This is a genomic window from Rhodococcus sp. 06-221-2 (assembly GCF_002258365.1).
GTDB lineage: Bacteria > Actinomycetota > Actinomycetes > Mycobacteriales > Mycobacteriaceae > Rhodococcoides > Rhodococcoides fascians.
Genome location: NZ_NOYJ01000024.1, coordinates 1 through 113,508, shown reverse-complemented (window position 1 = coordinate 113,508; position 113,508 = coordinate 1). Strand labels below are relative to the sequence as shown.

Annotated in this window: 111 protein-coding genes, 1 rRNA gene and 1 pseudogene; 44 read left to right on the top strand and 69 right to left on the bottom strand. The window is 63.2% G+C overall.

Features of this window, described 5'->3' with window-relative positions; genetic code table 11:
* Positions 1-44: 44 nt before the first annotated feature.
* From CH281_RS12100 to CH281_RS12085, 5 genes are all read right to left on the bottom strand, one after another.
* Positions 45-1,610, bottom strand: a complete 1,566-nt coding sequence (locus CH281_RS12100; protein WP_179274188.1) for a DEAD/DEAH box helicase — start codon at positions 1,608-1,610, stop codon at positions 45-47.
* Positions 1,528-2,190: a hypothetical protein gene (locus CH281_RS26885; protein ID WP_179274187.1), complete on the bottom strand. Its 663-nt coding sequence runs from the start codon at positions 2,188-2,190 to the stop codon at positions 1,528-1,530. The genes CH281_RS12100 and CH281_RS26885 overlap by 83 nt, the downstream gene beginning before the upstream one ends.
* A gap of 122 nt (positions 2,191-2,312) precedes the next feature.
* The gene (locus tag CH281_RS12095; RefSeq protein WP_094694294.1) at positions 2,313-3,347 is read right to left on the bottom strand and encodes a hypothetical protein; all 1,035 of its coding nucleotides are present in this window, start codon (positions 3,345-3,347) and stop codon (positions 2,313-2,315) included.
* 144 nt (positions 3,348-3,491) lie between these two features.
* Complete coding sequence (locus tag CH281_RS12090; RefSeq protein WP_230593331.1) at positions 3,492-4,136, bottom strand: VWA domain-containing protein; 645 nt, start codon at positions 4,134-4,136, stop codon at positions 3,492-3,494.
* A 94-nt stretch (positions 4,137-4,230) separates the two neighbouring features.
* A complete protein-coding gene (locus tag CH281_RS12085; protein ID WP_256983488.1) occupies positions 4,231-4,695 on the bottom strand; it encodes a 5' nucleotidase, NT5C type in 465 nt (154 codons plus the stop codon).
* Positions 4,696-5,093: 398 nt separating this feature from the next.
* On the opposite strand from CH281_RS12085, the gene CH281_RS27330 reads away from it, so the two are divergent.
* Both CH281_RS27330 and CH281_RS12075 read left to right on the top strand, forming a co-directional pair.
* Entirely contained in the window at positions 5,094-5,810 is a 717-nt protein-coding gene (locus CH281_RS27330; protein ID WP_256983487.1) for a hypothetical protein, read from the top strand.
* Between the two features lie 314 nt (positions 5,811-6,124).
* Complete coding sequence (locus CH281_RS12075; protein WP_094694290.1) at positions 6,125-7,918, top strand: hypothetical protein; 1,794 nt, start codon at positions 6,125-6,127, stop codon at positions 7,916-7,918.
* Here CH281_RS12075 and CH281_RS26580 read toward each other — a convergent pair.
* Complete coding sequence (locus CH281_RS26580) at positions 7,881-8,207, bottom strand: hypothetical protein (RefSeq protein WP_143544797.1); 327 nt, start codon at positions 8,205-8,207, stop codon at positions 7,881-7,883. The genes CH281_RS12075 and CH281_RS26580 overlap by 38 nt on opposite strands.
* Before the next feature lie 224 nt (positions 8,208-8,431).
* Here CH281_RS26580 and CH281_RS12070 point away from each other — a divergent pair, with 224 nt between their 5' ends.
* Both CH281_RS12070 and CH281_RS27485 read left to right on the top strand, forming a co-directional pair.
* Positions 8,432-9,277 (top strand): hypothetical protein, encoded by an 846-nt coding sequence (locus tag CH281_RS12070; RefSeq protein ID WP_143544796.1) that lies wholly within the window; start codon positions 8,432-8,434, stop codon positions 9,275-9,277.
* Between the two features lie 61 nt (positions 9,278-9,338).
* Complete coding sequence (locus CH281_RS27485; protein WP_306427550.1) at positions 9,339-10,919, top strand: hypothetical protein; 1,581 nt, start codon at positions 9,339-9,341, stop codon at positions 10,917-10,919.
* Positions 10,920-11,001: 82 nt separating this feature from the next.
* On the opposite strand, the gene CH281_RS12060 is transcribed toward CH281_RS27485, so the two are convergent.
* Both CH281_RS12060 and CH281_RS12055 read right to left on the bottom strand, forming a co-directional pair.
* Complete coding sequence (locus tag CH281_RS12060) at positions 11,002-11,571, bottom strand: hypothetical protein (protein ID WP_218829779.1); 570 nt, start codon at positions 11,569-11,571, stop codon at positions 11,002-11,004.
* Positions 11,568-12,506, bottom strand: coding sequence for a hypothetical protein (locus CH281_RS12055; protein ID WP_094694286.1), 939 nt, complete (start codon positions 12,504-12,506; stop codon positions 11,568-11,570). The genes CH281_RS12060 and CH281_RS12055 overlap by 4 nt, the downstream gene beginning before the upstream one ends.
* Positions 12,507-12,627: 121 nt before the next feature.
* Here CH281_RS12055 and CH281_RS12050 point away from each other — a divergent pair, with 121 nt between their 5' ends.
* Positions 12,628-13,401, top strand: coding sequence for an 8-oxoguanine DNA glycosylase OGG fold protein (locus CH281_RS12050; protein WP_032379752.1), 774 nt, complete (start codon positions 12,628-12,630; stop codon positions 13,399-13,401).
* 56 nt (positions 13,402-13,457) lie between these two features.
* Here CH281_RS12050 and CH281_RS12045 read toward each other — a convergent pair whose 3' ends face one another.
* Complete coding sequence (locus CH281_RS12045; RefSeq protein WP_094694284.1) at positions 13,458-13,889, bottom strand: GNAT family N-acetyltransferase; 432 nt, start codon at positions 13,887-13,889, stop codon at positions 13,458-13,460.
* A 32-nt stretch (positions 13,890-13,921) separates the two neighbouring features.
* Complete coding sequence (locus tag CH281_RS12040) at positions 13,922-14,524, bottom strand: TetR/AcrR family transcriptional regulator (RefSeq protein ID WP_143544795.1); 603 nt, start codon at positions 14,522-14,524, stop codon at positions 13,922-13,924.
* A gap of 156 nt (positions 14,525-14,680) precedes the next feature.
* Between CH281_RS12040 and CH281_RS12035 the strand changes: the two genes are divergently transcribed.
* From CH281_RS12035 to CH281_RS12025, 3 genes are all read left to right on the top strand, one after another.
* On the top strand, positions 14,681-15,784 hold the full coding sequence (locus CH281_RS12035; protein WP_094694280.1) for a serine hydrolase: 1,104 nt from the start codon (positions 14,681-14,683) through the stop codon (positions 15,782-15,784).
* On the top strand, positions 15,781-16,254 hold the full coding sequence (locus CH281_RS12030) for an ArsR/SmtB family transcription factor (protein ID WP_094694278.1): 474 nt from the start codon (positions 15,781-15,783) through the stop codon (positions 16,252-16,254). The genes CH281_RS12035 and CH281_RS12030 overlap by 4 nt, the downstream gene beginning before the upstream one ends.
* Before the next feature lie 120 nt (positions 16,255-16,374).
* Positions 16,375-17,532, top strand: coding sequence for a DUF3089 domain-containing protein (locus CH281_RS12025; RefSeq protein ID WP_094694426.1), 1,158 nt, complete (start codon positions 16,375-16,377; stop codon positions 17,530-17,532).
* Between the two features lie 13 nt (positions 17,533-17,545).
* On the opposite strand, the gene CH281_RS12020 is transcribed toward CH281_RS12025, so the two are convergent.
* Both CH281_RS12020 and CH281_RS12015 read right to left on the bottom strand, forming a co-directional pair.
* Positions 17,546-18,061, bottom strand: a complete 516-nt coding sequence (locus tag CH281_RS12020; protein ID WP_094694276.1) for a hypothetical protein — start codon at positions 18,059-18,061, stop codon at positions 17,546-17,548.
* 25 nt (positions 18,062-18,086) lie between these two features.
* Complete coding sequence (locus tag CH281_RS12015) at positions 18,087-18,614, bottom strand: hypothetical protein (RefSeq protein WP_256983485.1); 528 nt, start codon at positions 18,612-18,614, stop codon at positions 18,087-18,089.
* Between the two features lie 262 nt (positions 18,615-18,876).
* On the opposite strand from CH281_RS12015, the gene CH281_RS12010 reads away from it, so the two are divergent.
* From CH281_RS12010 to CH281_RS12000, 3 genes are read left to right on the top strand one after another with little or no spacing between them, the layout of a single operon-like run.
* On the top strand, positions 18,877-19,554 hold the full coding sequence (locus CH281_RS12010) for a hypothetical protein (RefSeq protein WP_094694424.1): 678 nt from the start codon (positions 18,877-18,879) through the stop codon (positions 19,552-19,554).
* Between the two features lie 14 nt (positions 19,555-19,568).
* Positions 19,569-20,204, top strand: coding sequence for a hypothetical protein (locus CH281_RS26880; protein ID WP_179274186.1), 636 nt, complete (start codon positions 19,569-19,571; stop codon positions 20,202-20,204).
* Between the two features lie 23 nt (positions 20,205-20,227).
* Positions 20,228-20,842 (top strand): hypothetical protein, encoded by a 615-nt coding sequence (locus tag CH281_RS12000; RefSeq protein WP_143544794.1) that lies wholly within the window; start codon positions 20,228-20,230, stop codon positions 20,840-20,842.
* Positions 20,843-20,854: 12 nt separating this feature from the next.
* Here CH281_RS12000 and CH281_RS11995 read toward each other — a convergent pair whose 3' ends face one another.
* Entirely contained in the window at positions 20,855-21,772 is a 918-nt protein-coding gene (locus CH281_RS11995; RefSeq protein ID WP_094694268.1) for an ABC transporter ATP-binding protein, read from the bottom strand.
* Between the two features lie 280 nt (positions 21,773-22,052).
* On the opposite strand from CH281_RS11995, the gene CH281_RS11985 reads away from it, so the two are divergent.
* The gene (locus CH281_RS11985; RefSeq protein ID WP_032384821.1) at positions 22,053-22,904 is read left to right on the top strand and encodes a GntR family transcriptional regulator; all 852 of its coding nucleotides are present in this window, start codon (positions 22,053-22,055) and stop codon (positions 22,902-22,904) included.
* Between the two features lie 24 nt (positions 22,905-22,928).
* Here CH281_RS11985 and CH281_RS11980 read toward each other — a convergent pair whose 3' ends face one another.
* From CH281_RS11980 to CH281_RS11925, 12 genes are all read right to left on the bottom strand, one after another.
* Positions 22,929-24,257 carry an NtaA/DmoA family FMN-dependent monooxygenase gene (locus CH281_RS11980; RefSeq protein ID WP_094694266.1) on the bottom strand — a complete coding sequence of 443 codons (1,329 nt, stop codon included), beginning with the start codon at positions 24,255-24,257 and terminating at the stop codon, positions 22,929-22,931.
* Positions 24,254-25,417: an NtaA/DmoA family FMN-dependent monooxygenase gene (locus CH281_RS11975; RefSeq protein ID WP_230591015.1), complete on the bottom strand. Its 1,164-nt coding sequence runs from the start codon at positions 25,415-25,417 to the stop codon at positions 24,254-24,256. Before CH281_RS11975 ends, CH281_RS11980 begins: the two co-directional genes overlap by 4 nt.
* A gap of 5 nt (positions 25,418-25,422) precedes the next feature.
* On the bottom strand, positions 25,423-26,853 hold the full coding sequence (locus tag CH281_RS27325) for an MFS transporter (RefSeq protein ID WP_094694263.1): 1,431 nt from the start codon (positions 26,851-26,853) through the stop codon (positions 25,423-25,425).
* A complete protein-coding gene (locus CH281_RS11965; protein WP_094694261.1) occupies positions 26,853-28,142 on the bottom strand; it encodes an NtaA/DmoA family FMN-dependent monooxygenase in 1,290 nt (429 codons plus the stop codon). Before CH281_RS11965 ends, CH281_RS27325 begins: the two co-directional genes overlap by 1 nt.
* Positions 28,139-29,575: an MFS transporter gene (locus CH281_RS11960; protein WP_143544793.1), complete on the bottom strand. Its 1,437-nt coding sequence runs from the start codon at positions 29,573-29,575 to the stop codon at positions 28,139-28,141. The genes CH281_RS11965 and CH281_RS11960 overlap by 4 nt, the downstream gene beginning before the upstream one ends.
* 83 nt (positions 29,576-29,658) lie before the next feature.
* A complete protein-coding gene (locus tag CH281_RS11955; RefSeq protein WP_094694257.1) occupies positions 29,659-30,948 on the bottom strand; it encodes an NtaA/DmoA family FMN-dependent monooxygenase in 1,290 nt (429 codons plus the stop codon).
* 29 nt (positions 30,949-30,977) lie between these two features.
* Entirely contained in the window at positions 30,978-32,291 is a 1,314-nt protein-coding gene (locus CH281_RS11950; RefSeq protein WP_094694255.1) for an NtaA/DmoA family FMN-dependent monooxygenase, read from the bottom strand.
* 32 nt (positions 32,292-32,323) lie between these two features.
* Entirely contained in the window at positions 32,324-33,631 is a 1,308-nt protein-coding gene (locus CH281_RS11945; protein ID WP_032384814.1) for an NtaA/DmoA family FMN-dependent monooxygenase, read from the bottom strand.
* Between the two features lie 184 nt (positions 33,632-33,815).
* Entirely contained in the window at positions 33,816-35,474 is a 1,659-nt protein-coding gene (locus CH281_RS11940; RefSeq protein WP_143544792.1) for an ABC transporter substrate-binding protein, read from the bottom strand.
* A gap of 122 nt (positions 35,475-35,596) precedes the next feature.
* Positions 35,597-36,478, bottom strand: coding sequence for an ABC transporter permease (locus tag CH281_RS11935; RefSeq protein ID WP_032388509.1), 882 nt, complete (start codon positions 36,476-36,478; stop codon positions 35,597-35,599).
* Positions 36,478-37,521, bottom strand: coding sequence for an ABC transporter permease (locus CH281_RS11930; RefSeq protein ID WP_094694251.1), 1,044 nt, complete (start codon positions 37,519-37,521; stop codon positions 36,478-36,480). Before CH281_RS11930 ends, CH281_RS11935 begins: the two co-directional genes overlap by 1 nt.
* On the bottom strand, positions 37,518-38,345 hold the full coding sequence (locus tag CH281_RS11925) for an ABC transporter ATP-binding protein (protein WP_032384811.1): 828 nt from the start codon (positions 38,343-38,345) through the stop codon (positions 37,518-37,520). The genes CH281_RS11930 and CH281_RS11925 overlap by 4 nt, the downstream gene beginning before the upstream one ends.
* A 417-nt stretch (positions 38,346-38,762) precedes the next feature.
* Here CH281_RS11925 and CH281_RS11920 point away from each other — a divergent pair, with 417 nt between their 5' ends.
* The 4 genes from CH281_RS11920 to CH281_RS11905 all read left to right on the top strand — a co-directional run bounded on the left by CH281_RS11920 (position 38,763) and on the right by CH281_RS11905 (position 42,438).
* The gene (locus CH281_RS11920; RefSeq protein WP_032384810.1) at positions 38,763-40,055 is read left to right on the top strand and encodes an NtaA/DmoA family FMN-dependent monooxygenase; all 1,293 of its coding nucleotides are present in this window, start codon (positions 38,763-38,765) and stop codon (positions 40,053-40,055) included.
* 156 nt (positions 40,056-40,211) lie between these two features.
* Positions 40,212-40,718: an NADPH-dependent FMN reductase gene (locus tag CH281_RS11915; RefSeq protein ID WP_032384809.1), complete on the top strand. Its 507-nt coding sequence runs from the start codon at positions 40,212-40,214 to the stop codon at positions 40,716-40,718.
* Positions 40,715-41,212: a flavin reductase family protein gene (locus CH281_RS11910; RefSeq protein ID WP_032393122.1), complete on the top strand. Its 498-nt coding sequence runs from the start codon at positions 40,715-40,717 to the stop codon at positions 41,210-41,212. Before CH281_RS11915 ends, CH281_RS11910 begins: the two co-directional genes overlap by 4 nt.
* On the top strand, positions 41,212-42,438 hold the full coding sequence (locus CH281_RS11905) for a bifunctional 3,4-dihydroxy-2-butanone-4-phosphate synthase/GTP cyclohydrolase II (protein WP_032393123.1): 1,227 nt from the start codon (positions 41,212-41,214) through the stop codon (positions 42,436-42,438). Before CH281_RS11910 ends, CH281_RS11905 begins: the two co-directional genes overlap by 1 nt.
* Positions 42,439-42,546: 108 nt before the next feature.
* Here CH281_RS11905 and CH281_RS11900 read toward each other — a convergent pair whose 3' ends face one another.
* From CH281_RS11900 to CH281_RS11885, 4 genes are read right to left on the bottom strand one after another with little or no spacing between them, the layout of a single operon-like run.
* Positions 42,547-43,650, bottom strand: a complete 1,104-nt coding sequence (locus CH281_RS11900; protein ID WP_032393124.1) for an LLM class flavin-dependent oxidoreductase — start codon at positions 43,648-43,650, stop codon at positions 42,547-42,549.
* A gap of 28 nt (positions 43,651-43,678) precedes the next feature.
* A complete protein-coding gene (locus CH281_RS11895) occupies positions 43,679-44,725 on the bottom strand; it encodes an ABC transporter substrate-binding protein (RefSeq protein ID WP_094694247.1) in 1,047 nt (348 codons plus the stop codon).
* A gap of 36 nt (positions 44,726-44,761) precedes the next feature.
* Positions 44,762-45,481, bottom strand: a complete 720-nt coding sequence (locus CH281_RS11890) for an ABC transporter ATP-binding protein (RefSeq protein ID WP_094694245.1) — start codon at positions 45,479-45,481, stop codon at positions 44,762-44,764.
* Positions 45,478-46,335 (bottom strand): ABC transporter permease, encoded by an 858-nt coding sequence (locus CH281_RS11885; RefSeq protein WP_373453880.1) that lies wholly within the window; start codon positions 46,333-46,335, stop codon positions 45,478-45,480. The genes CH281_RS11890 and CH281_RS11885 overlap by 4 nt, the downstream gene beginning before the upstream one ends.
* Positions 46,336-46,451: 116 nt before the next feature.
* Here CH281_RS11885 and CH281_RS11880 point away from each other — a divergent pair, with 116 nt between their 5' ends.
* On the top strand, positions 46,452-46,982 hold the full coding sequence (locus tag CH281_RS11880; protein WP_094694241.1) for a GNAT family N-acetyltransferase: 531 nt from the start codon (positions 46,452-46,454) through the stop codon (positions 46,980-46,982).
* A gap of 97 nt (positions 46,983-47,079) precedes the next feature.
* Here CH281_RS11880 and CH281_RS26875 read toward each other — a convergent pair whose 3' ends face one another.
* A complete protein-coding gene (locus CH281_RS26875) occupies positions 47,080-48,510 on the bottom strand; it encodes an exodeoxyribonuclease VII large subunit (protein ID WP_179274185.1) in 1,431 nt (476 codons plus the stop codon).
* Between the two features lie 260 nt (positions 48,511-48,770).
* Between CH281_RS26875 and CH281_RS11870 the strand changes: the two genes are divergently transcribed.
* Entirely contained in the window at positions 48,771-49,838 is a 1,068-nt protein-coding gene (locus CH281_RS11870; protein ID WP_179274184.1) for a ParB/Srx family N-terminal domain-containing protein, read from the top strand.
* A gap of 108 nt (positions 49,839-49,946) precedes the next feature.
* Complete coding sequence (locus CH281_RS11865; protein WP_094694237.1) at positions 49,947-50,237, top strand: DUF1330 domain-containing protein; 291 nt, start codon at positions 49,947-49,949, stop codon at positions 50,235-50,237.
* A gap of 21 nt (positions 50,238-50,258) precedes the next feature.
* Here CH281_RS11865 and CH281_RS11860 read toward each other — a convergent pair whose 3' ends face one another.
* From CH281_RS11860 to CH281_RS11850, 4 genes are all read right to left on the bottom strand, one after another.
* Entirely contained in the window at positions 50,259-50,915 is a 657-nt protein-coding gene (locus CH281_RS11860) for a nitroreductase family protein (protein ID WP_094694235.1), read from the bottom strand.
* A gap of 7 nt (positions 50,916-50,922) precedes the next feature.
* Positions 50,923-51,321 carry an alpha/beta fold hydrolase gene (locus CH281_RS27320; RefSeq protein ID WP_256983484.1) on the bottom strand — a complete coding sequence of 133 codons (399 nt, stop codon included), beginning with the start codon at positions 51,319-51,321 and terminating at the stop codon, positions 50,923-50,925.
* A 105-nt stretch (positions 51,322-51,426) separates the two neighbouring features.
* Entirely contained in the window at positions 51,427-51,909 is a 483-nt protein-coding gene (locus CH281_RS27315) for an alpha/beta fold hydrolase (RefSeq protein ID WP_256983483.1), read from the bottom strand.
* A 12-nt stretch (positions 51,910-51,921) separates the two neighbouring features.
* Positions 51,922-52,341 carry an EVE domain-containing protein gene (locus tag CH281_RS11850; protein ID WP_256983482.1) on the bottom strand — a complete coding sequence of 140 codons (420 nt, stop codon included), beginning with the start codon at positions 52,339-52,341 and terminating at the stop codon, positions 51,922-51,924.
* A 219-nt stretch (positions 52,342-52,560) separates the two neighbouring features.
* On the opposite strand from CH281_RS11850, the gene CH281_RS11845 reads away from it, so the two are divergent.
* The gene (locus CH281_RS11845) at positions 52,561-53,763 is read left to right on the top strand and encodes a vWA domain-containing protein (RefSeq protein ID WP_094694233.1); all 1,203 of its coding nucleotides are present in this window, start codon (positions 52,561-52,563) and stop codon (positions 53,761-53,763) included.
* Between the two features lie 45 nt (positions 53,764-53,808).
* Here CH281_RS11845 and CH281_RS11840 read toward each other — a convergent pair whose 3' ends face one another.
* Positions 53,809-54,447: an isochorismatase family protein gene (locus CH281_RS11840; protein ID WP_094694231.1), complete on the bottom strand. Its 639-nt coding sequence runs from the start codon at positions 54,445-54,447 to the stop codon at positions 53,809-53,811.
* Between the two features lie 122 nt (positions 54,448-54,569).
* On the opposite strand from CH281_RS11840, the gene CH281_RS11835 reads away from it, so the two are divergent.
* Together CH281_RS11835 and CH281_RS11830 are read left to right on the top strand one after the other, a co-directional pair.
* Positions 54,570-55,550 carry a GlxA family transcriptional regulator gene (locus CH281_RS11835; protein WP_094694229.1) on the top strand — a complete coding sequence of 327 codons (981 nt, stop codon included), beginning with the start codon at positions 54,570-54,572 and terminating at the stop codon, positions 55,548-55,550.
* Positions 55,547-56,383 (top strand): adenylate/guanylate cyclase domain-containing protein, encoded by an 837-nt coding sequence (locus CH281_RS11830; RefSeq protein ID WP_052061211.1) that lies wholly within the window; start codon positions 55,547-55,549, stop codon positions 56,381-56,383. Before CH281_RS11835 ends, CH281_RS11830 begins: the two co-directional genes overlap by 4 nt.
* Positions 56,384-56,586: 203 nt before the next feature.
* On the opposite strand, the gene CH281_RS11825 is transcribed toward CH281_RS11830, so the two are convergent.
* The gene (locus tag CH281_RS11825) at positions 56,587-58,824 is read right to left on the bottom strand and encodes an NADP-dependent isocitrate dehydrogenase (protein WP_094694227.1); all 2,238 of its coding nucleotides are present in this window, start codon (positions 58,822-58,824) and stop codon (positions 56,587-56,589) included.
* Positions 58,825-59,063: 239 nt separating this feature from the next.
* Between CH281_RS11825 and CH281_RS11820 the strand changes: the two genes are divergently transcribed.
* The 3 genes from CH281_RS11820 to CH281_RS11810 all read left to right on the top strand — a co-directional run bounded on the left by CH281_RS11820 (position 59,064) and on the right by CH281_RS11810 (position 61,716).
* Positions 59,064-60,440, top strand: coding sequence for an NAD-dependent succinate-semialdehyde dehydrogenase (locus CH281_RS11820; protein WP_094694225.1), 1,377 nt, complete (start codon positions 59,064-59,066; stop codon positions 60,438-60,440).
* Positions 60,441-60,508: 68 nt separating this feature from the next.
* Positions 60,509-60,805, top strand: coding sequence for an antibiotic biosynthesis monooxygenase family protein (locus tag CH281_RS11815; protein WP_094694223.1), 297 nt, complete (start codon positions 60,509-60,511; stop codon positions 60,803-60,805).
* Positions 60,806-60,852: 47 nt separating this feature from the next.
* Positions 60,853-61,716 (top strand): alpha/beta fold hydrolase, encoded by an 864-nt coding sequence (locus CH281_RS11810; protein WP_094694221.1) that lies wholly within the window; start codon positions 60,853-60,855, stop codon positions 61,714-61,716.
* A 3-nt stretch (positions 61,717-61,719) separates the two neighbouring features.
* On the opposite strand, the gene CH281_RS11805 is transcribed toward CH281_RS11810, so the two are convergent.
* Positions 61,720-63,072 carry a cytochrome P450 gene (locus CH281_RS11805; protein WP_094694219.1) on the bottom strand — a complete coding sequence of 451 codons (1,353 nt, stop codon included), beginning with the start codon at positions 63,070-63,072 and terminating at the stop codon, positions 61,720-61,722.
* An 85-nt stretch (positions 63,073-63,157) separates the two neighbouring features.
* Between CH281_RS11805 and CH281_RS11800 the strand changes: the two genes are divergently transcribed.
* On the top strand, positions 63,158-63,775 hold the full coding sequence (locus CH281_RS11800; RefSeq protein WP_179274182.1) for a TetR/AcrR family transcriptional regulator: 618 nt from the start codon (positions 63,158-63,160) through the stop codon (positions 63,773-63,775).
* Positions 63,776-63,850: 75 nt separating this feature from the next.
* Here the strand turns inward: CH281_RS11800 and CH281_RS11795 are convergent, their stop codons facing one another.
* From CH281_RS11795 to CH281_RS11770, 6 genes are all read right to left on the bottom strand, one after another.
* Positions 63,851-65,215 (bottom strand): acetamidase/formamidase family protein, encoded by a 1,365-nt coding sequence (locus tag CH281_RS11795; protein WP_094694215.1) that lies wholly within the window; start codon positions 65,213-65,215, stop codon positions 63,851-63,853.
* Positions 65,216-65,304: 89 nt separating this feature from the next.
* A complete protein-coding gene (locus CH281_RS11790; protein ID WP_143544791.1) occupies positions 65,305-65,745 on the bottom strand; it encodes a hypothetical protein in 441 nt (146 codons plus the stop codon).
* 209 nt (positions 65,746-65,954) lie between these two features.
* Complete coding sequence (locus tag CH281_RS11785; RefSeq protein ID WP_048320162.1) at positions 65,955-67,643, bottom strand: ABC transporter family substrate-binding protein; 1,689 nt, start codon at positions 67,641-67,643, stop codon at positions 65,955-65,957.
* 37 nt (positions 67,644-67,680) lie between these two features.
* A complete protein-coding gene (locus CH281_RS11780) occupies positions 67,681-69,582 on the bottom strand; it encodes an ABC transporter ATP-binding protein (protein WP_094694211.1) in 1,902 nt (633 codons plus the stop codon).
* A complete protein-coding gene (locus tag CH281_RS11775) occupies positions 69,575-70,495 on the bottom strand; it encodes an ABC transporter permease (RefSeq protein WP_027497844.1) in 921 nt (306 codons plus the stop codon). Before CH281_RS11775 ends, CH281_RS11780 begins: the two co-directional genes overlap by 8 nt.
* 32 nt (positions 70,496-70,527) lie before the next feature.
* Entirely contained in the window at positions 70,528-71,508 is a 981-nt protein-coding gene (locus tag CH281_RS11770) for an ABC transporter permease (protein ID WP_032407015.1), read from the bottom strand.
* Between the two features lie 319 nt (positions 71,509-71,827).
* On the opposite strand from CH281_RS11770, the gene CH281_RS11765 reads away from it, so the two are divergent.
* A complete protein-coding gene (locus CH281_RS11765; protein WP_256983479.1) occupies positions 71,828-72,784 on the top strand; it encodes a hypothetical protein in 957 nt (318 codons plus the stop codon).
* The gene (locus tag CH281_RS11760; protein WP_032383781.1) at positions 72,781-73,404 is read left to right on the top strand and encodes a hypothetical protein; all 624 of its coding nucleotides are present in this window, start codon (positions 72,781-72,783) and stop codon (positions 73,402-73,404) included. Before CH281_RS11765 ends, CH281_RS11760 begins: the two co-directional genes overlap by 4 nt.
* Here the strand turns inward: CH281_RS11760 and CH281_RS11755 are convergent.
* Positions 73,367-74,635 (bottom strand): DUF4185 domain-containing protein, encoded by a 1,269-nt coding sequence (locus CH281_RS11755; RefSeq protein ID WP_032383814.1) that lies wholly within the window; start codon positions 74,633-74,635, stop codon positions 73,367-73,369. The two genes, CH281_RS11760 and CH281_RS11755, sit on opposite strands and share 38 nt — an antisense overlap.
* Positions 74,636-74,777: 142 nt before the next feature.
* On the bottom strand, positions 74,778-75,191 hold the full coding sequence (locus CH281_RS11750; protein ID WP_201247421.1) for a DUF6992 family protein: 414 nt from the start codon (positions 75,189-75,191) through the stop codon (positions 74,778-74,780).
* 106 nt (positions 75,192-75,297) lie between these two features.
* On the opposite strand from CH281_RS11750, the gene CH281_RS11745 reads away from it, so the two are divergent.
* Positions 75,298-75,630: a hypothetical protein gene (locus tag CH281_RS11745; RefSeq protein WP_045840952.1), complete on the top strand. Its 333-nt coding sequence runs from the start codon at positions 75,298-75,300 to the stop codon at positions 75,628-75,630.
* A gap of 24 nt (positions 75,631-75,654) precedes the next feature.
* Here CH281_RS11745 and CH281_RS11740 read toward each other — a convergent pair whose 3' ends face one another.
* Entirely contained in the window at positions 75,655-76,221 is a 567-nt protein-coding gene (locus CH281_RS11740) for a peptide deformylase (protein WP_094694209.1), read from the bottom strand.
* A gap of 63 nt (positions 76,222-76,284) precedes the next feature.
* On the opposite strand from CH281_RS11740, the pseudogene CH281_RS27310 reads away from it, so the two are divergent.
* From CH281_RS27310 to CH281_RS11730, 3 genes and pseudogenes are all read left to right on the top strand, one after another.
* A pseudogene (locus CH281_RS27310) lies at positions 76,285-76,413 on the top strand (DUF2256 domain-containing protein); the annotation flags it as partial.
* Positions 76,414-76,428: 15 nt separating this feature from the next.
* Entirely contained in the window at positions 76,429-76,680 is a 252-nt protein-coding gene (locus CH281_RS27305) for a DUF3253 domain-containing protein (RefSeq protein ID WP_228139420.1), read from the top strand.
* A 13-nt stretch (positions 76,681-76,693) separates the two neighbouring features.
* Positions 76,694-78,283, top strand: coding sequence for an HNH endonuclease signature motif containing protein (locus tag CH281_RS11730; protein WP_094694205.1), 1,590 nt, complete (start codon positions 76,694-76,696; stop codon positions 78,281-78,283).
* Between the two features lie 5 nt (positions 78,284-78,288).
* Here the strand turns inward: CH281_RS11730 and CH281_RS11725 are convergent, their stop codons facing one another.
* The gene (locus tag CH281_RS11725) at positions 78,289-79,785 is read right to left on the bottom strand and encodes a fatty acyl-CoA synthetase (RefSeq protein ID WP_094694203.1); all 1,497 of its coding nucleotides are present in this window, start codon (positions 79,783-79,785) and stop codon (positions 78,289-78,291) included.
* Positions 79,786-79,872: 87 nt separating this feature from the next.
* Between CH281_RS11725 and CH281_RS11720 the strand changes: the two genes are divergently transcribed.
* Positions 79,873-80,412 carry a DUF2231 domain-containing protein gene (locus CH281_RS11720; RefSeq protein WP_032388485.1) on the top strand — a complete coding sequence of 180 codons (540 nt, stop codon included), beginning with the start codon at positions 79,873-79,875 and terminating at the stop codon, positions 80,410-80,412.
* A gap of 7 nt (positions 80,413-80,419) precedes the next feature.
* On the opposite strand, the gene CH281_RS11715 is transcribed toward CH281_RS11720, so the two are convergent.
* The gene (locus CH281_RS11715; RefSeq protein WP_094623302.1) at positions 80,420-80,623 is read right to left on the bottom strand and encodes a PASTA domain-containing protein; all 204 of its coding nucleotides are present in this window, start codon (positions 80,621-80,623) and stop codon (positions 80,420-80,422) included.
* Positions 80,624-81,019: 396 nt separating this feature from the next.
* Here CH281_RS11715 and CH281_RS11710 point away from each other — a divergent pair, with 396 nt between their 5' ends.
* A complete protein-coding gene (locus tag CH281_RS11710) occupies positions 81,020-83,317 on the top strand; it encodes an ATP-binding cassette domain-containing protein (protein ID WP_057474765.1) in 2,298 nt (765 codons plus the stop codon).
* A gap of 76 nt (positions 83,318-83,393) precedes the next feature.
* Entirely contained in the window at positions 83,394-84,320 is a 927-nt protein-coding gene (locus CH281_RS11705) for an ABC transporter substrate-binding protein (protein WP_094694416.1), read from the top strand.
* 40 nt (positions 84,321-84,360) lie between these two features.
* On the opposite strand, the gene CH281_RS11700 is transcribed toward CH281_RS11705, so the two are convergent.
* Genes CH281_RS11700 through CH281_RS11660 form a run of 9 tightly spaced genes read right to left on the bottom strand, consistent with a single transcriptional unit; the run spans position 84,361 to position 93,715 of the window.
* Positions 84,361-85,551, bottom strand: coding sequence for a CaiB/BaiF CoA transferase family protein (locus CH281_RS11700; protein ID WP_094694201.1), 1,191 nt, complete (start codon positions 85,549-85,551; stop codon positions 84,361-84,363).
* Positions 85,548-87,014 (bottom strand): dihydroorotase, encoded by a 1,467-nt coding sequence (locus tag CH281_RS11695; RefSeq protein WP_027497859.1) that lies wholly within the window; start codon positions 87,012-87,014, stop codon positions 85,548-85,550. The genes CH281_RS11700 and CH281_RS11695 overlap by 4 nt, the downstream gene beginning before the upstream one ends.
* 27 nt (positions 87,015-87,041) lie before the next feature.
* Positions 87,042-88,406: an FAD-dependent oxidoreductase gene (locus CH281_RS11690; protein WP_094694199.1), complete on the bottom strand. Its 1,365-nt coding sequence runs from the start codon at positions 88,404-88,406 to the stop codon at positions 87,042-87,044.
* Positions 88,403-89,035: a hypothetical protein gene (locus CH281_RS11685; protein ID WP_094694197.1), complete on the bottom strand. Its 633-nt coding sequence runs from the start codon at positions 89,033-89,035 to the stop codon at positions 88,403-88,405. Before CH281_RS11685 ends, CH281_RS11690 begins: the two co-directional genes overlap by 4 nt.
* 13 nt (positions 89,036-89,048) lie before the next feature.
* A complete protein-coding gene (locus tag CH281_RS11680) occupies positions 89,049-89,753 on the bottom strand; it encodes an ABC transporter ATP-binding protein (RefSeq protein WP_032369048.1) in 705 nt (234 codons plus the stop codon).
* The gene (locus CH281_RS11675; protein WP_027497863.1) at positions 89,750-90,472 is read right to left on the bottom strand and encodes an ABC transporter ATP-binding protein; all 723 of its coding nucleotides are present in this window, start codon (positions 90,470-90,472) and stop codon (positions 89,750-89,752) included. Before CH281_RS11675 ends, CH281_RS11680 begins: the two co-directional genes overlap by 4 nt.
* A complete protein-coding gene (locus CH281_RS11670; protein ID WP_094623270.1) occupies positions 90,469-91,512 on the bottom strand; it encodes a branched-chain amino acid ABC transporter permease in 1,044 nt (347 codons plus the stop codon). The genes CH281_RS11675 and CH281_RS11670 overlap by 4 nt, the downstream gene beginning before the upstream one ends.
* Complete coding sequence (locus CH281_RS11665) at positions 91,509-92,498, bottom strand: branched-chain amino acid ABC transporter permease (protein WP_256983475.1); 990 nt, start codon at positions 92,496-92,498, stop codon at positions 91,509-91,511. The genes CH281_RS11670 and CH281_RS11665 overlap by 4 nt, the downstream gene beginning before the upstream one ends.
* Positions 92,495-93,715: an ABC transporter substrate-binding protein gene (locus CH281_RS11660; RefSeq protein ID WP_032369049.1), complete on the bottom strand. Its 1,221-nt coding sequence runs from the start codon at positions 93,713-93,715 to the stop codon at positions 92,495-92,497. Before CH281_RS11660 ends, CH281_RS11665 begins: the two co-directional genes overlap by 4 nt.
* A 211-nt stretch (positions 93,716-93,926) precedes the next feature.
* On the opposite strand from CH281_RS11660, the gene CH281_RS11655 reads away from it, so the two are divergent.
* Both CH281_RS11655 and CH281_RS11650 read left to right on the top strand, forming a co-directional pair.
* Positions 93,927-94,715, top strand: coding sequence for an IclR family transcriptional regulator (locus CH281_RS11655; protein ID WP_032384779.1), 789 nt, complete (start codon positions 93,927-93,929; stop codon positions 94,713-94,715).
* Entirely contained in the window at positions 94,712-95,539 is an 828-nt protein-coding gene (locus CH281_RS11650; protein WP_057474763.1) for an HpcH/HpaI aldolase/citrate lyase family protein, read from the top strand. The genes CH281_RS11655 and CH281_RS11650 overlap by 4 nt, the downstream gene beginning before the upstream one ends.
* 51 nt (positions 95,540-95,590) lie before the next feature.
* Here CH281_RS11650 and CH281_RS11645 read toward each other — a convergent pair whose 3' ends face one another.
* Together CH281_RS11645 and CH281_RS11640 are read right to left on the bottom strand one after the other, a co-directional pair.
* On the bottom strand, positions 95,591-97,009 hold the full coding sequence (locus CH281_RS11645; protein ID WP_057474762.1) for an MmgE/PrpD family protein: 1,419 nt from the start codon (positions 97,007-97,009) through the stop codon (positions 95,591-95,593).
* Positions 97,006-97,818, bottom strand: coding sequence for a cyclase family protein (locus tag CH281_RS11640; protein ID WP_027497869.1), 813 nt, complete (start codon positions 97,816-97,818; stop codon positions 97,006-97,008). Before CH281_RS11640 ends, CH281_RS11645 begins: the two co-directional genes overlap by 4 nt.
* Before the next feature lie 177 nt (positions 97,819-97,995).
* Here CH281_RS11640 and CH281_RS11635 point away from each other — a divergent pair, with 177 nt between their 5' ends.
* Positions 97,996-99,363, top strand: a complete 1,368-nt coding sequence (locus CH281_RS11635; protein WP_094694195.1) for an MmgE/PrpD family protein — start codon at positions 97,996-97,998, stop codon at positions 99,361-99,363.
* On the opposite strand, the gene CH281_RS11630 is transcribed toward CH281_RS11635, so the two are convergent.
* From CH281_RS11630 to CH281_RS11610, 5 genes are all read right to left on the bottom strand, one after another.
* Entirely contained in the window at positions 99,360-99,869 is a 510-nt protein-coding gene (locus CH281_RS11630; RefSeq protein ID WP_094694193.1) for an LpqN/LpqT family lipoprotein, read from the bottom strand. The genes CH281_RS11635 and CH281_RS11630 overlap by 4 nt on opposite strands.
* A 17-nt stretch (positions 99,870-99,886) precedes the next feature.
* Positions 99,887-100,834, bottom strand: coding sequence for a hypothetical protein (locus CH281_RS11625; RefSeq protein ID WP_032369054.1), 948 nt, complete (start codon positions 100,832-100,834; stop codon positions 99,887-99,889).
* On the bottom strand, positions 100,831-101,814 hold the full coding sequence (locus CH281_RS11620) for a hypothetical protein (RefSeq protein ID WP_094694190.1): 984 nt from the start codon (positions 101,812-101,814) through the stop codon (positions 100,831-100,833). The genes CH281_RS11625 and CH281_RS11620 overlap by 4 nt, the downstream gene beginning before the upstream one ends.
* Positions 101,811-102,110 (bottom strand): type VII secretion target, encoded by a 300-nt coding sequence (locus CH281_RS11615; protein ID WP_032388477.1) that lies wholly within the window; start codon positions 102,108-102,110, stop codon positions 101,811-101,813. The genes CH281_RS11620 and CH281_RS11615 overlap by 4 nt, the downstream gene beginning before the upstream one ends.
* A gap of 91 nt (positions 102,111-102,201) precedes the next feature.
* Complete coding sequence (locus tag CH281_RS11610; protein ID WP_032369057.1) at positions 102,202-103,065, bottom strand: hypothetical protein; 864 nt, start codon at positions 103,063-103,065, stop codon at positions 102,202-102,204.
* A gap of 130 nt (positions 103,066-103,195) precedes the next feature.
* Between CH281_RS11610 and CH281_RS11605 the strand changes: the two genes are divergently transcribed.
* The gene (locus tag CH281_RS11605; RefSeq protein ID WP_032369058.1) at positions 103,196-104,308 is read left to right on the top strand and encodes a YbfB/YjiJ family MFS transporter; all 1,113 of its coding nucleotides are present in this window, start codon (positions 103,196-103,198) and stop codon (positions 104,306-104,308) included.
* 205 nt (positions 104,309-104,513) lie between these two features.
* Positions 104,514-106,265, top strand: coding sequence for a pyruvate dehydrogenase (locus CH281_RS11600; protein WP_094694188.1), 1,752 nt, complete (start codon positions 104,514-104,516; stop codon positions 106,263-106,265).
* A gap of 47 nt (positions 106,266-106,312) precedes the next feature.
* Here the strand turns inward: CH281_RS11600 and CH281_RS11595 are convergent, their stop codons facing one another.
* Positions 106,313-107,791, bottom strand: coding sequence for a carboxylesterase/lipase family protein (locus CH281_RS11595; RefSeq protein ID WP_032384771.1), 1,479 nt, complete (start codon positions 107,789-107,791; stop codon positions 106,313-106,315).
* A 140-nt stretch (positions 107,792-107,931) separates the two neighbouring features.
* Between CH281_RS11595 and CH281_RS11590 the strand changes: the two genes are divergently transcribed.
* A complete protein-coding gene (locus CH281_RS11590; protein ID WP_032369113.1) occupies positions 107,932-108,624 on the top strand; it encodes a TerD family protein in 693 nt (230 codons plus the stop codon).
* Between the two features lies 1 nt (position 108,625).
* Here the strand turns inward: CH281_RS11590 and CH281_RS11585 are convergent, their stop codons facing one another.
* Positions 108,626-109,717, bottom strand: a complete 1,092-nt coding sequence (locus CH281_RS11585; protein ID WP_094694414.1) for a DNA polymerase IV — start codon at positions 109,715-109,717, stop codon at positions 108,626-108,628.
* 34 nt (positions 109,718-109,751) lie between these two features.
* Here CH281_RS11585 and CH281_RS11580 point away from each other — a divergent pair, with 34 nt between their 5' ends.
* Positions 109,752-110,180: a DoxX family protein gene (locus CH281_RS11580; RefSeq protein WP_228139261.1), complete on the top strand. Its 429-nt coding sequence runs from the start codon at positions 109,752-109,754 to the stop codon at positions 110,178-110,180.
* Here CH281_RS11580 and CH281_RS11575 read toward each other — a convergent pair.
* Positions 110,174-111,166: an isopenicillin N synthase family dioxygenase gene (locus tag CH281_RS11575; protein WP_094694412.1), complete on the bottom strand. Its 993-nt coding sequence runs from the start codon at positions 111,164-111,166 to the stop codon at positions 110,174-110,176. The two genes, CH281_RS11580 and CH281_RS11575, sit on opposite strands and share 7 nt — an antisense overlap.
* Positions 111,167-111,252: 86 nt before the next feature.
* Here CH281_RS11575 and CH281_RS11570 point away from each other — a divergent pair, with 86 nt between their 5' ends.
* Positions 111,253-111,921: an SIMPL domain-containing protein gene (locus CH281_RS11570; RefSeq protein WP_094694186.1), complete on the top strand. Its 669-nt coding sequence runs from the start codon at positions 111,253-111,255 to the stop codon at positions 111,919-111,921.
* 24 nt (positions 111,922-111,945) lie between these two features.
* Positions 111,946-112,695, top strand: coding sequence for a YqjF family protein (locus CH281_RS11565; RefSeq protein ID WP_240935337.1), 750 nt, complete (start codon positions 111,946-111,948; stop codon positions 112,693-112,695).
* On the opposite strand, the gene CH281_RS11560 is transcribed toward CH281_RS11565, so the two are convergent.
* Both CH281_RS11560 and rrf read right to left on the bottom strand, forming a co-directional pair.
* On the bottom strand, positions 112,674-113,276 hold the full coding sequence (locus CH281_RS11560) for a DUF6188 family protein (protein WP_052053736.1): 603 nt from the start codon (positions 113,274-113,276) through the stop codon (positions 112,674-112,676). The genes CH281_RS11565 and CH281_RS11560 overlap by 22 nt on opposite strands.
* A gap of 135 nt (positions 113,277-113,411) precedes the next feature.
* Positions 113,412-113,508, bottom strand: a 5S ribosomal RNA gene (gene rrf / locus CH281_RS11555); the annotation flags it as partial.

Below are 113,508 nucleotides of genomic sequence, written 5' to 3'. Positions count from 1 at the left end.
AACGGACCGACAGGTTTGGAGCGCCGCAGCAGTCAGACAGCACGTCATGCCAGCCCCAACCTCTTGCGTTCCAACTCGATGATCGAATTCTCTGCCGGCGCGACGCCTTGGTCCCACCCGTCGTCCACCGATGCTCGATCACCTTCCTTCGCCTGACTACGTCGCGCGTATTCGTCGAACAGCTGAGTCTTTCGCTCGAGCACTTCGCGCATTCGCTCGTCGACGGTGTCCTTCGCCAGCAATCGATGCACCTGCACGGTACGTATCTGGCCCATCCGATGCGCCCTTGCGATCGCCTGGACCTCAGTGCTCGGCTTCCATTGGGGCTCAGTCAGGATCACCACCGAGGCGGCCTGGATGTTCAAGCCCACGCCGCCGGCTTCGATCTGACTGACCAACACTGCCCGACCATTGTGCGACGTGAAGTCGTCGACCATCTGCTGCCGTTGGGTCGATGACGTTGCACCAGTCAGTGGGCCGAAAACGACGCCTGGTACCTCCCGGCGGACTGCGTCGAGCACTGACTTGAAAAACGAGAACACGATGATCTTGACGCCGTTGTCCTCAGCCTCCTCCACGATTTCCCGCAACCGTTCCATCTTGGCCGACTTCGTCTGCCCCGAACCTGCGTATGCCGACTGTCGCATCGCCATGAAATTTCGTGATGCCACCCCGTCCCGGTACCGCGAGTTGTCGTCGGCCGTCGGTTGCACCCAGTCCTCGACTTCGATGAGTTCCGGTAGTTCCTTGAGGACGTCCACCTGATTGCGTCGCAGATACGCCGGAGCCACGGTCTTCCGGAAAAGGTCACCGCCACCGAGACCGTCCGAGGCGTTGATTCGGCGAGCGGTGTCGGGTTGTACATACTCCACGAGATTGCGAAACTCGACCACACGGTTCTCCATGGGGGTTCCGCTGAGAAGAACTGCTCGCTTGGCCTTACCGATCAGCTTGTGCGACGCGATAGATCGTTGCGCTGCTTTGTTTTTGATGTAGTGCGCCTCGTCGATGACAACCAACGCTGGGGTCACCGAGATGTCGAGTCGTTGAAGGGTGTTGAAGGTGGTGATAGCAACTCCACCTTGCCGAATCCAATCCTGGGTTGCGGATTCCCGTTCTGCTCCGTGCAACTGAAGTGGACGCAGCTTCGTATGCTTTCGTGTCTCGTTGGACCAGTTGATCAGCACGATCGCGGGACAGACGACAAGAAAGTGTTTGTCCCCCTTCGCTGCGAGATGTGCCGCTACCGCCAATGCTTGAATGGTTTTACCCAGACCCATCTCGTCGCCAAGAATTGCCTTGCCCCGAGAGAGGATGTATTGCGCCTCGAATGCCTGATACGCCCGCAAATATGACCGAAGGTGTGTGCGGTCCAGCACCACCTTCTGCGTTTCGCTCGCAATGGTCGAGCCGACGAAGCCGTGCGACGCATCTACCTCCGCCGCGCCGAACGACGTGAACTGGCTCAACAGTGCATTGAGCGACGCCGCGTCCCGTTCGTACTCGGTCCATGCATTACCCGCTGGACTACCTGCAGCGACGATCCGCGCGATGTGTTCGCGGATCGCTTGCGTCTCCGGCGATTTGGCGACTGCATTGAGCTGGTACACAGCTTTCTGCGACTCGCAGCTTCTTGGCTCTACTGGTGAAAATGCGTGAAATCCAGCTATAAGACCTGGAAGCAGCCGACTGCCAGGGATCCACCAGCGTGCGCAGATGCGCGATTTCGACCGGCAGTCCTTGGAATTCTCGTTCCACCCGTCGCAGCGCTGTGAGGGACTCGAGCAGCTGAGCCTCGAGCTTGGGCTTTTGTTGCGGATCGAGACGCACTCGTTCGCCGGCCCGGATGCGCTTACGCTGCGCGACTGCGGCGTCATGGATCGCTTGTGCAGACTGCGGCCCGATTCCCGGAACGGCACCGATCTCAGCCGGTGATGACTTTGCGAGATCCAATACGGTTCGTAGCCGCGTCTGCTCGAGACTGCCCAGGCGAGTTCCCTTGGGTAAGGACTGCTTCAGACCGGCTGCGGGCGCCTTACGGAGGATGTCGTCGGCTTGCGCATCGAGGACTGCGTGGACGGAGCCCTTGATCGATGCACGCAAACTAACGGCGGCCTGTGTTGCTGCTTCTGCCTCCGCAAATAGGGCATCGAACATCTCTGTAGGACGCTCCAGCTCCGAATCGCTCACGCTGAATGTCCTTCCACGCCGTCTTAGTGTCGATATTCAAGATCGACAATCGCACACGATCACAACGAGCGTAGGAGTTCCGGTGGTAGCAATTCGGAGCACATTGACGCGGCACGACTGACCTAGGCATTGATTTGCTGGGCGCAATCCAGGACAACGCTCCACAATTTGTCGAGGTCCAGATCGGATACCCTACGACCGGGTGCCGAGGCCCTGTGGTTCTGACCAAGAAATACAGCGAGCTCGGCAAACCCGTCATGCGTGGCGATGTGCGGATACTTCGTCCACGAACCGGAAGCCATCAACTGACCGGACTTGTTGATCCACAGCGACATCGGTGGGTACCGATACCCGAAGGGATGAAAGAACACCGCTCCACGTGGTGGAGTGCCGAACCAGAAATCGTCGTGATTCCCGTAGGAGACGTCGAGAGCTTCCTGCAGGTCGAACAACTTTTCCGCCAACGCCCGATCGGCGTCAGACAGTACGGCCTCCAGGAACGACTCTTTCGTCCAAACAGGTCCCGCAGACCCGCCGGCCGAATGACCTTTCGCATCGGCTAACTCACCCCCGTAGGTCGACGGCACCAAGATTTCGAGCCCACCGTGCCGGGCGTACGCGAGTTGCAGCGCCGTCACGCGGATCTCCACGCGCGTAATGCGATTCAAGTACTCGACTAGCCTACGCAGATCCGCATCGATCCGATCTACAGCGAGGCAAAGGTGGACACGCCCGGTGGCGATGTTCTCGGCAAGCCGCTCGGCCGCCTCCTCCTCGAGAACACCCAGGTCGACGCCACCGCGCCTTGCCCACTGTCTCCTGAACGACGCTTCGCCACCTAGCGAAATCGCGGAGGCGTAGTCCAAGACCTGCCCGATCACCATCCGCCGTCGCTCTGTGTTCGACGCAAGCTTGCATTCGACGACGGTGACCGAGCCATCACGGTCGACGATGCAGACATCCGCTGGTCCGGCCGATGTGGCGAGCTCCCGTACAGTGAGAGCAGAGTCGGAGACACCCGGCACATGCTCCGGCGCGGCAGCAATGATCCGCTGAAGATGGTCTTCGTCGTCGTACGCCGACATCTCCGGAGATGCCCAGCCGCCCCCGGACCCCAACTCGCGGACTAGAAATCTTGCCGTCTCGTCGTTGACCATCAGACAGCCCTCTCTAATCAAGTAACTCGACGTGCAACTCTGCGCGCACTCAGCTGAACACCCAACCGAGCACCGCGGCAACGATGCACAGAAAGAAGATCAGCTCGATCATCCCCTCTGCCGCACCGCTGCCGCCTTTCTTACTCATTCGCCGCGCGCCCTGCGCCGGTCGGCTTCGGAGAAACCCTGGGCCATGGGCGCTCCGTGCACCTGAGCACGCTTGCGGTCCTGGTAGCTCGCCACCGAATCGAAGGCAGCCGTGACGCCGACCGTTGTCGATACGTACGTCATCGACTTCTCCCGCGCGAAGCCGAGATCAGCGCCCACTTCGACAGCGTCGATGTTGGAACCCAGGAAAACGAAGTCCCACTGATAATCCCGCTCCTGCTTCGCAATCAGTTCGCGCACAGCAGTATTGGTCCACTCCTTGCTCGCGTTCTCGTGCCCGTCGGTCATCACCAGGACGGTGACCGAGCCAGGGCGGTCGTCCTCGGGTAAAGCACTGAGCTCGACACCAACCTCGGTGACGAGCCGGCCGACGGCGTCGTAGAGGGCAGTCATCCCGCGTGGCTCCAGCACGAGGTTCGGTACTTCCGCGATCGGCTTCGAGCTGTAGACCGACTCGTAACGATCGTCAAACTGCGCCAGGGTGACGACGGTATTGCCGTCAGACTCACGCTCCTTGGCGATGAACGAATCGAACCCGCCCCGGGTGTCGTCGGCGATGGCATTCATCGAACCCGAACGGTCGAGCAGAGCAGCAACGAGAGAGAGCTGTGGATTGGTCAAAAGAACCTCCTGATGAAAAGTGCGCCGAATGGACGCGGTGAAGATAGTTGCCGAACCATACCGAGGGGTACCGACAAGAACGGCGCTACGACAACTAAGCCCGTTTCAGCAGGTGGGCTGTCACCTGGTCCCACGTCTTGAATGGTTCTTCCCCGTACCGCAGCCATTCCCCCTCGAATTCGCTGGCACCGTTATTGCGTCGGTCATCTACGAGGAAGTCCCCGCGATTCAGGTTCTTGTGGTGGGACAGGATCAGCCTCTTGTACGCGACGGACCCCTCGTCGAATCCGAGGTGCTTCTGCACCCACAGCACCTTGTCGTGCCAGGCGCTGGGGTTCTTCCAGGGGGCGGTGGAGAGGATGTAGGTGTCGAACACGGCCGCCAACGTGCGGTAAGCGTCGAGCGCGCCGTCGATGGGATCCATCAGCGAAAAGATGTGCGGTACCTCGTCGAGGTCGTTGGGGTATTTCGCTATGTCAGCCGGGTCTGCCCGGTCGATGCCCGACTGGAAGTTCACGAGTGTGTTGTCGAGGTCTACGTACAGAATTTTCTTGGCCATCGGGCACCTTTCGTCGTGCACCATCGCGGTGCGCTGTCAGAGAAGAGTCGCGGGGGAATCGACACCGCAGGAGATGCAGAACTTGATCCGTTTTGCATTTCGATCATCGCACACGCCTACGACAAGCTAATTCGCGACCGATCGCGTCACCGTGAGCTTCGTACTGTGTCAGACCCGTTCGATACAGTCCCTCGTATCGCGCCGAGTCCCCAGGGAGAGCGAAACCGGTTGCGCCAGACACTCACCGCTCGTGCCGGGCGTCATTCATTTAGCCCTCCCGCACCATGATGCACTCGACCTGCCCCGAGACGGGTACGAACGACTGGTGGCGGACTTACAGACCCTCGAGCCCTCCGTATGGCTACGGGAACCGATCCGACGAAGATTTGGAGACCTACATGAAGCAACCCGACTACGCCGCTCCGGAATGGCATTTCGCATCGACCATCGATGGAGATCGGTACGCCGTGATCACCGACCTCGATTATGACTACGCCGGATGGTCGGTGGAAATCGAACAGGAAGGAGAGATAGAGATCGGCCAAGTCGTGTCGAGAACCCTATGGAGGGACGACGACACCGATTTCAACCTGTTCGGTCGCGGAGACTCGGTGGACGGATGGGGCGCAGCTGTCGAAGGAGGGGCATTGCTGACCGCGTTTTTCACCCCCGCGGGCAACCGTCTCGCGATCGATCCGTGGGTCTACACGCGAGAGTGGTTGGCCGAATCGCTACTCGCGAAACCGGTGGCACTCATCATCGACCTCGGCCCGAGCGACTACATCCCCAGCGAGCACGATTCCGACGACGTCCCGTGCGCTCAACTGCAGGTGATGGAAGACGAGGTATTCCTTGTTCGTCGCTCACGTACAGAACTAGGACATCTATTGCTCGCCGACTATTCCACTGCGGCAGTCACTCTCGACAAGTGGTACCTGCAGGAACACTTCGACGACTGCACCGACGGCCTCCTATTCACCAAGGATCGTCGCTTGGCCGCGGAAACCTGTGTCACCTGGTTTCGGGACAAGCAGGGCCCGGACGAGAAGATCGACATTGGCTGCAACTATCGGTTCGCCGACCAACTCGTCCCCGAGGACCAGACGCTCTTCTAGCCTGGATGCACCGATTAAACGAGCTGTCAGCTCACGTTGTGGTCGCGAAGGACTCTGTCATTCATGCAGACCGGTCGACCGTCGCAACCGCATGGCCTCCGGAACTCGCGGCATGGGGGTGTAGTCGCGGCTGGACACCGGATAGCGCGCGGCCACAGGCTGGGGATCCACCTCGGTGGCACGACTCTATAGCGATTATGTCCCGCCTACGGACGGCGCAGACCTGCGGGTTGCCTGGCATAAGCCGAACAGCCGGTATTAACCTCTTGATCGACCTATGTCGCAATCCTCTCCGCTCGAAGGGCAGTCCATCGATGAAGTTGATCTACTTGCACGGTGTCGGCGACGGCGACACGAGCCGAGCGTGGCTCGACGCGCTCAACACAAGCTTGTCTGCCGAGAACCTGCCAGCGATCGACCCGAAAGACGTGATCACACCTCATTACAGCGACCTACTCTCGAGTCCGGACGCCGCGGCGGTCATCCCGAAACCAACGGTAAACGGAAAGATGTCCGATCTCTCGGTAGAACGGGCTCAGTTCATCGACAGGCAGATCGAGGCCGCGCGAGTGGTCGGTGCCGACCCGACGGCTCAGGCTCTTGGATTCCCCCTGCCCGACTTGGACGCAATGGACGCAAAGTTGGGTGCGGTGTTGAACGCCATGCCCGAAAAGTGGTACGCAAATGAAATCAAGCAGATTCAGGCCTACGTGCACCAAAAAGGCCTTCGCGGAGCTGTACTGACTCGGGTCCTGGCGGAGATACCTCCACAAGGCGAGATCGTCATAGTTGGCCACAGCCTCGGAAGCGTCGTGACTGTCGATCTCTTGCCGCGGCTTCCTGCCGACGTTTCGGTCCGTCGAGTAGTCACAATCGGAAGCCCCGCACAGACCGGACTTTTCGCGGTGTCCCGGCACGAACTTATCGGGAACTTCCCCTACTCACGAACCAACTCCTGGCTGAATTTTTTCAGTAGACGAGACCCGGTCACCCGCGCACGTGGACTGGCAACTGTGTTCGCCGACGTACAGGACATTCGGGTGAACATCGGTAAGGTCGGTCATAGCTCGGCTGCGTATCTCGAACAACACTGCGTGGCAAGAGCAGTCGGTACCGCGTACCACCAATCCGATCTGACACCAAGACGTACCACGAGGGTGACGACAGCGCTGACCGACGATACGGCCGCTTTGATATTGGAATTGCACTTTCGGTACGCGGTAGCTGAGGCGATTACTGATGCGAACATCAAGGCTCGTTTCACCGAAGCAATCCGAATTAATCGGCGCGACCTAGTCGCCCAAATATGGGCAGCAGATAAAGAGGGTATCCCACTTCCAAAAGAACTGCATTTGCTGGCAGAGGGAAAGACGCCCAAAGTACCCGATTATTGGAGCACTACCAGCATAATCGAACAGCTCACCATCCTCGCGCTCAGCGATCTCACCGCGCCATTTGAAATTGACATCGCGGACGCCAGTTTCAAGGCCATACCAGATTTCGCCGAGCAGATCGGGCTGACCCGCGATTTCGGCGATGCTCTCAAGTGGACAATTCGAGGCTTCAACAACAAGATGACCAAACTCAGCAAGCCGGGGACGAGTTGGCAGCGATGGGCCATCGCCGGTGCAGGGGTGGCAGTCATCGCCATCGCACCGATCGGCCTCATTGCGCTCGCGCCGGCTGGGGCTGCGGGAGCAGCGGCGATGACCGGTGGACTGGCGGCGCTGGGGCCCGGAGGCATGGCAGGCGGCCTGGCCACGATCGGCGGCATCACTGGGACGGGTACAGCCATCACAACAGCGGCTACCGTTTCCACACGCCGAGGAGCGACTCGGTTGAGTTCCGCGGAACTATTGCTCGCCGTTGCGGTTGCCTACGCGCAAAAAGTCCTGGCCCATGACTTCGATAACGATCTGTGGTCGAAAGCGTCGGCAGCGGTGACAGAACTGTCTGCGCAGATCAACACGGTTGAGGCGCTAAGCGATGCAAAAGCACCTTCGGTGGCAGCGATGATCGCGGAGCGAGACATGACTCAGAACCTGGTTCAATTCATGGATGCAAACGGTCTCAGTCCGGATACGTTGCCTCCCGTTGCCCTGGCCTGATTCCAGTGTGAATCGTCATTTGCTCTTCAACGGAACGGCCACCACACCGCACAAATGCCGCACCTCGAGTGTGGCCGAGACTGCCGAAGCGAGTGCCTTTCGGCAGCGACTGTTTGAGTCCCGCAGCAGGAGCCTTGCGCAGAATGTCGTCGGTTTGTGCGTCGAGAATCGACTGGATCGATGCTCCGATCGAGGTGCGCAGGGTCTCCGAGGTACGTGTGGCTGCCTCCCCCTCAGCCGGCAACGCGTCAAACACCTCCACTGGACGCCCGAACTCCGGATCGCTCACGCAATGTCCTTCCGTGCCGTCGAATCGTCGCAGTGACCGATACCGACGATTGCACACGACACCGGTGCCCGCAGGAGTTCGATCGGTAGTTCCAGTGCAGGTACCAGAGGACGCGAACATCCGTCGAACTATGCGCACTGCCTGCGGGCGACAGGTCGCAGGTGGTAGAACCGAGTCATGGCCCCTGCTCAGGAATTACCTAACTCAATGTCCGAGGAGGCCCCTTGATCATCCCCCCGGACCCGATGCAGCTCTTCGACGGGCAGCGGGCGTTCATTGCATTCGGCGCTCCGTGGAAGGACGCCGTCATTGCCCTCATGGATCCGAGGTGCGGTTACGACCCGTGGGAATACGACGACGGAATGACTCCGGGTGATGTGCTGATCACCGTGATCGAGACACAGCCGCGAGTGTTCGGCTGCATCGAGCTGATCGGATGGGACTCTGCGACAGACCGGTTCACCGTCGCCGACACATGGAACCTCGTCACCCTGCCAGCGGTACCCGCGTGGCTGTCCCTGCCGACGCATCCGGGGCCCCTCGATCACGACACCGGCAGCTATCTGTTGGAGACTCTGGGGACTCAGCGATGGGGCGGACGGCTGTACGAAGCCGGAATCGAATCAGCCAACACATCCGAGTCCGCACGCGTCATGGTGAACAGCGGCGGACAATGCACGCACTGCGACGAAAACATCGGGCTGGCACGCATCGACGCACGCGAACGCATTCACACCTACGTCTGTGAAGCCAATTCACATGTGGGCGATCACTATTCGGACTGGTCAGCGGCGCTGTGTACGAACTGCTACGTAAAGATGAGCGCCGGCGGATTCACAAACTATCTGGACTTCCGGTTCGCCGCGAACCCGCCGTGCCCACGGTGTTCGTTTCGCCGGTCGGTCGGCTACGTCTCGCGACCCTATGCCGATGATCTGCCGGCAACGGAATCACCATGGGAGTTCTACAGCGAACCTCATCGGCAGTGGGACAATCGTGAGTATTGGTTGTGCCACCACTGCCACTTCGTTTTCGGTGAATCACCCGAGGACGGCGACAGATTCTTCTGACCGGCGTTCGCGTCGTGGCCCTCCGATACGGTGTATGTGTGACAAGAACGAAGATAGCTGAGTGACAGACATCAGCGGCGCGCAGTACTTCTACTACGCCTCGTACGACGGCGACCACACCGTGACGGTCGCTCGTGTGAGCGACGCCGACTTCGACACGTACGAACGCTACGACGTCGAGCACTCGACCTGGATCATCGACGACGAGATCGACATCGAAAACGAAGACCAAGACTGGAACTCCGTGACGGTCGACGAAGCGGACTCGCTGACCGAACGGCGAGCGTTCGGGCTCGATGGCACTCCCCCTGGCGACCCTGGCTACACGGTGGCCATCGATCTCGACGTGTCTGCCGCCGAGTTCGACGAATCCGCTCTGCAGTCAATTCGCTTGAGAGTCTCCAATACTGTTGCCGCGCTTGTGTTTTCAGTCAGCACCGGGCATGCCCAGATCGTCCTAGACATCCCACACACCGGGTGGTTCGCCGCCGGGTCGGCCGGCGTCACTTTCGCTCGTCACATCGAAGCGCACTGGCCGATCCTGGCGGTTCAGATCTGCCGAACCGACCTGTGGAACGACGGCGAGCAAGCGGTCCACTGGTTGGCACCGAACTTTGCGGAGGTACTCGACAGCCGTGCTGACGACTGCATCCTCACGCTAGAGGTTATGCCCAACACCTGGGTCGGCCCGGATTTGGATCGATACTCGTTACCCGGGGAGACCTCGTACCCTACATCGACGGGAGACGGCAGTGCTCAGCTGAACATTCCCAGGTCCGGCCGGAACTGCGTCGATGAGGCGGAGATGTCCTCCAAGACAGCGCACCTCCTGAGTAACGAGTTCTCCATTGCCCGCATCCGGGTGAGTCGCGCACGGTTCTACCGCCACGAATACCCTGTCAGCGGATCGTTTCCTGCTACCGCGCCTCCATCGGAAACAGTCTCTCCTGGTTGGCATTTCGGTTCATTCATGTCGTCGGAGCGATTCGTCGTCATCACCGACCTCGAACACGATTTCACCGGTTGGTCCGTTGAGGTCACGCAGGACGACGACGTGCACCTTGCACCGATCTCAGCAAAGACTCTGTATCGCAACGACAACGAGGATTTCAACCTTCACGGTCAAGGAGAGACGTTGCACGGCTTTGCTGCATCCGTCGAACCCGGCGCTCGACTGATTGCGTTCATCACCGCATCCGGCGCGCGGATAGAGGTCGATTCATGGATCTACATGACCGAGTGGCTGACCGAGTCCCTCGCGGACAAACCGTGCGCACTTATCATTGACCTTGGTCCGAGTGACTACATCCCCAGCGAAGACGACGAGAACGACGTGGTGTGCGCCCAGTTGATCGTCATGGCCGACGAGGTGTTCATGGTCCGGCGCTCGCGAGTGGAAGTGGGCCACCTGATGTTCGCCGACTACTCCACGGAGTACGTCGAGCTCGATCGGTGGTACCTCGCCCCTCATTTCGACGACTGCACCGACGGCTACCTGTTCACCAAAGATCGACGTCTGGCGGCGGAAACCTGCGTCACCTGGTTCCGAGACAACCAGGGAGCCAGTGAGCCCGACAACATCGGCTGCGACTACCGCTACCCCGACGAACTGCTGCCCAATGATGATTCGACTGAGTCCTGAACCGCAGCCTTCTCAAGCTTGTCATCGTGACAGTCAACCAGAACCGTCAGTTCGCACCCGTCAGCCGGCGAAGTAAGCGGAATCATCTACCCAGCATGAACAAGGCTTTGTCGACATCACGTGCGAGCCTCGTAATGTTTTGCGCTGCAAGTTGAATTCTGATGTCCTCCACGATCTGCATGTAGCGTCGATACTGCCCGCGGCTCGCTGTTGTTCTCAAGCCAAGACCCTTCAGCGCCGCGACGGCCCGCCTGTCGAAAACAGCCATGCGCTCCGGTGCCGCAGCGAGGATCAGAGCCGACGCCAACGCGTCGCCGGAGGAGAAGCCGGGCAAGTCACTCAGAGCGCTGCGAGCCTCACCCGCTGCAACCACGGTATCGGCCGCGTCGTTGTTTGCTGCGACGTACATTGCCCCAGTTGCTTGTCTAACCACGGTGTCCGGCGTTCTGTTCAATGCCATGACCCACGGGGTATCGGCCCGCAAACGCTTCCAGAACAGCAAAGCTCCGATGTCTGCTTTGCCCAAGCTCTTTGCGTCCTGGACTCGGGTCACCACCTCGAACAGGACTTCGTCATAGGCTTCTAATGCGGCCCCGCCATAGGCAACATGCGCGTCCACAAGGCGTCGAGGACCGTCAGGTGCGGGAATCATGGTCGAAACCCTGGTGCCAGCTCGTAAACGAATTGACCAGAATCTTCGTATACGCACCCAACCCCATGCTCCCTTAACAGAGCGAGTAAATCGTCAACCGGCTTGTCAGGAAGCAAGACCGAAACCGCCGGTCTCGAATCAATGTGCCTTCGATAGTCGAGTAACTGCCCCAACGCCATCCGAACCGCCTCTCGTGAGCTTGTTGCTTTGGCCTCGTAGAGAACGTTTTCAGTGTGGTCGAAAACGTCTGCGAGAAGCGAGCGCGCGCTGTCACCAACCTTCATCTGATAGCTGCTCACGTCCGAGTTCCGCTTGACCAAGGTGGCCGCAAATCTGTGCACCATTTCGCTCTCGGCACGCCGCGCACGATAGGAGGAGAAGCTCTCGACGTAGTATTCCTTGATCCGGTTTTCCTCCAGAGGGATACGCCTCGACGACGGCTGTCCGGGAGAACTTCTGCGGCCACCGAGCCATGGGTTTTCGGTGACGCGGCTCAGCTCTTCGAGATGCCGCTCCCACAGGTCGGCCAGTACGGACGCCGACGGTGCTTTGATCAGCCGACCTGAGTTCAGTACTGGGAACTTGAAGTCGGTTAGAGCTTGTTGGACTTCCTCGACTGGTAGACGGTCTTCGTCGGAAAGCATCACGTCCCAGCTGACGTCGACGTACTTTGCTTCGCGGCCGCTGTCGCCCCAGTGCTCGCCAGGGAAAATGCCGTCCGAGATGAGCTCACCGGCCGCTACAACGCCACGATTTGTGCCAGTGCGCAGCATGAAGACACGATCCCCTACCAGGGGATCACCATAGCCCTGGCCGAAGCTCCAGAAATCCGGATAAGTGAGGCCTGCAGCAGTTTCTTCGATCATCTCCTCGCGAACAGAAGGATCTAGGCCCTCATCACTCCCGTTCCACAGGACGAAGAAGCTCTTGTTCATTTGCAATCCCCTGTTCGTTCTGCTCACTAACCAGACCCCACAGTTCCATATGGGACCGACAGTTCGCAGGGACATCGGAAACAGGACGGAGTGTGTCGGTACCCGATGCTTCGATGGCGGTATGTCACGACTCGACGAGGGGTTCCCGCCTCCCACGGCCTGTGTGCAGTGGTGTCAGCACCGCAGCTACGACCTGCATGTACTCGACGACGGCGTGGAGGTGGATCTGGATTGGTGGAACGGCCACCTCGACAGGGCAGGACACGACCTCCGACTGCGCGGCCGCAACCTCGACGGCGAAATCGTCGAGTACGGCGGTGCCACTGTGCAGCGCAACGATCTTCGGATCGGCACCGATCTGGCTGTAGGCGAGCACGATTCGCTCGGGCTGCTGTTTCTCTGCGCGGCCTGGCAGGGCAGCCACCGGCACCGCAGAGCGATGAGGCGATTCCCCGACGTCATGAACCCGCACCTCAGCCGTCCCGATGAGAACCCCGTCGCCAAGACTCTCGCTGTGCTCGACAGCTGCGTACGTAACCGCGCAGTGCCCGACCATCCGAACTCCACCTGGTCCGGTTGGCCCGATGCCCCCGGCGTCGGAATGTCATTGATGGCGACTTTCCTGTGGGCGGTGAAAGCGTCGGTCTACGGCGGACCGGCGCAACTGATCGACCAATACGGAGTGTCGACCCTGATCCACGAAGGATGGCTCGAAGACCCGTCCGTCACCGGCTTCACTCGTCGCCGCTACGACCGCTACGTCGAACTCATCACCGCATGGGCCACCGACATCGGTACCAGCCCCGAGCTCGTCGAAATGTGGCTCGTGCAGCGCTGGAGCGCCCGGCTGAACGAAGCACGACACGGCCGCTACACCGCACCCACGTTGTTCTGAAACGCTCGAAGTATCGTTGCAGCTGAACGGCATTGGTCAGAACCCAAGAGGGTTCATCATCCGCTCGTCACCATGCGCACGTGCGGGATTCCAGCGTCCAGGTAGTTCTCCCCCACACGAATGAATCCGAAGCGGCCGTACCAGTCTTCGAGGTGTGCCTGCGCGGAAAGTTCGACGACCCCTGGATATGCCGCCTGCGCAGCCTTCACGAGTTCGCCGGCGTAGCCCTTACCCCGTGCAACTGCGGCGGTCGCGACTCGGCCGATGTGAACCGTGTCGTTGACAAGGACTCGAATTGTCGCCAGCACCTCCCCGTCGTCGTCCTGCATCCAGAACAACTCCGTCGTCGGTAGCGGGTCGGCCCCGTCGAGTTCGATGTCGTCGACGATGCCCTGCTCGTGCACGAATACCGCGACCCGTAGCGCCATGATGCGGTACAGGGTGTTCTGGTCGACGCGTGCCAGTGGGGCGTGATGAAGAGTGGGCATGGGGGTCCGTTCTGTCGAAGGGTGGGACAAGGTCACCGGTCGGTTGCGGCAGTGCGGTCGACCACGCTGGCGACCGTCCGCCGGGCCAGTCGTTTCTGCGTCGCCGGCGGATACGTCTCGCGATCGAGTACCGCCAGAACCACGATGCCTTCCACCGCGGTAGCGATCTGCAACGCGTACTCCGCGGCCTCGGCATCGGTGATGTGAGAGCCGAGGTCGGCAACGAGACCGGCTATGCGAGTGAGCCACTGACGCGTGTGGGTCACGTGTGGGTTCCGCAGATCGGCGTCCGCGATCGCAGCCGCCGCGAAGCCTGTGAAGATTTTGGCCTCGACTATGCGCTCCTCGTCGAGCGGAAGTACTGAGCAGACAACAAAATACAGCCGCTCCGCCGCGGACTGCGTGCCACCGGCTCCGGCCTCGTCGGCCCGCGCTGCTGTTCGCTCGAACAGGGTCTGTCGCGCGTGCACCAACATCGCAGACCGGGAGCCGAAGCGGTGCATGATCAAACCGGTCGTGCGGCCCGCCCGCGTCGCGACCGCGCGCACCGTCGTCGCCTCGATTCCCCACTCCGCGATCGTGTCCCACACGGCCTGCGAAATGCGGTGCCGCGGATCGTCCGAATCGACGGCCACTCGTCTCACCTCCTCGCTGGTCGTAACACCTGTTACGGAGGAGCGTAACAGGTGTTACGACATCGCTATCCAGCAGCCAACGAAGGGGGTTGCCGAGACAAACAATCCGCATTATTGTTATTTCGTAATTACGGAATAACAACCAAGGAGCTCGAAATGCAACGACTTACCCTGGTTTCCGCAGCCTGCGCGACGGTCCTGTTGATGAGCGGATGTGCCTCCACCGACTCGGACACCGCCGAGGCCGCCACTCCGACACCGGAGAACTGCGCTCCCGTCACCTCGACCGACCTCGCCACCGAAGACGGATGGATCGGACTGATCGATCAGGCACCCGACACCATCAGCCTTGTGATCGACGACGGCCGCGGCCGAACCGTCGAACATCGCGCCGACCAGGAGCAGGTGCTCGCATCGGCGATCAAGGTGGTGCATCTCGCCGCCTATGCCCAAGCCGTCGCGAACGGCAGCATCGACCCGAACGAGCAAGTGTCGCTCTCGGATTGGGAGCGCTGGTACGTACCCAACACCGACGGCAACGCGCATCCGAACGCACTGAACCGCTTGGGTATTGCGAACACCGGCACCAATGCAACCGACCCGAATGTCACGGTCCGCATCGACGACATGGTCTCGGCCATGATCCAGGAAAGCGACAACTCCGTCCCCGACTACCTCCGATATCGACTCGGCGACAGAGCAATCATCGACGCGGCGGCCACCGGAGGGTGGGAGAACTTCGAGGTTCCCAGCCTGGTGGCCGACATCCTGTCGGTGTTCGACCCGGCACTCGCCGACGAGGATCGCTGGGAGACCGCACGGAAGTGGGCATTCGACCCAGAGTTTCGAGCCCAAGTCGACGCAGCCGTGCAACTACCGACCTACGAAGATCAGGCCACCCGAGTTCAGAACAACTTTCGCGGCGCTTCGGCCGAACAGCTCAGCGGGATGTATCGCGCATTCACGGATGGAACCTTCGGCACTGCGTCGGATACCATTCTGCGCCAACTGGAATGGCAACCCGCAGGTGACGGCGTTCTCGGTGTCGGCTTCAAAGGCGGTAGCCTCCCCGGTGTGCTGACCCAGGGGTTCGAGCTGCGCCGCAATGACGGAACAGTCGCGACAGCGGTGTGGCTCACCGACGGATTGCCGGCCAATCGATTCGAACAAGCAATGGCCGGAGCCGGCGTGCAGCAGCAACTCATCCTCGAGGCCATGCTCTCGCCGGACGTACTCGACCGGATAGCCTGCGTGGTGTGAGCGCAGAGTTCGAGTCGAGACTGGCAGAACTGGAGGCTCGCGTCGCCGAACTGGAAAGACGCGAGGCTCCAGAGCCGCTCGATGCCGCCCCGTCGACGGGCGGCATGATCGCCTATCAAGGCGACGTGAATCTGCACGGCACGGTCCGTTGGGACATCAGCTACTCCCCCGACGCCATTGTAGACCTTCCCATTCCCTCGATGTCGGAAGTGCTTGCTGCACTGGGTCATCCGGTGCGGTTACAGATCGTGCGGATTCTGCTTCGCGGGCCGGCGAACGCAGCGGATCTGCACGCCGCGGTGGGAGTCGGCTCCTCCGGCCAGATCTATCACCACCTCAAAACGCTGAGCTCGGCCAACATCGTCGAACAGCACGGCCGCGGCGACTACCGCATCGCCGCCAAACGAGTTGTACCGCTCCTTGTTTCGATGCTCGCTGCCGCTGATGTCGCCGGCGACCTGGGCACCTGAAAGCTCACTGCGCCTGTCGCTGCGACCGGGGCCGCCACTGCCAGCTGAAGCGACAGCGCGAGAATCTGTCGTGCTAATTTCATGGCAGTGACACCCGTCACCACCGGAGTTCAGGGAGAAATGTCAGTGGCACGACGCGTGACGGCAGCGATACTGGGGCTGATTCTGATGACGGGCGGTCTGGCCGGCACCGGCACCGCTTCGGCGCAAAACGCACCAGCCACGACGTGGCTGTGTAGCCCCGAGCTAGCGAGCGACCCCTGCGACCTGCCCGGTGACACCACAGACCTCAGCACTGGTGTGGTGACGCCCGGCCCCGCGGCCGTTGCGGAGTCCGACAAGCCCGTCGATTGTTTCTATCTCTACCCCACCGTCACCAACGACGTCGCTCTCAACGCTCCCGGCTACGCGACGCCCGAGGTGGCGTCCATCGCGAGTTTTCAGGCCGCCCGGTTCAACACCCAGTGCCGAGTATTCGCGCCGGTCTACCGTCAGACGCCTCTCGTCGTTCTTCCACCCGCGTTGCTGGGTGCCGCCGGACCGTCGATAGATCTGGCGTACTCCGACGTCCGAGCCGCCTGGGACAACTACATGGCCACCGAGAACAACGGCCGAGGCGTGATTCTCATCGGTCACTCGCAAGGCACGTTCATGATGCGCAAGCTGATGCGCGAGACGTTCGACCGCGATGCAACCCTACGTCAGCAACTCGTCGGCGCATTCCTCATGGGCGGGAACGTCGAAACTGCGCGCGGCAGCACCACCGGCGGCGACTTCGCGAACATTCCGCTCTGCACCGAACAGGGCCAATTCGGTTGCGTCGTCGCATATTCCACCAACACGCTGCTGCCGCCGCTCTCGACATTCGGCAATTCGGCTCTGGATCTGTGGTCACAGCGCTGGGGCTTGCCGAGTGGCCCGCAGTATCAGGTGGCGTGCACCGACCCTGCGGTACTCAGCGGCGACGCCGATCCGGTCGGCATCACGGTGCCGAGCGCGCCGTTCGCCTTCGGGATCATTTCGATTCTGCTGCAGTACACCTCGTTCCCCGAGGCCGTACCGACCTCGGATTCCGCCTGGACCACGAGCCGCGGCCGAGTCGTCGGATCGTGCATCGACGCAGGCGGCTACAACCAGTACCACCTGCAGTTCGTGGAACCTCAGCCGCTCAACGAGGTTCCGCTGCTCGATTCGCATCTGGTCGACATGAACGTCGGGCTCGATCGATTGGTCAGCATCGCCGGTCAGCAGACGACGGCATGGCAGTCGGCCCGCTGACCGTCGATACACGTCACGGAACGAGCAGCACACCCACACCGGGGATGATGGCGTTCGACGCATCGGGATTCTCGCGGTCATGGGTGACCGTCACGACCACCGGCCCTGCGCCGGTCTGAGCCGTCACTTCGAGGGGCAAGCGATATGCTTGCGAGCCTCCCTGATTGGCGGGCTGAGTGCGATCGACTTCGTCGTTCCAGTGCCGCAAGCCTGCGGAGCCCACTTCACCGGTAGACAGGTTGCGCCAGTTGACCGTCAGGTGCCGGTAAGCGAACTGGTAGTAGTACGGACGGATATCGGCAGCAGCGAAGCGCACCTCACCCGGCTTCTCACCAACCGTGGCCTTGATCGGGATCGTTTGGACAAGTCCGCCAGGGACCCCTGCCGGGCCGAATTCGGGACCGGTGACGACAGGTACCAGAAGCTCGGACGTAGTGGGCGCGGCCGTGGCCGTACCGACGCCCACCCCCAGGACCAGTGGTACCGAGAGCGCTAGGGCTACTGCGGCATTTCGTATCGATAGCTGCATTGCATGCCTTTCGTGTGTTGTCGGATCAGGGAACGAGCACGAGCCCGGCACCGGGGAGAAGAGTGTCGAGGTACGGCGAGCCCCATTGGCCGCCGTTCGAGTAGTCCTTGGTGTGGGTCACCGTCACCACGACAGGACCCGGTCCGGTATTCGCGACCACCTCGAGGGGCAGATCTTCCCGTCCGTAGGGTCCACTCGGCGATGGAGTCGGATCGTCCTGCCAATGCCGCAGATCGGCGGCTCCCGTCGCACCCGTCGCCAAGTTTCGCCAGCTCAGGTTCAGGTACCGGTAGGGATACTGATCGGCGAACGCGGCAATATTTGCGGCCGAGAAGGTAGCAACACCCGGCTCGTCACCCACCGTGGCTTTCATCGGAATGGTCTGGAAGAAGCCACCGGGAACGGCTCCGGGAGCGATCTGGAAACCGGTCACGATCGGCACTTGCAGGTTCGTCACCTGCGGGGCGGCCGCTGCCGTACCCACGCCGATGCCGAACATCAAGGGAACAGTGAGGGTTGTCGCTACTACAGCTCGCCGCAATGGCTTTCGCATACTGCACGCCTTTCGTTGATGTCACACAACGCGATTCCTGTTCGAACCGGAACCAGAGCGAGAACACTTGGGTTGAAGCTGAAACATCAAGTCGTTCTTGACTCTTTCGTCGACCCACCCTCGCAGCAAAAGCGACACAAGGACCGCTCGTATACCGATTCGTGACGGGGTCGTGACACGAAAGACGTTAACAGACCACTTAGCCCGTTCGATTCAATGATCAGAGGTGATGCACTCTGCAGCCACCGGTGAGGACGAACGAATGAGGCAAGTCCGCAACATCGTGGCCATGTGTGCACTGGTCGCTGCTACCGCCCTTGTAGCCACCGCCTGCGGGTCCGAGGAGCCGACCACCACCGATACACCGTCTGTCTCCAGCGCAGCTCCCGCTCCGTCCGCCGCCAGCTCCCCCGACACCGGCGGCGGCATCGGGACGGACGGATCGGCCGTCGAGGCTCAGGAGGTCGTGACTCCGGCACCGGACCAGCCCGCCGATGCGGGACCCGCTGCTGCGCCACCCGCTCCGAACCGCGACGACGTCAATGTCGATGCGCGCGATTTCGAGTTCGCCGAGGGCGAGTACTTTTTCCAGTCCCCCAGCGGCAATATCTTCTGCGGCTTCAATTCCGTCAATGCACCGGGTACGAAAGTGGGTTGCCAGGTGCGCTATTCGGTTCCAGGCAATACCGGCCGGGTCTGCGGCAACGTAGCCAATCACACCTACGGGGTGAAGATCACCCAAGACAGCACCGTCGAGCAGATCTGTACCAATCAGGGAATCTTTCTCCCCTCGAACTTGACCAGGGACGTCCCGGTTCTCGAGTACGGGCAAACGATTGGGGTGACCGGCAATTTCTGCCGCTCCACCGAAGCCAGCGTCACCTGCTACGACGGCGACAGAGGCTTCATGATCTCCCGCGACGTCAACATCGCTTTCTGATGAAGGAGCTCCGAATGTTCCGTAGAACCGCCCTGCTAGCAGCCACTGCTGCCCTCGCTTTCGCACTGACTGCGTGTGGCGGCGAGAATGCCCCCACTGCTGCTCCGACCGCGGCCCCCACCGCCGCGTCGCAGATTCCCGCGCCGCCTCAGGTGACCATTGCAAACCCTCCGGTCGACACCACGGACACTGCCGCCGCACCGGAAGCCACCGATCCGGCGCAGAACCCCGCGAACCCCGTGAACAACACCGCACCGATCACACCCGTCGACCCTGCCCGCTACACCGCGTACGGCGACCAGGTCGGCTGGAAGTCGCCCTCGGGCAAGATCTATTGCAAGATCGGCCCTTTCGAATTCTCGTCCGGTTGCCAGGCGGGAGATGCCCCGGTACCGGACGGCGCGAACTGTGTCACTCCGTCGTTCACAATCGACCAGCTCAGCAAGGGGTTCTACATGACGCCGGGCAAGGTGACACCGACCTGCTTCAACCAAGGCGAATTCGGCGTCGAGAACGCACAGGTGTTGGAATACAACACCTCCATCACGTTCAATGGGATGACGTGCTTCTCCCGCGTCGAAGCGATGATCTGCGACGCCGGCGGCGGACACGGATTCGTGTTGTCGATGCAGCAAGCGACGTCGAACTGATGACGCGCAACAGGATTCGCACCATGGCCGCCGCATCCGCCATTGTGTGTGCCGGGTTGGCGCTGACGGGATGCAGCAATTCGACTGCACCGACGGGCGCTATGCCGTCGGTCATCCCCACTGTGGTCGGGGGTGCGCCGACGGCATCGAACAATGCGTCGCCACCGGCATCCAGCGTTCAGCCCCCGATCAGCAGTGAACCCGACTCCGGTTCTGCCACAACACCATCAGTCGAGTCGACACCGATCACCCCTGTCGACCCGGCCCGATACGCCGCGATCAACAACGAAGTCGGGTGGAAATCGCCGTCGGGCAACATCTACTGCAAGCTCGGCTCCACCGCATTCTCGTCAGGATGCCAAGCCACGGACGCGCCAGTGCCCGACGGTGCCGACTGCGACATTCCACCCTTCTCGGCCGACGAACTGAGCAAGGGTTTCTTCCTGGACCCAAGCCAGGTGACACCGATGTGCTTCAACCAAGGCGCTTTCGGGGTCGAGAACGCTCAGTCGCTGGAGTACAACACGTCCATTTCGTTCAACGGCTACACCTGCTACTCCCGCATCGAGGCAATGGTCTGCGATGCGGGCGGTGGACACGGGTTCGTGCTGTCCGTGCAGCAGGCGAGCTGGAACTGACGCCCGACAGGATCAGGCCGGCATGAAATCCCGGAGCACAGGAAGTCTCGTCGCCGAGCGATTCGCGAGCGTGGGGACGCAGCCCAACAGTCCCTTGGTGTACGGATGCGTCGCGGTCGCGACGATCTCCGCGGACGCCTTCTGTTCCACCAACTCGCCCCGGTACATCACCAGCATCGTGTCGGAGAATTCGAGGCACAGCTTGATGTCGTGACTGACGATGAGCAGTGCTGTGCCCTGCTCCTGGGTCAGGTTCTGCAGCAACTCCATCGTTCCGCGGGCCAGCGACGCGTCGAGCGCACTCGTGGGTTCGTCGGCAATGAGCAGTCGGGGTGATCCGCACAGTGCCAGGGCCGTCATTACCCGCTGGCGCATACCGCCGGACAGCTCGTAGGGTCGACTGCGCATCACGCGACGGGTATCGGAAAGCCCGACTTTGTTCAGCCAGTGCTCGGTCAGGTCCACTCGTTCGCGTTTCCGGGTGACGCCCACTCCGGCAAGGACGTGCTTGAACTGTCCCCCGATGGTCCACACGGGATCCAGCGCAGTCATCGCATCCTGGAACACCATCGCGATGCCGTCGGTTCTGCGCGGCACACTGCGGCCGGTCGACGGCTGCGCCGGCTTTCCCTCGAATTCGAGGAGCGTCGATTCGATGGTGGCACCCGCGGATACATCGATCAAACCCGCGATTGTCATGGCCAGCGTCGACTTACCCGAGCCCGACTCGCCCACCAGCGCCACCCTCTCACCGGGTGCGATCTCGAACGATGCCTTGTCCACCGCGACCACAGCGGAGTCACCGGTTCCGTACGTCACGGTGAGGTCTTGGACATCGAGGACCGGTCGGCCGGTTACCGGCGAGTAGTCATCGGTGTCATGATCGCGATGGGTGAGCGAAAGCGATTCTGGCTCTGCGGTTGTCGTCATAGATAACTCCTGCCGATACGCTGTCGATTCGAGGACGGTGTCCATGGTCGCGGTTCGGTGTTTCCCAGAGCCTCGTCGACGGTAAACAGCACATTACGCAGCCCATGCGCCGCCCTCACAGCGGCCTGAGCAGGGATTTCTTCATAAGTTTCTTGGTTAAGGCCGCAGCGCAGGCAGCGAAACCAGCACCGATGTCCGATATGCTCGCAGTCATCACTGGTGATCTCGACGTCGCGGCCACCTCGGCTCTCCCATGCGCATCCCCGAAAGGCGATGACAAATGACCCGCCCCTTCTTCGATGACGAATCCGGTTCTGTCGCAGCTCATCTACGCAGACAAGCCGACGAACAACGAGCACGATATCTCCGCGCCCAGACGAACCGCTCCGAGAAGTTCGTCACCTCACCCCGCCGCGTGTACGAGCTGATCAGGTCGGGGATCCGCCGAGGCACGATGCCCCACGACGAGATTCTGTCCGAGCAGCATCTCATCCAGTCGCTCGGCGCAACGAGAAACGCTGTGCGAAAAGCACTTCAGATGCTCGCAGACGATGGTGTCGTGCTCCGCGCGCGCCGTGCCGGTACGTCGATCGCCCACGACATCGTGGCGGTGCGAGAAGGCGAGGTGGGGCCGAGGGCCTGGGCCGGAATGCCGGACGAGGGCCGCTTGACGGTCGAAACGTTGGAGTGCAGACGTATTGCCGCGCCCACCGTCATTCAAGAATTCATCGGCACCGAGGTCGATTCGGTGATTCTCCTCGAGCAGATCGGCCGCATGGGTGGAAAGCCTCTGTATCTGCGTGTCGGCTACTGCATCACAGATTTCGAGATCGACGAATTCACCGAACGCATCGAGAGCAACCACTCGGAGTATCCGCCCATCGCCGTCGCTCATCGACGAATCTTCGGCACCACCTACGGCGGGAGCAGCTCGGTCGTCGAAGCGATCTCCTGTCAGGAACGGGCGGCCGAACTGCTGGACATGCAGGTGGGTGCGCCGGTATTGCTGCGCGAGTTGATCACTCGCGACACCGATGGCCGCCCGTCCGAACTGAGCTTCACGCACTTTCGGGCAGACCGTGTCGCCATCATCGGATCGACCGAAACGGCGGCCACCTCGGCCCTGGGCTGAGGTGACCGCCGCGACGGTGGTAGTTCAGAAGTCCAGCAGGTTGTCTCGCAACTGTTCGTGCGCATAGCCGCTGCGAACCAGGCCACGCCGACGCAGCGCCGGTATCAGCCCGTCGGTGACCTCGGTGTAGTAGCGGCGTCCGAGCTTCCCGGTCATCAGAAAGCCGTCTCCACCGACCGCATCGATGACATCCTCCATCTGCTCGGCGACGGTATCGGGTGTCCCCACCAAAGGGACCGACGTGATCGACCACGTAGCAGCCAACTGTCGCAGCGTCTTCGGAGTGCCGTCGTCGTTGGTCTTGCTGCTACCGGACCCGGCGAGGAAGTCCGCGAGGGTCGTACGGTGACCATTGGTGGTGAGCTCAGGCGGCGGGGCATCGATGTCCATGGTCGACAGGTCGTTACCCGTCACCGCAGAAATGTGCGCCAGTGCAGCATGCACCCGCGCATCGGTTGCTTCACGTGACCGTGCGTCGAGTTCGCGCGCCTCGGTGTCGGTCTCACCGAGAACCGGGGACACGATGTAGAGAATCTTGATCGAATCCGGATCGCGGCCTGCGTCCGAGGCCATGGCTCGAACGTTCTCGCGATAGGCCTTCATCGCCTCGAGCCCCTGAGCCTGACAGATGATGGTGTCGGCATTGCGGGCGGCGAAGGCGCGTCCGCGCGGCGATCCGCCGGCCTGGCAGATGACCGGCCTGCCCTGCGGCATCGGGAGCGTGTTGAGCGGGCCGCGGGTGCGATGGAACTTGCCCACGTAGTTGGCGTCGTGCACCTTCGTGTGATCGACGTAGGTGTTCGACGCGGCATCCATCACCAGAGCGTCCGGTTCCCACGAGTTCCACAGCGCATCCACGGCCTCGACGAACTCCTCTGCCCGCTCGTACCGTTCGTCGTGGGGCGGTAGAGCATCCATGCCGAAGTTCTGTGCGGCGCGGTCCTCGCTCGAGGTCACCACGTTCCATCCGACCCGTCCGTGAGACATGTGATCGAGAGTCGAGACCACCCGCGCCAGCAGGTACGGCGGATAGAAGCTGGTCGACATCGTCGTGATGATCCCGAGTCGAGACGTTGCGGCGGCCAACATCGGCACCAGGGCAACGGGATCGTGCTTGGGTGCGTATTGCGCCTTGGCCAAGTCGAATTCGGTCGTGCCGCCGTAGATATCCGAGACCATCGAGGAGTCCTCGAGCATCAGATAGTCGAATCCCGCGCGCTCGAGCGCCCTGGCCATGTCGACGTGGAACCGCCCGTCGGCCCACGTATCGGAATCCGACCCGGTCCAGTGCGAACTCCACACCGGCGGGCGGAAGCTGGTGAACCATCCCAGATGCATGCGTGGTGTGCTCATCGTGCACCTGCCAGGTGCTCACGGAGGTTGCGACCCCGGTACCCGGTGCCGGCGACACCACGGCGCGAGAGCTCGGGCATCAGCCCATCGCACACGTCGTCGACGTACCGGCGGTTCAGTACCCCGCCGCCACCACCGAAGAACAGGAAGCCGTCGCCGCCGACCTCGTCGATCACGCTCTCCATCTCGTCCGCCACGCTGGCAGGAGTGCCGACCAACCGCAACGATTCGGTCCGTTCCGTGGCGACGGTTTCCCGAATGCTGCGTCCGGCTGCCCACTTACGAAGATTGTCCAAGATACTGGTGCTCCCCTCGGTCTTCAGATCGTCCGGAATCGGCTGATCCACATCGAGAGTCGAGAAGTCGATGTCTCCGGACAACATGATCAGGCGGCGAGCGATCGCCGCGTCGGTCGGCTCGTAGTAGCGCTCGGCCTTGCGCTTGGCGTCGTCCTCGGTCTCCCCCAGAATGGGCGTCACCATGTAGAGGACCTTGATGTCGTCGGGGTTGCGCCCGAATTCTTCCGCGCGCGCCCGCACGGTCTTGCGGTACTCGCGCATTGCATCCCGGCCCTTGGGCGCAGCGACCACCAGATCGGCTACTCGAGCAGCGAGATCGATACCGGACTTCGATGCACCCGCCTGGCACAACACTGGCTTGCCCTGTGGGCTCGGGAGCGTATTGAGCGGACCACGCACCGAGAAATGTTCTCCCACATGGTCGATGGTTCTGACCTTGGTGTGGTCGACGTAGGACTCGAGACCGGGAACGATCGGCGACGCGGCATCGGCGTCCCAGGATGCCCACAATTGGTTTGCGACGTCGACGAATTCCTCGGCGATCTCGTATCGGGCATCGTGCGTCGGCAACGTGTCTCGGCCGAAGTTCTGTGCGGCGCGATCGCCCGTGGAGGTCACGATGTTCCACCCCATGCGGCCACGACTGAGATGGTCGAGGGTCGACAGCAAACGGGTGAGCAGGAAGGGCGGATAGAAGCTGGTGGACGCGGTGACGACAATGCCGATTCTGTCGGTCTCGAACGCCAGACGCGAAGCCAACGCCATCGGGTCGTGCTTCGGCGCGCGTGGTGTCCACTTGAGCTCGGACTCGAACGTGCCCCCGAAGATGTCGGTCAATGCCGTCGAATCTTCGAGCATCACGAAGTCTATTCCTGCTCGCTCGAACGCCCGGACGGTGTCGACAGCGAAAGTGCCGTCGGCCCAGTCTGTTCCGCCGGTCCCGGCGAAGGGACCGGTCCAGTCGGGCACGAGGTAATTGGTGAACCAGCCGAGTGTGAACGGTTGTGACATCGGTCCTCTTTTCCATAGTGGTGGTCGTGAATGGTCGGTGTGGGTACGGCGGATTCCTCGGTGACGACCACCTTCGATTCGGGAGTCGACATCGCCACGGTCCGCCAGGGTCGAAGTGCGAGTAGAACTGCCAGTGCCGCAACGGGAATGCTGGCGGTGAAGGCGAGCGAGTAGGACGCCTGGGCGGCGACGGCTCCGGCGACCAGTGGGCCGAGCATGGTGCCCACGTCGAAGGTGACCTGGTACACGGCGATAGGGCTTCCTCCGCGTCCGGCCAGTACGTCACCGACGGTGGCCGCACTGGCGACCATCGCACAGGTGCCACCCACGCCCCAGAGCACCATCGTCAGCACCAGAATCGGCAACGTGGGAACGATGGCGAGGACCACGATGCCGAGCAGTATCGATCCCGACCCGAACGCCAGCATCGGTCGTCGACCCCAGCTGTCGACGAGCCGACCCGCAGGCTTGACGACCACGATCTGAACAACGGCCCCGACCACGAGTACGAGACCCGACACGAACGGGCTGCCGCCGATCACCGTCGCGACGAACAACGGAACGAGGGTGAACCGCACCCCGTTGCCCACCCAGCCGTTGGCGAAGTTCGACGCGATCGAGGCCCGAAATCCCCGTTCACCGAGCGCGGCTCGCAGCGTCATCGGTTCCGGCCGGGTACTCGTATCGTGCACGACTCCGTTCGCGACGTCCGTCCTGTCGCTGGACCGGAACGCGAACCAGACCACGGCAACCCCGACGACGAGCGTCACAGCGTGGGTGAGGAACGGGGCCCGCAATGAGACGAGGGCAACCGCGCCGCCGATGACCGGTCCCAGCACTCCCCCGATGAGGAAGCCGGACTGGAAGACCGACGCAGTTCTTCCTCCGGTGTCCGGGGTGCTGTAGCGGAACAGCAGTTGTTGACCCGACACGGTGAACATTGCGGTCCCGACACCCCCGACTGCTCGGAGCAGTAGAAGCGAGAGAAACGTCGGAGCGAAGGCCGCCGCCAGGGAGGACGTCGCCGCCATCAACAGGCCGGCGGTGAGAATCGTCCGTTCGTCGAACCGCAGCAGCAGTCGAGATGCTCCGAACGAAGCCAGCACGCGGGTGAAAGCATAGATACTCACCACCGACGAGGCAGCGAGATCCGTTACTCCGAAATCTCTGGCGAACACCGGAATGACCGGTGCCACAACGCCGTACCCGAGCCCGATGCACACGTTGACGAACGCCAACGCATACACCGGCCCCGGCACCACCGAATCTCTGCTCAGCAACCGCATCAGAAGGACATGAGATTCTCACGAAACATGTCGTGCTCGTATTCGGTGCGGACCAGGCCACGTCGTTGCAGTGCAGGGACGAGGCCTTCGGTGATCTCACCGACGTAGCGGCGACCGATGTTGCCCGTTATCAGGAATCCGTCCCCACCGACGAAGTCCATCGTCTCGCCCATCTGTTCCGCGACGGAATCGGGAGTGCCGACGTAGTGCACGTTCTTCATGGTCCAACCCAGTGCCGCCGTGCGCGGTGTGTTTCCGTAGGACAGGAAGTCGCCGAGGGTCGTCCGGTGCCCGTTGGTGGACAGTTCGGGGAACTCCTCATCCAGCTCGTACGTCAACAGATCTATCTCGGTCAACGCCGAGATGTGGCCCAGCGCAGACTCGATGCGCGAATCGACGTCGGCGGACATCCGCTCCACCTTGGCGCGGGCATCGGATTCGGTATCGGCCAACACCGGCTGCGTGATGAACATGATCTTGCAGCTGTCCGGATCCCGACCGGCCTTCTCCATCCGCATCCTGATGTCGTCGCGGAATGCCTTCATCGCGGCCGGGTCCTTCGCGGCGCTGAGAATCGTCTCGGCGTTGCGCGCCGCGAACTCACGTCCACGCGGCGATCCACCGGCCTGACAGATCACCGGCTCGCCCTGCGGCGACCGCGGAACGTTCAGCGGCCCACGCGACGCGTGGTACTTACCGCGAAAGTCCGTGACGTGCACCTTCGTGTGGTCGACGTAGGTGCCGTTGTCCCGATCGAGCACCATGGCGTCGCCATCCCACGACGCCCACAACTGCTTGACCACGTCGACGAATTCGTCTGCCCGCTCGTACCGTTGGTCGTGCTCGGCGAGTTTGTCCATCCCGTAGTTCTGGGCCGCGCGATCCTCACTGGAGGTCACCACGTTCCAGCCGACGCGGCCTCTGCTCAGATGATCGAGCGTCGAGAACCGTCGAGCCAGCAGCCAGGGCGGGTAGAAGGACGTGGAGCAGGTAGCGATGATGCCGATGTGCTTCGTCGCGGCCGTCAGCATCGGCACGAGGGTGACCGGGTCGTGCTTGGGTGCGTACAGGCCGTACTTGAGGTCCACCCTCGAGGACTGCTCGTAGGCGTCGGACACCATCGAGGAATCCTCGAGCATGATGTAGTCGAAGCAGGCACGTTCGAGTGACCGTGCGAAATCCACGTGCAATTCTCCGTTGGCCCAGGTGCGTCCTTCGTCGCCCGCCCATGCCGAATTCCACGGCGGGTTGGAGAAGTTGGTGAACCACCCCAGATGAAATTTGGTCATGCCGTGCTCCTTGTTCTCGATACGGATCGGGTACTTCTGTGCGGCCGAGAAAGCTCGGCAGGTTCGTTCGGGTGCACGCCGCGCCACCCCGACGGCACGCTGGCGACCAGAGCAGCCACCGCCATCGCAGCCACGGCCACCGTGAATCCCGTTGCCAAGGAATCGGACTCGCTGGGCGACACACTCTGTGCGCCGCCGGAATACACCAGCTCGCGCAAGGCAGGCGGCAGTGCGGAGACCACCAGCACGAGGGCCAGCGCGGTACTGAGCGTGACGGCGGTGTTGTCGAGAGACACTCGAAGACCGTTGGCCATCCCCGAGCGGTTCTCGGCCACACCCACGTTGATGGCCGACGCGTTCGCGGTCTTGAAGAGTCCGCCACTGATCCCCAGGAGGAACAGGATCACCACGAGGGGTACGCCGCGCGCCGGGCCGGCGATGTGCACCGCGAGCACCGTCAGAACCAGAGCGGTGCCGAGTGTCGAGACCGTCGTCAGCACTCGCGTCGACACCCGGGTCGCCAGCATCCCCGCTATCGGCGACATCACCGTGGTCCCCACCGCGAGGGCAGTGATCTGCAGGCCCGCACGGATGGGGCTCTGGCCCTCGACGCTCTGCAGGTACAGCGACATCGTCACTGCGACGGCACCTTCGGCCATGGTGACCAGGAACGACGCCGTGTACGCGCTGCCCCGAAAGCGATCGATCAGCAACGCTGGATCCACGATCGGATCGGCAGCGCGCTTCTCCCACCACCAGAACACAGGAAGGGCGAGAACAACACCGACCAACGGGATCACGGACGCCCAGTCGCCGAATCCGACGCTGCCTCCGCGATTCACCCCGTAGACGAGTCCACCGAGAATCACCATCGAGCCGGCCGCGCCCGCGTAGTCGAAGGGCACCCCGCGTGCCGGACGCGCCGTCCGGCGCAGCGTGATCGCAGCCCACACGGTTCCGGCCACTCCGAGGGGAACCACCACACCGAATACTCCGCGCCAGCCGACTGTTTCGGTCAGCACACCGCCCAGCAGTGGGCCGACGGATATCGCCAGCGACATGATGGTGATGTTCCAGCCGATGCCGATCGAGAGCATTCGCGGCTCGAACGCCTCGACGAGCAGGGCGGTGGTGTTGGTGATCACCGCAGCAGCGCCCACGCCCTGCACGACGCGCAGGACGATGACCAGGGTCGGGTCGCCTGCGGCTGTGATGGCGGCGGCACTGACCGTCAGGCAGGCCAACCCGAGCAGATAGACGGGACGCCTTCCGACGAGGTCGGCAACCTTGCCGAGGACCAGAATGAACACTGCCGTGGTGAGCAGATAGGCGAGCATGAACCAATCTGTCTGCGCTGCAGTAGCTCCCAACCCCTCGCTCATGTCCGGCAGCGCCACGGGGAGCATCGAGACCGACACGAACGTGATACTCATGCCTAGTCCGGTGACCGACAGCACGCGCCACGGGTAGGAGTTCGGCCGTATCTCCGGTGACGCGTCTGTCGCTGCAGTGACGATCAGAAGTCCATCAGGTTGTCGCGGAACAGCGTGTGTGCGTATCCGTCTCGAATCAGACCGCGCTTGCGTAGCTCGGGCGCAAGACCGTCGGTGATCTCGCTGATGTAGCGGCGATGCACGTTGCCGGCGATGAGGAATCCGTCGCCGCCGACCTCCGCGGCGATGTCGCCCATCTGTTCGGCGACTGCGTCGGCGGTACCGATCAGGGGAACAGACTTCCTGATGTCCGAGCTGGCCGCCTCTCGAAGCGTCATCCCGGCCGTGTTGGCACCGATCAATGCCATCGTGGCCCTACCGGCGTTGGTTTCGACTGCAGGAATCGGGGCGTCGAGATCGAACTTCGAGAAGTCGATACCACTCGCGTACGACATCGACGCGAGGTTGACATCGATATCGTTCCGAAAGCCGGCCAGTGTTCGCTCGTGCTTGTCCTGCGCTTCGCGGTCGGTTTCACCCAGGACCGGGTTGACGATGAACATGATCTTGCACGAATCGGGGTCCCGCCCCTCGATGACCATCCGAGCGCGGACGTCGTCGCGGTACGCCTTCATGGCCTCGACACTCTCGACCTGAGCGAGAATCGTCTCGGCATGTTTCGCCGCGAACCCGCGGCCCGCAGGTGACCCACCGGCCTGGCAGATCACCGGTCGGCCTTGGGGAGTCGGTGTGGTGTTCAGTGGACCGCGGGAGGAGTGATACTTGCCCTCGAAGTCGATGTTGTGCACCTTCGTGAAGTCGGCGAAGACACCCGCATCGCGGTCGAGCCGAACCGAGTCCGGTTCCCACGACGACCACAACTGCTTGACGAGTTCGATCCATTCGTCGGCCATCTCGTAGCGGTGATCGTGCTCGAACATCTCCTCGTAGCCGAAGTTCTGTGCCGTCCGAACATTGTGCGAGGTGACCAGATTGACGCCTGCCCGGCCGTTACTGAGATGGTCCAGAGTGGCCGAGGTTCGTGCCGCCATGTATGGCGGATGGAACGACGTGGTCATCGTGGCGATCAAGCCCAGACGCTCGGTGTGCTGACTCAGAATGGGCAGCAGCGAATTCGGGTCCTGCTTGGGTACCGACCGGGCGTTGGCGAGCCACCACTTCGAGGATCCACCGAACGAGTCGGGGACGAACGCGCCGTCCTCGAACATGATGTAGTCGAATCCGGCGCGTTCGAGTGACCGCGTCATGTCGATGTACAGCTCGGGGTGGTTCCATTCGGTGCCGCCCTCACCCGACCACATATGGTTCCACGACTGGACCTGCCAGCTCAAGAACCAACCAAGGTGGAACATAGCTTCCTCTTTCCAGATCCGAAGTGTGACTAGAAGGCGCGAAGGTTCTCGCGGAAGTGTGTGTGCTCGTACGACGTTCGGGTCAGTCCGCGACGCTTGAGCGCAGGTACGAGTCCGTCGGTGATCTCCGCGACGTAACGGCGATTCATGGGTGCGCCCGCGATCAGGAAGCCGTCGCCGCCGACCTCCTGCATGACGCCGTCCATCATGTCTGCGACGTCGTCGGGGGTTCCGACGAATTCCAGTGTGTCGATGGCACTGTGGGCAGTGATGCGGTCCCGCAGAGTCTGGGTGCCGTCTCCCCTGAACTCGGCGAAACTGCTGCGATGGCCGTTGCTCTCGAGATCGGCCGGCAACGGCGAGTCGAGATCGAACTGGCTCAGATCGATGCCGGACAGGTGTGAGCGTCCGGCGAGCAGGCCGTCGATGTTCTTCGATGCCGCATCTGCCCGACGTTGCTGCTTGGCCTCGGCCTCCGCCGTCGTCTCCCCCAGGATCGGGGAAATGAGGTACATGACCTTGACGTCGTCGGGATTTCGACCCGCCTCGATCGCTCCCTGGCGAATGTCCTCGCGGTAGCGCCGCATCTTCTCGGTGCCATGAGGATTGGAGATGATCGCGTCCGCGTGTTTGGCTGCGAACTCCTTGCCCTTGTCCGATCCCCCGGCCTGGAGGAACACCGGCCGACGCTGCGGGCTCGGAATGGTGTTCAGCGGACCACGGGACTTGAAGAACTTGCCCTCGAAGTCGATACGATTGACCTTCTCGTGGTCGGCGTAGATGCCGCCTGCCGAGGTGTCCGCATGCACCGCACCGTCTTCCCAGGAGTCCCAGAGCTTGCAGGCGAGCTCGACGAACTCGTCGGCCATGTCGTACCGAAGATCGTGCTCGGGCATGTCGAAGCCGTAATTCTGCGCGGCACGAGTGTTGCTGCCGGTGACGATGTTCCAGCCGATTCGCCCGGCAGCGATGTGGTCGAGTGTCGACATCAACCGGGCGACCGTGTACGGGTGGTAGAACGTCGTGGTGAGCGTCGGCACGATACCGAGGTGCTTGGTGGTGTAGGACAGGATGCCCGCCAGAACCGCTGGATCATGTTTGGGCGCAGCGGTAGCCGTCGCCAGGTAATACTCCATGGAGCCCTTGTAGGTATCGGAGACCTGAACCGAATCCTCCATGATGAGGAAGTCGAAGCAGGCCCGCTCGAGCGAGGCGGCCAGGTCGACGTACTGATCGGGCATCATCCAGTCGGTGGCGCCGGTACCGGACCATGGTTGGTTCCAGGACTGGACACCGAAACCGGCCCCGAGAAACCAGCCCAGGTGAAATTTGTTGGCAGTCATGACGTTTCTCCAGTCGTGGGAGCTGTGGGTGCTCAGAACTCGAGCAGGTGATCGCGCAGATGTTCGCCGGTGTACTCGGTGCGCATCAGCCCGCGTCGTTGCAGGGCCGGAACGAGGCCGTCGGCGATCTCGCCGATGTAGCGCCGGTTGTGCGGCTGGCTCCAGATCAGGAACCCGTCGCCGCCGACCTCGGCCATGGCGTCACCCATCTGCGCGGCAACGGCATCCGGGGTCCCGACCAGTTCCATCGACTCGGTTCGGTACGCGACACATGCCTCGCGCAGTGTTCGGCCATCGGCCCAGTTGCGGAAGTTCTCCAGCGTGGACTGGTGCCCGTTGGTGTGTACGTCGTCGGGCATCGGCTTGTCCAGGTCGAACGTCGAGAAGTCGATCTCCATGCTCGCCGACCAACCGATGAGGACACCCGCCGGGTTGGCGCGCACCGCATCGGCTTTGCGCTCCTGGCGGGCCAGCGCATCCTCGTGCGTCTCACCGAGAATGGGTGAGACCACGTACATCACCTTCGCCGAGTCGGGGTCCCGCCCGTGCAGCTCCATGCGACGCCTGATGTCGGCCCGGTACTCCTTCATCGCGGCAACACCTTTGGGAAGGGCCATGATCATGTCGGCGTGCTTGGCCGCGAAGTCGCGGCCTGCGGGTGAGCCCCCGGCTTGCGTGATGACCGGCCGGCCCTGCGGTGACGGCATGGTGTTGAGCGGACCACGCGAGGAGTAGTACTTGCCCTGGAAGTCGATGGTGTGGACCTTGGTGTGGTCCACGTACGTCGACGTCTCGCGATCCATCACCACCGCGTCCGCGTCCCACGAATCCCAGAGCTGCTCGACCAACTGCACGTACTCGTCTGCTCGCGCATACCGCTCGTCGTGCGGCGGGAGTGCGTCCATTCCGAAGTTCTGCGCGGCTCGATCCTCGCTCGAGGTCACCACGTTCCAGCCGATACGCCCCGAAGACAGGTGATCGAGTGACGAAATGGACCGAGCGAGCATGTAGGGCGGGTAGAACGACGTGGACGCCGTCAGCGCGACGCCCAATCGGCTCGTCGCGCGAGTGAGCAAGGGAGCCAGAGCAATCGGATCCCCCTTGGGCGCCCAACCGCCGGTCTTCAAGGTCGCTTCCGAACTTCCGCCGTAGGTATCCGAGACCATCGACGAGTCTTCCAACAGCAGGAAGTCGAAGCACGCGCGCTCGAGTGTCTTGGCGAAGTCGACGTAGAAGTCTCCGTTGAGCCAGTCTCCACTGTCGCTGCCCTCGAATGCGGTGTTCCAGGTCGTCGGCACGAAGCTGCCGAACCAACCGAGATGAAATCTGTTGTCTGTCATGTGAAAGTCCTCGCTGATAATTCGTCCGCGATGCGTCGTGGTCGACTACACCGTGTTCATGTTTCGACGAACCGCGTTCTCGGTAGCCGTCTGATTTCGCCGCCGTTTCGCTGCATCGGCCCCGGTAGCTCGGCCGGTGATCGGGATATGACCATCGACCGAACTACCTACGGTGCAACGATTTCTAGGTGCCGAGGGTCAGATTCGAGTAGTCGATTCGGAAGTCGGTGCGCTGCACGAAGCCGTCGATGCCCGCCTTCAGCGCCACTGACGGCCGCACTCGGGCGATGAAGATGTACGGGGCCTGCTCGGTCATGCGGAGCTCTGCCTCGTTCCAGAACACGCCGGCCTCGGGGCTCAGGGCGTCGCCTGCGTCGAGACCCTGCTGCACCATTCCGAGGAACTCGGGGTCGTTCCAGAGAGCGACATTGGAACCGCCACCGGGCTGAGTGAGCAACTGGAGTGAGTACGGCGGAGTCATCGTGACCGATGCGCCGATACTCAAGCTGGCCTGCACCTTACCGTCGAGCGTGTCGGCATTGAGTTGCGCTGCAGGTAGTTCCGCAATGGTCACATCGATGCCGGCTTCGGCAGCGAACGACTGAATCTGGATCGCGGTGTCCTGAGCGGCCGGGAGCTGATTGTTGACACTGAGGGTGAAGGCAAGGCCGTCTGGTAGTCCAGCCTCGGCCAACAGCGACTTCGCACGTTCCGGGTCGCTGTCGAACTTCGGAAGGTCGCTGCCGTCCCAGTTCGGTGCCTTGTCGTCGAGAACGTGGTTGTACTTGTACGCCCGGCCGAAGAACACGTCGGACATGATCTGGTCGTACGGGATCGCGTAGGCCATCGCCTGACGCACACGCGCATCGGCGAACGGAGCAGTGGTGGTATTCATCGAGAACAGCAGGTATTGATTGGACGTCGTCGTCGGGACGGTCACGGCGTCGTTGCTCTCCAGGGTCGCCTGATCCGAAGAGCGCAGCGCCAGTGCCACATCCGCGTCACCGCGCGTGACCATGTTGGCTCTGGTCGCCGGGTCGGCCACCACACGCCGAATCATGCGCTTGATCTCGGGTTCACCCAGAACGAAGTTGGGGTTCGCTCGCATGACGATTTCCTGACCCGGCGTCACCGACTCCAACATGTATGCGCCGTAACCGAAGTTGCCGCGCATCATGTCTGCCGCACCCCACGCGACCGCGTAGGGATCCTCGGGAGTGGCGTTCTCGATCAGGTAGTTGCTGTCGTAAATGGACCCGATGTTCTCGGCCAGGTTTGCCAACAGCGTCAGTCCGTAGCCGGCCTTCTCCACCGTGAAGCTGACGGTGTAGTCGTCCACCTTCTTGATCTGGGTTGCCGGGTCGGTCAACATGGGCTTGAAGTAGCCGGCCATGCCGCCGCCCGGAGTCGCGAACTTGCGCTCGAATGACCACAGGACGTCGTCGGCATCGAGCTCGTTGCCGTGCTCGCTCATTACTCCCTGACGCAGCTCGAAGGTGTAGACGAGCTGATCGGGACTCACCTCGTAGCTGTCGGCAAGGTAGGGCTCGAAGTTGTAATAGTCCTGCACCAGTGCGTCGGAACCGTCCTCCTCCACATACGGCTTACGGATCAACTGGGCGTGCATGTTGTTGGTGACGTCCTGATTGTCGGTGCCGGCGGTGTAGCCGTAGTCGCGCACCACATTCGACGCCTGATCTGGGGTGACGACGACGATCTCGCCCGAGGTCGATGCCGAGGCCTGGCTGCCGCCACCGTCCGAGCACGCGCTGAGCGCGAGCGCGCCGACGAGCAACGGCACTGTCCATCGGATTCCGACCGACAATCGATGAGAGATTTTCACGTGGGTTCGTTCTCCTTGCTGAGTGCACGAATGCAGGTGTCATCACCGGTCGAGCCGACGGCTTCGATCGCGGGAGGTCGTGGACGAGAGAGATATGCGGACGTCGCTGTCCGTTACGGCTGTCAGTGAGAGCGGCGGGTGCCCTTGGTCAGTCGGCGGCCGACGACGGCAACGGAGGCCACTGTCAGGCACAGGGCGAGGGCAGGTGCGCCCGCCGACCACAACTTGCCGATCGCGGCGTCGCCTGCGCCGCGGGTGATCATCGAGCCCCATTCCGGGGTGGGCGGCGGCAGTCCGACACCGAGGAAGCCGAGTGCCGCAGTGAGGATGATCGTCATGCCGAACACCACCGATGCGTTCTGCAGCGCTGGAACCGACGAGTTGGGCAGGACGTGACGGAACACCAGTTGTGTCTCGGACAGTCCCGCCTGACGAGCCGCGTCGAGGTATGCGTCGCCGCGCACTCGGAGCACCTCGGTGCGGACGAGCCGGGCTTGAATCGGCGCGAGAATGATCGACAACGTGAAGATCATCGTGATCGACGACGTCCCGAAGAACGAGACCACCACCAGGGCGACAATCACCGTCGGGACGGCTTCGAGCAGGTCCAGGAAACGAGCGGCGGCGCGGGCCAGGAAGCCGCCGAGACCGCGGCCCGCCTCGTTCATCCCGATGATCAACCCGATCAGGATGCCTCCCATCGTGGCAGCAATGGTCACTGCGAGAGCGATGGTGACGTCGATTCGTGCGCCGGCAATGGTCCGCGAGAAGACATCGAGACCGTTGGAATCGGTTCCCAGTAAGAACTGTGAATCCGGCGAGAGCGACGGCGCGCCCACAACTTTGGTCGGATCGAACGGCACGATCCACGGGCCGATCAACGTGACGAGCAGAATCAACGCCAACGGCACCGCCAGCGCAACCGTGCCGATCGCGGCCGGGCGTCGCCGCTTCGACGGCGTCGCCGAGTCTGTGCCGGCTTTCTTCGGTATCAGGGCAACCATCAGGAACCACCTCCTGCTCGACCCGGCTTGCGCCGGGGATCGAGCAACATGTTGATCAGGTCGACGCACAGGAAGACGAGCAGTGAGATCGCCGCGACCACGAGCAGAAAGCCCTGCAGCGCAATGAGATCCGTCGCAGCCACTGCCTCCACTGCGTACCGCCCCATTCCGCCGAGGCCGAAGAGGGTCTCGAGGATGACCGCGCCGCCGAGCAGCGACCCGAACACCAGGCCGAACAATGCGACGGTGGGAGGCAGCGCGCGGCGATATGCGCTGGCGTAGATGTACTTTCGTGCCGATCCGGTGGCGACCTTGAACAGTGTCGGCTGCGCGGTCAGGCTGGAATCGAGTGCAGTCAGCAGCTGCTTGAGCAGAATCGGCGTCACCGACACGACGAGTACTCCGATGGGAAGAAGCAGATGCGAGAACATCGAGGACACGACGACGGAGTCACCGCGAAGAAGGGCGTCGAGCAGAGGGAAGGACGTGATCGGCTCGGGTTCGCTGAGCCCCGCCCTGATCCGGCCCGAGGGTGCCGGCACCACCTGCAGGGTGGCGTAGAACAGGAAGATCCCGACCACACCGACGACGAATTCGGGGACCGCACCGGCAGCTTGGCCGTACCAACGCACCACTCTCGCCGCGACCGACCGGGGCTTGGCGACCACCACCGCTGACAGGGCGAGCGTCACGGTGATGAGAACGGTGAAGGCAATTCCCGCCAGTTCCACCGTGCCGGGCAGCCGGTCTGCGATGTCGGTCGTGACCGGTCTGCCGGTCATGATCGCGTTGCCCAGATCGAAGTGGAGAAGATTTCCCAGATAGGTCATCAACTGCGACCACAAACTTCCGTCCAGACCGAGTTCCGCTTTCGTCGCCAGATAGTCCGCCTCGGTGGCCTCGGGACCGACAACCTCACGGGCAGGATCGCCCGGGATGGCTCGCACCAGGAAGAAGGCCGCAACAGCGAACACCAGCAGGTGCACTGGCAGGACGGCGATCCGGCCTATCCACCACCGGTTACGTCCGAGAAAGCCCGTCATCGCGCAGCCGCCACGGCGAGTTGCTCGACCTGTTCGTCCCCGCGATACGCGTCGAGCAGTTCGACGGTATAGGGATCCTGGGGCCGTTCGACCACATCGTCTGTTGTGCCCTGTTCCACGATCACACCGTTTCTCATGACAACGAGTTCACTCGCGATGAATGCGGTGGCCGGCAACCCGTGGGAAACGAACACCAGGCCGCAGTCCGAGTCGATGCAGTACTGCCGCAGCATGTTCAGAATTGCTCCTTGAACGGAGACGTCCAAGGCGGACACCACTTCGTCGCACAACAGAATGCGAGGTTCGACGACGAGAGCTCGTGCGATCGAGAAGCGTTGCCGTTGTCCGCCCGACACCTCGGTGGGGAACCGATCGGCCATCGCCGGGTCCAGCTCGAGCGACGCTAGCGTCTCGTCCACGCGGGCATCGGCGGTCTTGGCATTCATCCCCAGCAGACGCATGGCGGGCAACCGCACCGCGTCACGTAACGTTCGACGCGGATCGAACGACGACGTCGTGTCCTGCGCGACGTATTGCACCTTGGATCTGAAATCGCGTCGCCCTGCCCGTGAGGACAACACCCCGTTCAGTTCGGTGCCGTTGTACGACACCGAACCTGTAGTCGGCGACAACAGGCCGCACATCATCCGGACCAACGTCGATTTCCCGGAGCCGGACTCACCGACGATGCCGACGGCCGAGCTCGACGTGATTTTCATGCTGATGTCGTCGACAGCCGGTGTGCCGGATCCCGAGCGGACGAAAGTCTTGCCCAGCTGTTCGACGTCGATCTCGGCGTACGCTGTGCGCGAATTGCCACTCATCAAGATCCTCCAGGCGGTTGTCTCCAGCAGATCTGCTGCTTGACTGCACAGCTTTCTCGCGACGCGTTACTGAAAGCGACCCTCGGCGTAACTGAAGTATTACGCCGAGCAAACATGCAGCTCAAAGGGCATGGAATGGGGCTAAACGCCACAGTGACGTAGGTCTCGATCAGCTACCGCTGCCGACGTGGGCGGCGTTATCCGGCTCTACAGGCGCTCCAGCAGGCCTTGTCTGCGGCGTAATAGCTCATTTACTCCTGCGCCATGTTCGGTAATGCAGTTGCAGCAGGCTTCACCTATCTGCAATCGCTGCATTGCCCACCATCACGACAGGAGTGACATGTACGAACGCGCTCGCACCGACGTACCTCGGCCACATCGGCATTCGACGTCATCGCCGACGAAAGGCGTAGCAGCATGATGCATCTCGGCTGGTTCTTCACCACAGGATTCGGTGTCTACGGCTGGAACCAACCGTGGTCCGGAAACGTCGCGTCGGACATCGGCCGCCCCGATCTGTTCGTCGACGCGGCAAAAAGCCTGGAGCGCGCCGGATTCGACTACATCATGCTCGAGGATTCCTCGGTGCTGTCCGACGTGTATCGCGGAACGTTCGAGAGCTCGGTTCGTCGCGGAACCACCGTGCGTTTCGATCCCATGCCACTCGTTCCACTGATGGCCGACGCCACCGAGCGAATCGGCATAATCGCCACTGTCGCAACCACTTTCTATCCGCCGTTCCTTGCTGCCCGCCTGATGTCCACGCTCGATCACGTCACCGAGGGCCGGGTCGGAATCAACCTCGTCACCGCAAGCGCCGACGGTGCCGCACAGAACTACGGACTGCCCAAACAGATCGAACACGACCTTCGCTACGAGATGGCCGACGAATGGGTCGACGTCGTATCGCAACTGTGGGATTCGTGGGAGGAGGACGCGCTGGTTCTAGACCCGGCGTCAGGTGTTTTCGCGGATCACGAGAAGATCCACAAGATCGACTTCGAGGGCAAGTACTACGCGTCCCGTGGACCGTTGAACATTCCCCGCGGTCCCCAGGGTCGGCCGGTCATCTGTCAGGCCGGCGGCTCCCCCGCCGGGCGCGCGTTCGGGGCCAAACACGCAGACACCATCATCGCCAATGTTCGCGGACTGGACGCGATGAAGGAATACCGCGAGGACATCAGCCGGCGGCTGGTCGACTACGGCCGCAAGCCCGACGACGTGAAGGTGCTCTTCCTCGTCAGTCCCATCATGGCCGACACCGACGAGGAAGCCATCGTCAAGCGCGACCGGATGCGTGAGGTGCAGAAGAACAACATCGACGGTGTCCTGGCCGCAATGTCGTATCTCAGCAGCACCGACTTCTCGCAATTCGACATCGACGCCCCGGTTCCCGACCTGACCAAATACAACGGCCACAAGAGCACCCTCGAGGACATGGCCAAATCGGGTAAGACGCTGCGCGAGATCATCGCCAACTATCCGACGGTCGAGTCGATGGAACTCGTCGGAACGACCGAGACCGTCGCGCAGAAGATGGACGAGGCAATGGAGTTCGTCGGCGGCGACGGGTTCCTCATCGCCTCCCCCGTCACCCGCAAAGTGATCTCCGAGATCGCCGACGGACTCGCACCCGCGCTGCGTCGGCGTGGAGCAATTCGCGACGGCTACTCCCGAACCACGTTCCGCGAGAACCTCGCCGCCTTCTGAACCGGCGTTGTATCACCAGAAATTCGATAGTGCCCCAGTTCAGAACCCCTGACGCATCCGCCGGAACCAGCGCAATGTCCGCGCAACGTTCGAGTCTCACGGCCGTCACGCTCCTCGTGTTGGCTGGTGCCATCGCCTCGTAGAAAGCGCCAACGAATGAAAATTACTGTTGTAGCGGGCAATCCGAAGCCGGAGTCGCGGACACTCGACGCCGCGCGAGTCCTCGCCACCGCACTGACCGGTGAGCCCGGTGAGACGATCGACGTGATCACGCTCGGTGCCGGACTGCTCGGCTGGGGCGACTCGGCCGTGCAGGCCGCAGTCGAGACCGTTGCGTCGTCCGATTTCGTCGTCTTCGCAAGCCCGACGTTCAAGGCCACCTACACCGGCGTCTTGAAGTTGTTCCTCGATCAATTCGCCGGCGATACCGGACTGAAGAATGTCGTCGCCGTACCGCTCATGCTCGGCGGTGGTCCGGCGCACGCAATGGCACCGGATCTGTTTCTGAAGCACGTTCTCGTCGAACTCGGGGCGGTCGCCCCGGCCCCTGGCCTGTACCTCATCGATTCGACGTACACCACCGATACTCGGATCGCCGACTACGTCACCCGCTGGGGCGAGACCATACTCGCCGCGGCTCGAACACGAACGGATGCATCATGACCCTGAGCACCACCAGCCTCGACCAGTCCGTGCTGCGAAACGCGTTCGGACAGTTCCCCAGTGGGGTCGTCGCCGTCTGCGCCGAGATCGACGGAGTCAAGATCGGCATGGCCGCAAGCAGTTTCGTTGCGGTGTCGATCGACCCGCCCCTTGTCGCCTTCTGCGTTCAGGACACCTCGACCACGTGGCCGAAATTCGCTGCAGCCTCACGAATCGGCATCAGTGTGCTCGGCGAACTGCACGACGTCGCGGCTCGCACACTCGCCGCGAAGACGGGCAACCGATTCGAGGGATTGACGACCACCACCACCGACGACGGAGCGCTCTTCATCGACGGTGCGAGCATGTGGCTGGATGCCAGTGTCACCGAACAGGTCACGGCCGGTGATCACGACATCGTCCTGCTGGGCATCAACGAACTCGAGGTCAAGCACGGTGTTGCCCCGATCGTGTTTCATGGCAGTAAGTTTCGTCGGTTGGCGGTTGATCTCTGATGAGCGCCGTCGAAAATGCGCTCGAAGCGCTCCGCGCCGGAAAGCCGGTGTTCGTCACCGATTCCGCCGATCGGGAGAACGAGGGCGACGTCATCATGGCGGCCGACCGGATCACTCCCGCATGGACGGCATGGACGGTCCGCAACACCTCGGGGCTGCTGTGCGCTCCGATGAGCGACGCCAGGGCGGACGCTCTCGAACTACCGCCGATGGTGTCGAACAATCAGGATCCGAAGAGGACCGCGTACACCGTCACCGTCGATGCAGCTGTGGGTATCACCACCGGTATCAGCGCTGCGGATCGCGCCCGGACACTGCAGGTACTCGCCGATCCCGGTTCCGTCGCCACCGACATCATCCGTCCCGGCCACGTGCTTCCCCTACGTGCGCGACCCGGCGGTGTCCTGGAGCGGCCGGGTCATACCGAAGCAGCCGTCGACCTGTGTGCCCTCGCCGGACTTCCCGCTGTCGGCGTCATCGCCGAGCTGGTTGCCGACGACGGTTCGATGATGCAGTTCCACGAGATCGAGAATCTCGGTGCGCGGATGCAGCTTCCGGTGCTCACCATCGAGGAACTCATCGCGTATCGGCAGCTTCGCGATCCGGCACCGGTGGCCGGTCCCGCTCGGGTCGAGCGAATGGTGGAGACAGTCCTCGCGACCCCGCACGGCGATTTCGCGATGTTCGGCTACCTCGATCACAAGACCGGAGCCGAACACGTTGCGCTGGTGTCGGGTGACGTCCGAGACAACGCCATGGTTCGCGTGCACTCGGAGTGCCTGACCGGAGAATCGTTTCTGTCGCAGCGGTGCGAATGCGGCCCACAGCTGAACACCGCACTCGAACGGATCGCGGCCGACGGCGGTGTACTCGTGTACATGCGTGGTCACGAGGGCCGCGGAATCGGTTTGCTGAAGAAGCTCGCCGCCTATCGCCTGCAGGACGAGGGCTTCGACACCGTGCAGGCCAACCTCGAACTCGACGAACCGGCCGACGGACGTGAGTACGGTGGTGCCGCTGCTATTTTGAAGGACCTGGGTCTGACCACGGTTCGTTTGTTGACCAACAACCCCGACAAGATTCGTGGCCTGGAAGCGCACGGCGTCGACGTCAGTTCACGGTTGCCTATCGTCGTGGGTGCCGCGCAGGCCAACATCCACTACCTCGAGACCAAGCGCTCACAAATGGGACACTTGTTGCCTCACAGCGTGGCTCAGGGTTGGTGAACGGTCGAGCGATCGAGGCCATCGTAGCCTCCTATCATCCATTTTTCACAAGCTCTACTGGACAGATTTCCCATAACCGGCACACCCGGTGGTTCGATCCCACGTGCCCTAGCGTGCGGGGACCGTGATTCCTCGCGCGTCGAGGATGGGTCGAACACCTTCGGCGAAGTGGTAGGACTCCTCGAGGTGCGGGTAGCCGGACAGAATGAACTCGTCGAATCCGGCGTCGTGGTACTCCCCGATCAGGTTCGCAACTTCCTCGTGTGAGCCGACCAGAGCCGTACCCGCACCGCCGCGGACCAGGCCGACTCCGGCCCACAGGTTGGGGTAGATCTCGAGGGAATCCTTGCTGCCGCCGTGCAATGCGGCCATCCGACGCTGTCCCTCGGACTGCGAGGACGAGTGCAGTGCGTGTGCCGCAGACACCTGCTCCTCGGGAAGCTCGTCGAGCAGCTTTTGTGCGACGGCCCAGGCCTCTTCGGAGGTGTCGCGGCTGATGGTGTGCAGGCGAATGCCATAGGTGAGCTTGCGGCCCTCGGCGTCCGCGAGCGCCTGCACTTTCTCGATCTTGGCGCGGGCGTCGGCCGGCGGCTCGCCCCACGTCAGATACGTCTGGACGTGCTTGGCCGCGACAGCGAGTGCGGGATCGGACGAACCGCCGAACCAGAACTCGGGCAACGGGTCCGGTGCTTCGGACACGCGTGCATCGGCAACCTTGAAGAATTCGCCTTCGTGATCGACCGACGTCTCCGTCCAGATCCGATGCACCAGTCCGAGGAATTCGTCGGTGCGTGCGTATCGCCGATCGTGGTCGATCCAATCCCCGAAACGACGCTGCTCGACGTCGTCGCCGCCGGTGACGATGTTGAAAAGCACCCGACCTTCCGAGAACCGCTGCAGCGTCGCAGCCTGCTGCGCTGCGAGCGTGGGCGGTGTGAGGCCGGGACGGAACGCGACGAGGAACTTGAGGCGTCGGGTGCTTTGCAGCAGAGCCGCCGTGGTCAGCCATGCGTCCTCGCACCACGTTCCCGTCGGAGTCAGCACCCCCTCGTAGCCGAGTCGGTCCGCGGCCTGAGCCACCTCCGTGAGGTACCGCAACGACGGACGACGGAACCCGGCAGGTTCGACGATGTTGGCCGACGCGTGAGATGCGCCGACGATGGAGCGGCCGTCGCCTGCGGTGGGGAGGAACCAGAAGATGCGTGCGGTCACGAGTGAACTCCTACTACGTGGTGGGTGATCAGTTGGTGGGGGCGGTCGCGTCGGCGATGGCGGCGTTGTAACGCGTGTCGACGAAGTCCGCGAACGTGTTGCCGCCAGGGATGCTTCCGCTCTCGACGAACGCATCGAACAGTGCTTGCTCGGACTCGATCACAGTGTCGTCCAGAGCAATTGCGGGTCGCTGACTTCGTCCCTGTGCCAATTCACCCGCGGCCGGGTCGATGCCGACGGCCGTGGAGTACGCCGCCGCCCACTCTGCCGGGTGTGCGTCCGCCCATGCGGACGCCTTGGCCAGGCGAACTACGAAGTCCTGCAGGGCGGTGTTCTTCGCGGGATCGTCGAGCGCCTGCTGCGACGCGATGCCGAAGCCGTAACCGTTGGCCACGCCCTCCGCGGTGGTCAGCGTCTTCGAGCCGTTCTGCACCTGCGCGATGGCGGTGAACGGATCCCAGATCGCCCAAGCGTCGACCTCGCCGGAAGTGAATGCCGTCAGCGCATCGGCAGGCTGAAGGAACACGAGCTGAACGTCGTCGGTGGTCAAGCCGGCCTTCTGCAACTGCAGCAGCACGTGGCCGTGCGCGGAACTTCCCTTGCCCACTGCGATCTTCTTGCCGCGCAGGTCGGCGAACGACCCGAGAGTCGAATCCGGCGGCACGAGAATCTGATCGCCACTCGCGTCGTTGGTGTAGGCGGAGACGACCTTGATGCGTGCATTGGCTGCAACCCCGAAGACGGGGGGCGTGTTGCCCGTGACCGCGAAGTCGATCTGGCCGGCCGTTGCCGCCTCCACCTGAGGCGGGCCGGAAGTGAAGGTGGAGAACGCAACATCGTAGGGAGCGGAGTCCAGCTCACCCGATGCGCGCAGTAGGGCTTCGGTGCCACCCTTCTGGTCGCCGACATCGAGGGTGACTGTGGCGAGTTGGTCGTTCGAGACCAGTTCCGGGGCTTGGGTGTTGGTGGTATCGCTACCACGCGAGACGCAACCGGTGAGTCCGACGACCGTCAAGGACAGGGCAGTGAGCACACCGAGTGCGCGCAGAGATCGAGGACGAGCATGTGACGACATGTGTGAAAGATCCTTGTCAGGTGCCGAATTGGACGGTCAGTGAACTCCGAGAGCTCCGAGCAGATGGGTGCGAAGGCGGGAAAAGCCCGGCGTTCCGCGATCGCGGGGGCGGGGCAGATCGACGGTGACGGTGTCCGAGACTGCGCCGTTCTCGAGCACTACAACCCGATCGGCCAGCGCGATCGCCTCGTCGACATCATGCGTGACCAGGAGGATGCCGAAGCGGTGCCGTCCCCACAGGTCGAGCAGAAGTGACTGCATGGTCAGTCGTGTGAGTGCGTCGAGCGCGCCGAACGGTTCGTCGAGGAGCAGCAGTTCGGGCTCCCCCACCAATGCCCGCGCCAGCGCAGCGCGCTGAGCTTGCCCACCGGACAATGTGAGTGGCCATGCGTCTCGCTTCTCGGCCAGCCCCACCTCGTCGAGAGTCGCGTCCGCAGCAGTCAATGCTTCGTTGCCGGTGACGCCTGCGGTGTTCAGACCGTAGGAGACGTTCTGGCGAACCGACCGCCACGGGAACAGGCGTGGTTCCTGGAACGCGACTGCAGGATGTCCGGCGACGTGCCGCTCCCCCGTGTGGTCGGTCGACAATCCGGCCAGGACACGCAGGATGGTCGACTTGCCGGAGCCGGATCGTCCGACCAGCGAGACGATTTCGCCGCGCTCGATGGACAGGTCGACACCCTTCAACACGTGACTGGACCCGTAGAACTTGTCGATGCCGTGCAGGGTGGCGACGGAGGTCATCGTCGAGGTCATGATCGGGAATCCAATCGGTAACGGAGGGAATGCTTTTCGAGGATTCGAACAATGCCGTCGGTGGCGATTCCCATCAGCGCGTAGACGACCAGTCCGAAGATGATTGTGTCCAAGCGCAGAAAGTCTCGGGCATCGTTGATGATGTGGCCCAGTCCTGATTCGGCGTTGATCTGCTCGGCCACGATCAAGGACAGCCAGGCGATCGCCAACGACTGTCGCAATCCCACCAGCAGCTGTGGAGCAATGCTGGGCAGGATGATCGTGGTGAAGCGTTGACGCCACGAGAAACCCAGTACGACGGCGGTGTCGAGGAAGTCGCGATCGATCTGACGGATGGCCGAGTACGTGTTGAGGTACAGCGGAAATGCAACTCCCAGAGCGATGAGCAGAATCTTGGGAGTCTCGCCGATCCCGAACCACAGGATGAACAGCGGGATGAGTCCGAGGTGCGGCAGTGCACGCAGCATCTGCAACGGTGGATCGACGGTTGCTTCGGCGAGCTTCGACAGTCCGACGAGCGCGCCGAGCACCACCCCGATCACCCCGCCCAGCACGAGTCCCTGAACAACACGGGTGCCGGAGACGGCGAGTGCCTCGACCAGCTGACCGTTGCGCAGCAACTGCACACCCGCGTCGAAGACCAAGGATGGTGCGGGCAGCACTCGCTCGGAGAGAACTCCGGCAGCGCTGGCGATCTGCCACAGAACGAGGAGCGCGAGGGGCGACAGACTGCGGACGACGGTCCATCGGTAGCGCTGCCACACAGACTGCTTCGGTGACGCGGGTGCGGGGCCGGCGTCGCTGACGCGCATGTGCACGGGCCCAGCGGGTGGGGCGTACGACGTGACGACCATGTTCACGTGCCTTCCGGTTAATGAGGAGCAGGTTCAATTCACCACCCTCCGTCACGATGCGGGTCCGAGAACAGGGTTCGAATCAGCGTGAATCTAGGTCGGGCAGAATCGCTGTCATGAACGTCGAGCCCATTCACACCGAACGCCTGACGCTGCGTCTGTACGAACCCGACGACGCAGACCGGATTCTCGCCTACTACAGCGACCCGGAAGTGTGCCGCTACCTCCTGCACGAAGCGTGGACGCACGCCGATGCTGTTGCGGCGGTGGGCAAACGGATGAAGCGAAGCGGGCTGCACACCCAGGCGCTCGCGATGGTCGTCGAACACGACGGGACGGTGGTGGGCAACGTCGAAGCATGGCTCGTTGACGGTTCGCCGGCACTCGTCGAACTCGGCTGGACGTTTTCCCCTGCCGTGGCCGGTCGTGGTTACGCGACCGAGGCAGTGAAAGCGTTGATCGAGCACGTGTTCTCACTGCCCCAGATCCACCGGGTCACGGCGCAGATGGACGGACGCAACGACGCGTCGGCCCGGTTGGCCGCCCGGGTCGGAATGCGTCAGGAAGCGCACTTCCGCCAGAACTGGTGGTGCAAGGGTGAGTGGACCGACACGCTCGTGTACGCGATGTTGCGCGAGGATCGCTGACGCACTCGAGTATGGTTTAGAAGTCCGCGACCGCTAAAAGATGTGCCAACGTACGCCGGACCACATCAGACTCTTCAACGGACCACCTACGCCCACGCTATGGCTTCGGCCAATACGGCCACAGCCGACTGAACTCGCGCGGTGTGCGGACCTTTTCGGCAGCTGCGTACCACAGGTCCGGAGTCGAGTTGTGGAGCCGAGATGGAACCTTGAGCGCTCTTGCCGGACCCTTTGCGATATAAACCGACATCGCTACGCCGAATGCCACGGCCAGCCACCCAGACGTTGAAACCCAAAAACCCTCTGCGAGAGCGAATCCGCCAACGAAAGACGCGACAAGCAGAGCACTTGCGATTGCTCTGCTGCGCAATTGGATCCGCTGGAACCCATTACGATGAAGCTGTACGTGATACATATTCAAACAATTCGTGTATTCGCGTTGAACCTGCGCCAAAGCGGTATTTAGGTGCGCACAGCGTTGGACAAGATCACGATAAACAGCACCTTCGACTACATCAGCCTTGGGCTTGATGGCATTAGCGACCACCGTTGCACGCTTGGCTTTCTTCAAATTCTGCTCATCAACCTTGAAGGGCCTCGCGCACAGCGCTTTCCCAGCAGAAGCCGGAACGTCGAACGAGGCGGCAGCTGCCCTATCGGCCAACGTCATGTCGTCTTTGTGACCAATTGCGGTAAAGACTGGCGTCTCCGATACAACAATCGCTTTAGCGACTTCGAACTCGTCGAAGGGAGACAACGTCTCGATTCTACCCCCACCCCGAGCCAAGACAACAATATCAGCGTCCGAGGCGGAGTGCCTTGCCAGAGCATTGACGATCGAGTCGGCCGCGCCGCGCCCCTGGAACGTGACACCCCGGTCTTCGACACAGGTGAAAGCCCTGCTTTTTTGGAGCTGGCCGAGCAAGTCGTTAGCGCCCTGAGAGCCGCGCGGAGATATAACAACAATCTTTTTCAGTTTTTGTGGCCACGGCATAGCTGGCGAATACGCAAGGTGATGCTCGAAATCGTCCGCTAGCCGGGAAGGGTCCACGCCACATCTAGCCAACTCCGCGCGGCGAATTTCTTGTAGGCGTGACAGACTTCCGACTTTCGCATAGTGAGGACCGACTCTAACTACGGCCACATACACCCGCCCATTGCTGTGGTCCATCTTGATGGAACCGTCCACGGTGATCTCATGGCCCGATTTCACATGTTGAATCAACGTTCTACCGTATCGGCGATTCAGGAACCGATCGATGTCCAACGCAGTGCGGGCATCGATTCTTGCATCGACTGCACCGACTCGTCCTTGTTGCTGTACGCAAAGGACGAACCGCAACTCTCGCCCAATTGCAAAGACTTTGCGACACTCACCCTTGACGGATGTGCGCAACTCGGCGAGGGAATCGGCAGCGTGCGACAGTACACCCGCCGGATCGAGAGCCGTCATTCCTAGAATCGCCACGTTGTCGTCGTGCACTTGCGTAATTGCCCGACGCTCCTCCTCATCCAGATCAATGTTCACTGCGTACTCCCCGTTCGCGTAGCTGTCGCAGAGGAATTTATACGAAGCATCCGACATGATCACGAGTACGAGTGGGGCCGCACCAGAACTGGTGGTGCAAGGGCGAATGGACCGACACCCTCGCGTACGCGATGTTGCGCGAGGATCGCTGACGCACATCATGCGACGTTCACCTCCGCGTCGGTTCCCCGACACCGGCCGGTGACCGCGGTGCGACAGTCTCGGAAAACTTCACTTTCCGAACCCTGGGAGTTTCACGAATGGCATCGCGTCGCAGAGCTGCTCTACTGGGCATCCTCGCACTGATCTCTGTCGTCTCCACGTCGATGGGCGGCGTCGCCACTGCCGTGTCGGCACGGACGGCGTCGCCGCTGTGTCAGGTTGCGGACCTGCTCCCCAGTGGATCGTCGTCTGGCCTCGGTTACCAATGTGCCGAAGCCGGTGCGCTTCTCGATCTGCCGATCGGTGATGTCCGCGCGACGCAACCCTCACTCGGGTACGACGAGGTGTACTACAAGCTCGGTCGCTACACGCTCGGCAAAGACGAGATCAACAAGAAGTTCGACGACTGGTGCGAGGCCAACGGCCAGGAGGAGGCCGCCTCGGCATCGCCCGATGCGCGACTGGACAATCCGTCGTCGTTCACCTGCACAGTCCCCGTCGGGCAGGAAACGCCCGACACCATCGCGCCCATGAAGACCGTCGTCATCGGGCCGGGCGGCGTGCCATACCTGACCGACGGACACCACACGCTGACCTCGTTCTACGAATCCGCTGACGGTGGACCGAATATGCATCTGCGTCTGCGGGTGGTCGCCAATCTCAGCGATCTGAACCCGGCGGATTTCTGGGCACGGATGAAAGCCGAGAAGTGGGTGTGGAACTACGACGTCGACGGCAACGAGGTTCCGGTGGAGCAGCTTCCGTCGGGAGTCGGCCTCGCCAAGTTCCAGAACGACAAGTACCGCAGCCTGATGTACTTCGCGCGCGACATCGGCTTCACACCCGGCACCATCCCCTTCCAGGAGTTCTATTGGGGCGCATGGGTTCGCGACTCGGCGGAAGTCGACATCAGCGGCTGGGACAGCAACAACCTGGCGAGCTACCTGAGCACCGTCGAATCGGTCTCGCGCGCTCAGGTGGCGGCCCCGAAAGACACAGTCATCGACAGCGGCCGCACCGCAGCGGAACTCGGCGCACTGGCTTCCTGGAACGACGGCAAGGCTGCTGGTAAGGGCGAGTTCGGGAAACTTTCCGCACCGTACGCGAACGACAAGCCCGGAAAACTGGCCTACGCCTTGCAGTACAAAATGGGGCTGCCCCGATAGGTGCATGTCAGGTCGCCGGGCCGGCGTTGTCACACACCGGCCTGGCGGCGAGACCGCAACCGCAAGACCACGCAGATGACGAAACCGCTTCCGGTACCGTCTCGCGTCATGAACCAGAAGCTGTGTGTGCTGCTGTGGGCGGCGGACGGACAAGCAGACGCGCTCACTCGTTACGAGGACACGGTGCTGGACCTGATTCCGAAGTACGGCGGCGAAGTAGTGAGCAGAGTCCGCCGAGTCGACACCGGCGACGGACCACTCGAGGTGCAGGTCATCCACCTACCGGATGATTCGGCCTTGCAGGCCTACATGAAGGACCCCGAGCGGCTTGCGCTCGCCGACGTCCATCGGCGGGCCGTGGCGAGAACCGAAATCATCCACGTGGAGACGCTCGTCTGATGGCTGCGCCGGCCGATGCGCCTACCAGCGATCGACGTGCAGAACCGTCTCGATCGGATCCCGCGGAGCAACCTTGAACGTCTCACCCGTGTAGTACGCCGTCGGAATCAGCGCGCCTTGATGGAAGTCCTCGGGGATGCCCAGCAGCTCGGATATCTCCGACTCACGGGCGAGATGAATTGTGGTCCACGCTGTTCCGAGACCACGTGCCCGTGCAGCCAGGGCGTAGTTCCACACCGCAGGCAACAACGAGCCCCATAAACCGGCCTGATTGCCGGCTGGAAGCGTCTTCCCTGCCTTGATGCACGGAATCAGCAGCACGGGAACTTCACCCATGTGCTCGCCGAGCCAACCGGCACTGTCGCCGACGCGCTTCTGAACCGATGCGCGTTCGGGATCGTCCGCGAACAAGGCCGAAGCGGATTGCTTCGATGCCTGGTACTCGGCGAACAGTTCGCCGTAGATCGCACCGATGCGGGCACGAAGATCAGGATCGGTGACGACGATCCACTGCCACCCCTGCTTGTTCGAGCCGGACGGGGCCTGCAGCGCGATCTCGAGACATTCCTTGATCAGCTCCATTGGCACCGGCCGCGTCAGGTCCAGGCGCTTGCGGACCGTACGCGTCGTAGTCAGCAGCTCGTCGGGAGTCAGATCAACGATCGGGAAAGAAGTCACCCTTCGATCATGCACCATGCGGCCTCTGCAGGGCCCGGTTGGTCAATTCCTCGTTCGCAGCGTCCCATCGCGCCGCCATGGACAGTCCCCCATGGCCGTCACCCTCATCGATGACGAGTGTCGAACCGGGCCAACGTCGGTGTAGATGCCACGGCGTGACAGCCGGTCCGGAAACGTCCTTTCGGCCGTGGATCAGGACGCCCGGAATGTCTCGCAGACCGTCGGCGCGATCGAGCAAGGGTGGATCGCAGAAGCCGTCGTGCGACCAGTAGTGCGCGGTCAACCGCACGAAGCCGAGTCGGAACCGGTCGTCGTCCCATCGCGGATTGCGCCGAACGCCATCGGTGCCGATCGATATGTGGACGTCCTCCCACAGCGCCCATTCTCGGGATGCATTGTCGCGCAACGTCAGATCGTTCGAATTGCACAGGCGGTTGTACGCGTCGACTATTCGGCCCTCACCGCGTCGATAGCCGACTCCGGCCTGCTCGGCAAATGTGGCGAACCGATCTCACGCCTCCGGGAAGACCGCGCCGACTCCCTCCGTAATCCAGTCGACCTCACCACGACCGGTCGTGGTGACGGCGAACAGGACGACGCCGAGAACACGCGTCGGGTGCGCGAGGGCGTAGGCGACAGCGAGGGTGGATCCCCAGGACACGCCGTTGACGATCCACGCCTCGACGCCGAGGTGCACACGCAGTGCTTCGATATCGGCGATCAGATGCGCAGTGGTGTTGGTAGCCAACGACGTCGAGGGATCGGACGCGTGCGGGGTCGACCGGCCGCACCCGCGCTGCTCGAATCCGATAGCGCGAACACGGGACAGGTCGAAGTGACGACGAAACTGACTGGCATTCAGGGTCCCGCCCGGTCCGCCGTGCAAGTAGACCGCCGGGACGCCGTCGGACGGACCCCATTGCTCCCAGTAGATGCATTGACCGTCCCCAACATCGAGCATTCCGTGCAGTGTCGGTTCGTCCTCCGGTGTCATAGCGCCATCACATCATTCGAGAGGCAGCATCTGTCGGATCACTGCCCACGCGGACGCGTCGACCCATGAGGGATTGGACTGCTGCGGCGACCGGAACACCTCGAGCGTCGACAGTTCCGCAACGGCATGCAGATCCGATGCGAGGATCGGCTGATCGAACAGCGTGATGTTCGTCGAGACCTTCCACTGGGAGCCGGGGACCGGGGTGCCGGTCAATCGACCCGCACCCCAGATCCCGCGTCGCGGGTGGCTGCTGACCCAGAACAACACGGGTTGCCCAGGTGCCATCAGACGAGTTCGATAGTTGTTCGCGACGCACCAATTCTCGTGCGCGCGTCCGGCGTCCACCATCGGTGCGAGGTCGGTCTTGTGCGGATTGCACTTGATCACCCATGCGCCGAGCGTCTGGTCCGTTATCGCGCGTGCCGTCACACTCGCCATCGTAATGACAAACTGGGCGACAGCGTCGTTGCCCTGCGCTGGGTCAACTGCCAACCCACCTGGTGTGGATGGCAGCACGTTGGGATCTCCCACTCGCCGGCGACGCCGGTCGGCCATTCATTCAGGCGGCGGCTTTCGCACCAGCTCGTGAACCATTTCGTGCCGCGACTACTCTGGCCTGATGTGTTCCAGCGACACCGAAAGGACACTATGACGACCCTGATACGAGGCGGGAATGCCCTGATCGAGGCACGAGCGTTCGAGGTCACCGTCGACGATGCCAACGGTGTCGACCTACTTGCGTTCCAGGTGAACACGGGTCGAAAAGTACGCAACGACGACGACTTCGTGTTCTTCAATCAGCCATCGTCGCCCGAGGGCGCAGTCCGGCTGTCATCGACGCGGTCGTTGAGCATCGACCTGCGTCTCGTGCCCACCGATGTCGAGGCCATCGTCGTTGCGGTTGCATCGGACAGCGCACTGTCGACTCGCGCCGGAATGACCGTCAGGTCGAGCGACATCGTCAGTCCAGCATCGGGTTTGACGACGGAAACTGCAGCAGTTCTGGTCGAAATCTATCGCCGCGGCGACGACTGGAAGGTGCGCAACGTGAGCGCCGGCTGGGACGCGGGCTTTGCCGATCTCGTCCGCGAACACGGGGTCGACGTCGAGGACACCGATACCCCGACAGTGCGTTCCGTAGCGGGCGAGGAACAGCTCTCGATGGTCAAACGCGAGAAGCTCGATCTCCGCAAGAAACATGTACACAAGGTGTTGCTGACGAAAGATGCTGTGGGACTGCGGGCTCGGATCATTCTTGTCATCGACAAAACCGGCAGCATGAGTAAGCAGTACTCGACGCGCGTAGTGCACAGAGTTGTCGAGCGAATGGTTCCGGTTGCAACCCAGCTCGACGACGACGGCGAGCTAGAACCCTACCTTTACGGCTCGTGGTACGCGCAGCTGCCAGTCATCACCGTCGCCGACACCGATTCCTGGGCCGACACCTACCTCCACCTGTACGGCTACCATGGCGGCATCGACTACTCGTCGATCGGCGGCACCAACGACGAACTGCCGATCATGAATCAGATCCTGTCCACGGTCGTCTCGCGTCAGCCCACGTTGGTGCTGTTCTTCACCGACGGTGGCTTCACCAAACGCGGGACGATCGCGAGCTTCATGCGGACGGCGTCGAGCGCGCCCATCTTCTGGCAGTTCATCGGTGTCGGCAAAGCGAACTACGGCGTTCTCGAAAAGCTGGACACTATGGAGGGCCGGCTCATCGACAACGCTGGGTTCTTCGCGCTCGACGACATCGACAAAGTCTCCGACGCCGAGCTGTACGAACGAATCCTCAGCGAATTCCCGGATTGGATACGTGCAGCTCGGGCGGCGAAGATAATCGACTGACGACGGACACCCGACCTGATGGAAGTCAAACCGCCTGTCGTGGACTCAGGCGGTACCGACCGCGTCGTTGCCCTGCGCAGCCGAGACCACCAGATTGTTTGCTGTGAGCCCGTTTCCGTTCTTGACCGCGTCGATCCACAGGTCGGTCGTTGACACAGCCGCGAAATTGGACTGGTAAAGCACCATCAGCGCCTTGTGAAGTTGTTCGGCTGAGACTGTCCCCGCCTCGTTCGAAAGGTTGATCGCGCCAGTGGCGTCGGACAGGATCTCGACGGTCAGGTCCAGTGCTTCGGCGTCGGCGCTGGTGGCGAGATCGCAGTTGTTGGTCATGTATCCGACGATCGTGACGGTGTCGACGTTGTTGCCCTGCAACCACTTCGCGACATCGGTGCCAGCAAAGACGCTGCTGTACTCCTTCTCGACCCGCTCGAAGGACGGCTGCACGACGGCCTGAATGTCGGGATGAAGCTCGTACGTCGGGGTTCCCTTGACGAAAGCAGGCGAGCCTTCGGGCATCTCGTGCTGCACGATGGCCACCGGAACATCCTGCGCCACAGCCGCTTCGATGGTACGAACGATGTTGGCCAACGACTCGTCGCGAGGCGGGTACTGAATCTTCAGAACTCCCTCGAAGTATTCCTGCTGTACATCGATAACGATGAGGGCTCTACGCGGTGCGGTCATGGACGTTCTCCTTCAGGTGGCGTACTCGGTCGATACCCATACTTCGGCACCGACCTTGCGTTCACGAGTGGCACGGATGCATACTTTCGATGAAATTGGGCCAATTCGTCGATCGGAGATTCATGCGCATCGCGCTGTACGTGTTCGACGGCATCACCATGTTCCACCTCGCCGCGCCGTTGATGGTGTTTGGCGAGGTGACGCGCCTCGGGCTGGCCCCCGACTGGGAGACGCGGGTGTGGTCCGACGAGCCAGGGTCGATCCGCACCGAGGAGGGCTTCCCCGTCGGCGAGATCGAGGGCCCTGAGATCGCCGATTGGGCCGACATCGTGATCGTGACGTCGTGGCCGGAGTCGTTGCCACACATCGGCGCTCACCTGTCCACCGCTCTTCGAGGCGCTCACAGACGGGGAGCCCAGATCGCGGGACTGTGTCTGGGGTCGTTTGCCGTCGCCGACACCGGACTGCTCGCGGGACGCCCTGCCGTCACCCATTGGTCCAAGATGACCGAACTGCGCGACCGCAATTCGCAACTGGGCCTCGACGAGTCCGTGCTCTACATCGACCACGGCGACGTCATGACCTCCGCGGGCACGGCGTCGTCGATCGATTCCTGCCTGCACATCGTCCGCAAGCACCTCGGCGCGGCAGCGGCAACGCGGGTCGCGCGCAGTCTGGTGGTCGCACCCCATCGCGACGGCGGTCAGGCGCAATACATCGAACGGCCGGTGATCGAGGCATCCGAGGACTCCGCGATCGCCGACGTCCAGAGCTGGGCGCTGGAGCGACTAGCCGAGCCCCTGCCGATCGAGCGCCTTGCCGAGCGGGCACGCATGAGCCGGCGCAGCTTCATCCGGCAATTTCAGTATGCGACGGGAACCACGCCCGCGCGCTGGATACTCGACCAGCGGCTCGACGCCGCCCGCAGCCAACTCGAAACGACCGGCCACAGTATCGAGACCATCGCTGCCTCGTGCGGATTCGGCAGCGCCGTCACCCTGCGTCAGAACTTCCACTCGGCGTTCGCCGTCACGCCGACGGCCTACCGGAAGCAGTTCGCGGTCGGTTGTGCAACCACGGACACCGCCGACAGGCGAGGATGAGCAACGTGATCCTGTGGATAGTTGCCGGAGTCGAGCTCGCCGCCATCATCGCGCTCGGTGTGGTTCTCATCGTGTCTCGACGAAAGTTGAAGCACACGCGTCGGGCACTCGACCGCGCTCTCGAATCGCAGCAACGCCGTAAGCGACGCGGCCTGGTGCCCTTCGCGATCAGAACCGCCTTCCACACCACGGACCTACTCATCAACAAGGGATTCGGCGCGACAGTCCGCAACTCCGTCGAAGACCTCGCGGGCTGGGCCAAGGTCGAACGCCCCGACCTGGCACGCATGACCGCCGACGGCGACATCGTGGTCATGTTCTCCGACATCGAAGGGTCCACCGCCCGCAACGAAGAACTGGGCGACCGCGGTTGGGTGAAACTGCTCGAGAAGCACAACAAGCTGATCCGCAAACACGTCGACGACCACGGCGGACATGTGGTCAAGAGCCAGGGCGACGGTTACATGATCGCCTTCTCCGACCCGGCCGAGGCCGTGCGCTGCGGAGTGGAAGTCCAAGAAGCCCTGCTGAAGAACCCAGATCGGTGGGACCGCATCCGCGTGCGCATGGGCGTGCACGTCGGCAGCTCGGTGCGTCGAGGCGACGACCTGTTCGGACTCAACGTGGCCATGGCGGCAAGAGTGGCGAACCAAGCCGAGGGCGGAGAAATTCTTGTCAGCGAGCCGGTGCGTGACGCCATCGCCAGGGCGGACGGCCTGACTCTGGGGACGCCCCGCGACGTCGAACTCAAGGGAATGAGCGGAAGCTTTCAGTTGTATCCGGTGGCGCTGCCGGCACTTCCGAGTGCGGAGACCGGCCACGCGAGCGCATGAATGTCCCATTCACAACGTCTGAACGCGTGAATGTCGCATTGATCCCAACCGGGGGGCGAACTGTGGACCGCGGACGGCTGGCGGCTGATGCTAAGTCCGAAAGTTGTTGCCCCCGAACGAATGAATGGCCCATTCACAACGTCTGAGCGCGTGAATGGGCCATTCATCCCGAAAAGGGGGGGGTGGTGAAGCAGGCAGAAGAACTACTGCTTCGCCGACTCCAGTGCCTCGTTGAACGTCGTGGACGGACGCATCACTGCGGCGGTGGCTTCGGGGTCCGGGTAGTAGTACCCACCGATGTCGACCGGGTTGCCCTGTACCGCGTTGAGCTCGCCGACGATTTTCTCTTCGTTCTCCGCGAGGGTCTTTGCCAGAGCTGCGAAATGCTTGGCCAGCTCGGTGTCCTCGGTCTGCTCGGCGAGTTCCTGTGCCCAGTAGAGGGCGAGGTAGAACTGGCTGCCACGGTTGTCGAGTTCACCGGTCGAGCGCGACGGGCCCTTGCTGTTCTCGAGCAGCTTGCCGGTGGCCGAGTCGAGTGCGTTGGCGAGGATGGTCGCCTTGACGTCACCGGTCTTGGTTCCCAGGTCCTCGAGGCTGACTGCGAGAGCCAGGAATTCACCCAGCGAATCCCAGCGGAGGTGATTCTCCTCGATGAGCTGCTTGACGTGCTTGGGGGCCGAACCGCCAGCGCCCGTCTCGTACAGTCCACCGCCGGCCATCAGCGGAACGATGGAGAGCATCTTGGCGCTGGTGCCGAGTTCGAGGATCGGGAACAGGTCGGTGAGGTAGTCACGCAGGATGTTGCCGGTCGCGGAGATGGTGTCGAGCCCGCGGATGAGACGTTCCATCGTGTAGCGGATCGCACGAACCTGCGACATGATCTGGATGTCGAGGCCCTCGGTCTCGTGATCCTTCAGGTACTTGCGCACCTTGCCGATCAGCTCGTTCTCATGCGGGCGGTACGGGTCGAGCCAGAAGACGACGGGCATTCCGGACTCACGGGTGCGTCGCACTGCCAACGCAACCCAGTCGCGGATCGGTGCATCCTTGACGATGCACAGACGCCAGATGTCACCCTCTTCGACGTCCTGCGTCAGCAGAACCTCGCCCGTCGCCAGGTCGGTGATGTTCGCGACGCCACCGGCAGGGACCTCGAACGTCTTGTCGTGCGAGCCGTACTCCTCGGCCTTCTGCGCCATCAGGCCGACGTTGGGAACGGTGCCCATCGTCGTCGGATCGAACTGACCGTTGGTCTTACAGAAGTTGATCATTTCCTGGTAGATGCGGAAGAAGGTCGACTCCGGGCTGACTGCCTTGGTGTCCTTCGGCCGACCATCCGCGCCCCACATCTTGCCGCCGCTGCGGATCATCGCAGGCATCGACGCGTCGACGATGACGTCGCTGGGCGAATGGAAGTTCGAGATTCCGCGTGCAGAGTCGACCATCGCCAGCTCCGGACGAGTCTCGTGGCACTTGTGCAGGTCGTCGATGATCTCCTCGCGCTGCGCGCTGGGGAGTGCCTCGATCTTGCTGTAGAGGTCCGAGAGGCCGTTGTTGACGTTGACGCCGAGCTCCTCGAACAGGTCACCGTGCTTGGCGAACGCGTCCTTGTAGAAGACCTTGACGGCGTGCCCGAAGACGATGGGGTGCGAGACCCGCATCATCGTGGCCTTGACGTGCAGGGAGAACATGATGCCCGTCTTGTAGGCATCCTCCATCTGCTCCTCGTAGAACTCGATGAGCGCCTTCTTGCTCATGAACATGCTGTCGATGACGTCGCCGTCGGTGAGCGACACCTTCTCCTTGAGAACGATGGTCTCGCCGCCCTCGGTCAGCAGCTCCATCTTGACCTCGCGGTCGCCTTCGACGGTCATCGACTTCTCGCCGTGGTAGAAGTCGCCGTGGCGCATGTGCGCGACGTGAGTGCGCGACGCCGGCGACCATTCACCCATGCTGTGCGGGTGCTTGCGTGCGAATTCCTTGACGGCCTTGGGTGCGCGGCGATCCGAATTGCCCTCGCGCAGAACGGGGTTGACTGCGCTGCCGAGGCACTTGGTGTAGCGGTCGCGGATTTCGCGCTCTTCGTCGGTCTTCGGGTTCCCGGGGAAGTCGGGGATCGCGTAACCCTTGTCCTGCAGTTCCTTGATCGCGGTCAGCAACTGCGGAACGGAGGCACTGATGTTGGGAAGCTTGATGATGTTGGTGTCGGGCAGCTGCGTCAGCTTGCCCAGCTCGGCGAGGTTGTCGGTCACTCGCTGGTCTTCGTTGAGGTAATCGGGGAACTCGGCGAGGATGCGGTTCGCAACCGAGATGTCACTGGACTCGACGTCGATGCCGGCCGCGCTGGCGAAAGAACGTATGACCGGCAGAAACGCGTGAGTCGCCAGCATCGGCGCCTCATCGGTCAGGGTATAGATGATGGTCGGCTTCTTCGCTGTCATGTTTCGCCTTTGCCTCAGTTTCGACGTCGTCTTTTGGATGCGTTCGTCCTCAACTTTAATCTTCGTTCTCGCCGCTGTGGGGGGCAGTGGGGTATCACTCCATCTGCGCATCCAAGTTACCGACCAGTAGGGCGCTCAAGGGATTCGAGACCGTGCTCGGTCCCGCCCCTGACCACCGTCGGGCCATCCGATTTGCCCGATTAGGAACAACATCGGCCTCGCCGTCCGTTGAACCGAGTATGACGACCTACAAGACTGTCAATCCTGCCGACGGCACAACCGTCAAGGAATTCGAAACTCTCGACTCGGCCGGCATCGAGCGCGCCCTCGCGGATGCGCACGCCGGTTTCCAGACGTGGCGCAAGACCTCACCCGAGCATCGCGCAGACATCCTGCACAAGGTCGCCGACCTGTATGTCGAGCGCGCCGACGAACTGGCCCGCACCATCTCGCTCGAGATGGGCAAGCCACTGACCGAGTCTCAGGGCGAGGTCGAACTGTCCTCGAACATCTACCGTTACTACGCCGACAACGGCCCACGCTTGCTCGAGGACGAGACACTCGACGTGCCCGGGGCGGAAATCAGTGTGCTGCAGCGCAAGCCCGTGGGCGCGCTCGTCGGCGTCATGCCGTGGAACTTCCCGTACTACCAGGTAGCCCGATTCGCCGGCCCGAACCTGATGGTGGGCAACACGATTCTGCTCAAGCATGCACCGAACTGCCCGCAATCGGCATTGCTGATGGAAGAGATCTTCCGGCAGGCCGGGTTGCCCGAAGATGCGTACATCAACATTTTCGCGACCAACGAGCAGATCGCCGACATGATCGCCGACGCTCGCGTGCAGGGCGTCTCGCTCACCGGAAGTGAGCGGGCCGGAACGTCCGTCGCCGAGACGGCGGGGCGCAACCTCAAGAAGGTCGTGCTCGAGCTCGGCGGTTCGGACGTGTTCATCCTGCTCGACTCCGCAGACATGGACGCCACCGTCGAATCCGCAACCCGTGCGCGCCTGTCCAATGCAGGCCAGGCCTGTAATGCCGCCAAGCGCATACTCGTCGCCGAAGACGTCTACGACGAGTTCGTCGCCAAACTGGTCACCTCCTTCGAGGCTGTGCAGACCGGCGATCCATTGGATGCCAACACCACCCTCGGTCCCCTGTCGTCGCAGACCGCTGCCGACACGTTGATCGAGCAGATCGACGACGCGGTGTCCAAGGGCGCGACACTGCTCACCGGCGGCAAGAAGATCGACGGACCGGGTGCGTACGTGCAGCCGACCCTGCTGACCGACGTGACGCCGGACATGCGTGCCTACACCGAGGAACTGTTCGGCCCCGCAGGCGTCATCTACAAGGTCCAGAACGCCGACGAGGCAATCGAATTGGCGAACTCCTCCCCCTACGGACTGAGTGGTTCGGTGTGGAGCGCAGACCTCGACAACGCCCGGGACGTAGCAGAGCGCCTCGAGGTGGGAATGGCCTTCGTCAACGAGCACGGCACCACACTGCCTGGCCTGCCGTTCGGCGGCGTGAAGCGCTCCGGCGTCGGCCGCGAGCTGGGACCGTGGGGCATGAACGAATTCGTGAACAAGAAGCTCGTCCGAGTCTCCGCCAAGTAGCCGTACTCGCCGATGCTCCCCGGGCAGTTGCTCGGGGAGCGTCGCGCTGCTGCGGTCATACTGTCTCGATGATCGTCGAACACGCCCTGCTGCATGTCATCCCCCACCGAACCGACGAGTTCGAAACCGCGTTCGCCGACGCGAAATCGATCATCGCGTCGATGACGGGGTTCGTGAATCTGACCCTCTCGCGGGGCATCGAGCAGCCGAATACCTACCTGCTGTTGGTGAAGTGGGAACGACTCGAAGACCACATCGACGGCTTTCGTGGTTCCGACGAGTATCAGCAGTGGAAGGCGCTACTGCATCACTTCTACGATCCGTTCCCCGTCGTCGAGCATTTTGCTCCGATGTACGAGGCGTAAGAGTTAGGTTCGTGTCTCGACCCTCTCGCCGCACCAAGGAGATTTCCGTGGCCAACGCTTCGTCGTTCGTATCCAAGCAGGACGACCTCGAGATCAGCACCTATACCTGGGCGACGTCCGCGGACCCTGCTCGCGGTGTCGTACAGATCGCACACGGGCTCGCCGAGCATGGCAGTCGTTACGCACGCTTCGCTGCCGCACTGAACGACGCCGGCTTCCACGTCGTCGCGTCGGATCACCGCGGCCATGGCCAGTCGATCGTCGACACCCCGGGTGATTTCGGGGCCGCCGCGTTCGCCGGCCTGTGGGCGGACATCGAGCAACTGGGCGAATCACTGCTCACCGAGTACCCCGACCTGCCTCTGTTCTTGTTCGCTCATTCCATGGGATCCTTTGCTACCCAGCATGTTCTGATCGAGCGATCGGATCTGTACGAGGGCGTGGTGCTGTCGGGTTCGACGACACTCGACGTGCTCGCCGCCGGAATGGCCGACGCCCCTGCCGGTGACCTGAGTGTGTTCAACGCCGCCTTCGAGCACCGCACCGGATACGAGTGGCTCTCGCGCGACGAGGCCGAGGTGGACGCCTACGTCGCAGATCCACTGTGCGGCTTCGACCTTCCGGCGTCGACGGTGCCCGCGCTGTTCGGTGAGGCCGAGAAGCTCGCCGATCCCCACAACCTGGAGCAGATCCGCTCGGACCTCCCCCTGCTCATCACGTCGGGAACGGACGACCCACTCGCCGGCGGCGGCCAGTTGATCGAGACACTGGCGTCCCGCTACCGCGAGGCCGGCATGAGCGATGTAACCGTCACCCTGTACCCCGGCGCGCGCCATGAAATTCTGAACGAGACCAATCGCGACGAGGTCACCGCCGACATCATCGGCTGGCTCACCGAGCGCGCCGGGTAATACTTACCGCCGTCGAAGCTGCACGGGCTGCCCGTCCTCGGGGAAGGGCAGCGACGTGAAGTTCAGCGGTGCAACGTAATCGGGGTCGACTGTCCAGTCGAACCGCAGCAGCAAGTGATGCATGATCGTCTTGATCTCCGCCCCGGCGAAGAACATGCCGATGCATTTGTGGACGCCGCCGCCGAACGGCTCCCACGCATAGCGGTGCACCTTGTCCTCGCGGCGATCGGCGGCGAACCGTCCGGGATCGAATTGCTCGGGGTTGGGCCAGTACTGCTCCATGTGATGCGTGAAGTGCGGCGCGACAGAGGCATACGTTCCCGCGGGGACGAACTTGCCTTGCACCTCCGTGTCCTTCACGGCACGGCGGGCCACTACCGGTGTGGGCGAGACCAGGCGCAAGCACTCCTTCATGACCAGATCGACGTTGGTCAGCTCGTCGAGTTGCGCGAACGACGGAGCATCGGTGCCCAGCGCCTCGCATTCGGCCCGGCACGTGTCCTGCCACTCCGGATGCTGGCCGAGGTACTGCATCATCGTAGACAGCGTGATCGTCGACGTGTCGTGCGCAGCCATGAGCAGGAAGATCATGTGGTCGATCACTTCGTCGTCGGAGAAGTGCTCTCCGTCGTCACCCTCGATGTGGCACAACACCGAGAAGAGATCGTCGGTCTCGGTGGCTCGACGGGCCGGGAGATAGCGGCGGAAGAACTGGTCGAGCACCGCTCGGCCGTCCAAACCCCGCTTCCACCGCGTGCCCGGAACCCGATAGCGCACGATCGACGTGGCGGCCTGCACGCAGGCAATGAAACTCGCATTGAGCTCCGCAATGTCGGCGTCCGTCGTTCCCTCGGCACCGCCCATGAAGATGCTCGTCGCGACGTCCAGCGTCAGCGCTTTGAGCGCCGGGTAGACCTGGAAGTCGAGGCCCGGCTGCCACGCGTCCAAACCTGTTGCCGTGACGGGATTCAACGCTGCGACGGACTTGGTCAGCCGGTCCCGAGTGAAGGCCTGCTGCATGATTCGTCGATGACGTAGGTGCTCCTCGGAGTCGAGCAGCATCAGCCCGCCGTGGAAGAACGGCCCGATCAACAGCGACCAGCCGTCACCGTTGGCGAACGCCTTGTCCGCGTTCTGCAGCACTTGCTGACACGCATCGGGACCGAGAACGGTGATCCACTTCTGCCCGGCCATCGTCATCCACGAGACCTCGCCGTACTTGTCCCACCGACTACCGAGCAGCTTCAGAGGGTCTCGAATGTACTCGAGCGTGTGTCCGACGACGGGAAGACCGCCGTCGCCGAACACCGGTTGGAGAGCTGAATCTGCGGGTGGAGCAGCCAGAGCACGTGCCATTGTCGACCTCCGTCAATCTGACATGACGTCATGTCAGATGAGATGTAGTCTGCGTCACAGCCACGGTCTCTGTCAAGATCTACCCATGCCCCCTAAGACGCGTCGCTACAACGGCATGAGCGCCGACGACCGCGCGGCCGACCGCCGAGCGAGATTGCTCGACGCCGGCCTCGAGGTATTCGCGGCAGCCGGAGCGAAGGGTGCGACCATGACCGCGATCTGCGCACACGCCAAGCTGACCGAGCGCTACTTCTACCAAAACTTCCGCAGCAGAGACGACTTGCTCGAGCAGGTCGTGGAATCGGTGTCCGCCGAGATACGAACGGCAGCGCTGGATGCACTGCACTCCCCCGCCCGGACCGTCGACGAGAAGGTACACAACGCGGTGACCGCGTTCGTCGGCGTCCTGACCGAGGACCGCCGCAAGGGCCGGGTCGCGATGATCGAATCGCTGGCCGTCGACTCCCTCCGCGAATACCGACGAAAGTCATTGCGCGGCTTCGCCCATCTGGTGGCCGAACAGTCGCGCGAACTCTACGGCGAGAAGGCTTGGCCGCAACCACAGTCGGAGATCAACGGACTGCTGTTCATCGGCGGATTGGCCGAACTCGTGATCGCCTGGCTGAACGACGAAATTGACATCGCACCTGCAGACATCGTCGACGCCGCAACACGTCACTTCATCGCAACCGCGCACCGCTGAGGTGCGCTACGCGCAGTGGCGTGATTATGTGCCCGCAGAGGCACTTACCCGCACCACTGCGCCGGAGGCGCACTACTACCGGTCGAAGTGCGCCTTCGAGATCTGTCCGTGCACGCCGACGGTCTTGTCGACCACCTGCGAGACAGTGAAGTTCGCGGCAGCGGAGAGGTACGCATACGCCGTCGCTCGGTCCATGCCGAGGTCCGTCTCCAAGAAGTCCAGAGCGTTGACGACCGCGCGACGCATCGCCGCGTTCAGGTCCGAACTCTGGCCGCCGACTGCCCCGTCCGGATCTGACAGGCCGATCGGAATCCACGAGTCCTCGTTCTCGGCAAAGGGATACGAGTACGCGACCGACGGCGCGTCACCGCTGCCCGCCTTGCAGACCGTAAGGCGGAAGGTGCCGCGCAGAGACCCCTCCATCGCAGTGAGGGCCACCTCACCGTCACCCATCGCCATGTGTGGATCGCCGACATAGAACAGCGCGCCCTCCGCGAACACGGGAAGGTAGAACGTCGAGCCGACGCCGAGCAGACCGACGTCGATGTTGCCGCCGCCGAGCGTCGGGGGAATCGAGTTGGCATTCGGGGATGTCAGACCCGGGTCGCTGGCGAACGCCACGCCCATCATGCCCATGAACGGGCGCAACGGAAAGCGCACGGCCGCATCGCCGTACCGCATCACGCCCTGTCCGTCCTCGACGGCCGTGAACGTGGACACGTTGCCGTACTGCGTCGGGTCACCCGATTTCCTGCCGTCGCTGCCGATCGGCGGCATGACCTCGTCCAGGCTGATGCCCGCCGGTGCCTCGCCGGACGCTGTGACCGCCAGAGCGCCCTTGCCGTGCCTGCTCGACACCACCCCGTACGGCACCCGCGGAACGGCCTCGAGTGTCTCGATCTTGAGAACGTCCCCGCGCTGAGCGCCCTCCACGAACACCGGACCGGTCACCACATGCGGTCCGTCGACGTCGAAGTTGCGTACCGTCCTGTCGTATCCGCTGGCAATGTCGATGGCGTCCTGGAGGACGTCGGACTCCGAAACGCCTTTGCCGCCGAAGAATTCGACGGGATCGCGGCCCTGGTCCTCGAGAATGCCCTCGTGGCTGAGCGCATCGATGGTGACAGTCTCGCCGGACTTCATCTGCAGTACCGACTCCGATTCGACCGTCGGGACGTAGCCCCACAGAACCTTGTCGACCTCCGAGCTCAGGTAGTGGTCTCCCGAGATGTCGCCCGATCCTGGGTTGAGAATGGCACCCGCGGGCGCTACCGGAGCCGACGAACTTGTTGACGCCGTAGTGGTCGAGGACGTCGAACACGCTGCTGTAGTTGCCAAACCAGCCCCTGCGCTCAACGCTGCCACCGCCCGAATGAAGCCGCGTCGACCGATTCCTTTGCTGATCGTTTCCGCTGCGTGCTCTGCCATCGACTGCGCCATGCTGCCTCCTGAATTGTCCGAATATCGAACGTAGATCAGGGGTGTTTCTCAGCAGTTACGAACGCGCGTCACGCGAATTGCTCAGCGACTCAACTGGGGTCGCTGCCGGCGATCGCCGACCACCAGATCGCGGTGACAGCTGCCAACGGACTTACTGCCAGAAATTGAGCAAAGCCCCCACCGTCGACGATCAACCACAGCAGCCCGATGAACGGGCCGGCCACCGCTGCGGGGGCGTCGAGCATGATCCGACGACGCAGCGAACCGAATCTGGCGCTGCGCGTGCGCAGATCGGAGTCGTTGAGGCGCGGGGCATCGAGAGGTGTTCCCGGCGGTAAGGACGATCGACGCCGACCAGACGGCAACGCAACAATCCCCGGTTCGACGACGAAGGCGCGGCGTCCGAGAAACGACCTACCGACCTTCGCTTCGGCGTCGGGGACCAATCCGAGAAGACCGATGTGGAAGTAGACGGGGTACCAGGCCCGCCCGCCGTTCTCGTGGACTTCCAGGTACCCACGCGAGCGCATGCGGTGTTGAAACCGAACACGACGCACGGCGATTCGGTTCCCAGAGCGTGCTGCGGATCGTTCGGCCAACAAGGCCGAGCCCACCGACCAACCCGTCCAGATAAGCACGACGAGCGCAACCACCAGGCCGAGCGGGGTGACGACAGCGGTCGATGCCGCGACAACCAGCGTGATTGCCGCGACACCGACCGGATATCCAAGCCCGTTGTCTATTTCAGGAACCCGACCTTCGACATGTCGATGTCGCCGAATCCTGGGGCACCGAAGTTGGCGAGATTGGACTTCGTCGCGTACGTCGAAGGGCGCTGGAACATCGTCAGGCTGTGGCCCTCGGCCCAGATCGCCTTGTCCGCCTCGTTGTAGTCGGCGATACGTGCTTCGTCGTCGAGCTCGCCCGCAGCCTTGTCGAGTAGTCCGTTGATCTCCTCGGACCCGACCTGGCCGTAGTTCTGCAGCGTGCTGCCGGGCGTCAGGCGGAAGATGCCGTCAGCGCTGGACGTGTACGGCGTTCCCTCCCAGGTGAAGTGGGTGACATCGAAGGCACCCACCAGGATGTACTTCTCGAAGAAGTCGTCCGACGGCACCGCATCGATGATGAGGTTGGCACCGACAGCCTTGAGGTTCTGCTGGATGATCTGCGCTTCCTGCGTCGCGTTCGGAGTATCGGCCGGAATGACGTCGTGCAGATCGAGCTGTTGGCCGTCCTTGGACCGGAAGTCTCCGTTCATCGTCCAGCCTGCGGCATCGAGCTCGGACTTCGCCTTCTCGGGATCGAACGTGATATCTCCGTTGTTGGCCTGGTAACCCTTCTGTCCGTCGACGTAGATATGACTGTTCAGCACCGTCGGGTTCGAGGTGATCTGGCCCAGCTGCGAGGTGGCCAGGTAGTCGCGGTCGATCGCCTTCATCAGAGCCAACCGGACCGCCTTGTCGGACGTGATGCGTCCGGGCGCGCCGTTGAAATCGAAGTGGCGGTACTGCGGACCCAGGCTTTGCCGCAGGTCGATGTTCGGGATACCCCGGGCGACCTTGAATGCGTCAGCGCTGCTGCCCAGTTCGTAGTAATCGATCTCGCCACTCTGCAACGCGCCGACGGAGGCTGTCGAATCGAGCGGCAGGAACGTGATGGTGTCGAGCACCGCTGGGTTTTCGCCCCACCAATCAGGATTGCGCTCCGCAACAATGCGCTTGCCACCGGGCTCGATGTTCCGGATACGGAACGGGCCTGCGGTGGCAGGCATCGTGCTCACGGATCCGGTGTTGAATGCATCGACGCTGTTCACCGACTCGGCGGGCATCAGCGGGGAGAACAGCGATGGCCAGTCCGCGAACTTCTCGGCGAAGGTCAGAATCACCTGTTGGTCGTTCTCGCCGCGCACCACGGATTCGACCTTGTCGTACCCGGCCGTGGATGACGCCTCGTAAGCCGGGTCCTTACCGCTGTTCGACGTCCACGTCGCCACGAGGTCTGTGTAGTCCAGCGGCCTCCCGCTGCTCCACTTGGCCTTGGGATTGATGTTGTACGTGATGACCTGCTTGCCGTCGACCTCCGACTCGGTGATGTCGGTGAAGAAGTCCGTGTCCACCGTCAGACTCGCGTCGGCTGCGGCGGTGAACGACCTCGGCATCAGCGCGGCGTAGAACCGCGAGGTATCGACCGTGGTGCCGTCGATTTGGTAGTAGTTGTAGTTGGCTGTCACCTGCGTGAGCGGGAAGTTCATGTTTCCGCCCTGCTGCAGATCGCTGATCGGATGCGGATTGATCTGCGCTCCGCTCTCGAAGGACGCGGGCGCATCGGGGTTGGGCCCGGTATCGCCGGAGCTGCACCCCGCCACCAGTCCCACAGTGGTCACGGCCACCGCGATCGGGACCAGTGCCCGAAATAGCTTGGCTCTCATCAATTCACCTTTCTCAGTGTGCACGTAACCTGCAGGGTCAGATGGCGTCGGCCAGTGCTGCGGCCTCGGCGATTCGGGCTCGTTGGAGCACGGGATCGGGGATGGGGATGGCTTTGAGCAGCGCCCGTGTGTACGGGTCCTTCGGTGCGTCGAAGATCTGCTCCGTCGGACCCTTCTCGACGAACACTCCGTTGCGCATCACCGCTACTTCGTCGGCGAGGTGACGCACCACCGAAAGATCGTGCGAGACGAACAGATACGCCAGACCGAGCTCCTCCTGCAGATCCTGCAGCAGGTTGAGCACACCCGCCTGGATCGACACGTCGAGAGCAGACACGGGCTCGTCGAGCACCAGGATCGACGGCTTCAGCGCCAAAGCCCGTGCAATGCCGACTCGTTGGCGCTGCCCGCCGGAGAACTGGGTGGGATACCGATCCGCGAGCTCGGGACGCATTCCGACGGTGTCCATCAGTTCTCGAACTCGGCGGGTTCGCTCGTCGACCGGGACGCCGTTGATCTTCAGCGGCTCGGCGATGATCTCCCCCACCGGCATGCGCGGGTCGAGCGAGCCCATCGGATCCTGGAACACGATTTGGATGTGGGCGCGCAACTTTCGTTGCTCGGCGCGGCTCAGGCTGTAGGGCTCGACGCCGTTGATCTTGATCGAACCCTGCTGCGGCTTCGCGAATTCCATGATCTCGAGGAGAGTCGTGGACTTTCCGCACCCGGACTCACCGACGATCGCCAGTGTGGACCCCGCATGCACATCGAAGCTGATGCCCTGCACCGCAGGCACTTCCCCAGCCCGACGCCGCAGCACGGAACCCTTGAACATCGGGTAGCTCTTGTGCAGGTCGGTCACCGACAGCACCGGAGCGTCCTTGGACACCGTCACCACGAGCTCCGCGGGGGCCTCCGACCGTGGGGCACCCTCGAACTCGGCCTCCACCGACTCGGCCGTCGCCGCGTCGACGCGGATGCACGCCGCCCTGTGATTCGGTGCCACCTGAACCAACGGCGGTTCGCCTTCGTCGCAGGCCTCCGTGTGCAACGGACACCGGGGCCCGAACGGGCAGCCCGTCGGGAGATTCACCAGGGCGGGCGGCGTGCCCTCGATAGGCACCAGCCGCTCCTGCGCGGGACGATCCGGGCGAGGCACGGAGCCGAGCAAGCCGACGGTGTAGGGCATCGACGGGTGTGCGTACAACTCGTCGACCGGAGCTGTCTCGACAGCGCGCCCGGCGTACATGACCATGGCCCGGTCGGCAACGCCGGCAACGACTCCCAGGTCGTGGGTGATGAACACGACGCCTGCGCCGGTGACGTCGCGGGCCGTGCGCAGCAGATCCAGGATCTGGGCTTGGATCGTCACGTCGAGGGCCGTGGTCGGCTCGTCGGCGATGATGAGATCGGGATCGTTCGCGATGGCCATCGCGATGACGACGCGTTGGCGCATCCCTCCGGAGAACTCGTGCGGGTAGGACTTCGCCCGTGTTCTCGGATCGGCGATGCCGACCAGATCGAGCAGTTCCAGGGTGCGGTCGTGGACCTTCGCCTTGCTCAGCGACGGGTTGTGCACAGAGATCGCTTCGGCAATCTGGTCGCCGATGCGGTAGATGGGCGTCAACGCCGTCAGCGGATCCTGCGAGATCATCGCTACCGAACGTCCACGCTCACGCGACATTTCGCGATCCGACAAACCGAGCAACTGTCGCCCGTTCAGCTCGATGGATCCGGTGACACGTGCGGACTCCGGGAGCAAACCCATGACCGCGAGGGACGACACCGACTTGCCCGAGCCGGACTCGCCGACGATGGCCATGACCTCGCCCTTGTCGACCTGGTAGTCCAAGCCTCGCACTGCGGTGACGCGCCCCTCCTCGCTGGGAAAGCTGACCTCGAGTCCGCTGACCTTCAACACCGGCACTGTCTCAGCCACGTGCCTGTCCCCTCGTCGAATTCGGATCGAATGCGTCGCGCAGGCCGTCGCCTACGAAGTTCGTCGCCAGCACGATCAAAACCAGTGCGCCACAGCAGAACGCGAACAGCCACGGATATGTCAACGCGGACGACGTACCGTCTGCGATCAACGTGCCGAGCGAGACGTCGGGTCGCTGGACACCGAAGCCGAAGTAGCTCAGCGATGCCTCCCCGATGATGGCGATACCCACGTTGAGCGTGACGTCGACGATGAGGATGGAGGCCATCGACGGCAGCACGTGCTTGCCGATCACGCTGCTCGGTGTTGCGCCCATGTACTTTGCGGCGCGGATGAATTCGCGTTCACGTAGGGACCGCGTCATCGCGCGAATGATGCGTGAGGTGATCATCCACGCGAAGGCCGCGAGCAGCAGCACCAGGATGAAGAAGCTCTTGTCGCGGAACAACGGAGAGCAGATAGCGATCACCAGGAAGCTGGGTACGACGAGCAATACATCGGCGACCCACATCAGCGCACGGTCGGTCCAACCGCCGAAGTACCCCGCCACCGCGCCGACGACGCCGGCAAGCACCGTGGAAATGAGCGCGACGAGCATGCCGATGATCAGCGACTTCTGCAGACCGCGCAGCGTCTGAGCCAGAACATCCTGGCCGATCTGATTGGTGCCGAACCAGTGTCGTGTGGTCGGCGGCGAGTTGAGCGCGTACGCGTCGAGTTCCTCGTAGGTGAACGGGATGAAATGCGGGAGCACGAACGCGCCGACAAACATCGCGAGAAGGACCACGATGCCCACCAGCGCCGGCCGGTTGCGCAGGAACCGGCGCAGCACCAACCGCCGACGGGTGATCGGGGCAGACGAGTCGATCGGGCCCTCGACCGCAGCGATCTCGGGAACCACAGGTGTCGCCATCGCCGGTCCTTTCCTCTACTCGAAGTGGTGGGTCAGTCCGCGTAGCGAACGCGCGGATCCAAAGCAGCAGTGAAGATATCGGTCAACATTCCGGAAACCAGGACCGACAGCGCAGTGAAGAGCGAGACCGCGAGCGTGATGTTGATGTCCTGACTGGTGATGCCGTAGATCAGCCAGTCACCCATGCCATACCAGCCGAACACGCGCTCGGTGAACGTCGCGCCGGTGATCACCGCACCCATACCGAATGCGAACAGTGTGGCCATCGGGATCAACGCAGTACGGAAGCCGTGCTTGAAGATTGCGCGCCCGCGCGTGAGCCCTTTGCCGCGGGCAGTACGGATGTAGTCCATGTTCAGCTCGTCGAGCATCGAACTGCGCATGTACCGGCTGTACCCACCGATGGTGAACAACATCAGCACGACGGTCGGCAACAACAAATGTTGTGCGCGGTCGAGTATTTCGTTCATCAGACCGGGGGCGAGCGTCGTCGACGTTTCGCCGGTGTACTGGAAGAACTGACTGCCGGTGCTCTGATTGACCTGCACAGCAAGGTACTTGAGCACCGGGGCCAAAACCAGGATCGGGGTGCTGATGAGAATGAACGTCACCACCGTTGCGACGTGGTCGAAGATCTTGTACTGCCGGACGGCACCGTACGCACCGACGAGGGTTCCCAGTACCGCACCGAGGACGGTGCCGAGCACGACCAACCGCAGCGAGACCAGGATGCGTCGCCACAGTTCGTCGTTGACCGAGCCTGCAGCGATGGTCTGCCCGAAGTCTCCGTGCAGTACCGCCCACAGCCATTTCAGATACCGCAACACCGGATTGTCGTCGAGGTGCAGTGCCGCGCGCTTGGCGTCGAGTACAGCATCCGACGGCGGCGGGTTGCGGCTGAGCAGATTCGACAGTGGATCGAACGTGAGCGAGGCCAGCAAGTACGTGAGAAACGTCGCGATGATCAGCAGGACGACGTAATTCAGCAACCTGCGTGCAAGATAACCGCCCACGCGCAACCACCTTCCATCGAGCACCACGGCCGTGCCCGACGGCACTGCTCTCGGCATTGTTCACACCGCTTGTTTCCTGCGTGTTTCGTTAGCGGTGGAAACGGACAATCCTCAAGATAGCACCAGGAATTCACATTTCGACGACGGTTGAGAAACTCTTACCGACACTTCGGACAATGCGGAATCATCGGTCGCAGAACGAGTCTGACGACCTGGTACTCGTAGGGTCGCCTAATTCATCGGCTCGGCGGACGCATTCGCGACAATGCGGACAGGAGACGAATAGGCGGTGCTCGCACGCGTCGGTAGATTCAGTGCCATGCCGACAGACTCCACACCCGACGGATTCGCCCTCGAACGCTTCGACGTCGCCGATTCCGGGGCCATCGCCACGATCTTCGCCGCCAAGGACCTCCGAAACGGACTCTACGTTCTGCATTTCGCAGACAACGCGGCCTTCGTGGGCTACTCCGAATCACTCGCGGCGCGAGTGAATGCCGACCGCGAGATATGGCCCGACATCGAGGCCCTCGAGGTAACACCCGGTGCCGCAGATCGTCTGGAGCAGCTCACCGATCTCGTGTCCCAGCTCCACCCACTGCGACAACGCCCGTCGGAGCCCGCCGCGATCGGCGAAGCTCCGGGAGTGAAGACGGCACTGCCCAAAGAACGAGCCAAGCGCACGACGCTCCTCGACGCGGCCGTGGGACGCAGTCGTCGCCAGTTCTGGGAACTGTCCGACCACATCGCGTACCCCGCCATCCGAAGCATCGTGGCCGACTACATCAACTCGTCGATCCCCGACCCGGCCAACACCGCGAAATACCTCTGGCAGACAACCGCTCTGTCCGACGTACAGGACGACACCGATCCGCGACGATTGCTGACGCTGACGTGCGGCGGCTTCGAGACCCTGCGAGTCGACGAAATCGTGCACGACGACGACACGATCGAACTCGACCTGCGCATCAACACCAACGTTCCGCGCGACCGGACCGACGAGCAACTCGAGGTCTCCAACGAAACCGTCAGCGCCGGACGGGGACCGTACCGAGAGGAGCGGGTGTGGTCGTGGTCGATCGACCTCGGCGCGTTACTGGAAGAAGACGTGGACGTCGACCTCGGTATCGACGACGACACGTTCGACGATCTCGCGTACGGCCTCAACGCGCGGCTGATGCGGTCCGGAAACTCAACGGGCGCAGCGGCACACAACAACGATCTCGCGGCCGACCTACTCGCCGAGGCGTACCGGCAGCTGTTCGAGGCCGAGTGACCGACCGCCTCTGGTACGTCGCATACGGCTCGAACCTGTTGCGAGAGAGGTTCTCCGTCTATCTGACGGGCTCCGAGGACGGATCGGAGTTCGGGGCGCATCCACCGGCACCCTCGTCGGCAGCGGTCGAGGCCGAACGCTGGTTGTGGATCGATCACGCCCTGTACTTCGCAGGCGTGTCCCGACGGTGGACCGGGGCGTCGGCCTTCGTGTCGCTGAACACCGATCCCACATATCCGTCTCTGGTACACGGATACCTGATCGACAGTGTGCAGTTGGCGCACGTCGCCTCGGTGGAGAACGTGGTCGATTCCGTCGATATCTCGGCTGTGGAATCACTGAGCATCGGCGAGTGGGCCGCACTCGACATCGACCGCCGAGGTGAAGCATACCGAGGGAAATACGATGCGTTGCTACGGCTTCCGGACATCGACGGACTGCCCGCGTTCACACTGACGAGTTCGATCGTGCGGGAGCACGGCGAACCGTCGAGCAAGTATCTCTCGACGATCCGGCGTGGACTGCTGTCCGCAGAGATCGACATGGACGTCGACGCCTACCTCGACGCCGCCGCCGGACGCGTCACTTCAACGCGTCGAGGTTCGTCTTCAGAAGCATGACGTTGTAATCGGACCACCGAGAAGCCGTGAAGTACAGGTCTTTTCCGCTCGACATCGGGTGAATGAACGGCGCGTAGATGCCGCCTGCCGTCTGGTTGGCGTCGAGAATCGTCCTCGGTTCGCTCCACGGCCCCTCCGGGTTTTCCGCCGTGCGCGCCACCAGCGTCCGGTTGTTCTCGTTGCCGTACATCATGACGTACCGGCCGAGGTAGTCGTTCCACGCCACCGACATCTCGCTGACCGGGCCCTTCACTACGGCGACGGTATCGCCGACGTTCTTGGACCATTGCTTGGCCGGATCGGGGTCTTGCGTCGAATACTCGTACGCGTCGAGATTCTCGATCTGATCGGGCGCGACTCGGGAGACGAACGCGTCGCCGAATCGTCCGTTGGGAGTACCGAACTGGTACAGGTATTGACCGTCTTGTCCCAGAACATAAGCGCTCTGCTGGAACTTGCCCTGACTTTCGTGGACGTTGGTGAAGCCCGGGATCGTGACACCCTTGTTGACGCGGATCGTCTTGGGATCCGTCGTCCAATTCTGGCCGTTGTCGGTCGATTTGGCCGTCGCCGAGTAGTTCGTGATCCAGCGACCGGGTGTGCCCCAGCTCTGCACCGACATGTAGTTGATGTACTGGGTGCTGCCGATCGCGATAGCCGCCGTGGGGATGGTCGTGTCCTCGACGCTCGGTAGCTTCGCGCTCGAGATGATCTCGGCGGCGTAACGCGGATTGTTCGCTCTGACAACCGCACCCGAGGTGGTGTTCGCGGGGTCGGCCGGACCGATCGTGATGCCCTGCGACAGGTTCGTCGACGCCTTGTCCGAGCGGAAGAGTGCATTGCTGCGCCACTGGGCATTGCCGGAGGAGCAATCACCGAACGTGTCGCCGAACGCCATCAAGATCTGGCCCGCACCGTTGTCCCAGGTGATACCGAGGTCGGTTCCGGACATCGCCAGGTTGTCGTAGGTGTCGTTCACGCTCTGCGGACCGGTGACCCAGGCGATGCTTTGAGTGTTCCCGGTGATGCGCGGCAGAGGACCCTGCGGTCCCTGCGGGTTCTTGCCCGACATTCCCGCGCTGCCCGACGAACCGAACAGCGGTGAGGAGCCCGGCCCACCAAGGCCGCCGCACGGTTCTGCAGAGACGGTCGGCGCAGTCAATGCGCTCAGCCCGCTCACTGCCAGTGCCAGGACAGCCCCGACAGCAATATGCCGACTACGTACACGCATGGACGAACCCACCGTTTCCCGTGTGACCCACGATACTGATGTGACTGATGGGACGAGTGTTACGCAAATCTACTGATCGCGCAACAAATCGGGCGTGTCGGTACTTGACAAAACGCCTACGGCGAGAATGACACTCGTGTGATTAGCCGGCAATCATGCGCGCGTGAGTCGTATCCAGTGCGAGCAGCGCAGCGCCCTGCACGACGACCGCCGTTCCGTGACCGATCGCCTGGTCAGCGGTGATTCGACGGCCGAAGCTGGGCTTCCGGACGGCGATGTGCGCACCGGCCGCGACGTAGAGCACGTCGAGCCCGGCATTGATCCACAGCAGCTTGCTCAAACTCTTCGACGTCGGGACCGAGGAGTTGAGCGCTCCCGCCCCGGCGATCGCCACGTCGATCGCACCCCAACCCGCCGTCTGCTGGCCGAATGCACGACGGGCAGGCGACGAGCCACGCACCGCCAACACCGTTCCGGCAAGCACACTCACACCGCCCCACACGGCGAGACGCCGACCGAGTAGTTGGGCGACGGCGGGAGCTTCCATACGAGTCATCGCTCCAGTGTGCCGGGCTCGAACCCGAAGGCCACCCGTAACGCGCGGTCCGTTGCTGCCGATCACCGAGCACCGGGTATTCGTGCTCGAAACGAACGGAGTCACCATGCTGAAGAAGATCCTCGCCGGCGCTGCACTGACGATCGGCGTGGCGGTGCTCGCCGCACCGACGGCATCCGCTGCGCCCGACGACAACCCGTTCGGCCCCAAGGACTCCACATCGAGCTTCGTCAACGCATTCGACCCCGCGGCCTACGGCAGCGCGAGCGAGAAGTCGCTGATCATCAGCCCGTTCGGGACCAGCCGGCAAATCGACTGCTGGTCGTTCCACGCCCGCGGATCATGCTCCCAGAACGGCCACGTGCTCGCCGAGATCCGAATCCCCTCCGGATCGTCGGAATGGGATTACCGAATGCTCTACGTCTACAACCCGTTCTGACAGTCGAATAGGGCACGGCCGCGATCAGAGTCCGAGCGGATGCGAGTCGGCCCCGGGCAACCAAGTGTTGCCCGGCCCGACCCACCCCCTCTCCTTGATCATCTTCTTCGCCGCACGTCGGTGGCGGCCGAGCAGGCGGTCGAGGTAGAGGAGCCCGGCCAGATGGTCGGACTCGTGCTGCAGACACCGCGCCAGATAGCCCGTGCCTTCCACCGTCACCGGGTTGTTCTCCACATCGACACCTGTGACACGGGCCCACTGGGCACGCCCGGTCGGGAACAGCTCCCCCGGCACGGACAGGCATCCCTCGGTGTCGTCCGGGTCGGGCATCGTCTCGGGAATCCCTGAGGTCTCGAGCACCGGGTTGATCACGTGTCCGCGATGACGGACCCCGCCGTCCCGCAGGTCGTAGACGAAGACCGAACGTGGGTCGCCGATTTGGTTGGCCGCCAGACCCGCACCGGGTGCAGCAGTATTGGTCTCGAACATGTCCTCGACCAGCGTTGCGAGCTCGTCATCGAACACCGTCACTCGGGCTGCCGGAGTTGTCAGCCGGGGATCACCGGCAACCAGGATCGCTCGAATCGCCATGCAAACAGGATAGTTTCGCTCCGAGAGCGGCGAAGCCCCGGGCAACGAGGTTACTGTCGATCTGTGGCCCACTCCCGTCGTCCCTCCACCGCGCACCCCGCAGACAAGGTCTGCGCGTCGTGCGGTCGGCGGATCGAGTGGCGCAAGAAATGGGAGAAGAACTGGGATGACGTCAAGTACTGCAGCGACACCTGCCGGCGGCGCAAAGTGAGTGCAACCGACAAGGAACTCGAAGACAAAATTCGATCCCTGCTCGACGCCCGATCACGCGACGCGACGATCTGCCCCTCGGACGTCGCGCGAGCCCTGTCCGACGACGCCTGGCGCGACTTGATGGAGCCCGTTCGCCGCGCGGCCCGACGTATGGTCGACGCCGGCGAAGTCGAGATCACCCAGAAGGGGTCGGTCATAGATCCCTCGACCGCAAAAGGACCGATCCGGATCCGCTGGAAGCGTTGACGGAAACCTGTCGGTGGGTGGGTATAGCTTTCGTGGTGTGAAGACATGGGGGGATGTGTTCGGGCTCGGGGACCAGGAGTTGGTCTCCGAGCTTGCTGACGTGGCTTCACTCGAAAACGCTCTCGCAGCAAAGAGATTGACGTTGCTCGCCGAGATCGACCGCCGCGGCTTGGCGATGAAACTCGGGCACTCGTCCGTCACCCGCTGGTACGCGAAGTCGATACGGATCACCGACGGATCCGCCGCCCGCCAGAACGCACTGGGGTACTGGTTACTCGATCACCACACCGTGCTCGACGCCCTCGCCGATGGTCGCATCCATGCCGCGCACGCCGCCGCGATTGCCGAGGGATACGACGTCGTGCTGGTGGCCGACCCGACGTTGGATCAGGAGCGCCGCGACGGAATTGTCGCCGAATTGCTCGACACCGCGATGCGAAGCACCGCGGGGCAGGTGACCTCCCGCGCGCAGGCTTTGGCGCATGCTGCCGCGGACGACGCCCGGGGACGACACGCGAAAGCCGAGAAACAACGACGAGAGCAAGAACAGCAAGAACGCGAGCGTCACGATCAGGAGCGGCGCAGAGATGATGATGCGACCTCTACCGGCAGGCTGCCCGATCCGGAACCGCCTGCGCCCGAGCCTGTTCCACCGACACCCGCACCGCGACCGGTGTCGGAAAACCCGGACCTTAACCGATTCGACCTGCACCCGCTGGCCAACGGCCGCTTCCAGGTCGGTGGCGACATCGACCTGTTGCTCGCCGAGAAGCTGCTCACCGCTCTATCGCCGTTGACGGCACCGCGACCAGGTCCCGGCGGGGAGCGCGACCCACGCAGCCCGTCGAAGCGCCGGGCCGATGCACTCGATCAGATCCTCGACCGACACCTCCGCGGCGGCACTCGTGGGTCGGCGGGCGGGTCGCGGGCGTCAGTGCACCTGATCGTTCCCCTGCGGGACTTGCTCGCCCACGGCGGTAATAAGCAATCCGATAGCGGGGCAACGGATTCGGGCGACACCGGTACGGGCGCGGGGAGCTCCTCGAGTGGCAGCGATAGCAACGGCTCGCGTCCGGATGGAGCTGCCCGAGGGGATATCGCTGCTTGCGGCGAAGCGGCAGCCGATGGTGATGGTGCCGGGCAGAAATCTGCGCCCGAGCCGGGCGACGCCGACTGGCCGTTCCACCTCGACTGGACCGGCCCCATCAGTCGCTTCCTCGCCGAGCTGGTCACTTGCGACGCCGACCTGACCCCCGTCATCGTCGACCACCACGGCGTACCACTCGCGCTCGGACGAACCACCAGACTCGCCAGCGACGACCAACGCATCGCCCTGACCATCCGCGACACCTGCTGCGTGATGTGCGGCCGCCCCGCCCAGTGGTGCCAAGCCCACCACATCAAATTCTGGGAACACGGCGGCCCCACCGACCTCGACAACCTCGCGCTCGTCTGCGGAGAATGCCACCGCCTCGTCCACCACGGCGACTGGCAGCTCATCATGGGCGACGACGGACACCCCTACGCCATCCCACCCGAATCCGTCGACCCCACGCAGCAATCCCTCCCCAGCTACCACCGACGAAAACAGCGAGCCGCGTGAACAACTCAGGCGCGCAACGCGCGCTTGAGCAACTTTCCGCTCTGGTTGCGGGGCAACTCGTCCAGGAAAGTGACGGTCTTCGGCACCTTGAACGGCGCGATCTTGCCCTTCACGTGGTCGATCAACTCCTGCGCCGACACCTCACTTCCGTCCTTGAGCACGACGACAGCAGTCACCGCTTCGATCCACTTGTCGTCCGGTGTCCCGATAACCGCAACCTCGGCAACGGCGGGGTGCGTGTAGATCGCGTCCTCGACCTCACGAGAAGCAACCAGAATCCCGCCCGTGTTGATGACGTCCTTGATCCGGTCGACGACCGTGATGAACCCCTCGGCGTCCCGAGTCACCAGATCACCCGAATGGAACCACCCACCCGAGAACGCATCCGCCGTCGCCTCCGGCTTGTCCCAGTAACCGTCGCACAATTGAGGCGAGCGGTAGAGAATCTCACCGGGCTCACCGTCCGGCACATCGTTACCGTCCGCGTCGACGACGCGTGTCTCGACGAAGAACACCGCACGACCACACGACGCCGGTCTGGCCTCGTGCTCGGACGGCTGAAGAACCGTTGCCAGCGGACCGATTTCGGATTGTCCGAAGCAGTTGTAGAACTCGATGTCCGGGTATCGCTCACGCAGCCGGGTCAACACGGTGACGGGCATGATCGACGACCCGTACTGCGCCTTCTTCAACGACGACAGATCACGAGAATCGAGGTCGGGGTGATTGGCGAGCGGAACCCACACCGTCGGTGCCAGGAACAACGACTTGATCTTCTCGTCCTCGATCCGCCGCAGAATCTCCGCGACGTCGGGCTTGCGCATCAGTCGCACGGTCGCCCCGACCGACAGATACGGCAGCATGAACACGTGCATCCCGGCCGAGTGGTACATCGGCATCACCAACAGCGGGTCGTCGTCTTCGGTGAACCCCAGAGCGATCACACACGAGACGTACTCGGCAACGAGCGCGCCGTGAGACATCATCGCGCCCTTCGGTTTCGACGTCGTGCCGGAGGTGTAGAGCAACTGCGCCAGGTCCGCGGAGTCCGCGGCCGGCTCGAGGACCGAATCATCCCCGGCAGGGTCGAGCAGATCCGGAAGCGACACCACGAACTCGACGGCGGTGCCACTCCGAACGGAATCGAGAGTGTTCGACAACTCCGGGTCGACGAGCACAGCCCGAGCGCCCGACTGATCGAGCAGATACAGCAGCTCGTCGCCCACGAGTGCGTAGTTGATGGGCACGTGCACCAATCCTGCTCGCGCACAGGCAAGAAATGCCACCACATACGCGTCGGAGTTGACACCGTACGCCGCTACCCGGTCACCCTTGTCCAAGCCCATAGCAACCAGCCGACGGGCGACCCGCGTCACGGCGGTGTCGAGTTCGCGGTAGCTATGGCTGCGGCCTTCGAATGTCACGGCCGTACGGTCGGGAAATTTCGCCGCCGACCTGCGCAGAACGCCGTCGACGGTGCTGACTCGGGTGCCGTTCGTCATGACAACGACGTTATAGGACGTCCAAGCTTCTTGCCTCGACTTCGACGTCGATGGTTCGCTCGCCGATCACGGGGCATTCGGTGTTGCATGACAATCAAACAAGCACTCGACAGTCTCGAGACTGCCTCGTTTCTCGACGGACCCAGCGACGCGATCCATGGCGTACTTGCACCTGCGGTAGCGGACAGTGCCGTCGGATCAGCGCTGCACGGCCGGTGGATCGGGCACCCCATCCACCCCGCGCTGGTGACGGTGACCATCGGCAGCTGGACCAGCGCCGTCGCGCTCGATCTAGTCAAGAACCAGTCCAGGGCGGCCAAAATTGTCGTCGCGCTGGGTCTCGCGTCCGCGCCGCCGGCGATAGCGACCGGATGGGCCGACTGGTCGACGATGAACACTGTTCAGCGTCGGGTCGGCATCATCCACGCGGCATCGAACGCAACCGGGGTGTTCCTCTTTCTGGGCTCCTACCTCCGTCGCCGGAAGCAGACCGACGGAGTCGCCAAGGCTCTGGCGGCGGCCGGCCTCGCAGCCGCAGGACTCGGCGGACTCATCGGCGGGCACCTTGCCTACAGCACCCCCGGCAGCGAGGCCGAGTCCGAAGCTCGACACCGCCTACCGAGCTGACCACCCATCAACAGTTGTTCGGTTCCCCGGTCTTGACCACCGACAGCACCGCATCGCCCTCGCGGATGAGGACGCCGGGAGCCGGATCCTGTTCGACGACAATCCAGTTCGAATCGTTGACCTGCATACGGCCCTCCCCTGACGCGTCTGCGCTGCGGGAGTAGAAGACACCGGCCGCCTGGATCGCGTTCTGCGCTGACTGCAGATTCATACACACAACCGGAGGCATGTAGGCGGGGGCTGCGGGTGCGGGCCTCTCGACCGTCGGGGTATCGGGAATGACGATCCTCGGCACAACGGTAGAGCGCGTGAGGCCTCCCCCCGGCACCGCCTCGACGTCCGTGCCGGCGTCTGCGCTCGGAGTGCTGCATCCCGCCAGCATCGGCAACACGGCAATGCAAGCCGCGAGCACATGCCTTCTCGTCGACATCGAGACCTTTCGTTACGACAAACCCCCACCACAGCAGCCGTCTTCTATGGATCGCCCCTTGCGTCGATCCGTTACCGGTAGCGTTTCCGTACACCGTACGGTAGGCTACGGCGGCACTGCGTGAACCAACGTGGGTGTACGCCCTTCGGGGCGCGGCGAAAGGCAATCGACAACGCGATGACCGAGCCCCAGCTTTTGCTACAAGACCAGCCACCTATTGATCCCCTGTCCACGATCGTCGTGCGTGGAGCCCGAGAGAACAATCTGCGCAACGTCGGCCTCGATCTGCCGAAACGCTCGCTGGTCGTGTTCGCCGGCGTCTCCGGGTCGGGCAAATCGTCACTGGTGTTCGACACCATCGCCGCCGAGGCCCAGCGGCAGATCAACTCCACGTTCACCGCGTTCGCGCAGACGTTCCTACCGTCCTACGGCCGACCGGATGCTGACCTGATCGCGAACCTGTCGGCCGTCGTCATCGTCGATCAGAAGCGACTGTTCGGTGGTCCGAGGTCGACGGTCGGCACCATCACCGACATCGGAGACTGGCTGCGCATGCTGTGGTCCCGCGCCGTCACGCCCAACATCGGCTACGCCAACGCCTTCTCGTTCAACGACCCCGCCGGAATGTGTCTCGAATGCGAGGGGCTCGGCGAGGCGAAGGTCGTCGACCTCGGCGAACTGGTGGACGAGTCGAAGTCGTTGCGCGAGGGCCCGTTCAAGCATCCCGACTTCGAGGTCGGCAAATGGCCGTACCGGGTGTTCGCCGACTCGGGCCTGTTCGATCTCGACGTCCCGATCGAGCAATTCTCGGCGCGCGAGCGTCACCTCTTCTTCGACGCCAAGCCCGGCGAGGTCGAGGTGACCAATCCCGACGCCGTCATGAAGAGCTACGAGGGCATCGTGTCGAAGTTCCGCCGAAGCTACCTCGCCAAGGATGCCGATGCACTCAAGGGCAAGTCCAAAGCCGCCTTCGAGCGCATCGTCACGCGCGGCGTCTGCGAGGCCTGCGGCGGTTCCCGCTACAACGACACCATCCGCGGTGCCACTCTCGAAGGACTGTCCCTGCCCGACGCGTTCGCCATGCAGGTTTCCGAACTCGCCGACCGTATCGAACAATGGGACATCAAGGGCCTGCACTCCGTCACCGCTGAAATCGTCACGCAGTTGACCAGGCTCGTCGATCTCGGCCTGGGCTACCTGAGCCTGGACCGTGCGACGTCCTCGCTCTCGGGTGGTGAATCCCAGCGCATCAAGATGGTCCGACACCTCGGAGCCACGCTGAACGACATGCTCTACGTCTTCGACGAACCGACGACCGGTTTGCATCCTCGCGACGTCCACCGTCTGAACGAAATGCTGCTCGCGCTGCGCGACAAGGGCAACACCGTCCTCGTCGTCGAGCACGACCCCGAGGTGATGGCCATCGCCGACCGTATCGTCGAGATCGGACCGGGTGCCGGAAAGTCCGGTGGCACAGTGGTGTTCGAGGGAACGTTCGACGAACTCCGCCGAGCCGACACCAGGACCGGCTCCGCACTCCGGCGTGATGACGCCGAGATACGGACTCCCCGTACGCCTTCGGGCTGGCTGAGCATCTCCGGTGCCACCACCCACAACCTTCGCGATGTCAGCGTCGACATCCCGCTCGGGGTACTGACCGCCGTCACCGGTGTCGCCGGTTCCGGAAAGTCGAGCCTCATCCACGGACACCTGCGCGAGGCCGCGCCCGACGCCGTTGTCATCGACCAGGCACCGATCCGGGGCTCACGCCGTTCGTCCCCTGCGACCTACACCGGTCTGCTCGATCCGATCCGCGCGTACTTCGCCAAGAAGACCGGGCAACCGCCGTCGCTGTTCTCCCCCAACTCGGACGGCGCGTGCCCCGATTGCCAGGGCAGCGGTGTCATCTTCACCGAACTCGGGTTCACCGATCCCGTGACGAGTACCTGCGAGACCTGCCAGGGCAGGCGCTTCCGCTCCGGGGCCATCCGGCACACCGTCGACGGCGTCAGCATCGCCGACATCTTCGAGATGTCCGTCGAGGATGCGCAGGACTTCTTCGAGGTCAAGAAGATTCGAGACATTCTTCGCCGCTGCCGGGACGTCGGACTCGGCTACCTCTCGCTCGGACAGAACCTGTCGTCACTGTCCGGCGGCGAACGGCAACGTCTCAAACTCGCCACCGAACTGATCGGATCGTCTTCGGTCCTGGTGCTCGACGAACCGACGACAGGTCTGCACCCGTCGGATGTGTCGAACTTGATCGCGTTGCTGTCCGGGATGGTCGACGAGGGCAGGTCGGTGATCGTCATCGAACACAACCTCGACGTCGTAGCCGCAGCGGACCACATCATCGACCTCGGCCCGGACGGCGGCCACAACGGCGGGCTGATCACCTTCACCGGGACGGTCGACGAGCTGGTGGCCTCGGACACCCACACCGGTAGGTACTTGGCACGGAGCCTGGGGCGTTGACCGCTCCCCGATAGTGTTGGCGTTCGAAGAGACACCGGACAACACAGGAGTGGCAGTGCAGCGTCGATCGGCACGAATGATCTCAGCCGGGTTCGCGGTCGTCGCGCTCGTAGCGGCGGGGTGCAGCACGCAGGAAACGGACGCGCCACCCGCCGCCGATCCGGCACCCGCGGCGAGTGGCGAGTTTCCGAGGACGATCACATCCGGCTCGGACGGCGGCTCGGTCACCATCGACGCTGCTCCGCAGAAGATCGTGTCGCTGAGCCCGACGGCGACGGAGACGCTGTACGCCGTCGGGGCGGGCGACCAGGTGGTGGCCGTGGACGATCAATCGGACTTCCCCGCCGACGCTCCGAAGACAGGGTTGTCGGCGTTCACCCCGAGCCTCGAAGCGATCGTTGCGTACGACCCCGATCTGGTGATCGCCTCCACCGACCTGGGCCTCGTGACGTCGACACTGGCCGAGGCAGGCGTTCCGACGCTGGTGCTGCCTGCCGCGACGAGCATCGACGATGCCTACTCGCAGATCGAGCGCGTCGCGGACGCCACCGGCCACGACGCCGACGGCGATGCCGTCGTGTCCCGGACTCGTGCCCGGATCGATGCAGCCGTCGCGAGCGTCCCGACGCGCGAAGCGCCGCTGACGTACTTCCACGAACTCGATGACACGTTGTACACGGTGACGAGTGCGAGCTTCGTCGGGCAGATCTACGGTCTGTTCGGACTCACCAGCATCGCCGACGGTTCCGACGCCGGCGACTACCCGCAGCTCGCCGCCGAGGCCGTCATCACGTCGAACCCGGATGTGGTGTTTCTTGCCGACGCCCAATGCTGTGGCGTCACAGCCGCTTCCGTCTCGTCGCGACCGGGTTGGGGGTCGATGACCGCCGTCCGCGACGGCCGGATCTTCCCGATGGACGAGGACCTGTCGAGTCGATGGGGCCCTCGTATCGCAGACCAGGCAGAGGCCGTCGCTTCGGTGATTCGACAGCTCCCCGCCTGACCCGCGGCGGCGTCCCAACACCCGCTACCGCGGGATCGATCTACACCACGCTGTCGCGTCGCATGGCCTCGATCTCGTCCGCCGTACAGCCGAGCTCGGACAGCACGTCGTCGGTGTCGGCGCCGTGCGGTCGACCGGTGTGCCGAATTCGGCCGGGGCTACCGCCCATCCGCCACATGACATTCTGCATACGGACCGGCCCCAGATCGTCGTCTTCCACCGTCGTCACCATCTCGATGGCATTGACCTGCGGATCCGACAGCAGTTCGCTGGGTTTGTACACGGGAGCGACTGCAGCACCTGCCTTCTCGAACTCGTCGATGACGACGTCCCGCGTCCGCTCGGCGATCCAGCCCCCGACGTAATCGTCCAACAAATCCGCGTGCGCGGCGCGCTGCCGGCCGGTCGCGAACCAGGGTTCGTCGAGCACCTCGGGGTGACCCACCAGCACCAGGACGCGTTCGGCTATCGAATTGGCGCTCGTGGAGATCGCCAGCCAATGGCCGTCCGCCGTCTTGTACAGGTTGCGTGGTGCGTTGTTGCTGGACCTGTTTCCGGTGCGCTCCTGGTCGATACCCAACTGGTCGGCGTAGATGACGCCCGGGCCCACCGCGGCCATGATCGGGCTCAACAGGTCGAGGTCGATGACCTGCCCCTTGCCGCCGTTGTTGGTGCGATGCAGCAATGCCATGGACACCGCCGACGAGCCCGCTATTCCGGCGAGGGAATCGGCGAGCCCGAATGCGGGGAGCGTCGGCGGGCCGTCGGCTTCGCCGGTCAGGTGGGCGAAACCACTCATCGACTCGACGAGTGTTCCGAACGCGGGCCTGGTGGAATACGGTCCGGTCTGCCCGAAACCGGTAACACGCAACAGAATCAGGCCGGGGTTCGCCTCGGACAGGACGTCGTATCCCAGCCCCCAGCGCTCGAGTGTGCCCGGCCGGAAGTTTTCGACCACCACATCGGCCTCTGCCGCGAGACGCCGAAAGATCTCCGCTCCGCGCTCGTTGCCGAGATTCAACGTCATCGTCCGCTTGTTGCGGCTGATCATCGTCCACCACAGCGGGTGTCCATCCTTGTCCAGACCGTGTCCCCGCATCCCGTCGGGCTTCGTCGGGTGCTCGATCTTGATGACCTCGGCACCGAAATCACCCAGGATCTGCGCGACGAGCGGCCCGGCGAGGATCGTCGAGATATCGAGTACCTTGACGCCCTCGAGCGGCCCCGTCACAGGTACGGGCGGTGCAGGTAGCGACCGGCGGGCGCGCCGGAGACGGCACCGTCAGCAAGCACACGCTGTCCGCGGACGAACGTGTCGGTCACCTTGGCACCGAGTTCGAAGCCCTGGAACGGCGTGTATTCCTGGGCCGACTCGGAGTCTTCGGGGCTCACGGTCCAGGTGTGATCGGGGTCGACCAGCGCGAGGTCTGCATCCATCCCGACGGCGATGTCGCCCTTGCCCGGCAGGCCGTAGCGCAACGCCGGGTTGAGGGACGTGAGCTCGGCGATCCGGCGCCAGCTCAGCCCGCGCTTGCGGCCTTCGCTGACCAAACCGGGGAGCAGGTACTCGGCCCCGCCGAAGCCGGACTTAGCGGCGAAGATGTCGCCGCGGTCCTCGGCGAACTTCTTCTCGTCCTTGCAGCACGCATGATCGCTGACAACCCAGTCGATATCGCCGGCCAGCAGGTGCTCCCACAACGCTTCGACGTCGTCTCGAGGACGCAACGGCGGGTTGACCTTGCCGCCGAGCCCGTAGGCGGTGTCGATATCTGCCAACAGGTGCCCGATGGTCACCTCACGACGGAAGTTCACGTGCGGGAAGGCCTTCGCCATCCGCATTGCCGCCGTCAGCGCCTTGCGCGAGGACAGGTGCAGCAGGTTGATGTTCGGCAGCTGCGTCTCGTCGGCCAGGAACGACGCGATCGTGACGGCGAGGCCCTCGGAGTGCGGTGGCCGTGACGCGCTGTAGGCGGCCAGGCCTTGCAATGTGCCTTCTTCTTCGACGATCTTGGTGTACGCACTCATGATTTCGGCGGTCTCGCAGTGCAGCGACAGCGAGATGTGATCGGCCTTGTCCGGGAACTGTTCTCGCGCAGCCTGAATTCCGCGCATGACGAACTCGAAGTGCGCGAGATCGTAACGCTCACCCTTGGGCGTCATCAGGAACTCGCTCTGGTCGGTCGAGCGGCCGTGCAGGCCGTGGCTGCCGTAGAACATGAAGATCTTGAACGAGGTGACGCCGTGCTCGGCGATAAGTGCCGGGATTTCGTCGATGTGACCCTTGGACATCGGTGCCAGGTGGTAGGCGTAGTCCACGTACGGTCGGCCCTCGGTGGCCTCGAGCACGGTCGGGAAGACGTCGGCGTAGGAGCCGCCGGTGTTCATGTAGTACTGCCCGGTACGCATGTAGGACAGCGAGGTGGTGACGCCGCCCTGCACGCAGGCCCGCGACTCGATTTCGGCGTCCTCACCGAGTGAGTTGTAGATACCCCAGTGCTGATGCGCGTCGACCACACCGGGGAACGCAACCTTGCCTGCGGCGTCGATGACCGTATCGACTCCGGCAGCATCGATTCCCGCTTCGATGCGGGTGAACTTGCCGTCTTCGATGAGAAGGTCGAGGAACTCCCCCTCGTCGGGAGCGGCCGATCCCGGTCGCACGACTCGGGCGTTGGTGATCAACAACGTTGACATGATTGTCCTTTCGAGATTTTTCACTAGTTAGGAAGTTCTGAGAGAACTGGCCGCGAGGTACGCAAGCCCGAGCGCGGGCAACAACCCGTTGCCCGCCAGATAACCGGCGGCCCCGTGGCCCGAAATGCCCATTGCCGCACCGCCGGAGGCGAACAGTCCGTCGATTGCAGACCCGTCGGGCCGCAGTACTCGCGCGTTCTCGTCGACGACGAGGCCGCCCTGCGTGTGAAACAACGCGGGGACGATTTTGATGGCCGCGTACGGTTCGGTCAGGGTGTGCTCGAAAGAGCTGCGGCCGAACGGATCCGGCACGTCGCCCTGTGCATACCCTGCCACAGCCGCGAGTTCTTCTGCCACCGCCTCGGCCGGCAGGCCGGTCGCGTCGGCCAGAGTTGCAGCGTCATCGGCCCACACTGCCGCACCGGAGGCCACCGTCTGCTCGAAGTCTTTGAACGACAGGCACTTGTCGTAGACCTCCCTGTCGATGACGACCCAGCCCTCGGATCCGGGCCGAGCCGCGAGAGCGGCGGCATATTCGGAGTAGCCGGTGGTTTCGTCACCGAATCGGCGGCCCGTTGCGTCGAGCACGATTCCGCCGTGCATCACAGTGGCCCAGCCGACGAGCGTCGTCGCCTTCTTCGACAGTGCCGCGTGCCCCTGATAGGCGTCGAGGTACGCCGCATCCGCTCCCAGCTTGCGCCCGATGGCGAGAGCATCTCCGGTGGAGTGCTCGCTGCCGTGGTACCGCGCCGACGATATCTCCGGAGCGTGCTGCTCCACGAGAGCCTCGTTCGCGCCGTATCCGTTGGTGGCCAACAGTACTGCGCGAGTAGGGATGACCTCGGTGTTGCCGTCGGGCAGCGTGACAGTCACCGCGTCCACTCCACCGTCGAGGTCGACCGACACATCGGTGAGGCGCGCCGGAACCAGCATGTCGATCCGAGGCTCGGCCGCCACAGCGCGGGCGAGGTGATCGAGCATCGCGCTACCGTGTCGGCCTTCGACTGTGTGACAACGTAATCGGGAGTGCCCCGGGTACGCGAAGTCGGTCACCAACGCCAGCGGAAGATCCAGATGATCTGCCAACCATTCCACCAAGGGAGCGCTGACGTCGGCAAGCGCCGTGGCCAACCGAGCGTCGGCTGTGCCCTTGGTCTTGCGCATCACGTCGTCGACGAACTGCTGCGGTGAGTCGTCGATTCCCGCGTCGCGTTGCCACCGCGAGCCCGCGCCCGGGATCATCGCGGTGGACATCGCCGTGTTGTTGCCGCGCCGGAAGTGTTCGCTCGCCTCGACCACCAATACGTCGAGACCGAGCTGGGCAGCCCTGAGCGCCGCGACGAGTCCGCCGCCCGCACCTGCAACGACGAGATCGGGGCCCTCCGCGCTCATGCGAGGACCTTCAATTCGCTGCGAAGTCCCAGCAGTCGTAGCGCCGTTGCTGTGGGGTCCACTACCCACGGAGACACCGGAGGATCCGTCAGGTCGACTGCCGAACAGGCGTTGATTGCGACGTCGCAGTGCAACTCGCGCGCGTGCTCGGACACTGCTCGTCCCCACGCCCGAGTATCGGCGATGTCGTGAACACCCAGTCCCAGAACAACAGTGGCCTCGGCGACGAGTCCATAGAAGCCGAGCCTGCGGTCCAGTTCGGCGGCGATGGCCTCGTTTCGGGCCAGAGCGCCGATGCGGCTTACTTGGGACGCGTGGAACGACGCGGTCAGTCGAGTCAATCCGTACAGGGGTACAGCAAACGAGTCCGCTTCCTCTGCGCACGGATCCAGCACGCAGTCGGGCAGGAAGCCGTCTGCTTCGGTGTCGCGTAGAGCATGAAAGGCCGCAGACAGGACATCCTCGGAACGTCTGATGTCCAATTCCGTGTCGAGCGCATCGGGCGCGTCGGGTCCGATGTTGCGGAGTTCGACGGTGACGCCGGACGGGGCCAACTGGTCGTACCGACGCTGCCGACGAGCCAGTTCGGCCGAGTCGACGTCGATCGGGGTGAAAGCCAAGAGGTGCATGTGCGTGGGGCTCCTAAATGCCGAGGTACGCCGCTTTGACGCGTTCGTCGTGTGCCAGTTCGGAACCGCTGCCGGTCAACACGATCGAGCCGCTCTCGATTACGTAGGCGCGATCGGAGATCGCCAGTGCCTGCGCGGCGTTCTGTTCGACTATCAGCACCGTCACGCCGGAGTCGCGGATGCGCACGATAGCGTCGAGAACCTCCGCGGCGAGTTTCGGTGCCAGTCCGACGGACGGTTCGTCCAGCGTCAGCACCCGGGGACGGGCCATCATGGCTCGTCCGATGGCCAACATCTGTTGTTGCCCACCGGACATGGTGTCGGCGCGTTGTTCCCGGCGTTCGGCGAGGATGGGGAACAACTCGAAGACCGAATCCAACGACGAGCGTACGGTTCCGTGCTTCTGCGAGTAGGCACCCATCTCGAGGTTCTCTGCTACGGAGAGGCTACCGAACAGCGCGCGGTCCTGCGCCACGTGGACCAGGCCAGCCTTGACGATTCGGTCGGCACGCATGCCGTGAATGGGGTTTCCGTCCAACATGATTCGGCCACCTGACGTGGTGACGAGGCCGGACAACGCACGTAGCGTCGTCGTCTTACCCGCACCGTTGGCACCGATGAGCGAGACGATCTCGTTCTTGTCGACCCCCAGCGTCAGTCCGTGCAGAATCTCCAGCCTGCGGTAGCCGGCGTGGAGGTCGTCGATTTCGAGCATCATGCGGTCTTCTCCTCACCGAGGTAGGCCTCGACGACTCGTTCGTCGGCGACGACAGTGCGCGGGTCGCCCGAGGTCAACACGGCGCCCTCGTGCATGACGACCAAACGCTCGGACAACGCCATCACCGCTGCCATGATGTGCTCCACGAACATCACCGTCTGGCCTTGCTGATGCACGCTGCGCAACAGCTCGATCATGGGTGCGCGCTCGGCGGGGACGAGCCCTGCCAGTACTTCGTCGAGGAGGACGACCCGCGGCTCCATCGCGAGAGCCCGCGCGAGTTCGAGTCGCTTCAACCCCGCCGTGGACATGGTCGAGACCTTGCCGCCGACCTGATCCGACAGTTGGACCCGGTCGAGCACCTCGAGCGCGTGGCGTCGAGCATCTTTGCGTGACTTGCGCTTCGACAGTGCGGCAATGGTGACGTTTTCGAGTACCGACATCGACTCGAAGGGGCGCATCAACTGGAACGTACGCACCAGACCAGCCCGCGCGATCTTGCTCGCCGGCCATCCGGTGATATCCGTTCCGTCGAAGATCACTCGGCCTGCTGTCGGGGGCTGCTCACCCGACAGCAGGGAGAACAGGGTCGTCTTACCTGCCCCGTTGGGGCCGATGATGCCGAGGAATTCGTGCTCGGGCACGTCGAGGCTGACCTCGCGTACCGCGTGGATTCCCGAGAAGGACTTGCTCAGGTTCTCGATGCTCAACAGGCTCATCGGTTCCACCTCTCACGGATCGTCCCGAAGATTCCCTTGGGCAGGAAGATCACGATCAGAATGAGGATCACCGAATAGGCGGCGACGTCCAAACCGATTGTTCCTTGCAGGAATTCGAGGAATTGCGGCGGATTTCTGAGCAACTGGTTGATCAACTCGGACAGCGGCCCGATGACGGCTGCACCGATCACCGGGCCCCAGATGGTTCCGATTCCGCCGATGACGGCCGGCACGATAGCTTCGACGGATACGGCCGAGCCGAAGGCTTGCTCGGGTCCGACGAAGAAGTAGTACTGCGTGTAATAGACGCCGGCGACGGCGGTCAGTGCGCAGCTCGCGGCCACGGCAATGAGCCGATATTTCATGGTATCGATACCGAGCGATGCTGCGGCTGTCTCGTCGTCGCGGGTGGCCTGGACGAACTGGCCTGCGCGAGAACGCGTGTAGAAGATGGTGCCGAGAACTGCGAGAGCAAGTATCACCAACGGGATCCAGAGGTAGTTGGCGCTGCCCTTCTCGAATTGCAGCATCCACCACGAATCACGAGGCAGGATCGGCACATTGAAGCCCTCGGTCTTGTTGAAGACCTCGAGGTTCTGTACCAACAGCAGGAACATCTGAGCGAAGGCGAACGTGGCCAGCGCGAAGTACGAACCGGCAAGCCGGTAACGCAGGCACAGATAGGCGATCAGTGTGCCCACCACAGCGGCGATACACGCGGCCACGATCATCGAGATCCACGGCGACACATCGTGTTCGACGAGCAGGAACGCACCGGTGTACGCGCCGATGCCGAAGAACGCAGCGTGGCCGAAGCTGAACATGCCGCCGAAGCCGCTCATGATGTTCCAGGCCACTGCCATGATCGCGAAGATCAACGTGCGGACGGCCACGGTCTGCGCCTGCTCGCCCAGCATCAACGGCAATGCCGCGACGACGACGAATCCTATTGCCAGCGTGATCAGTTGGCGACGAAGCCACGTGTCCTTCAGTCGTGAATCGTCCTGCACCGGGGTGGGTGCGGTACCGGTCGTTGTCATCGGCGAGCTCCGTACAATCCTTCGGGCTTGAGAAACAGGACGAGGACGAACACCGCGAACACGAGGATCAGCGACCCCGTTCCGGGTAGGTAGAGCGCGCCGACCGTCTGGACGAGCCCGATGATCAGCCCGCCGACCACGGCACCGACGACGCTGCCGAGTCCGCCGAGAACGACGATGACGAACGCCAGAATCGTGAACTGCTCGCCGACCGACGGTGTGAGGCTGGTGAACGGCGTCATCAATCCGCCGGCCACAGCCACGCAGGCCGCGCCGATTCCGAAGGTGAGAGCGTAGACCCGGCCGATGTCGACGCCGACGAGCTTGGCCCCCTCCGAGTTCGACGCAACTGCCCTGATCGACAAGCCGAGCGGCGTCCGCTTCAACACGGCGGTCAACGCCACGGCGACGAGCGCAGCACCGATGAACGCCACCACACGTGGCCATGATGCGACGGCCCCGAGCACGTTCAGCGAACCGTCGATCGGTGCCTGCACCGACTGTGGACGTCCGCCGAAGATCATCAACAGCACGTTGATGATCAACAGCGACAGACCGAGAGTGACCAGCAGCGGGCCGTCGTGGCTCCCGCTGATCGTCAGCTTGGTCAGCAACGTCGCCTGCACGATCATGCCGAAGACGAACATCAGCGGAACCGCCACGAGTGTCGCGACGTAGACCGGAAGGCCTGCCGTGGACAAGGCGTAGACGATGTACATGGCCATCGTCAGCATCGCTCCCTGGGCGAAGTTGACGATGCCGAGAACACCGAAGATGAGCGTCAACCCGACCGAGATCAGTGCGTAGACGCCGCCGAGCAGCAGACCGGAGACGACCGCCTGGGTGACCAGTCCCTGGTCCTTACCACCGACGAAATAGATGACCGCCATGACGACGACGATTGCGGCCAGCACGGGAGCACCGGGGCCGAGACCCGAGAGTCCGCGCTTTCCCGCCTTGTCGACGGTTGCGGCCGTGGACGTCATCGTCCCGCCCCTACCGGGAACTCGATTGCGTCCGTTGCGAATTCTTCGGGGAAGACCTGGGCGATCGCACCGTCGCGTACCTGGGTGACGATGACGGTCGCGTTCTTGTTCTCACCGGTTTCGTCGAACTCGATCGGCCCACTGAAGGCGAGCAACGGATCCTCGATCGAGACGCCCGCAATCGCGTCCCGCAGATCCTCGGGGTCGGTCGAAGCGCCGCCTTCCAGGCCTGCCGCGATGACCTCGACTGCCTGGTAGGACAACATCGCTGCCGTTTCCATGGGTCGCCCGTACTGAGCCTCGAAGCGTGCACGGATGTCGGTGACGCGGTCGCTGGTGGCATCGAAGTGGTAATTGGCACTGAGAACGCCTGCGCCGGCAGCACCGGCATCGCTCGGGAAGGAGCTGTCGTCGAACGCGCCGTTGGCAATTCCGTACACGCCCTTGACGTTCAGGTTCAACTGCTCGACCGCGCGAGCGATCAACAAACCGTCCGGGTAGTAACCGGTGGCGACGATGACATCGGGATTGGACACGGCTGCCTCCCGAACCTGGGTGGTCGCGTCCGAGAAGTTCGTTGCCGGATAGGTGATTTCCTGCACGGAGGAGATTCCCTGATTTGCGGCTTCGGCCTCGAAGGCGTCGAAGACGCTGTCGCCGAACGAGCCTTCGATGTGCAGATACGACACTCTGTCGATGGCCTGGCCGGTCTGCTCCTCGATCGCGGCGAGCGCCTTGGCACCGTCGGTGCCCATGCTCGAGGCATTCGGCTGCATACGGAACGAATACTGGTAACCCTGTTCGAGAATCTTGTCGTCCACCGCGACGTCGATGACCAGGGGCACACGAGACCGTTCGGCGACCGACGCGACGTTCTGCGTCACGTCGCTCTGGTACGTACCGACGAGGGACACGGCACCGTCGTCGATCAAGCGTTGTGCCTCGCTCTGGCCGACTTCGGCCTTGCCCTGGCTGTCACCGGACACCAGTTCGAGTGACCGCCCGTCGAGGGCTGCGATGCCGCCTGCCGCATTGATGTCGGAAACTGCCAGCGCTGCACCGTCGTTCATCAGACCACCCACACCGGCGAGCGCACCGGTGGTGGGGTGCACCGAGCCGATCTTGATCGGCCCCGAATCGTCCGAACCCGATGAGGATCCACACGCTGCCGCACCCACGACCGCAACCGCTGTCAGCACACCTACGAGCTTCTTCATTGTTGTGTCTGCCTTCCGCACCCACCGGCGCCGAGTCGAACAAGAGGGCGGAACTCGATCGTTCCGCTGAGCGCACCATCAGATTGATGACTTTTCTCGCTGGAACCGAGTATGTCATGCATCACGCGCTCAGAACAGGACCTTTCGTCAAATTCTTGTTACGGGTATGGTTCGCCCAGCGGAACGCAGGCACATCCGAAAGGTGACACATATGGTCAGCAAGCCGGTACTGGAAACATCGACGGGCACGGAGTCGGCAGATCGCGTCGCCGATGTGCTCATTGCTTTCGCACAATCCGATCGGGCCCTGGGGGTTTCGGAGATCGCGCGCAGACTCGAACTGAGCAAAGCTGTCGTTCACCGAATCCTGCAATCGCTGGCGTCACGCTCGATCGTGCAGCCGGTCGTGGGAGAGTCGACATACGCCCTCGGTCCTGCGGCTATCGGCCTCGGAACCAAGGCGTGGAGCCAGCTGGACGTCAGGTCCGTCGCTGCCCCGGTCCTGCGTTCCCTGCGCGCTCAAACCCGTGAGACCGCAACTCTGTCGGTCCTCGTCGGACATCGACGCGTGTACCTCGACCAGTACGAGAGCCCGCAAGAGGTGAAGATGGTGGTCGAGATCGGGCCCCAGTACGCCTTGCACTCAGGAGCATCGAGCCGCGCGATATTGGCCTTCCTGCCCGAACGCTTTGCGGTGGAAGCCTTCCAAGAGCTGCGGGCACACTCCCCCGATGCCGACGAAAGTCGCTTCCACGCAGGACTTCAGGACATCCGAACCAATGGGTACGCTACCTCCACGAACGAGCGGAACACCGGAGCTGCCTCCATTGCGGCACCGTTCTTCGACGGGGCCGCACATGTACTCGGCTCTGTCAGTTCGTCCGGTCCGGCCTTCCGCTACTCGTCCTCTGCTGACGACGAACACATGATTCATGCCCGCCAGGTGGTCGCCGCCGCGACATCGATCACCCAGATCCTGGAAGCTCGTACAAGCCGATGACACTGTCCTCCGCCCGGTCGTTTCTCTACGTTCCTGCGGTCAAGCCCGAGCTGTTCGACAAGGCAGTACGAGGCGCGGCCGACGCCGTCATCATCGACCTCGAAGACGCAGTTCCGTTGCCGTACAAGGAACGAGCGCGCCACGACGTCGCGCAGTGGCTCGACATCACAGAGCCGACAGCCACCGAAGTGTGGGTTCGCGTCACCCCTGAATTCCTCGACGAGGATCTCGACGCGGTAGGCAGGGTGGGGATCACCGGCATCATGGTTGCAAAATGTTCGGTGGATTCGCTCACCCATGCCGACCGAATTCTCTCCGAGAGAGGGCTCCCCGATGTCGAATTGATCGGTCTCGTCGAAACCGCCCACGCACTGCGTGCCTTGCCGGAGATGGCCCGCTGCAACCGAATTCGCACGTTCGGGATAGGCGAGGTCGACCTCTTGGCAGACCTGCGCATCACCCGCTCCGAGAACACGGCGACGGTGATCGACGGAATCCGCACGAGCATCGTGATCGACTGCGCTGCAGCTGGTATCGCAGCCCCGATCGCGCCCACCTCGACGGACTTCCGAGACCTCGCCGGCTTCGAGACCACTACCGCACGGTTTGTCGAGATGGGCTTTCGAGCCCGAACAGCACTGCACCCCAGCCAGGTGCCCATCATCAACTCCGCACTCACACCCACCGACGAAGATGTGCACGCCGCTCGGAGGTTGCTCGAGCTGTACGAGGCAGCGCACGGAGGACCGACAGTCGACGACTCCGGCCGATTCGTCGACGAAGCCGTGGTTCGTGGAGCTCGGGAAGTCCTGGCTCGCGCGTAATCGATCGAAACTACTGCACCGCCCAGCCGAGAACTGGGCGGTGCAGCGCCTCTACTGGTTCTTCGATACCGTCAGGGGCGCAAGCAGTTCGGTGATGTTCGACAAGTCGCCGAGTGCATGGCAACGACCGGCCAACGCACCGAGCTCGGTCTCGCTCAGGAACTGTTGCGCGTTGCTGGTGAACTTGGCCGACACCTCCTCGAACGACAGTGGTCTTTCCGGACCACCGCGAGTCGTCAGGACTTCTTCGACGAGTACGGAACCGTCGATCATCGTGGCCGTCAGGACCGCCGGAAACTGATGGGGGAAAATGGCGTCGCACCGCGAATCCGGCACCACCGAGATCTTTGCCATCAACTCCCGCCGCTGCGGATCGTTGGCCAACTCGTCGGAGTAGTCCTCGAGAGCGGCACCGAGTCCCCCACCGCCCAGCAGTCCGACGACCACGGCGTACGGGCCGCTGAACTGAGCCATATAACCGGTTGCAGGAGTGCGCTTGACCTCGATCGGTTCACCGATCGTGCGCAGGTTTGCGGCCGGGACGCCCAGCTCCAATGTGCCGATGTCCTCCAACACGATTCCGCGCTTGCGGAGCGCAGCCCCTGCGTCGATGGCGGCATGGGTGAAGTGGTTGGCCGGATACGGCTTGAAGAATATGCCCGGAACCGCCCACTCGGTACCGAGGCCGGCGACTATTTCGTTTGCCCGGCCCGGTTCGTGCAACCAGGCTTGGAAGAACCCGAACCGGCCTTCGAGGACCGTCGGCGGGCCGGTGATCCCGTGCCTGGACAGTCCCGCGGCCGACAGTGCGGAATGCGCGGCCCACCCGCAGTGCATGCGCTTGACGGTTCCGCCGGTGCGGTTGGCCTCGATGATGCCCGATGCCATCGACGCCGCAATGCCCATGGTGTCGACGATCCCGGTCTCGGAGGCACCCCCGATGACGGCAGCCGCTACGGCACCACCCATCGCGCCGCAAATGGAGGTTGCGTGTTGGCCGTGCTCGAAGAACACCGAGTTCTTGGCGTCCGGGTCAAAACCTGCCATGCCGAGCCGAACGCAGACCTCGAGGCCGATTGCGATGCCGCGCACCAGGGCGCGGCCGTCGGCACCGTGTTCCTGGGCGGCAGCCAAGGCAGCGGGAACCACGCTGGCGCTCGGATGCAGGATAGAGGGCAGATGTGTGTCGTCGAAGTCCAAGGAGTGCGCGAGCACCCCGTTGACGAATGCGGCGAGCATGGGCGGTAGCGCGACGTCGACTCCGATGGCTGTCGCCGTCGCAGTGCCACCCTGTTCGCACGCCCATGCGATGGCGGCGCGGCTGGTATCGAGGTCCGTGGCCGCGACCGCGATTCCGAGGGTATCGAGAACGCGCATACCGACCGAGGCCACCACATCTTCCGGCAGATCCTCGTATCGCGTGTTCACAGCGAACCGCGCCACCTGCTGCGCGAGGGTGAGTTCACTCATGCGGACGTCACCGCCAGAGGGCGAACCGGCGAGCCGGTTGCACCGAAGATGTTCAGCGGCACCAGCAGGAACGTGAACTCGAAGATCTCCTGACGCGACAATTCTTCGAGGTCCAACGCTTCGATGATGTAGATTCCGCTCTCCACCAACAGCACTCGGTGTGCGGGCAGGAGAGCGTGACCTCCGCCGGGGGCGAGTCGTTCGAACGCGATGGTGTCGGCACCAGCCGCGTGCACCTGCAGGGCAGCGAGCCACTGAGCCCCGGCTTCGCTGACCCCCGGCACGCCGGAAGGGCCTCCGACGTAGGGCAGGCCTTCGTCGAAGAGCTGACCCCAGCCGCTGCGAATCAGCACTACGTCGCCGGTACCGATCTCGACCGACTGTGCAGCGCAGGCAGATTCGAGATCGTCGACCGTGATCTCGTAACCTCCGTCGCAGCGACCGACACCGAGAAGCCTGGGGATGTCCAGCAGTACACCGCGCCGGATCATCGGTGCGATGGTGTGCACGCCGTGCTCCACGTACTTTCCACCGAGGCAGGACTGGCCCGCGTCGGCACCGCCGTGCAGTTTCCCGTTGTGACTCACGTGCGCAAGCGCGTCGATGTGGGTTCCGACGTGGGTACCCGTCGTGATCATGTCGTTGGCTGCACTACCGCCGTCCGACCGTGTCATGTCCCCGTGTCTGCGCGGCAGCGTGTGCCAGAACTGCGGGTGATTGGGCGACTGCGGCATTCCCACTCGCAATTGTCTCCCGAGATCCACCGTGTGCACGCCCTGCTGGACGGCATCGAGGAGTTGATCGGACATTGATTGTCTCCTTCTACTCGCTGAGCGCGCCGATCACGTCAGCAATGCATTCGTTTCGCCAAGCGGAACATTGTGGAGCGACCCAGTTCACGGCTAAGCGATGTAGTCAGAGTAACAGTCCAGGCAATATCAGTTGTGTCATTGACGATCAGAGCCATCTGCTTCTAACCTTCACCGATGGACGGTTCATTGTCGTTTCGCTCAACGGAACACGTCGCCTCCGTCGCGCGGCTCGCCCAAGCAGTCGACATACTTCGCGGCCGGCCCCTGCCGGACAACCTCGTCGAGCGCGCACGGCTCGTTCTGTTGGACCTGCTGGGCGTGACACTCGCCGGGGCGCGCACCACAGAGATGACACGATTACGCGCCCACTGGAACGCCGAGCCCGGCTCGACGCACCCGCTCGGCGGACCCCACGGCACCACGGTCGAATCGGCTGCCGAACTCGACGCTATTGCCTCGTGCTGCCTCGAACTCGACGAAGGCAACAAGTACGCCGCTGGACACCCCGCCGCGCACGTGGTGCCTGCAGCGATTGCAGCAGCGCGACGTGCACCCCAGCTGATCTCCGGTCCCACCTTCCTCACCGCCGTTGTCGCCGGATACGAAGTGGCGGCCAGGTTCGGCTATGCGCTGACGCGGAACAGTGCATGGCACACCCACGGGCATTGGGGTGCGACCGGTGCGGCGACTGCGGCCGCCGTCGTTCACGGATGCGACCGCGATGCCATTGCTGCAGCGATCGATTCGTCCGCGGCGTTGGTACAGGTCGCGCCGTGGGCTGTGGTGCTCGACGGTAACTTTGCACGCAACCTCTGGATCGGCGGTGCGGCGCGGGCCGGTACGAACGCCGCACGACTGGCCAGTGCGGGTGTGGTGGGCAACACCGGTGCGATCGAGCATTCACTGGGCTCGATCATCGGCACGCTGGATCTGGCGAAGCTCACCGAGAATCTCGGTGAGCGATGGCTGACTCTCGAAGGTTATTCCAAGCAGCATGCGAGTTGCTCCTACACACATGCCGCCATCGACACCGTGCAGAGTCTGCGCAGCCATGCCGACTGGTCAGCCGACGACATCGCAAGGGTCGTCGTGCGTACACATTCACTGGCGGAGCCGCTGTTCCAACGCAATCCGAGCACTCGCCTCGGCGCGATGTTCTCGCTACCGTTCGTCGTCGCTGCTGCGTTCTTGTCCGACGCGATCGACGTCGACGCGCTCGATCCGGATGGTCCCACTTTCTCTCGCGCGCAACAATTCAGCGCCCGGGTCGATATCTCCTCGGCCGGCGAGTTCGATGAGCTTCTACCCGAGCGCCGGGCTGCCGAGGTGACGATCGAATTCCGAGATGGAACTGCCATGTCTGCCTCGACCCCGAATCCCGTCGGAGATGTCGACCACTTCCCGATGAATTACGGCGGGATCAGAGCCAAAATTGCCCGCCTGGTGGGAGAAGGGGATGCAGCAGAGCTCGAAGGCATCGTCGAATCCATCTGCACGACGGATGACGTTGCTGAGGAACTGCGCAGGCTGCCTACGACCTAGTTTCTCCCGATACGAACCTCGTCCACGAATTCGTCTGCTGCCCAAGCCAATCGAGACCTGACCCGTTCCGGCAAGGTGACCGTCAATTGGACGAGGTACTGATCGACGATGTGGTGGACCACGACATACCTAGTCCGAGCGAACAACGTCCGACCGTCCCACTCGTATCGACCCGCAACCGAAACGGACGGTAGACCGCAGAACGGGTCACGGTCGTAGCTGACGTCGATCCATTCCGGAAGTGCCCGGGAGTCGCCGAACCCACAAGCCAGCAGGGTCTGCGGATCGAGTGACCGCGTCAACTTTCCGGTCAAGACTGCCGCGTTGGGAACGAACCCGTCGACCGCATCTGCCGGAGAACACAGCACCGCGGTGGCGTGCGGAAACAGATGCGCAGGAACGAGATCCCACCCCGGCAGCGCAGGGAGCTCCAGACCGAACCTTGCGCATTCGTCGAGATGTACGGGCACGAGCTCGACACCCTGCTGTTGCAGAACGCTCTGCATCGATTGTTCCCGAGTTGTCACTGGACGTCCCGTCGACCCGACATCGACGCCGCTCGGTCTGCTTCGATGCGATCGAGGAATCGAGGCGGGCGCAGTAGCTCTCGCGCGTCGTCATGGGCAAGCTGCGCACGGCCCCAGGGATTGTCCCGACACCACTGCAGTACGGACAGCAGCGCGTTGGGCTCTACCTTCTTCTCGCACGCCATCAGGACCAGCACCTGATCCGTTCCACCGGCAGGGTCGCGATACACGACTCGGATGGTGGGGTACCAATGTGAATACGACACCGCAGGATTCGGATGCGTCTGCGGCTGCAGCTCGACGATCCCGTCCCACGGGACAACCGTGATTGCAGTGGTGGCCTTCCATCCGCGGCGCCGATAGATCTCCTCCACGAGGCCATCGGGATGCAGTGAAATTCGGGTCCGGTTGACGACGAGCACACTCAGTGCGAAAAACAGCAGACATATCGGAGCGCCGAAGTGCGACATGACTACGACGCTCAGGTCGTGACGCGTTGTACTTACCCGTGCGTCTCCTCCCCAGTGGATGTAGGACAGGCCGGACACCAACGCGAATGCGAGTATTCCGCTGCGATACAACACAGTCCCCCGCCCTGGCACTGCCACGCCTCGGCCGACTCCGGCGACAGTCACCGGTCGCACGAACAGCGACAGCCGCGCAGAACCGATGCCGGACAACACCACGGCCGCTGTGAGCGGTATCAGCACCGCGAGCACCAGCGGCGACACGAGGAGAACGGTCTCCCCGGAAAGCGTCCCGAACAGGAGAACCGGAGCCACGATCGTCGCGGCAAGGACTGCAGACGAAACCCCGAGAGCTACCAGCCAACCCAGGTGAACACTGCGCCACGTCCGCACCCACAATGGATACTTCTGCGCTACCAGGCTCTTACGCAGCACGTCCTCGGTCTGGGGCGTGCGATCGTCTCTGATCTCGCTCATTTTCCTGCCGCCTCGAACAACTTCTCCACGCCGTAGCTGACGACTTGGCCCAGTGCGATCCCGGCAGCAGCGCCGGCCACCGTGCCGGGCCCCGGAAAAATGGAACCCGCCATGCCACCCACGGCTCCGAACGCCCAGGTCGTAATTGCTCCCGCGACTATCGGGGTTGCCTCGACGATCACGGCCTCAGCCGGGTTCACTCCCTCGTCGATTTTTCCCGCAATTCCGGGAATCGCACCGGCAACGACTCCGAAGACCCCGAGCCCGCGTCCGATGTTCTTGGCAACGTCGTCGACGGATTCGACACCGGGCAATTCCAGCGCCCGCCTTGTCACGGCGGCCATGCCTCCGACGACCGACGCCGCAATGGTCGACGGCCAGTCCGGCATCCAGGAGAACGACCCGTCCGGGTTCTCGACGAACTGTCCAGTGGGATTGTCGAGGGCGAGCGCCGTCAGCACCTCGGTGGGCTCGGCCAGCTGCTGCGCAGCGTCGAGAGCGACACTCTCGGCCTGGCGCAGAGCACTCTGGATGTCCTCGGTCAATTGATTTGCTGCAGAACGCAGTTCGTCGGCTCGACGCGTCTTCTCGTCACCCAGGCTGTCGGGAATCAGCGCGATCATCCCTTCGGGATTCACCACACCGTCGGCCCGTACCGCGAACCCGCTCGTCGTAGCCGCGGACACCTGAGCCTGCACGTGCGCTTGGGCGGCCTCGACGATGTCGGCCGCACCTTCGAATGCGGCTCCGAGCGAGTCGATTTCACTGCAGACGGAGCTCATCCGGGAGCATTCGGCCACCACGCGATCGGCTGCGGCGCGTGCCGCCTCGCCGGTCCACGTCTCGGCCAGTGTGTCCTGCTCTTCCAAGACCCCGGTTCGTTGGCCGTTGACGCGTTCGACTATCTCGGCCAGTTCGATCATCGTCTTGCGCATCGACTGCGGCTCCCAGCCGGCGACGTGCGGCACGGTCGGGGTCATTTCGGCTGGTCCATCGCAGCGAGGCGGCGGGCAAGGTCGTCGTCGGTGATCTCGTAGTTCTGCGCGACACCACGGGCGATGTCCGCAACGCATTCGGCTCGGCCTGCCAGAGCGGCAACAGCTCCCGCAGCCGCTGCGGACGCTGCCGCACACGCTGCGCGAAAGTCGGTACCCTGCAGCGCATTCTCGGATGCTCGGAACGGGGCGAGGGTGTCCAACTCGGCGATCACCTCCCCCGTTCCCGACAGCACATTCGAGAACTGCCGCAGGATCACTGGATCCACATTCACTGTCATGACGCTCCCCCGAGTCGCACCGTATCGACGCCCGGTGAATCGGCGTCATCGGGTTTGACGCAGCGAGCCCGTTATCGGTTCCGTGCCGAACCTAGGACCGCGACAGTTCCAGTCGCTCACGAAGCGGTGGTGGCACCAGCAGGTCGGGTGAGTCGTAGCCGGTCATGCGAATCCGGTTGACCGGGCCGTCGGTGCACCACTTCATCAATGCCAGAACGGCATTCGGCTCGGCTGCGAGCAAATGGATGCGAATCGCCATCCGGTCCGGTTGATCCAGCCGGTCGCGGGGACGCTCGATATCGAGCCCAGTCGCTCGGACGTACAGTACGGGCTCGGTGAACCCACTCCCCCGCTTCTCTGACGTTCGGTACGTCGAGGCCTCGTAGTGCTCCACATCGTCCCAGCGCACGAGGATGTCGTGAGTGCGCGGAAAGAAGAACATGCACGACCGTCTGCGTCTGACAAATCCGTCCGCGAACAAGCGCAGTTCGACGCTGCTGCGGAAGCCGAGCGTCGCCACCAGTACAACGATGGCAATTCCAGCAATCGGCATACCGGCCGCGCCGAACGCGTCACTCTTCGACAGGGCGACCCCCATTCCTGACACCAAAATGGACGCGACCGTGATCGACCAGAGCTTGGCGGTCCGAGGCGGAATGCAGACGCCGCTACCGAGCGCGTGGTCCTCGACGCGCCGAACGAATCGGACGGGGATTCCCCATCGAATCACGTTGTCGTTGATGCCGATCCAAACGCAAGCCATGAGGGCAAGTAGAGCGATCGATCCGATCGTGTGCCCATTGTCGCTTCCTTGCACCTCGAGCCGTCCGCGATAGATCGCAATGGCTACCACCGCGACAATCGCGATGACGGCCTGCCACAGGCGGCCCAACGTGTTCGGCCAGTACGGGACCCAGATAGGTCGTTCTGCGTCGGTGTACTTCGTCTCACTCATGCGTCCCCCACAGTCGGTATCAGGTATTGGACGCACCGGTGGTGCGATCGGTTCCCTGCTGCTCGGTTCGATGAGACGGGGATCCAACGCGTACCGTTGGCGCGGCTAACGACTTAGGAGGGCGATCGCAATGAACGGCCGTCGATTATCGTTCGCTGCCGCGGCCGGACTCGCGGCCGCGATGGGCGTCGGGCGATTCGTGTTCACGCCGCTGCTACCGATCATGGTCGACGCGGCGGAGGTGACCCCGAGCAGCGGTGCCGTCATCGCAACCGCGAACTATGCCGGCTACCTCGTCGGCGCGATCGTGTTGTCGGTGCGCCCGTCGATCAATACGACGACGTCGTTCAGGCTGTGGACGCTCGTGCTCATCGCAAGCGAATTGGCGATGGCTGCAGTGCATTCCACCGCAACGTTTTCGGCGCTGCGGTTCCTGGCCGGCCTGGCGAGTGCCGCGGTGTTCATCGCCTGCGCGAGCACCGTCACCAAGCACAGAGCCGACGGTGCGTCACCAGGAATCGCGTTCGGCGGCGTCGGTGCAGGTATTGCAGCGTCGGGCATTCTGACGTTGCTCGCCGGACCACATCTGTCGTGGGAGGCGCTGTGGTTGTGCTCGGCGATACTGACTGCGGTGCTCGTCGCCCCGGCGTGGACGCTTCGGGTACACCCCGAGCCTGCAGGGCGGTCCGAGGCGGGCGAGGTGAACGCTGGAACCCGCGCGGTGTGGCGGACATTGCTCGTCGCGTACTTCCTCGAGGGCCTCGGGTACATCATCGTCGGCACATTCCTCGTTGCGGCGGTCGGTAGCCACAGCAGCACGTCGGTGGGTCCGGTGGTGTGGATCGTCGTCGGATTCGCCGCGGTACCGGCGACAGTGCTGTGGCAAGGGGTGGCACGCCGAACCAGCCTGCGCAAAGCTCTGGTAGCAGCGTTCGCATTGCAGACCGTGGCCGCAGTGCTTCCCGCACTGACCGGGAACACCCTTGCCGCCGTATGTTCAGCGTTGTTGTTCGGGGGAACGTTCATGGGCATCACGATGCTGACGATGAGCACAGCGCACACACTTCCCATCGGCCGTACCGCGGCGACACTGACTGCCGTCTACGGCGTCGGACAAGTGGTGGGGCCATTGGTGGTTGCGCCCGCAATCGGCGATTCGTACGCGATCGCCTTCGCCATCGCGACCGGAGTGCTGGTGCTCGGAACCGTGGCTTCTGTGCGGATACTGCGGATGTCGGCGTAAGGCCACCCCCACATTCGGTTGGGTGCTGACGGGAAAAAGCCCACGTGACGAAGATCGCGTCCGCTGTGACCAGGGCCTTCGCTCTTGACGGTTCACGCGTACCTACCCAGGATGTTTCGTACACCCTCGGCACCGGGAAGGCGTCGAGAATGCGCACAGGGCACATCGACCCCGAGGCGCGCCACTACATCCGAGGAGAAAAACTATGTCCACCACAGTGGCCGATCAACTCGTTCGCGGACTCGTCGACGCCGGAGTTCGGCGCATCTACGGAATCGTCGGCGACAGTCTCAACCCGGTGGTCGACGCGGTGCGTCGGACCGGAGGGTCGGCCAAGGGCGGCATCGACTGGATCCATGTTCGCCACGAGGAAGCCGCGGCGTTCGCGGCATCGGCGGACGCGCAGACCACCGGCACCCTCGCCGTCTGCGCCGGCTCCTGCGGCCCGGGTAACCTGCATCTGATCAACGGGCTGTTCGACGCACACCGTTCCGGCGCACCGGTTCTCGCGATCGCATCCCACATTCCCAGCAGCGAGATCGGGTCGGGGTACTTCCAGGAGACGCATCCCGATCGCCTGTTCGTCGAATGCTCGCTGTACAACGAGTTCGTCTCCACTGCCGAGCAAGCACCGCGCGTATTCCGCGCTGCGATCAACGCAGCGATCACCGGCGGCGGAGTATCGGTGGTGACGCTCCCCGGTGACATCGCCGAGCTGTCCGCTGCCGGCGCAATGGATCCCATCGCCATTCCGTCGACTCCCGTCGTCACTCCGCCCGCCGCCGACATCCAACAGCTGGCCGACGCCATCAACAATGCCGAGAAGGTCGCGATCTTCGCCGGCTACGGCGTCAAGGGTGCCCACGACGAGGTCGTGGCATTCGCCGACACCATCGGCGCTCCCGTCGGACATTCGTTGCGCGGCAAGGAGTTCATTCAGTACGACAACCCGTACGACGTCGGCATGACCGGCCTGCTCGGCTACGGAGCTGCGCACGCCGGTATCCATGACGCGGATCTGTTGATCCTGCTCGGCACCGACTTTCCGTACCAACAGTTTCTTCCCGAGGATGTCGCGACCGCGCAGATCGACATCGATCCGACCAAGTTGGGTCGCCGTACCTCGGTGAAGTACCCCATCCACGGAGACGTGCGTGCAACTCTGAACGCGTTGGCTCCGTCGGTCACTCGCAAGACCGATCGCCGCTACGCAGAGAAGTGGTTGGACAAGCACAACGATCTGATGGGCAAGACAGTCGGCGCGTACACCCGCAATGCCGAGAAGCTCGTGCCGATCCATCCCGAGTTCGCCGCGTCCGTGCTCGACGATCTGGCCGACGACGATGCCGTGTTCACCACCGATACCGGTATGTGCAACGTGTGGACCGCCCGATACATCAACCCCACCGGCAGAAGAGCTTTCGTCGCATCGATGCTGCACGGCTCGATGGCCAACGCGCTACCGCACGCCATCGGGGCGCAGTTCGCGCACCCGGGCCGTCAGGTCGTCTCCATCTCGGGTGACGGTGGATTCTCGATGATGCTCTCCGAACTCCTCACCGTGGCGATGTACAAGTTGCCGGTGAAGATCGTCATGTTCGACAACTCGACCCTGGGCATGGTCAAGGCCGAGATGCTCGTCGACGGACTCCCCGACTTCGGTGTAGACGTGCCACAGGTCGACTACACCGGAATCGCCAAGGCTGCGGGCATTCACGCGCAGCGCGTCGACCAGCCGGGTGATATTCGCGGCGCACTCGAAACCGCGTTCGCCACGGACGGGCCCGCCCTGGTGCAACTGATCACCGATCCGCTGGCACTGTCGGTGCCGCCGACCCTCACCGGCGAGCAGCTCAAGGGCTTCGCGCTCGCGATGAGCAAGGTGGTTCTCAACGGCGGTGTAGGAGAAGCAGTTCGGATGGCGAAGTCGAACCTGCGCAACGTTCCGCGTCCCTGATCGAGACCCAGCACCGGTGGTACGGCATGTACCACCGGTGCTGTCGTCTACCGGATCTCGTCCCACAGCTCCCGCTGCGCCGCACGAGGATCCTGCACCGAAGCCGACTCCTCGTCGAACGTCATCACTGTTCGCTCCGACCCGTACGGGGCCCAGCCCGGATCGCCTGCCGTGACGAAGTCCACCCAGGCGCGGTGAGTCCGGTCGGCGAGTTTCTGCGGAGGGTTCGGCCCGAGGAGCAACCCACCGGTGCCCTCGGCGAGGTTGTCGAAGACGAACGGGATCTCGATTGCATGGCAGGCACCCAGCTTGCCCTCGTACGACGGTGACGGCCAAGCGAATTCGTACATATACGTCGCGGAACCCGAACGAGCCTCGGCGATACGGATGACAGGAATTCGGAAGAACCAGTCGGTCATCGCGGCCATCATGACCTCACCTGCGGTGGCGTCGGGTGTGTCGGCGCGGTAGAGCTCGAGCACCCGGTCCGCGTCGGCGCCCATGCCCGCCATGGCCATTCGCAGCAGATTCTCGTCGATGTGCCGGAACACCCCGCTGGGTACGAAGAACAGCGCATGTTCGTCGGAGTTGGATCCGACCATGATCTCGACGTCTGCGGTGGAGCCGGCGGCGATCGCATCGATCGGCCGGGCCGGCACCACGTCCCCGTCGATGTGCGGCTCGTACGCCATGACATTGAGGACCAGCTCGCCCCACAGACGCGGATCGGGTTGCTTGGCAATACGATTCGACAGCGCGGTCTGCGCGGCCGTCAAGTCCACCACCGGCACCGAACCGAAACCGTCGACGGTGGGTTCCACACCGAGGTCCGACGCCAACGCCGCGGTGACCTTCTTCGCGGTCTCCTCCGTCAGCACATGGTGCCCGCCGCCGCTCTGCAGGATGGCGCGGCGGAACAGCCCCTTCGCGCGAGGCATCGACAGCAGCGTGCCCACACTCATCGCGCCCGCCGACTCCCCCGCAACCGTCACCTGGGCGGGGTCGCCGCCGAACGCCGCAATGTTGGCGGCCACCCATTCGAGCGCCGCAACCTGATCCAGCAGACCGCGGTTGGCGGGCGCTCCGTCGATCGCCAGGAATCCGTCGACGCCCAATCGGTAGTTGATGGTGACGCACACGATTCCGTCGCGGGCGAAGGCGGTGCCGTCGTACGTGGGTACCGCGCCGCTGCCGTTGGTGAACGACCCACCGTGAATCCATACCAGTACCGGCAACCCCGCAGCCTCGACGTCGGGCGTCCAGACATTCAAGTTCAGGCAATCGTCTCCGTCGATCGCCACCTCGGACAGAATCTGGTCGATCGGGCTGGGAAATCCGGGCTTGGGAGCCGTCGGGCCGAATTCGGTGGCCTGCCGGACGCCCTCCCACGACTCGGGTTGCTGTGGTGCCTGGAAGCGGTGTGCACCGAAGGGCGGTGCCGCGTACGGGATTCCCTTGAAGGCGCTCACCCCCGCAACTGTGCGACCACTGAGTTTCCCTTGCGCGACCTCTACGACCGGGTTCATCGGTTCCTTTCGGTTTCGAACGTGAGAACTCCATAGTGCACTCCCGGCCCACGTCGTCGACCCCGGTTGCGGTTATTCTCGACGGACCGCCCAAACCGGACATCGCGATCCGGAACTCGACCGTTTCGGAAGGCTCCACGATGGCCATCGACTACACCCGCAAGCCCTCTCAGCCCGCCCAGCCCGCCGCGTCGGTGAATCTGAGCAAGGTGACGCTGTCCAAGGCGTCGCCCACCATCAGTTTGACCAAGTCCGGTGAGAAGCAGGGGTCGATGCGGGTGAATCTCAACTGGTCGAGCGGCGCACCTGCCGCGCAACCGAAGAAGAAAGGCTTTCTGGCGAAGCTGGCCGCCGCGTCGTACGGCACCGGAGGGGTGGACCTCGACCTCGGCTGCCTCTACGAGCTGCGCGACGGTTCCAAGGGCGTCGTTCAGGCACTGGGAAACAGCTTCGGTTCGTTGCAGCAGCCGCCGTTCATCGCGCTCGACGGCGACGACCGCTCGGGTTCGGTCAGCGGCGGGGAGAACATGCACATCAATCTCGCCGACCCCGACAAGTTCACGCGCATTCTGATCTTCGCGATGATCTACGACGGCGCGCCCAACTGGGCTGCGGTCGACGGCGTGGTGACCCTGTACCCCACCAGCGGTCCACAGGTGGAGGTTCGCCTGGACTCGGCCGAGAACTCGGCACGGATCTGCTCGATCGCGTTGCTGCAGAACACGTCCGCCGGGATCACCGTGACGCGCGAGGTGGAGTACATCCAGGGCAGCCAAGCCGATCTCGACAAGAAGTACGGCTGGGGAATGAAGTGGGCTGCCGGCCGAAAGTGAACTAGGACGCTGGTTTCGGTTGCGGCGGAACCATTTCCAGTCGCACACCGATCAAGCGAACCTCTCGGCTGTGGTCGAGCCGATCCACCAGGGCCACCGCGGCCGACGTGAGAGTCGCTGCATCGAAGGTTGGCGGGCCCGCGATCGGGGCGCTGACGGTATGCGTCTCGAACGGGGCATACCGGATCTTCAATGCCGCGCGGACCGCAGGCCGATTCTCGCTTTCGATGTCTGCGAGCACCTTCGACGTCAAATTCGCGACCTCGTCCCTGATCACGGTCCAGTCGGCGACGTTGGTCTGGAACGTGACTTCCCGACTATGAGATCGCGCGACCCACGGTTCGGACGTCACCGGAGACAGCTCGATCCCCCGCCCCTTCGTACCGAGCCACGGCCCGATCTTCGGCCCGAACGCCGCGGCGAGGTCTGCGTGGTCCGCATCGGCCAATTCACGGACGGTGGTGATACCGAGTGCAGCAAGCCGGGTGGAGATCTTCTTGCCGATTCCCCACAGCGCATCGGTGCCGCGCTCTCCCATCACCTCGTACCAATTGTCCTGGGTGAGTTGGTAGATACCCTGAGGCTTGTCGAAGTCGGTGGCGATCTTCGCTCGAAGCTTGTTGTCCCCGATCCCGACCGAGCAATGCAGCCCGGTCGCATCGAACACCGCGTCGTGCACGGTCCTGGCGAATGTCCTCGGATCGTCGGTCTCGACGCCCAGAAAGGCCTCGTCCCAGCCGATCACCTCCACCACCACCCCGAGGGAACGCAGCGTGTCCATCACCGTCGCCGACGCCTCGTCGTATGCCGGCTTGTCGACGGGAAGAAAGACGGCGTCGGGAATCTTCTTCGCTGCGATCCGCAGCGGCATTCCGGATCCGACGCCCTTCGCCCGCGCCTCGTAGGACGCCGTCGACACCACCCCACGCTCGGTCGGATCTCCCCTGCCGCCGACCACGACGGCTTTGCCCACGAGGTCGGGGTTCCTCAGCACCTCGACCGCTGCGATGAATTGGTCGAGATCGACGTGCAGTACCCAGCGCCGCCGAGTGGCATCGGTCGACGCATGCTCGGTCGTGGTGGTCCCGGTCATGGTCACCAGTGTGCCCGTGGTGTCTCATGGCGCAATGACGAAATCGATATCTCGGACCATCGGCCGGATCGTGCTGGGAGCATTTCTCGTCTTCGCCGGTCTGAGCCATCTGTTCTGGGCACGCAGTACCTTCGCGGCCCAGGTACCGACATGGATGCCCGTCGACACCGACTTCGTCGTCCTGGCTTCGGGCGTCGTCGAGATCGTTCTCGGTCTTGCGCTCCTGTTCTGGACTGCTCGCTCAGCGCTCGTGGGATGGGTGGTGGCCGCCTTCTTCGTCGCCGTCTTCCCGGGAAACATCTCTCAATTCGTCACGCACACCGACGCGTTCGGTCTCGACTCCGATGCCGCACGCGGCATCCGACTGCTGTTCCAACCTCTTCTGATCGTGTGGGCGCTGTGGTGCACCGGTGCCTGGGCACAGTGGCGCGCCTCGAATGAGGGTCGCAGCCAGCGTCACTGAGCGGAGCTGTGCCCGGCGGGAACGATGCCGTGGTGTAACAGCGCCACGTCGGGATGTGCGCGCGTCCGGGATTTCCAGGCATTCGCCCCGTAGGTGTCGTAGATGGGGTTGGCGGGATCGTCCTCGACGCCACGTGAGTGCTGTGCCAATTCCGGTGGCAGCGTGATGATCGGTACGATGGCATCGAGTGCGGGACTGAGGAAGTACGGCACCGATACCCGGTCGCTACCCGGCCCGGGGGCGATCACCCGATGCCGCGTCGCGCGGAGGTAGCCGCCCGTCGCCACTTCCAACAGCTCACCGATGTTGACGATGAATGCGCCCTCCAGCGGCGGCACATCGACCCAGGTATCCGCGGTCGTCTCCACCTGCAAACCGGCCGAGTCGGGTTCGACCAGGAGCAGCGTCAACACCCCAGAATCCTTGTGCGCACCCACACCCTGTGAGTGATCCGGCGTCCCCGGGTAGCGCACGACTTTCATCAACGTTGCCGGCGCGGTGCCGAACGCGTCGTCGAACACGTGCTCGTCCGCGCCGAGAGAGGCCGCCCAATGTCGGAGCAGCGCGAGTCCGATCTGCGACACCGACTGCTCCCACTGCTCGAACGTCTCGCGGAAGCCCTCGGGTTCGGACGGCCACAGGTTCGGTCCTTGCAGATTCCAGTAGCCCTGCGCATGCTCGATCGCCGGCCGCTCGGGACCGATGTCGATCTGCTCGCGCCAATCGACCCGACCGTTGGTCAGCTCGCCGCCCACTCGCGAATAGCCGCGAAAGTGTGGGCTCTTCAGTTGACTGATCTCGTCCTTGACGGCGTCGGGCACCGCGAAGAACGCCCGCGCCGAACGCAACACGTCGGCCATCCGGTCGGTGCCGATGCCGTGTCCGACAAGGTAGAAGAACCCCGAGTCGTGGGCTGCCTCGCGCAGAGCCCGTCGGAAGGTCTGTGGGTCGTGTTCGGACGACTCGAGATCGAGAACAGGGAGCATGACCCGATTGTCCTCCGCACCTGACGCGTCGGCCAGCACTGTTGAGATTCGATGAATCCCCGTGCCCGGATGCCAGACTGGACGCCATGAGCCCGGAAGCACTCGACATCACCGTCGTCGGTCACGGCGAGGTGACCTACCCACCCGAACAATGCACGTTGTCCCTGACGGTGCGTACCGACGGCCGCAGCGCCGAGTCCGCGTCGGAGCCGGCGGGGCAACTCGTACGTGAGCTCACTCGCCTCATCGAACCCCTCTACAACAGTGAACACGGGCCGATCGATCGATGGACCATCGATCAGGTTCGGCGTTCCCGTCACCGCCCGTTCAATCAGGACGGCGAACAACTTCCGTACGTCTACCAGGCCGAAGCGTCCGTCGAAGTGAAGTTCAGCCAACTCGACCTGGTGGATGCCTTCGTGTACGCGGCATCCGCTCTCGACGGGGTCTCGATCGACCACTTCGATTGGGACCTCACCGAACCGAGCAGGAAAGCCCACACCCATGAGGTCCGCGAACGTGCAGTGCAGGACGCTGTGTTGAAGGCAGAGGCCTACGCGTCGAGCCTGGGAAGGGTGAATGTGACGGCCGTGGCCGTTGCCGATCCCGGACTGCTGACGGGGTCTGCCGAACGCGGCGTCACCGAGCCGTCCCACCGCATGCTTGCCGCACAATCCGGGCCCGCCGCGTTCGCCCTGAAGCCCGAGAACATCACAATCTCCGCCAGCGTGCACGCCAGATTCACCGCCTCCTGACGTGGCGCGCCTACCCTCGAATACATGAACCGCGACGATGCCCGACGCCTCTGGCCCCGGCCACCGCTGTTGCCTCGTCCGATTCTGATGGACCAGCGGTGGGAACGACTCGTCTTCCTGCATTGGCGAGTACCGAGTTCGGTCGTCGCGCCGCTGTTACCGGACGGGTGCGTACCGGACGAGTTCGACGGTTCGTCGTGGGTCGGTCTCATCGGGTTCCACATGGTCGGCGCCGGTCTCGGATATCGGCACCCGGTGCCGTACTTCGGGACCTTCGGCGAGATCAATGTGCGGCTGTACTCGATCGACGCAGAAGGTCGACGCGGTGTCGTCTTTCGCTCCCTCGAGGCGACCCGACTCGCAGTCGTCGTGGGCACCAATGCCGCACGTATCCCCTACCGGTGGGCATCGATCGATATCGACGACGACCAGCGAACAATTTCCTACCGAAGCCGACGGCTGGCACCGCCGAAACGCGGTGCGACGACGGACTTCGGCATCGTCCGGGGCACACGCGACATGTCCGACGACCCACTGGCGGTCTTCCTCACCGCGCGGTGGGGACTGCACACCGCGCTGGGCGGACGCCTGCTGTACGTGCCGAACGTGCATCGACATTGGGCCCTGGTCGACGCGGAACTGACCCACTGCTCGGATCAATTGGTTGCCGCTGCAGGTCTTCCGGGGGTCAGTACTCGAACACCCGACTCGGTGCTGTACTCGGACGGGGTCGCAACTCAGTTCGGCAAGCCCTACGTGGTGCGTGGTCGGTAGAAGATGACGTGCCCCGACGACAACTCGACGACCCAGTCCCCGCCCGCGTCGGAACTGGCAGTAACGCTCTCCCGAAGCACCAAGTAACCCGCGTCGAGCGGAAGATCGAAATTCAGGCAAGTTCCGTCGGAGAATTCTACGGAGGCATCGTCGCCGGTAGATATACGAACGACGGTCGCACCGATCGAGGGCAGACCCTCCCGAGTGGATACTTCGTCGCTTCGGTGCGGCGGTGCCGGCCACGATTCGACGGTGCCCTCGGCACCACACAGCACGGTCGACCCGTCGGCCGCACAGAATTCCCACGACTCGACCTCCGGTCGTGGATGGGCCACAACTCGCGTCCGTCCGTCGAAAGTCAGACGGAGAACACCGGACTCGTCGAACTCGGCATCATCGCAGACTAGACCGAGCAACACGGCGAACGCCCTGAGTCCCTCGAATTGATTGTCTTCGTCGACCACAAGATCATCTACGACGACTTCACTGAACGCGACAGTGGCACCGCCGTCGAATTCGATGGTCAGGTCGAAATCGAGCAGAACCTTGTGGACGCGCTGGCCGTCGACGGGAAGTTTCATCGAACACGACTGTGCCACACGAATCCAGCGCGGTACACAGTGCGCACGCGTCCTTTCGATCGTGCTGTGTGGGTAGTGGTTTCGAATGCAAAATGCCCCTGACCACGGGTGGTCAGGGGCATTTTGGGATGTTGTGTTCGGCGGTGTCCTACTCTCCCACACCCTGTCGAGTGCAGTACCATCGGCGCTGGAGGGCTTAGCTTCCGGGTTCGGAATGGGACCGGGCGTTTCC

Excerpts from the sequence above, each read along its gene's own strand:
- CH281_RS11740 (WP_094694209.1), bottom strand. The coding sequence starts at position 76,221 with ATGGCGATTCGAGCGATCCTGGTTGCCGGTGATCCCCGGCTGACAACT.
- CH281_RS12035 (WP_094694280.1), top strand. The coding sequence starts at position 14,681 with ATGCAACGACTTACCCTGGTTTCCGCAGCCTGCGCGACGGTCCTGTTG.
- CH281_RS11580 (WP_228139261.1), top strand. The coding sequence starts at position 109,752 with ATGACGAAATCGATATCTCGGACCATCGGCCGGATCGTGCTGGGAGCA.
- CH281_RS11575 (WP_094694412.1), bottom strand. The coding sequence starts at position 111,166 with ATGCTCCCTGTTCTCGATCTCGAGTCGTCCGAACACGACCCACAGACC.
- CH281_RS11985 (WP_032384821.1), top strand. The coding sequence starts at position 22,053 with ATGACCCGCCCCTTCTTCGATGACGAATCCGGTTCTGTCGCAGCTCAT.
- CH281_RS11935 (WP_032388509.1), bottom strand. The coding sequence starts at position 36,478 with ATGGTTGCCCTGATACCGAAGAAAGCCGGCACAGACTCGGCGACGCCG.
- CH281_RS11865 (WP_094694237.1), top strand. The coding sequence starts at position 49,947 with ATGAACCAGAAGCTGTGTGTGCTGCTGTGGGCGGCGGACGGACAAGCA.
- CH281_RS11910 (WP_032393122.1), top strand. The coding sequence starts at position 40,715 with ATGACCCTGAGCACCACCAGCCTCGACCAGTCCGTGCTGCGAAACGCG.
- CH281_RS11775 (WP_027497844.1), bottom strand. The coding sequence starts at position 70,495 with ATGGCGACACCTGTGGTTCCCGAGATCGCTGCGGTCGAGGGCCCGATC.
- CH281_RS11895 (WP_094694247.1), bottom strand. The coding sequence starts at position 44,725 with ATGTCGTCACATGCTCGTCCTCGATCTCTGCGCGCACTCGGTGTGCTC.
- CH281_RS11635 (WP_094694195.1), top strand. The coding sequence starts at position 97,996 with ATGGACGGTTCATTGTCGTTTCGCTCAACGGAACACGTCGCCTCCGTC.
- CH281_RS11905 (WP_032393123.1), top strand. The coding sequence starts at position 41,212 with ATGAGCGCCGTCGAAAATGCGCTCGAAGCGCTCCGCGCCGGAAAGCCG.
- CH281_RS11920 (WP_032384810.1), top strand. The coding sequence starts at position 38,763 with ATGATGCATCTCGGCTGGTTCTTCACCACAGGATTCGGTGTCTACGGC.
- CH281_RS11655 (WP_032384779.1), top strand. The coding sequence starts at position 93,927 with ATGGTCAGCAAGCCGGTACTGGAAACATCGACGGGCACGGAGTCGGCA.
- CH281_RS11650 (WP_057474763.1), top strand. The coding sequence starts at position 94,712 with ATGACACTGTCCTCCGCCCGGTCGTTTCTCTACGTTCCTGCGGTCAAG.
- CH281_RS12075 (WP_094694290.1), top strand. The coding sequence starts at position 6,125 with ATGAAGTTGATCTACTTGCACGGTGTCGGCGACGGCGACACGAGCCGA.
- CH281_RS11630 (WP_094694193.1), bottom strand. The coding sequence starts at position 99,869 with ATGCAGAGCGTTCTGCAACAGCAGGGTGTCGAGCTCGTGCCCGTACAT.
- CH281_RS12020 (WP_094694276.1), bottom strand. The coding sequence starts at position 18,061 with ATGCAGCTATCGATACGAAATGCCGCAGTAGCCCTAGCGCTCTCGGTA.
- CH281_RS11675 (WP_027497863.1), bottom strand. The coding sequence starts at position 90,472 with ATGAGCCTGTTGAGCATCGAGAACCTGAGCAAGTCCTTCTCGGGAATC.
- CH281_RS11815 (WP_094694223.1), top strand. The coding sequence starts at position 60,509 with ATGATCGTCGAACACGCCCTGCTGCATGTCATCCCCCACCGAACCGAC.
- CH281_RS11750 (WP_201247421.1), bottom strand. The coding sequence starts at position 75,191 with ATGACTCGTATGGAAGCTCCCGCCGTCGCCCAACTACTCGGTCGGCGT.
- CH281_RS11660 (WP_032369049.1), bottom strand. The coding sequence starts at position 93,715 with ATGAAGAAGCTCGTAGGTGTGCTGACAGCGGTTGCGGTCGTGGGTGCG.
- CH281_RS11835 (WP_094694229.1), top strand. The coding sequence starts at position 54,570 with ATGCGCATCGCGCTGTACGTGTTCGACGGCATCACCATGTTCCACCTC.
- CH281_RS11915 (WP_032384809.1), top strand. The coding sequence starts at position 40,212 with ATGAAAATTACTGTTGTAGCGGGCAATCCGAAGCCGGAGTCGCGGACA.
- CH281_RS11685 (WP_094694197.1), bottom strand. The coding sequence starts at position 89,035 with ATGCACCTCTTGGCTTTCACCCCGATCGACGTCGACTCGGCCGAACTG.
- CH281_RS11785 (WP_048320162.1), bottom strand. The coding sequence starts at position 67,643 with ATGAGAGCCAAGCTATTTCGGGCACTGGTCCCGATCGCGGTGGCCGTG.
- CH281_RS11620 (WP_094694190.1), bottom strand. The coding sequence starts at position 101,814 with ATGACCCCGACCGTGCCGCACGTCGCCGGCTGGGAGCCGCAGTCGATG.
- CH281_RS11615 (WP_032388477.1), bottom strand. The coding sequence starts at position 102,110 with ATGACAGTGAATGTGGATCCAGTGATCCTGCGGCAGTTCTCGAATGTG.
- CH281_RS11585 (WP_094694414.1), bottom strand. The coding sequence starts at position 109,717 with ATGACCGGGACCACCACGACCGAGCATGCGTCGACCGATGCCACTCGG.
- CH281_RS11765 (WP_256983479.1), top strand. The coding sequence starts at position 71,828 with ATGCCGACAGACTCCACACCCGACGGATTCGCCCTCGAACGCTTCGAC.
- CH281_RS11795 (WP_094694215.1), bottom strand. The coding sequence starts at position 65,215 with ATGGCGCAGTCGATGGCAGAGCACGCAGCGGAAACGATCAGCAAAGGA.
- CH281_RS11745 (WP_045840952.1), top strand. The coding sequence starts at position 75,298 with ATGCTGAAGAAGATCCTCGCCGGCGCTGCACTGACGATCGGCGTGGCG.
- CH281_RS11800 (WP_179274182.1), top strand. The coding sequence starts at position 63,158 with ATGCCCCCTAAGACGCGTCGCTACAACGGCATGAGCGCCGACGACCGC.
- CH281_RS26880 (WP_179274186.1), top strand. The coding sequence starts at position 19,569 with ATGTTCCGTAGAACCGCCCTGCTAGCAGCCACTGCTGCCCTCGCTTTC.
- CH281_RS11965 (WP_094694261.1), bottom strand. The coding sequence starts at position 28,142 with ATGACCAAATTTCATCTGGGGTGGTTCACCAACTTCTCCAACCCGCCG.
- CH281_RS11955 (WP_094694257.1), bottom strand. The coding sequence starts at position 30,948 with ATGTTCCACCTTGGTTGGTTCTTGAGCTGGCAGGTCCAGTCGTGGAAC.
- CH281_RS11930 (WP_094694251.1), bottom strand. The coding sequence starts at position 37,521 with ATGACGGGCTTTCTCGGACGTAACCGGTGGTGGATAGGCCGGATCGCC.
- CH281_RS11680 (WP_032369048.1), bottom strand. The coding sequence starts at position 89,753 with ATGATGCTCGAAATCGACGACCTCCACGCCGGCTACCGCAGGCTGGAG.
- CH281_RS11645 (WP_057474762.1), bottom strand. The coding sequence starts at position 97,009 with ATGAGTGAACTCACCCTCGCGCAGCAGGTGGCGCGGTTCGCTGTGAAC.
- CH281_RS11590 (WP_032369113.1), top strand. The coding sequence starts at position 107,932 with ATGGCCATCGACTACACCCGCAAGCCCTCTCAGCCCGCCCAGCCCGCC.
- CH281_RS11725 (WP_094694203.1), bottom strand. The coding sequence starts at position 79,785 with ATGACGAACGGCACCCGAGTCAGCACCGTCGACGGCGTTCTGCGCAGG.
- CH281_RS12045 (WP_094694284.1), bottom strand. The coding sequence starts at position 13,889 with ATGCCCACTCTTCATCACGCCCCACTGGCACGCGTCGACCAGAACACC.
- CH281_RS11720 (WP_032388485.1), top strand. The coding sequence starts at position 79,873 with ATGACAATCAAACAAGCACTCGACAGTCTCGAGACTGCCTCGTTTCTC.
- CH281_RS12085 (WP_256983488.1), bottom strand. The coding sequence starts at position 4,695 with ATGGCCAAGAAAATTCTGTACGTAGACCTCGACAACACACTCGTGAAC.
- CH281_RS11980 (WP_094694266.1), bottom strand. The coding sequence starts at position 24,257 with ATGAGCACACCACGCATGCATCTGGGATGGTTCACCAGCTTCCGCCCG.
- CH281_RS11870 (WP_179274184.1), top strand. The coding sequence starts at position 48,771 with ATGGCATCGCGTCGCAGAGCTGCTCTACTGGGCATCCTCGCACTGATC.
- CH281_RS11600 (WP_094694188.1), top strand. The coding sequence starts at position 104,514 with ATGTCCACCACAGTGGCCGATCAACTCGTTCGCGGACTCGTCGACGCC.
- CH281_RS11595 (WP_032384771.1), bottom strand. The coding sequence starts at position 107,791 with ATGAACCCGGTCGTAGAGGTCGCGCAAGGGAAACTCAGTGGTCGCACA.
- CH281_RS12060 (WP_218829779.1), bottom strand. The coding sequence starts at position 11,571 with ATGATTCCCGCACCTGACGGTCCTCGACGCCTTGTGGACGCGCATGTT.
- CH281_RS11840 (WP_094694231.1), bottom strand. The coding sequence starts at position 54,447 with ATGACCGCACCGCGTAGAGCCCTCATCGTTATCGATGTACAGCAGGAA.
- CH281_RS11880 (WP_094694241.1), top strand. The coding sequence starts at position 46,452 with ATGAACGTCGAGCCCATTCACACCGAACGCCTGACGCTGCGTCTGTAC.
- CH281_RS27325 (WP_094694263.1), bottom strand. The coding sequence starts at position 26,853 with ATGCGGTTGCTGAGCAGAGATTCGGTGGTGCCGGGGCCGGTGTATGCG.
- CH281_RS11570 (WP_094694186.1), top strand. The coding sequence starts at position 111,253 with ATGAGCCCGGAAGCACTCGACATCACCGTCGTCGGTCACGGCGAGGTG.
- CH281_RS11825 (WP_094694227.1), bottom strand. The coding sequence starts at position 58,824 with ATGACAGCGAAGAAGCCGACCATCATCTATACCCTGACCGATGAGGCG.
- CH281_RS11710 (WP_057474765.1), top strand. The coding sequence starts at position 81,020 with ATGACCGAGCCCCAGCTTTTGCTACAAGACCAGCCACCTATTGATCCC.
- CH281_RS11755 (WP_032383814.1), bottom strand. The coding sequence starts at position 74,635 with ATGCGTGTACGTAGTCGGCATATTGCTGTCGGGGCTGTCCTGGCACTG.
- CH281_RS11960 (WP_143544793.1), bottom strand. The coding sequence starts at position 29,575 with ATGAGTATCACGTTCGTGTCGGTCTCGATGCTCCCCGTGGCGCTGCCG.
- CH281_RS11715 (WP_094623302.1), bottom strand. The coding sequence starts at position 80,623 with ATGAATCTGCAGTCAGCGCAGAACGCGATCCAGGCGGCCGGTGTCTTC.
- CH281_RS11705 (WP_094694416.1), top strand. The coding sequence starts at position 83,394 with ATGATCTCAGCCGGGTTCGCGGTCGTCGCGCTCGTAGCGGCGGGGTGC.
- CH281_RS11790 (WP_143544791.1), bottom strand. The coding sequence starts at position 65,745 with ATGCGCTCGCGTGGGTACCTGGAAGTCCACGAGAACGGCGGGCGGGCC.
- CH281_RS11665 (WP_256983475.1), bottom strand. The coding sequence starts at position 92,498 with ATGACGTCCACGGCCGCAACCGTCGACAAGGCGGGAAAGCGCGGACTC.
- CH281_RS12095 (WP_094694294.1), bottom strand. The coding sequence starts at position 3,347 with ATGGTCAACGACGAGACGGCAAGATTTCTAGTCCGCGAGTTGGGGTCC.
- CH281_RS11945 (WP_032384814.1), bottom strand. The coding sequence starts at position 33,631 with ATGACAGACAACAGATTTCATCTCGGTTGGTTCGGCAGCTTCGTGCCG.
- CH281_RS27330 (WP_256983487.1), top strand. The coding sequence starts at position 5,094 with ATGAAGCAACCCGACTACGCCGCTCCGGAATGGCATTTCGCATCGACC.
- CH281_RS12050 (WP_032379752.1), top strand. The coding sequence starts at position 12,628 with ATGTCACGACTCGACGAGGGGTTCCCGCCTCCCACGGCCTGTGTGCAG.
- CH281_RS11805 (WP_094694219.1), bottom strand. The coding sequence starts at position 63,072 with ATGGCACGTGCTCTGGCTGCTCCACCCGCAGATTCAGCTCTCCAACCG.
- CH281_RS11695 (WP_027497859.1), bottom strand. The coding sequence starts at position 87,014 with ATGTCAACGTTGTTGATCACCAACGCCCGAGTCGTGCGACCGGGATCG.
- CH281_RS11690 (WP_094694199.1), bottom strand. The coding sequence starts at position 88,406 with ATGAGCGCGGAGGGCCCCGATCTCGTCGTTGCAGGTGCGGGCGGCGGA.
- CH281_RS27315 (WP_256983483.1), bottom strand. The coding sequence starts at position 51,909 with ATGACACCGGAGGACGAACCGACACTGCACGGAATGCTCGATGTTGGG.
- CH281_RS12000 (WP_143544794.1), top strand. The coding sequence starts at position 20,228 with ATGGCCGCCGCATCCGCCATTGTGTGTGCCGGGTTGGCGCTGACGGGA.
- CH281_RS11890 (WP_094694245.1), bottom strand. The coding sequence starts at position 45,481 with ATGACCTCGACGATGACCTCCGTCGCCACCCTGCACGGCATCGACAAG.
- CH281_RS11605 (WP_032369058.1), top strand. The coding sequence starts at position 103,196 with ATGAACGGCCGTCGATTATCGTTCGCTGCCGCGGCCGGACTCGCGGCC.
- CH281_RS11625 (WP_032369054.1), bottom strand. The coding sequence starts at position 100,834 with ATGAGCGAGATCAGAGACGATCGCACGCCCCAGACCGAGGACGTGCTG.
- CH281_RS11950 (WP_094694255.1), bottom strand. The coding sequence starts at position 32,291 with ATGACTGCCAACAAATTTCACCTGGGCTGGTTTCTCGGGGCCGGTTTC.
- CH281_RS12015 (WP_256983485.1), bottom strand. The coding sequence starts at position 18,614 with ATGCGAAAGCCATTGCGGCGAGCTGTAGTAGCGACAACCCTCACTGTT.
- CH281_RS11885 (WP_373453880.1), bottom strand. The coding sequence starts at position 46,335 with ATGGTCGTCACGTCGTACGCCCCACCCGCTGGGCCCGTGCACATGCGC.
- CH281_RS11820 (WP_094694225.1), top strand. The coding sequence starts at position 59,064 with ATGACGACCTACAAGACTGTCAATCCTGCCGACGGCACAACCGTCAAG.
- CH281_RS11610 (WP_032369057.1), bottom strand. The coding sequence starts at position 103,065 with ATGAGTGAGACGAAGTACACCGACGCAGAACGACCTATCTGGGTCCCG.
- CH281_RS11845 (WP_094694233.1), top strand. The coding sequence starts at position 52,561 with ATGACGACCCTGATACGAGGCGGGAATGCCCTGATCGAGGCACGAGCG.
- CH281_RS12055 (WP_094694286.1), bottom strand. The coding sequence starts at position 12,506 with ATGAACAAGAGCTTCTTCGTCCTGTGGAACGGGAGTGATGAGGGCCTA.
- CH281_RS12010 (WP_094694424.1), top strand. The coding sequence starts at position 18,877 with ATGAGGCAAGTCCGCAACATCGTGGCCATGTGTGCACTGGTCGCTGCT.
- CH281_RS11670 (WP_094623270.1), bottom strand. The coding sequence starts at position 91,512 with ATGACAACGACCGGTACCGCACCCACCCCGGTGCAGGACGATTCACGA.
- CH281_RS11640 (WP_027497869.1), bottom strand. The coding sequence starts at position 97,818 with ATGTCCGATCAACTCCTCGATGCCGTCCAGCAGGGCGTGCACACGGTG.
- CH281_RS11830 (WP_052061211.1), top strand. The coding sequence starts at position 55,547 with ATGAGCAACGTGATCCTGTGGATAGTTGCCGGAGTCGAGCTCGCCGCC.
- CH281_RS11560 (WP_052053736.1), bottom strand. The coding sequence starts at position 113,276 with ATGAAACTTCCCGTCGACGGCCAGCGCGTCCACAAGGTTCTGCTCGAT.
- CH281_RS11565 (WP_240935337.1), top strand. The coding sequence starts at position 111,946 with ATGAACCGCGACGATGCCCGACGCCTCTGGCCCCGGCCACCGCTGTTG.
- CH281_RS12025 (WP_094694426.1), top strand. The coding sequence starts at position 16,375 with ATGTCAGTGGCACGACGCGTGACGGCAGCGATACTGGGGCTGATTCTG.
- CH281_RS11995 (WP_094694268.1), bottom strand. The coding sequence starts at position 21,772 with ATGACGACAACCGCAGAGCCAGAATCGCTTTCGCTCACCCATCGCGAT.
- CH281_RS11925 (WP_032384811.1), bottom strand. The coding sequence starts at position 38,345 with ATGAGTGGCAATTCGCGCACAGCGTACGCCGAGATCGACGTCGAACAG.